The organism is Rhizobium sp. 05L419 (assembly GCF_056397845.1).
On the sequence record NZ_JBFTOF010000001.1, the window covers coordinates 1 to 110914 of the forward strand.

General features: G+C 60.9%; 112 protein-coding genes, 1 tRNA gene and 1 pseudogene (1 of these 114 cut by a window edge). 50 read left to right on the plus strand and 64 right to left on the minus strand.

Going from position 1 to position 110914, the window contains the following annotated elements; genetic code table 11:
* Positions 1-49: 49 nt before the first annotated feature.
* From AC1DMK_RS00005 to AC1DMK_RS00015, 3 genes are all read right to left on the minus strand, one after another.
* Positions 50-1051, minus strand: a complete 1002-nt coding sequence (locus AC1DMK_RS00005; RefSeq protein ID WP_477856447.1) for an IS30 family transposase — start codon at positions 1049-1051, stop codon at positions 50-52.
* Positions 1052-1563: 512 nt separating this feature from the next.
* Positions 1564-2205 carry an NrsF family protein gene (locus tag AC1DMK_RS00010; RefSeq protein ID WP_477856449.1) on the minus strand — a complete coding sequence of 214 codons (642 nt, stop codon included), beginning with the start codon at positions 2203-2205 and terminating at the stop codon, positions 1564-1566.
* Complete coding sequence (locus AC1DMK_RS00015) at positions 2192-2749, minus strand: sigma-70 family RNA polymerase sigma factor (RefSeq protein ID WP_477856451.1); 558 nt, start codon at positions 2747-2749, stop codon at positions 2192-2194. The genes AC1DMK_RS00010 and AC1DMK_RS00015 overlap by 14 nt, the downstream gene beginning before the upstream one ends.
* A 267-nt stretch (positions 2750-3016) precedes the next feature.
* On the opposite strand from AC1DMK_RS00015, the gene AC1DMK_RS00020 reads away from it, so the two are divergent.
* The 3 genes from AC1DMK_RS00020 (at position 3017) to AC1DMK_RS00030 (ending at position 5393) form a co-directional block, all read left to right on the plus strand.
* Positions 3017-3628, plus strand: a complete 612-nt coding sequence (locus tag AC1DMK_RS00020; protein ID WP_477856452.1) for a hypothetical protein — start codon at positions 3017-3019, stop codon at positions 3626-3628.
* Between the two features lie 128 nt (positions 3629-3756).
* The gene (locus AC1DMK_RS00025) at positions 3757-4620 is read left to right on the plus strand and encodes a cytochrome b/b6 domain-containing protein (RefSeq protein ID WP_477856454.1); all 864 of its coding nucleotides are present in this window, start codon (positions 3757-3759) and stop codon (positions 4618-4620) included.
* Positions 4617-5393 (plus strand): molybdopterin-dependent oxidoreductase, encoded by a 777-nt coding sequence (locus AC1DMK_RS00030; RefSeq protein WP_037061748.1) that lies wholly within the window; start codon positions 4617-4619, stop codon positions 5391-5393. Before AC1DMK_RS00025 ends, AC1DMK_RS00030 begins: the two co-directional genes overlap by 4 nt.
* A 142-nt stretch (positions 5394-5535) precedes the next feature.
* On the opposite strand, the gene AC1DMK_RS00035 is transcribed toward AC1DMK_RS00030, so the two are convergent.
* From AC1DMK_RS00035 to AC1DMK_RS00075, 9 genes are all read right to left on the minus strand, one after another.
* Positions 5536-5958: a heme-binding protein gene (locus AC1DMK_RS00035; RefSeq protein ID WP_037061747.1), complete on the minus strand. Its 423-nt coding sequence runs from the start codon at positions 5956-5958 to the stop codon at positions 5536-5538.
* Between the two features lie 41 nt (positions 5959-5999).
* A complete protein-coding gene (locus AC1DMK_RS00040; protein ID WP_477856457.1) occupies positions 6000-6956 on the minus strand; it encodes an ROK family protein in 957 nt (318 codons plus the stop codon).
* A 15-nt stretch (positions 6957-6971) separates the two neighbouring features.
* Positions 6972-7673, minus strand: a complete 702-nt coding sequence (locus AC1DMK_RS00045; protein WP_477856458.1) for a ribulose-phosphate 3-epimerase — start codon at positions 7671-7673, stop codon at positions 6972-6974.
* 4 nt (positions 7674-7677) lie between these two features.
* On the minus strand, positions 7678-8487 hold the full coding sequence (locus AC1DMK_RS00050) for an alpha/beta fold hydrolase (RefSeq protein WP_477856459.1): 810 nt from the start codon (positions 8485-8487) through the stop codon (positions 7678-7680).
* A complete protein-coding gene (locus AC1DMK_RS00055) occupies positions 8484-9329 on the minus strand; it encodes a sugar phosphate isomerase/epimerase family protein (RefSeq protein WP_477856461.1) in 846 nt (281 codons plus the stop codon). Before AC1DMK_RS00055 ends, AC1DMK_RS00050 begins: the two co-directional genes overlap by 4 nt.
* The gene (locus tag AC1DMK_RS00060; RefSeq protein ID WP_477856462.1) at positions 9329-10405 is read right to left on the minus strand and encodes a Gfo/Idh/MocA family protein; all 1077 of its coding nucleotides are present in this window, start codon (positions 10403-10405) and stop codon (positions 9329-9331) included. Before AC1DMK_RS00060 ends, AC1DMK_RS00055 begins: the two co-directional genes overlap by 1 nt.
* A gap of 90 nt (positions 10406-10495) precedes the next feature.
* Positions 10496-11641 carry a sn-glycerol-3-phosphate ABC transporter ATP-binding protein UgpC gene (locus AC1DMK_RS00065; protein WP_037061742.1) on the minus strand — a complete coding sequence of 382 codons (1146 nt, stop codon included), beginning with the start codon at positions 11639-11641 and terminating at the stop codon, positions 10496-10498.
* A gap of 344 nt (positions 11642-11985) precedes the next feature.
* The gene (locus tag AC1DMK_RS00070; RefSeq protein ID WP_477856464.1) at positions 11986-12918 is read right to left on the minus strand and encodes a PfkB family carbohydrate kinase; all 933 of its coding nucleotides are present in this window, start codon (positions 12916-12918) and stop codon (positions 11986-11988) included.
* A 3-nt stretch (positions 12919-12921) separates the two neighbouring features.
* The gene (locus AC1DMK_RS00075) at positions 12922-13722 is read right to left on the minus strand and encodes a class I fructose-bisphosphate aldolase (protein WP_037061740.1); all 801 of its coding nucleotides are present in this window, start codon (positions 13720-13722) and stop codon (positions 12922-12924) included.
* A 218-nt stretch (positions 13723-13940) separates the two neighbouring features.
* On the opposite strand from AC1DMK_RS00075, the gene AC1DMK_RS00080 reads away from it, so the two are divergent.
* On the plus strand, positions 13941-14702 hold the full coding sequence (locus AC1DMK_RS00080) for a DeoR/GlpR family DNA-binding transcription regulator (protein ID WP_037061791.1): 762 nt from the start codon (positions 13941-13943) through the stop codon (positions 14700-14702).
* A 62-nt stretch (positions 14703-14764) separates the two neighbouring features.
* On the opposite strand, the gene AC1DMK_RS00085 is transcribed toward AC1DMK_RS00080, so the two are convergent.
* On the minus strand, positions 14765-15583 hold the full coding sequence (locus AC1DMK_RS00085) for a sugar phosphate isomerase/epimerase family protein (RefSeq protein WP_037061789.1): 819 nt from the start codon (positions 15581-15583) through the stop codon (positions 14765-14767).
* Between the two features lie 294 nt (positions 15584-15877).
* On the opposite strand from AC1DMK_RS00085, the gene AC1DMK_RS00090 reads away from it, so the two are divergent.
* A complete protein-coding gene (locus AC1DMK_RS00090; RefSeq protein WP_477856467.1) occupies positions 15878-17026 on the plus strand; it encodes a Gfo/Idh/MocA family protein in 1149 nt (382 codons plus the stop codon).
* Positions 17023-17955 (plus strand): alpha/beta hydrolase, encoded by a 933-nt coding sequence (locus tag AC1DMK_RS00095; RefSeq protein WP_477856469.1) that lies wholly within the window; start codon positions 17023-17025, stop codon positions 17953-17955. Before AC1DMK_RS00090 ends, AC1DMK_RS00095 begins: the two co-directional genes overlap by 4 nt.
* Positions 17956-17981: 26 nt before the next feature.
* On the opposite strand, the gene AC1DMK_RS00100 is transcribed toward AC1DMK_RS00095, so the two are convergent.
* On the minus strand, positions 17982-19016 hold the full coding sequence (locus tag AC1DMK_RS00100) for a LacI family DNA-binding transcriptional regulator (RefSeq protein ID WP_037061737.1): 1035 nt from the start codon (positions 19014-19016) through the stop codon (positions 17982-17984).
* 522 nt (positions 19017-19538) lie between these two features.
* On the opposite strand from AC1DMK_RS00100, the gene AC1DMK_RS00105 reads away from it, so the two are divergent.
* The 4 genes from AC1DMK_RS00105 (at position 19539) to AC1DMK_RS00120 (ending at position 23993) form a co-directional block, all read left to right on the plus strand.
* Positions 19539-20786, plus strand: coding sequence for an ABC transporter substrate-binding protein (locus tag AC1DMK_RS00105; RefSeq protein WP_477856471.1), 1248 nt, complete (start codon positions 19539-19541; stop codon positions 20784-20786).
* 87 nt (positions 20787-20873) lie between these two features.
* Positions 20874-21803: a carbohydrate ABC transporter permease gene (locus tag AC1DMK_RS00110; RefSeq protein ID WP_037061735.1), complete on the plus strand. Its 930-nt coding sequence runs from the start codon at positions 20874-20876 to the stop codon at positions 21801-21803.
* 6 nt (positions 21804-21809) lie between these two features.
* A complete protein-coding gene (locus AC1DMK_RS00115) occupies positions 21810-22655 on the plus strand; it encodes a carbohydrate ABC transporter permease (RefSeq protein ID WP_037061734.1) in 846 nt (281 codons plus the stop codon).
* Between the two features lie 540 nt (positions 22656-23195).
* On the plus strand, positions 23196-23993 hold the full coding sequence (locus tag AC1DMK_RS00120; RefSeq protein ID WP_477856473.1) for a creatininase family protein: 798 nt from the start codon (positions 23196-23198) through the stop codon (positions 23991-23993).
* Between the two features lie 23 nt (positions 23994-24016).
* Here the strand turns inward: AC1DMK_RS00120 and AC1DMK_RS00125 are convergent, their stop codons facing one another.
* Positions 24017-24967, minus strand: coding sequence for a LysR family transcriptional regulator (locus AC1DMK_RS00125; protein ID WP_477856474.1), 951 nt, complete (start codon positions 24965-24967; stop codon positions 24017-24019).
* Between the two features lie 183 nt (positions 24968-25150).
* Between AC1DMK_RS00125 and AC1DMK_RS00130 the strand changes: the two genes are divergently transcribed.
* The 6 genes from AC1DMK_RS00130 (at position 25151) to AC1DMK_RS00155 (ending at position 31221) form a co-directional block, all read left to right on the plus strand.
* The gene (locus tag AC1DMK_RS00130; RefSeq protein WP_477856475.1) at positions 25151-26167 is read left to right on the plus strand and encodes an ABC transporter substrate-binding protein; all 1017 of its coding nucleotides are present in this window, start codon (positions 25151-25153) and stop codon (positions 26165-26167) included.
* A gap of 82 nt (positions 26168-26249) precedes the next feature.
* On the plus strand, positions 26250-27077 hold the full coding sequence (locus tag AC1DMK_RS00135) for an ABC transporter ATP-binding protein (RefSeq protein ID WP_037061728.1): 828 nt from the start codon (positions 26250-26252) through the stop codon (positions 27075-27077).
* Positions 27074-27919 carry an ABC transporter permease gene (locus AC1DMK_RS00140; protein ID WP_037061726.1) on the plus strand — a complete coding sequence of 282 codons (846 nt, stop codon included), beginning with the start codon at positions 27074-27076 and terminating at the stop codon, positions 27917-27919. Before AC1DMK_RS00135 ends, AC1DMK_RS00140 begins: the two co-directional genes overlap by 4 nt.
* A complete protein-coding gene (locus AC1DMK_RS00145; protein ID WP_477856477.1) occupies positions 27919-29232 on the plus strand; it encodes a cytosine deaminase in 1314 nt (437 codons plus the stop codon). Before AC1DMK_RS00140 ends, AC1DMK_RS00145 begins: the two co-directional genes overlap by 1 nt.
* Position 29233: 1 nt before the next feature.
* On the plus strand, positions 29234-30643 hold the full coding sequence (locus AC1DMK_RS00150) for an FAD-binding oxidoreductase (protein WP_477856479.1): 1410 nt from the start codon (positions 29234-29236) through the stop codon (positions 30641-30643).
* Positions 30640-31221, plus strand: coding sequence for an NAD(P)H-dependent oxidoreductase (locus AC1DMK_RS00155; RefSeq protein WP_037061722.1), 582 nt, complete (start codon positions 30640-30642; stop codon positions 31219-31221). The genes AC1DMK_RS00150 and AC1DMK_RS00155 overlap by 4 nt, the downstream gene beginning before the upstream one ends.
* Before the next feature lie 27 nt (positions 31222-31248).
* On the opposite strand, the gene AC1DMK_RS00160 is transcribed toward AC1DMK_RS00155, so the two are convergent.
* The 3 genes from AC1DMK_RS00160 to AC1DMK_RS00170 are packed head-to-tail and all read right to left on the minus strand — an operon-like array spanning position 31249 to position 32762.
* Positions 31249-31617, minus strand: coding sequence for a VOC family protein (locus AC1DMK_RS00160; protein WP_477856481.1), 369 nt, complete (start codon positions 31615-31617; stop codon positions 31249-31251).
* A gap of 21 nt (positions 31618-31638) precedes the next feature.
* Entirely contained in the window at positions 31639-32028 is a 390-nt protein-coding gene (locus AC1DMK_RS00165; RefSeq protein WP_477856483.1) for a RidA family protein, read from the minus strand.
* A gap of 56 nt (positions 32029-32084) precedes the next feature.
* A complete protein-coding gene (locus AC1DMK_RS00170; RefSeq protein ID WP_037061719.1) occupies positions 32085-32762 on the minus strand; it encodes a GntR family transcriptional regulator in 678 nt (225 codons plus the stop codon).
* A 317-nt stretch (positions 32763-33079) separates the two neighbouring features.
* Between AC1DMK_RS00170 and AC1DMK_RS00175 the strand changes: the two genes are divergently transcribed.
* The 8 genes from AC1DMK_RS00175 (at position 33080) to atzF (ending at position 41633) form a co-directional block, all read left to right on the plus strand.
* On the plus strand, positions 33080-34204 hold the full coding sequence (locus AC1DMK_RS00175) for a BMP family ABC transporter substrate-binding protein (protein ID WP_037061718.1): 1125 nt from the start codon (positions 33080-33082) through the stop codon (positions 34202-34204).
* 18 nt (positions 34205-34222) lie between these two features.
* A complete protein-coding gene (locus AC1DMK_RS00180) occupies positions 34223-35350 on the plus strand; it encodes an ABC transporter permease (protein WP_037061717.1) in 1128 nt (375 codons plus the stop codon).
* On the plus strand, positions 35350-36276 hold the full coding sequence (locus tag AC1DMK_RS00185; RefSeq protein ID WP_037061787.1) for an ABC transporter permease: 927 nt from the start codon (positions 35350-35352) through the stop codon (positions 36274-36276). The genes AC1DMK_RS00180 and AC1DMK_RS00185 overlap by 1 nt, the downstream gene beginning before the upstream one ends.
* A gap of 171 nt (positions 36277-36447) precedes the next feature.
* On the plus strand, positions 36448-37149 hold the full coding sequence (biuH, locus tag AC1DMK_RS00190; protein ID WP_037061716.1) for a biuret amidohydrolase: 702 nt from the start codon (positions 36448-36450) through the stop codon (positions 37147-37149).
* A 96-nt stretch (positions 37150-37245) separates the two neighbouring features.
* Positions 37246-38796, plus strand: coding sequence for an ABC transporter ATP-binding protein (locus AC1DMK_RS00195; RefSeq protein ID WP_477856487.1), 1551 nt, complete (start codon positions 37246-37248; stop codon positions 38794-38796).
* Positions 38796-39464 carry a cysteine hydrolase family protein gene (locus AC1DMK_RS00200; protein ID WP_037061714.1) on the plus strand — a complete coding sequence of 223 codons (669 nt, stop codon included), beginning with the start codon at positions 38796-38798 and terminating at the stop codon, positions 39462-39464. The genes AC1DMK_RS00195 and AC1DMK_RS00200 overlap by 1 nt, the downstream gene beginning before the upstream one ends.
* A complete protein-coding gene (locus tag AC1DMK_RS00205; protein WP_037061713.1) occupies positions 39457-39810 on the plus strand; it encodes a cupin domain-containing protein in 354 nt (117 codons plus the stop codon). The genes AC1DMK_RS00200 and AC1DMK_RS00205 overlap by 8 nt, the downstream gene beginning before the upstream one ends.
* A complete protein-coding gene (atzF, locus tag AC1DMK_RS00210) occupies positions 39807-41633 on the plus strand; it encodes an allophanate hydrolase (protein ID WP_477856489.1) in 1827 nt (608 codons plus the stop codon). Before AC1DMK_RS00205 ends, atzF begins: the two co-directional genes overlap by 4 nt.
* Before the next feature lie 35 nt (positions 41634-41668).
* On the opposite strand, the gene AC1DMK_RS00215 is transcribed toward atzF, so the two are convergent.
* From AC1DMK_RS00215 to metG, 3 genes are read right to left on the minus strand one after another with little or no spacing between them, the layout of a single operon-like run.
* Positions 41669-42499, minus strand: a complete 831-nt coding sequence (locus AC1DMK_RS00215; protein ID WP_037061711.1) for an MBL fold metallo-hydrolase — start codon at positions 42497-42499, stop codon at positions 41669-41671.
* Positions 42500-42503: 4 nt separating this feature from the next.
* A complete protein-coding gene (locus AC1DMK_RS00220) occupies positions 42504-43286 on the minus strand; it encodes a TatD family hydrolase (RefSeq protein WP_037061710.1) in 783 nt (260 codons plus the stop codon).
* Between the two features lie 7 nt (positions 43287-43293).
* A complete protein-coding gene (metG, locus tag AC1DMK_RS00225) occupies positions 43294-44844 on the minus strand; it encodes a methionine--tRNA ligase (RefSeq protein ID WP_477856492.1) in 1551 nt (516 codons plus the stop codon).
* Between the two features lie 213 nt (positions 44845-45057).
* Here metG and AC1DMK_RS00230 point away from each other — a divergent pair, with 213 nt between their 5' ends.
* Positions 45058-45879 (plus strand): sulfite exporter TauE/SafE family protein, encoded by an 822-nt coding sequence (locus AC1DMK_RS00230; protein WP_051973981.1) that lies wholly within the window; start codon positions 45058-45060, stop codon positions 45877-45879.
* Here the strand turns inward: AC1DMK_RS00230 and AC1DMK_RS00235 are convergent, their stop codons facing one another.
* The 7 genes from AC1DMK_RS00235 to AC1DMK_RS00265 all read right to left on the minus strand — a co-directional run bounded on the left by AC1DMK_RS00235 (position 45880) and on the right by AC1DMK_RS00265 (position 51178).
* Positions 45880-46905 carry a DNA polymerase III subunit delta' gene (locus tag AC1DMK_RS00235; RefSeq protein WP_477856493.1) on the minus strand — a complete coding sequence of 342 codons (1026 nt, stop codon included), beginning with the start codon at positions 46903-46905 and terminating at the stop codon, positions 45880-45882.
* Positions 46898-47581 (minus strand): dTMP kinase, encoded by a 684-nt coding sequence (gene tmk, locus AC1DMK_RS00240; RefSeq protein WP_477856494.1) that lies wholly within the window; start codon positions 47579-47581, stop codon positions 46898-46900. Before tmk ends, AC1DMK_RS00235 begins: the two co-directional genes overlap by 8 nt.
* Positions 47582-47712: 131 nt before the next feature.
* On the minus strand, positions 47713-48909 hold the full coding sequence (locus AC1DMK_RS00245; RefSeq protein WP_477856496.1) for a D-alanyl-D-alanine carboxypeptidase family protein: 1197 nt from the start codon (positions 48907-48909) through the stop codon (positions 47713-47715).
* Between the two features lie 56 nt (positions 48910-48965).
* Complete coding sequence (locus AC1DMK_RS00250; RefSeq protein ID WP_037061706.1) at positions 48966-50066, minus strand: septal ring lytic transglycosylase RlpA family protein; 1101 nt, start codon at positions 50064-50066, stop codon at positions 48966-48968.
* A 220-nt stretch (positions 50067-50286) separates the two neighbouring features.
* A complete protein-coding gene (locus AC1DMK_RS00255; protein WP_037061705.1) occupies positions 50287-50526 on the minus strand; it encodes a hypothetical protein in 240 nt (79 codons plus the stop codon).
* Between the two features lie 145 nt (positions 50527-50671).
* A tRNA-Ser gene (locus AC1DMK_RS00260) sits at positions 50672-50761 on the minus strand.
* A gap of 210 nt (positions 50762-50971) precedes the next feature.
* The gene (locus tag AC1DMK_RS00265; RefSeq protein WP_037061704.1) at positions 50972-51178 is read right to left on the minus strand and encodes a hypothetical protein; all 207 of its coding nucleotides are present in this window, start codon (positions 51176-51178) and stop codon (positions 50972-50974) included.
* Between the two features lie 689 nt (positions 51179-51867).
* On the opposite strand from AC1DMK_RS00265, the gene AC1DMK_RS00270 reads away from it, so the two are divergent.
* A complete protein-coding gene (locus AC1DMK_RS00270; protein WP_037061701.1) occupies positions 51868-52119 on the plus strand; it encodes a GlsB/YeaQ/YmgE family stress response membrane protein in 252 nt (83 codons plus the stop codon).
* Between the two features lie 70 nt (positions 52120-52189).
* On the opposite strand, the gene AC1DMK_RS00275 is transcribed toward AC1DMK_RS00270, so the two are convergent.
* Positions 52190-52471 carry a hypothetical protein gene (locus AC1DMK_RS00275; RefSeq protein WP_037061783.1) on the minus strand — a complete coding sequence of 94 codons (282 nt, stop codon included), beginning with the start codon at positions 52469-52471 and terminating at the stop codon, positions 52190-52192.
* 220 nt (positions 52472-52691) lie between these two features.
* Here AC1DMK_RS00275 and AC1DMK_RS00280 point away from each other — a divergent pair, with 220 nt between their 5' ends.
* The 6 genes from AC1DMK_RS00280 (at position 52692) to AC1DMK_RS00305 (ending at position 59164) form a co-directional block, all read left to right on the plus strand.
* Positions 52692-54584, plus strand: a complete 1893-nt coding sequence (locus tag AC1DMK_RS00280) for a peptidylprolyl isomerase (RefSeq protein ID WP_037061699.1) — start codon at positions 52692-52694, stop codon at positions 54582-54584.
* 15 nt (positions 54585-54599) lie between these two features.
* The gene (gene trpD, locus AC1DMK_RS00285) at positions 54600-55616 is read left to right on the plus strand and encodes an anthranilate phosphoribosyltransferase (RefSeq protein WP_037061698.1); all 1017 of its coding nucleotides are present in this window, start codon (positions 54600-54602) and stop codon (positions 55614-55616) included.
* A gap of 104 nt (positions 55617-55720) precedes the next feature.
* Positions 55721-56533 carry an indole-3-glycerol phosphate synthase TrpC gene (gene trpC / locus AC1DMK_RS00290; RefSeq protein WP_477856500.1) on the plus strand — a complete coding sequence of 271 codons (813 nt, stop codon included), beginning with the start codon at positions 55721-55723 and terminating at the stop codon, positions 56531-56533.
* A 1-nt stretch (position 56534) separates the two neighbouring features.
* Positions 56535-57035, plus strand: a complete 501-nt coding sequence (gene moaC / locus AC1DMK_RS00295; RefSeq protein ID WP_477856502.1) for a cyclic pyranopterin monophosphate synthase MoaC — start codon at positions 56535-56537, stop codon at positions 57033-57035.
* Complete coding sequence (locus AC1DMK_RS00300; protein WP_477856504.1) at positions 57032-58255, plus strand: molybdopterin molybdotransferase MoeA; 1224 nt, start codon at positions 57032-57034, stop codon at positions 58253-58255. Before moaC ends, AC1DMK_RS00300 begins: the two co-directional genes overlap by 4 nt.
* 489 nt (positions 58256-58744) lie before the next feature.
* A complete protein-coding gene (locus AC1DMK_RS00305) occupies positions 58745-59164 on the plus strand; it encodes an ACT domain-containing protein (protein ID WP_037061690.1) in 420 nt (139 codons plus the stop codon).
* Positions 59165-59172: 8 nt separating this feature from the next.
* Here the strand turns inward: AC1DMK_RS00305 and AC1DMK_RS00310 are convergent, their stop codons facing one another.
* The 6 genes from AC1DMK_RS00310 to AC1DMK_RS00335 form a co-directional block, all read right to left on the minus strand.
* On the minus strand, positions 59173-59868 hold the full coding sequence (locus AC1DMK_RS00310; RefSeq protein WP_477856506.1) for a class I SAM-dependent methyltransferase: 696 nt from the start codon (positions 59866-59868) through the stop codon (positions 59173-59175).
* 36 nt (positions 59869-59904) lie between these two features.
* Positions 59905-60336 carry a GNAT family N-acetyltransferase gene (locus AC1DMK_RS00315; RefSeq protein ID WP_477856507.1) on the minus strand — a complete coding sequence of 144 codons (432 nt, stop codon included), beginning with the start codon at positions 60334-60336 and terminating at the stop codon, positions 59905-59907.
* 35 nt (positions 60337-60371) lie between these two features.
* Positions 60372-62297, minus strand: a complete 1926-nt coding sequence (locus AC1DMK_RS00320; protein ID WP_477856509.1) for a DEAD/DEAH box helicase — start codon at positions 62295-62297, stop codon at positions 60372-60374.
* Positions 62298-62395: 98 nt separating this feature from the next.
* Positions 62396-64255 (minus strand): CHASE2 domain-containing protein, encoded by a 1860-nt coding sequence (locus AC1DMK_RS00325; RefSeq protein ID WP_477856511.1) that lies wholly within the window; start codon positions 64253-64255, stop codon positions 62396-62398.
* A gap of 6 nt (positions 64256-64261) precedes the next feature.
* Positions 64262-64789 carry a FecR domain-containing protein gene (locus tag AC1DMK_RS00330; protein WP_477856885.1) on the minus strand — a complete coding sequence of 176 codons (528 nt, stop codon included), beginning with the start codon at positions 64787-64789 and terminating at the stop codon, positions 64262-64264.
* 115 nt (positions 64790-64904) lie between these two features.
* A complete protein-coding gene (locus AC1DMK_RS00335) occupies positions 64905-66044 on the minus strand; it encodes a citrate synthase (RefSeq protein WP_477856513.1) in 1140 nt (379 codons plus the stop codon).
* An 84-nt stretch (positions 66045-66128) separates the two neighbouring features.
* Here AC1DMK_RS00335 and AC1DMK_RS00340 point away from each other — a divergent pair, with 84 nt between their 5' ends.
* A complete protein-coding gene (locus AC1DMK_RS00340) occupies positions 66129-67217 on the plus strand; it encodes a citrate synthase/methylcitrate synthase (protein ID WP_477856514.1) in 1089 nt (362 codons plus the stop codon).
* Positions 67218-67225: 8 nt separating this feature from the next.
* Here the strand turns inward: AC1DMK_RS00340 and AC1DMK_RS00345 are convergent, their stop codons facing one another.
* From AC1DMK_RS00345 to AC1DMK_RS00365, 5 genes are all read right to left on the minus strand, one after another.
* The gene (locus AC1DMK_RS00345) at positions 67226-67660 is read right to left on the minus strand and encodes an SRPBCC domain-containing protein (protein WP_477856516.1); all 435 of its coding nucleotides are present in this window, start codon (positions 67658-67660) and stop codon (positions 67226-67228) included.
* A 173-nt stretch (positions 67661-67833) separates the two neighbouring features.
* Positions 67834-69462, minus strand: a complete 1629-nt coding sequence (locus AC1DMK_RS00350; RefSeq protein WP_477856518.1) for a CTP synthase — start codon at positions 69460-69462, stop codon at positions 67834-67836.
* Positions 69463-69646: 184 nt separating this feature from the next.
* Positions 69647-70168 (minus strand): preprotein translocase subunit SecG, encoded by a 522-nt coding sequence (gene secG / locus AC1DMK_RS00355; protein WP_477856520.1) that lies wholly within the window; start codon positions 70166-70168, stop codon positions 69647-69649.
* Positions 70169-70273: 105 nt separating this feature from the next.
* Positions 70274-71044, minus strand: coding sequence for a triose-phosphate isomerase (gene tpiA, locus AC1DMK_RS00360; protein WP_037061678.1), 771 nt, complete (start codon positions 71042-71044; stop codon positions 70274-70276).
* A 182-nt stretch (positions 71045-71226) separates the two neighbouring features.
* Positions 71227-72111 (minus strand): alpha/beta hydrolase, encoded by an 885-nt coding sequence (locus AC1DMK_RS00365; RefSeq protein ID WP_477856521.1) that lies wholly within the window; start codon positions 72109-72111, stop codon positions 71227-71229.
* A gap of 218 nt (positions 72112-72329) precedes the next feature.
* Here AC1DMK_RS00365 and parE point away from each other — a divergent pair, with 218 nt between their 5' ends.
* On the plus strand, positions 72330-74420 hold the full coding sequence (gene parE, locus AC1DMK_RS00370) for a DNA topoisomerase IV subunit B (protein ID WP_037061675.1): 2091 nt from the start codon (positions 72330-72332) through the stop codon (positions 74418-74420).
* Positions 74421-74423: 3 nt separating this feature from the next.
* Here the strand turns inward: parE and AC1DMK_RS00375 are convergent, their stop codons facing one another.
* Together AC1DMK_RS00375 and AC1DMK_RS00380 are read right to left on the minus strand one after the other, a co-directional pair.
* The gene (locus AC1DMK_RS00375) at positions 74424-74879 is read right to left on the minus strand and encodes an OsmC family protein (protein ID WP_477856523.1); all 456 of its coding nucleotides are present in this window, start codon (positions 74877-74879) and stop codon (positions 74424-74426) included.
* Between the two features lie 2 nt (positions 74880-74881).
* Complete coding sequence (locus AC1DMK_RS00380; RefSeq protein ID WP_477856525.1) at positions 74882-75511, minus strand: GntR family transcriptional regulator; 630 nt, start codon at positions 75509-75511, stop codon at positions 74882-74884.
* Between the two features lie 203 nt (positions 75512-75714).
* Here AC1DMK_RS00380 and AC1DMK_RS00385 point away from each other — a divergent pair, with 203 nt between their 5' ends.
* Complete coding sequence (locus tag AC1DMK_RS00385) at positions 75715-76905, plus strand: AI-2E family transporter (protein WP_037061672.1); 1191 nt, start codon at positions 75715-75717, stop codon at positions 76903-76905.
* Here AC1DMK_RS00385 and AC1DMK_RS00390 read toward each other — a convergent pair whose 3' ends face one another.
* Positions 76906-77364, minus strand: a complete 459-nt coding sequence (locus tag AC1DMK_RS00390) for a GNAT family N-acetyltransferase (protein ID WP_477856527.1) — start codon at positions 77362-77364, stop codon at positions 76906-76908.
* A 126-nt stretch (positions 77365-77490) separates the two neighbouring features.
* Here AC1DMK_RS00390 and AC1DMK_RS00395 point away from each other — a divergent pair, with 126 nt between their 5' ends.
* Complete coding sequence (locus tag AC1DMK_RS00395) at positions 77491-77904, plus strand: hypothetical protein (protein ID WP_477856529.1); 414 nt, start codon at positions 77491-77493, stop codon at positions 77902-77904.
* On the opposite strand, the gene AC1DMK_RS00400 is transcribed toward AC1DMK_RS00395, so the two are convergent.
* From AC1DMK_RS00400 to AC1DMK_RS00410, 3 genes are all read right to left on the minus strand, one after another.
* The gene (locus AC1DMK_RS00400; protein WP_477856530.1) at positions 77901-79040 is read right to left on the minus strand and encodes a DUF2336 domain-containing protein; all 1140 of its coding nucleotides are present in this window, start codon (positions 79038-79040) and stop codon (positions 77901-77903) included. The two genes, AC1DMK_RS00395 and AC1DMK_RS00400, sit on opposite strands and share 4 nt — an antisense overlap.
* Before the next feature lie 113 nt (positions 79041-79153).
* Entirely contained in the window at positions 79154-79756 is a 603-nt protein-coding gene (locus AC1DMK_RS00405) for a flavin reductase family protein (protein ID WP_037061671.1), read from the minus strand.
* Positions 79756-80340 carry a nitroreductase family protein gene (locus tag AC1DMK_RS00410; RefSeq protein WP_037061670.1) on the minus strand — a complete coding sequence of 195 codons (585 nt, stop codon included), beginning with the start codon at positions 80338-80340 and terminating at the stop codon, positions 79756-79758. The genes AC1DMK_RS00405 and AC1DMK_RS00410 overlap by 1 nt, the downstream gene beginning before the upstream one ends.
* A gap of 113 nt (positions 80341-80453) precedes the next feature.
* Here AC1DMK_RS00410 and AC1DMK_RS00415 point away from each other — a divergent pair, with 113 nt between their 5' ends.
* Positions 80454-81557 carry a hypothetical protein gene (locus tag AC1DMK_RS00415; protein ID WP_477856532.1) on the plus strand — a complete coding sequence of 368 codons (1104 nt, stop codon included), beginning with the start codon at positions 80454-80456 and terminating at the stop codon, positions 81555-81557.
* A 135-nt stretch (positions 81558-81692) separates the two neighbouring features.
* Here AC1DMK_RS00415 and thrS read toward each other — a convergent pair whose 3' ends face one another.
* From thrS to AC1DMK_RS00435, 4 genes are all read right to left on the minus strand, one after another.
* Positions 81693-83681 carry a threonine--tRNA ligase gene (gene thrS / locus AC1DMK_RS00420; RefSeq protein WP_477856534.1) on the minus strand — a complete coding sequence of 663 codons (1989 nt, stop codon included), beginning with the start codon at positions 83679-83681 and terminating at the stop codon, positions 81693-81695.
* A gap of 122 nt (positions 83682-83803) precedes the next feature.
* On the minus strand, positions 83804-84331 hold the full coding sequence (locus AC1DMK_RS00425; protein ID WP_037061668.1) for a DUF1697 domain-containing protein: 528 nt from the start codon (positions 84329-84331) through the stop codon (positions 83804-83806).
* Between the two features lie 4 nt (positions 84332-84335).
* Positions 84336-84737, minus strand: a complete 402-nt coding sequence (gene yidD / locus AC1DMK_RS00430; RefSeq protein WP_477856536.1) for a membrane protein insertion efficiency factor YidD — start codon at positions 84735-84737, stop codon at positions 84336-84338.
* 12 nt (positions 84738-84749) lie between these two features.
* A complete protein-coding gene (locus tag AC1DMK_RS00435) occupies positions 84750-85196 on the minus strand; it encodes an iron-sulfur cluster assembly scaffold protein (protein WP_037061666.1) in 447 nt (148 codons plus the stop codon).
* A 304-nt stretch (positions 85197-85500) separates the two neighbouring features.
* On the opposite strand from AC1DMK_RS00435, the gene folE reads away from it, so the two are divergent.
* From folE to AC1DMK_RS00450, 3 genes are all read left to right on the plus strand, one after another.
* Positions 85501-86115 carry a GTP cyclohydrolase I FolE gene (gene folE, locus AC1DMK_RS00440; RefSeq protein WP_037061665.1) on the plus strand — a complete coding sequence of 205 codons (615 nt, stop codon included), beginning with the start codon at positions 85501-85503 and terminating at the stop codon, positions 86113-86115.
* Positions 86116-86142: 27 nt separating this feature from the next.
* The gene (gene hisI / locus AC1DMK_RS00445; RefSeq protein WP_037061664.1) at positions 86143-86598 is read left to right on the plus strand and encodes a phosphoribosyl-AMP cyclohydrolase; all 456 of its coding nucleotides are present in this window, start codon (positions 86143-86145) and stop codon (positions 86596-86598) included.
* Between the two features lie 111 nt (positions 86599-86709).
* Positions 86710-87678, plus strand: coding sequence for a patatin-like phospholipase family protein (locus AC1DMK_RS00450; protein WP_037061663.1), 969 nt, complete (start codon positions 86710-86712; stop codon positions 87676-87678).
* A 15-nt stretch (positions 87679-87693) separates the two neighbouring features.
* On the opposite strand, the gene AC1DMK_RS00455 is transcribed toward AC1DMK_RS00450, so the two are convergent.
* Both AC1DMK_RS00455 and AC1DMK_RS00460 read right to left on the minus strand, forming a co-directional pair.
* Positions 87694-88128, minus strand: a complete 435-nt coding sequence (locus AC1DMK_RS00455; protein ID WP_477856538.1) for a CBS domain-containing protein — start codon at positions 88126-88128, stop codon at positions 87694-87696.
* Between the two features lie 102 nt (positions 88129-88230).
* On the minus strand, positions 88231-88998 hold the full coding sequence (locus AC1DMK_RS00460) for a rhomboid family intramembrane serine protease (protein ID WP_477856541.1): 768 nt from the start codon (positions 88996-88998) through the stop codon (positions 88231-88233).
* A gap of 278 nt (positions 88999-89276) precedes the next feature.
* Here AC1DMK_RS00460 and AC1DMK_RS00465 point away from each other — a divergent pair, with 278 nt between their 5' ends.
* From AC1DMK_RS00465 to AC1DMK_RS00495, 7 genes and pseudogenes are all read left to right on the plus strand, one after another.
* Positions 89277-89933 (plus strand): PAS domain-containing protein, encoded by a 657-nt coding sequence (locus AC1DMK_RS00465; RefSeq protein ID WP_477856543.1) that lies wholly within the window; start codon positions 89277-89279, stop codon positions 89931-89933.
* A gap of 88 nt (positions 89934-90021) precedes the next feature.
* Positions 90022-90633, plus strand: a complete 612-nt coding sequence (locus AC1DMK_RS00470; RefSeq protein ID WP_037061654.1) for a PilZ domain-containing protein — start codon at positions 90022-90024, stop codon at positions 90631-90633.
* A gap of 59 nt (positions 90634-90692) precedes the next feature.
* A pseudogene (pip, locus tag AC1DMK_RS00475) lies at positions 90693-91660 on the plus strand (prolyl aminopeptidase).
* 374 nt (positions 91661-92034) lie between these two features.
* Positions 92035-92640 (plus strand): transglutaminase-like cysteine peptidase, encoded by a 606-nt coding sequence (locus AC1DMK_RS00480; RefSeq protein ID WP_037061652.1) that lies wholly within the window; start codon positions 92035-92037, stop codon positions 92638-92640.
* Between the two features lie 241 nt (positions 92641-92881).
* On the plus strand, positions 92882-93634 hold the full coding sequence (locus AC1DMK_RS00485; RefSeq protein WP_477856547.1) for a hypothetical protein: 753 nt from the start codon (positions 92882-92884) through the stop codon (positions 93632-93634).
* Positions 93635-93749: 115 nt separating this feature from the next.
* Positions 93750-95237 (plus strand): serine hydrolase, encoded by a 1488-nt coding sequence (locus AC1DMK_RS00490; protein WP_477856887.1) that lies wholly within the window; start codon positions 93750-93752, stop codon positions 95235-95237.
* A 115-nt stretch (positions 95238-95352) separates the two neighbouring features.
* Positions 95353-95631: a hypothetical protein gene (locus AC1DMK_RS00495; protein WP_037061648.1), complete on the plus strand. Its 279-nt coding sequence runs from the start codon at positions 95353-95355 to the stop codon at positions 95629-95631.
* Positions 95632-95639: 8 nt separating this feature from the next.
* On the opposite strand, the gene AC1DMK_RS00500 is transcribed toward AC1DMK_RS00495, so the two are convergent.
* Positions 95640-96077 (minus strand): DUF1489 family protein, encoded by a 438-nt coding sequence (locus tag AC1DMK_RS00500; protein WP_477856549.1) that lies wholly within the window; start codon positions 96075-96077, stop codon positions 95640-95642.
* A 129-nt stretch (positions 96078-96206) separates the two neighbouring features.
* Positions 96207-97613 carry an L-serine ammonia-lyase gene (locus tag AC1DMK_RS00505; protein WP_037061644.1) on the minus strand — a complete coding sequence of 469 codons (1407 nt, stop codon included), beginning with the start codon at positions 97611-97613 and terminating at the stop codon, positions 96207-96209.
* Positions 97614-97802: 189 nt separating this feature from the next.
* Here AC1DMK_RS00505 and AC1DMK_RS00510 point away from each other — a divergent pair, with 189 nt between their 5' ends.
* Both AC1DMK_RS00510 and AC1DMK_RS00515 read left to right on the plus strand, forming a co-directional pair.
* The gene (locus AC1DMK_RS00510; protein ID WP_037061773.1) at positions 97803-98567 is read left to right on the plus strand and encodes a DUF599 domain-containing protein; all 765 of its coding nucleotides are present in this window, start codon (positions 97803-97805) and stop codon (positions 98565-98567) included.
* Positions 98568-99554, plus strand: a complete 987-nt coding sequence (locus AC1DMK_RS00515; RefSeq protein ID WP_477856552.1) for a heparan-alpha-glucosaminide N-acetyltransferase — start codon at positions 98568-98570, stop codon at positions 99552-99554.
* A gap of 1 nt (position 99555) precedes the next feature.
* Here AC1DMK_RS00515 and AC1DMK_RS00520 read toward each other — a convergent pair whose 3' ends face one another.
* Both AC1DMK_RS00520 and mgtE read right to left on the minus strand, forming a co-directional pair.
* A complete protein-coding gene (locus tag AC1DMK_RS00520; RefSeq protein WP_037061641.1) occupies positions 99556-99948 on the minus strand; it encodes a MerR family transcriptional regulator in 393 nt (130 codons plus the stop codon).
* Positions 99949-100025: 77 nt separating this feature from the next.
* Positions 100026-101438 carry a magnesium transporter gene (mgtE, locus tag AC1DMK_RS00525; RefSeq protein ID WP_037061639.1) on the minus strand — a complete coding sequence of 471 codons (1413 nt, stop codon included), beginning with the start codon at positions 101436-101438 and terminating at the stop codon, positions 100026-100028.
* Positions 101439-101605: 167 nt separating this feature from the next.
* Between mgtE and AC1DMK_RS00530 the strand changes: the two genes are divergently transcribed.
* Positions 101606-102103 carry a peptide deformylase gene (locus tag AC1DMK_RS00530; RefSeq protein WP_477856555.1) on the plus strand — a complete coding sequence of 166 codons (498 nt, stop codon included), beginning with the start codon at positions 101606-101608 and terminating at the stop codon, positions 102101-102103.
* A 10-nt stretch (positions 102104-102113) separates the two neighbouring features.
* On the opposite strand, the gene AC1DMK_RS00535 is transcribed toward AC1DMK_RS00530, so the two are convergent.
* The 8 genes from AC1DMK_RS00535 to ytfQ all read right to left on the minus strand — a co-directional run.
* Positions 102114-102818 (minus strand): DUF502 domain-containing protein, encoded by a 705-nt coding sequence (locus AC1DMK_RS00535; RefSeq protein ID WP_477856556.1) that lies wholly within the window; start codon positions 102816-102818, stop codon positions 102114-102116.
* 114 nt (positions 102819-102932) lie between these two features.
* Entirely contained in the window at positions 102933-104759 is a 1827-nt protein-coding gene (glmS, locus tag AC1DMK_RS00540; protein WP_477856558.1) for a glutamine--fructose-6-phosphate transaminase (isomerizing), read from the minus strand.
* Positions 104760-104865: 106 nt separating this feature from the next.
* Entirely contained in the window at positions 104866-106227 is a 1362-nt protein-coding gene (gene glmU / locus AC1DMK_RS00545) for a bifunctional UDP-N-acetylglucosamine diphosphorylase/glucosamine-1-phosphate N-acetyltransferase GlmU (protein ID WP_477856560.1), read from the minus strand.
* Positions 106228-106309: 82 nt separating this feature from the next.
* Positions 106310-107050 carry a FadR/GntR family transcriptional regulator gene (locus AC1DMK_RS00550; protein ID WP_477856562.1) on the minus strand — a complete coding sequence of 247 codons (741 nt, stop codon included), beginning with the start codon at positions 107048-107050 and terminating at the stop codon, positions 106310-106312.
* Between the two features lie 25 nt (positions 107051-107075).
* The gene (gene yjfF, locus AC1DMK_RS00555) at positions 107076-108044 is read right to left on the minus strand and encodes a galactofuranose ABC transporter, permease protein YjfF (RefSeq protein ID WP_037061630.1); all 969 of its coding nucleotides are present in this window, start codon (positions 108042-108044) and stop codon (positions 107076-107078) included.
* Positions 108041-109057: an ABC transporter permease gene (locus AC1DMK_RS00560; RefSeq protein WP_477856564.1), complete on the minus strand. Its 1017-nt coding sequence runs from the start codon at positions 109055-109057 to the stop codon at positions 108041-108043. The genes yjfF and AC1DMK_RS00560 overlap by 4 nt, the downstream gene beginning before the upstream one ends.
* Entirely contained in the window at positions 109054-110577 is a 1524-nt protein-coding gene (gene ytfR / locus AC1DMK_RS00565) for a galactofuranose ABC transporter, ATP-binding protein YtfR (RefSeq protein ID WP_477856566.1), read from the minus strand. Before ytfR ends, AC1DMK_RS00560 begins: the two co-directional genes overlap by 4 nt.
* 119 nt (positions 110578-110696) lie before the next feature.
* Positions 110697-110914 carry the final stretch of a galactofuranose ABC transporter, galactofuranose-binding protein YtfQ gene (ytfQ, locus tag AC1DMK_RS00570; protein ID WP_037061626.1) on the minus strand. 745 nt of this gene lie beyond the right edge of the window, so the window shows 218 of its 963 coding nt (coding positions 746-963); the start codon falls outside the window, past its right edge — the gene reads right to left on this strand; the stop codon is at positions 110697-110699.

Here is a 110914-nt window from a genome sequence, read left to right on the forward strand (position 1 = left end):
GTGGAGAAGCTAACCCAAGTGCATCATGCCTACTTTGCAGGATAGGGGATCACCTGTCTTCGTGCAAATGCGCCATAAACACCTCGGTCGGCGTCCTGTATCCGAGGCATTTGCGCGGTTGATTGTTGATATGGCGCGTGAGGTGGAGAAGGTCGCGTTGCGAAACGACTGCTAGATCTGTGGTGCCAGGCAGGTAGCGGCGGATGCGCTTGTTGGTGTTTTCCACGGCTCCCTTTTGCCACGGTGCACTCGGGTCGCAGAACCAGCTACGGGCGCCGATCCCTTCTTCCAAAGCCCTGAATCCGGCAAACTCGGTACCGCGATCAAATGTGAAGCTTTGACGCGCGAAGGCCGGTAAAGGCGAAAACGCTCTGATGATCTTGTCCATGATCGGGCGCGAGTGTCGGCTCGGATTCTTGATGAGAACGGTATAGCGGCTCTTGCGCTCCACGAGAGTGGTGACATTGGCATGGCCGAGTGGGCGTTCGAAGATGAGGAGGTCGCCCTCCCAATGCCCAAACCGCGATCTATCTCCAATAAAATCAGGACGTTCTGATATGCGGTGCGTGGCTGGAAACGCACCGTCGCGCGGCTTTCTGGAGCGCAGTGGACGACGTTTGCGGCGCGCTTCGGGCAGATAGTGATAGAGGCCTAACTCATACTCTTCCTTGCTGTAGATGAAACGATAGATTGTCTCTTTGCAGACACGAACAAGACTCAGCCCCTCCGAAAGCAGGCGTCCGGCAATCTGTTCTGGAGACCAGCGAGCCTCCAACTGGTTGATGATCTCTGTGCGCAAAGTCGGGTGACGCCGCAGCTTTCTCAGCCGGCATCGCCGCTCCTTGGAGATATCGTGAGCAACCGTGCTGTAGTAACCGTCGTAGTCCGGCAGTTCACGGTCGTGAAACGTATTGCGCTTGATCTCGCGGTAAATGGTCGAGCGATGACGGCCAAGCTGACGTGCCATCTCGTTGACCGGAACCTTTGCCGCCACCAGGTGATGCAGGCGTCGGCGATCGGCGAGGGTTATCTGCGTATAGCATCGAGACATGCCAAAATCTCCAAAGTGAAGCCATTGAAATTACTGGCATGTCGCACTTGGAAATAGAATGTACCGTCGCCAGCATCGGTGTGCTCCCTTTGCCTCGGCAGTGTTTCCGATTGTTGAGTTCCGCTATGAATTGACCCGTTTTCTGCTTGGTATTGACCGGTCTCCGCTTGAGCGTCGGCGTCGGCGTCGGCGTGTAAACCTCATGTCCTGCTTCGCGAAGCAAGCGCGTGACCCGAGCATAGACCCAGCCACCCTGGAACGCGCCCCATGCACCAAAATGAGCCATCGGTGTATTGTAAGCGATGCATGGACCCATCTGGTGTCAAGTTGTTTCCTGCAAGCCACCCCGTAGACTTCTGTAAAGGCCCTGATAGCCTATTGTCGCTGGCGCGCGACGCTGCCAACTCCCATTCAGGAATAGCTAGGGTCCACCTGCCCCGTTTCGACACGCCATCGACTTCCGAACCCCTTACTTCCTTGAATCTCGCGCACGAAGCAACTCTGTTTGTGAGTTACCAGCGCAGACTGAGTTTGCCGACAACGCTTCCCAATAGCCCGCTGAGCAGAATGCCAAGAGTGTACCAGATCGCGATAAAAGGGATGCCGTTTTCGACGCAGGCCAATGAGTATACCCACCCACCGATCGCGCCCGCGCACGTACCGGCGACGAAACCGGCAAGCCCCGGATTGATGGGGGCCGCGCGGCGCAAAAACCACATGTTGGCAAGGAATGCCGGAAGACCGAATGCAAATATCAGGAACGGGCAAAAAAGCGCCGAATATCCGAAAATCAAACCTGGATAAGATGACGCCGGCGATAGGGCGAGCTGGACAATCGCCAGCAATGCAATGACAGCGAACGCTGCCGCCGAAACGCGGATCATATCGCCGATTAGACGGTCTGGTCGAGCAATGCGATCAAGTGCAATGATCGTCGCGCCCATCAGCCCCGCCGAATATAAAAACTTGACCCAAAAGGCAGCCACTGTCACGTGGTGCAGGTGCGGGCGAAGGGCGAGCGATACGAATAGAGCAACAGCCGCACCGATCACACCGACAACTATGGCGGAGGCAAGCCGCACTCGCAGCGCATGACGGCCTACGGGGGTAAGGTCACTGACCAGGGTGTCTATGAGATCATCAATCTTCGTCATTGGCAAAACCCAGCTTGCGTCCGATCGCGCGCATCCCTCGGTGAATACTGACTCGAACCATTACTTCCGACTGCCCCGTATCGATCGCTGCTTCAGCGGTCGTCTTTCCGGCGATCTTTACCTGTCGCAGGAGCTCCCGCTGTTTGGCGGGCAACTGATCGAGGAGCCGATCGACATCGAGATGAGCAAACAGCGCTTCCTCTCGAAATTCGGCTGCAACCTCGTCCTGTAATGCAACTTCGACACCGTTCTTCCTATCGCTTGCTCTGAAGTGGTCGATCAGCTTGTATTTCGCGATTTTGAAGAACCACGCGGTAAACGGCCTTTCCCGATCATAAGTAATCCGCCGGCTATGAACCGCCAAAAGCACCTCCTGCACCAGATCCTCGGCGTCCCGCTGGGCGTTAGACCCAAGCCTCCTCCGGAAAAATGTTAAAAGGAGATCCCGAAGAATAGAGAGCAAACGCCTATATGCAGCCTCATCGCCGTCAAGCGATAGAAGCATCAAACCTCTCAGGACCTGTTCCGATACCGATTTAGTCATTCACGGGCCATCATTCGTTGCCTGAGGCGACTTGTTACACACTAGGCTCGCTTTATTATCGCCTCTATCGTGATCACATCAGCGTGATCGCTGCAACACAATCGAACGAGCCCCGAATGAGGGAACGGAATTGAAGATCAAGCTGCTGTCGTCGATCAGACGCCATTGCAGGCTGGTCGGCTTCTCCAAAGCGATCGCTCCTACGCACCGTGCTCTGATGGCCGGGCCGGGATCACATTCCAAACGATGAAAGATATGGAGAGCAGAATGTCGCTATCAACAATGAAGATCATCGGCGTGGCGCTTGCCCTTGGCACACTGACCGCAGTATCTGCGCACGCTGCCGACAAGGCCCGTGTTCGTGGCGTTGTGGAAAGCCTCAACGGAGATACGCTGGTGGTCAAGTCGCGCGAAGGCAAGGACGTCACGATCATGTTGAAGTCCGGTTGGGCCGTCAACGGCATCGTCAATGCCGCCGTCACAGACATCAAGCCTGGCGATTTCGTTGGCATCGCCTCGATGCCCACAGAGAGCGGCGTCAACGGCGCACTTGAAGTGCTTATCTTCCCGGCCGCCATGAAAGGCACCGGCGAGGGCGACTATGGCTGGGATCTGAAGCCGAAGAGCTCCATGACCAATGCGACGGTTGCCAGCGCTGTGACGTCGGTCAACGGTCCGACCCTGACACTCACCTACAAGGGTGGCGAGAAGAAGATTTCGATCCCGCCGGGCACGCCAGTCGTAACCTTTGCCAAAGCAACCAAGGACGATATCAAACCGGGCGCCGGCGTCATCATCAACGGCATGACGACGGGCGACAACATGGTCGAATCCGACCGCGTTGTGGTCGGCATCAACGGCGTCGTTCCGCCGATGTGATCTGCTCCAAAGGCGATCACATTGCCCGGCCGCAAACAGCGGTCGGGCAATCTGCGTGAAAGACAATCGCGCCGATCGATTTCAATCGAACGAGCCGCGTCCAGGCGGCGTTATCGGGGTTAACGAACATGGCCAGTATAGAGCAGATAGGCACCGCGCCGCCGCCGCCGCGCCCGGCAAAAATCTTCATCCGGCGGCATTCGATCCTGACCCGTGTCAGCCACTGGATCAACGTCCTCTGTCTGACCTTGCTGCTGATGAGCGGCATGCAGATTTTCAACGCCGATCCGCAACTGCATTGGGGTAACTACGGCGCCGTCGAAGATCCGTCCTGGTTCGAGATTGCAAGCGACCAGGACGGCGACAATATTGTCGGCCGACTGCGCATAGGCAACCTGTCGATCACGACGACCGGCATTCTCGGCGCCTCCATGGTTGACGGCGAAATGACGCCCCGCGCGTTTCCTGCCTGGGCGACCATTCCGAGCCTTCAGGATCTAGCCACCGGCCGTCGCTGGCACTTTTTCTTTGCCTGGCTCTTCGTCATAAACGGTCTTCTTTATGTACTCTACGGCCTGATCGGCGGCCATTTCCGCCGCGATTTGGTACCGACGGCAACAGATATTGCGCCGCGCAACATCTGGCACGAGATCAAGGACCATGCCCGCTTGCGTTTTCCGAAAGGCGAGAATGCACGGCGCTACAACGCACTGCAGAAGCTGACCTATCTCATTGTCATTTTCATCCTGTTGCCGCTGATGATTGGCTCGGGGCTGACAATGTCGCCAGCGATGGATGCCGGCTATCCTTTCCTACTCGACATCTTCGGCGGCCGCCAATCGGCCCGCGGCATTCATTTCATCACCGCCTGGAGCCTGGTGCTGTTCGTCATTGTCCATGTGGCAATGGTTGTCCTCTCCGGCCTCTGGAACAACATGCGTTCGATGGTGACCGGACGCTACGCCATCGCCAACGAGGAGACAAAGCGATGAGCACAATTTTTACCCGCCGCCGCCTTCTTATAGGCTCCGCAGCCGGCCTTGGTGCCATCGGCCTAACGGGCTGCGATGACGTCGTGCAGAACCAGCACGTCCAGCAGGTTCTGGCCATGGCCGAGCGTCTGACCATGGGCACCCAGCGATTGATCGTCTCGCCGCAGGCGCTTGCTCCAGAGTACAAGGAGACCGATATCTCACCGAGCTTCCACCCGAACGGCTCGACCCAACCGGGTAGCGCCGAATACGTCCAAATGGCGCAGACGAACTTTGTCGACTGGCGGCTCAAGATCGACGGCTTGGTCAACAAGCCGATGGAATTCTCGCTGGCGGACTTGAAGAAGCTGCCCTCCCGCACGCAGATCACGCGCCACGATTGCGTCGAAGGCTGGAGCGCCATCGGCAAGTGGCAGGGCGTACCGCTTGGGCTGGTCCTGCAGAGTGCTGGCTTGAAATCAGGTGCGCGTTACGCCGTCTTCTACTGTGCCGACGAACTCGAGCAGACGCTCGACGGAAGCGGCCGCTATTATGAGAGTATCGACCTGATCGATGCCTTCCACCCGCAATCGATCCTTGCCTATTCGCTGAACGGCAGGGATCTGGAAGTCGAACACGGCGCACCTTTGCGCCTGCGCGTTGAGCGCCATCTCGGCTATAAGCATGCCAAATATGTCATGCGCATCGAGATACGCGACCAGTTCAACGACCTCTGGGGCGGTAATGGCGGCTTCTGGGAGGACCGTGGCTATGAATGGTATGCCGGTATCTGACGCCAACATGCACTCAAAAGCGCATTGGTCTCCACTTGAAGCGCGAAGCATGGATTCATAGGTTTTGCTGGCAACTTCAAGGGGACCAAAAGCCGCGCCAGCCATTTCGATCGGGAGTGCCAACCGCGGCGTGCCAATCGGGTCAAAGCTGGCTCAGAAAACAGTCTATCGCCGCCTGTGCGCATTCGCTGTCCTGGGTAGGCGTGCCCGAACTGATGCCGATGGCGCCGACCACCTGTCCGTCCACGATGACGGGGATGCCGCCTGCTACGACGAGCAGGCGCCCGCCGATGGCCGAATTGATCCCGTAGGCCGGTTTGCCTGGTTGACTTGCCTCGCCATAGCTTTCGGTGGTGCGCTTGGCTCCGGCCGCCGTATAGGCCTTGTCCTGTGCGATGACGGTGCTCGTGATCTTGCCGCCGTCCATGCGTTCGAAGGCGATCAACTGTGCGGATTCATCGGTCACGGCGATGCACATCGCAACGCCGATTTCCTCCGCCTTCGCGCGCGCGCCGGCAATCAGCACGCGGGCGTCTTCCAGGCTCAGTCTCTTGATTGTCAGCATGACTTTGATGTCCCGATATCAGAAGTTGACAAAACGCCGGGCTAGCTCTGCGGCGGCATTTCCGCAAGAAACGCAAGAGCTGCCGCGCCCACGAGGCCCGAGTTTTGACCGAGCGCCGCCCGGGTGACTTGGACGTCGTTGAAAGCCGGCATGGCCCATCGCGCAATATAGTCCTGAATGCCCGGGTAAAGCCGGTCGAATTCGTGCGAAAGCCCTCCCCCCATGACGACGATATCCGGGCTGAAGATATGGATGAGGCTCGTGAACCCCCGGCCAAGTATCTCCGTTTCCTCGTCGATCAACTGGTTGGCCAGGCGGTCGCCGAGTCTTGCAGCCGCAAAAACGCCGCGGCTGTCGATCGGGGCCTCATCGCGACCGAGGGCGGTATCCCGGCATTCTAAGGCTCTTGTGCGGGCCCGCAGCGCGAAAGCCGTTCCTGACCCATAGGCCTCAAAGCATCCCCTGTTGCCGCAGGGGCAAGCCTCTCCGTTCGGAACGATCGACATATGGCCGATGTGACCCGCCATGCCCTTGCGACCGCGAAGCACCCGACCGTCCGTGATGATGCCGCCGCCGATGCCGGTGCTGACCGTCACATAGATCAGGTTATCGTGCCCCTTGCCGGCACCGAACTGCCACTCTCCGATCGCCGCGGCAATGCCGTCGTTTTCCAGGCTGACTGGATAGTCAAAGCGCTTCTGCAATTCCGCTTTCAGCGGAAAGCCGGCAAAACCCGCAAGGGTCGGCACATCGCTTGCGATCCCCGCGATCGTATCGACCGGTCCAGGCGTCGAGACCCCGACGCCCACCACCGACAAGGGTGCGCAGTCCGCCAAAACTCGCTTGGCCAGATCGAAAATTTGACTGAGAACGCGCTCGGGGCCGGCCGACGCATCGGTTCGATCCTCGGCCTGGGCAAAGACGGAGCCCTGTTCGCCGACAAGGGCCGCGCGAACCTGCGTCCCTCCCAAATCAATACCGATGGCCACCTGCTGCATCCCGCGACCTGCCGGTTAGAGGGAGTGCAACCACGCCATGCGCTCTTTGAGCGACGGCGCGTTGAAGGCGAGCGATCCGAGCACGACTGTTTCGGCTCCGGACTGGTGTAGCAGCGGCACGGTGTGCTCGCGAATACCGCCATCAGCGGCCAGCACGATCCGCTGGCTCGCGTCGCAATCGGCGATAATCCGCCGTGCCTGCTGCAAGCGCTCACCAGCCTTTTCATCCAGGCCCTGGCCCTTTACACCGATCGCCGTGCCGAGCAACGTCACAAAATCCAGACGTGCGGCATATTTCCGAATGTGCTCGACTGGCGTTTCGACCCGGAGGACCATGCCGGCGGCGATGCCGCGACGCTCGATCAGGTCGAGGGCCGCGTCGGCAACGCTTTCGTTTTCGACATGCAGGCTGATCAGGTCGCTGCCGGCATCGGCGAACTGCTCGATTTGGGATAGGAGGATGTTGTCGGCGACCATCAGGTGGACATGGATCGGGCGGGCGGAAATCTTTCGGACGCCGGCGACGAGATCGGGGAAGAACAGTATGGCCGGCGCGAAGTGCCCATCGGCAACATCGACATGCAGGACGTCCACGAAGGGTTCGACACGGGCGAGATCATCCGCTAGGTGCACGAGATCGGCCGACCAGACGGAGAATTCCGCAATCAGGCGATCTTTCGGAAGATCGGCGATCCATGTCTTGGAGTGGGCGGTCATTGTCTCAAAACTCCTTCAGAAATGTGCCCATGGCATGCCGGAAGTCGGCGACATATTGCGCTCGGCTTTCGACCTTCGGTGTGATCTGGACAAAGCGCGCCGCCGGGATTATCCCGACCAGGGTGCGCGCATGGGCGATCGGGTGAACGCTGTCCTTTCCGTGGCCGATGACGAGGGTGGGAACGGAGATCCGGGACACCTCCTCGTCAGTCACTCCAGGCCCGTCGTTCGAAATAGCAACCAGCAATTCAGCGGTTACATCATGAGGGATGCGGTCGAAAAAGCCGTCGAGCGAGGAAAGATTATCGGGTGCCTCGGCTGCGAGGTGCTGCCCCGTCGGACTTGACAGGAAAATACGCTTTGCCTCTTCAGGCGCCCACGTCTTGAGGAGGTGGCCCACCTCCGCATTGGGCGCCATGTTCGCGGGCGACGATCGCGTCAGCCAGGCAGGCCTTGCAAGGATCAGAGCCTTGACGAGATCCGGTCGCTTGACGGCAAGGCGCAGCGCGATCGCAGCCCCCATGGAAATCCCGCCTATGGCAACCGGTGCCGTCAGGGCGCTTTCGATATAGGAGGCAATGTCGTCCGCGAAGGTGGCGATCGACAGCTTCGCCGCCTTGCCGGCTTGCGAGCTGCCATGGCCGCGTGCTTCCACCGTGATGCGGCAAAAGCCGGGCTCCACGGGAAAGACTTCCCCGGTCTGGCCGGCATCTCCGCACAAGCCGTGCTGGAATACCACGGGCATCCCGTCGCCGGCCGAATCGACGTTCAGTACGGTTCCATCGCGGGTTTCGAAGGGCCGGGCCTGCCTCATCGCCCTGCCCCGCCCAGTGCTTCCGCAAGTTGGCGCATGAGAAATTCGGCCACACCAGGTGCCTCTGAGGCCTCCAAGCCATGAGTGATCAGACTGCCACTGAATCCAATCTCCTTCAGCCTGCCGATATAATGGGCATAGTCCAGAACGCCCTTGCCGGCTGTCGCGAACGTGCCGTCAGGATTGCGGTCCTTGGCATGCGCCATGACAATCCGGTCGGCCAGGAGGTCTATTGCAGCCGAAACGATCTCGCGCTGCTTTTCGCGTGTAGCCACCTCGAAGAGATTGGCCGGATCAAGCACGATCCGGATGCGAGGGCTTTGCAGATCGGCAATCAGCCGATGGGCCTTCTCGGCCGAGTTGACGACATTGGCGAGTTCGGGTTCGATACCGAGATCGACATTGTGACGATCGGCGATCTCGACGGCGATGGTCATGGCCTCCAGCAAATCCTGCCAGGCTTCCGGCGTGTCGTTCTCCGGATGGGCCTTCCACTGGTCGGCAGGATCGCGCGTCCCGGTACACAGCGTGATCAGGCTTGTTGACATGGCAGCGCAATGTTCGGCAAGGGCTGCCAGCCTGCGATGGCCCGCCTGCCTTGTGGCCAGATCTGGGTGGATCATGTTGTAGGTACCAGAAACGGCTGCGATTGCCACACCAGTCTTCACGGCGGCATCGGCGACCGAGCGCGCCTCGGCTAGAGCGATCGTGTCCGGCATGGATGGCAGGCCGGAGCATGCCATGTTGTACTGGGCGCAGGCGAAGCCGGATTCAGCAACGGAGTGGAGGACTGTCTCGGCGGTCGCCCCCTCGAAGGTCTTGGCGAAGATCCCGAGCTTCATCACACGCCACCCGTCACGTCTGCGAGCGCGACAGGCTTTTCGCTCTCGACGGAGCGGGCGATCGCGACCATCGCCTGGACGGAGGCGAGACCGTCGTCGATATCAGCGCCTTCCATGGGGGTGCCGTCGAGAATGGTGCGGGCAAAGCCTTCCAACTGACGGCGATAGAAATGCCCGTCGGCCCCGAGCAAGCGGTGGGTCGCGCCGTCGGTCTCCCTGAAAATATCGACTTCGCTGCTCTTGAAGTACCAGGGATTGAAGGTCTTGCCGACAATGCTGCCGTTCTCTCCATAAATCTGGAAGCCTTCGTGCCAGTCCATCCGCACCTGCACCGTCAGATCCAGATGGCCGAGCGTGCCGCTGGCAAACGCCACATCGACAAACCAGCACCAGATGCCTGCACGCTCCGACAAGCGGGCATCGACCGATACGATATCGCCCGCGAAATAGCGGGCTGTATCGATCAGATGGCAGCCGTGTGCCAGCATGTAGTAGCGGCGCAGATCGGCCTTGGGATTGATCGAGGGTTTCTTGGCACTCGCGCTCGCGACGATCAGCGGCTGGACCGCATCTGTCATCGGATAGCGATGTGTGCTGTCACAATACCAGGCTTTCAGCGCGATCAGCGCACCCATCTCATCGCGAATGAAGGATTTTGCCGCCTGGAGACCAGCATCGAACCGCTTCATGTGTCCGACCTGAAATGCTTTTCCCGATTTCTCGACAGCGGCCTTCAGGTCACGACATTCCTCGACCGTCAGGCCGACCGGCTTTTCACACAGGACGTGTTTGCCAGCGTCGAGTGCCCGGATGGAGGCCGGCACGTGAAAGGCATCGGATGTCGCTATGATTACCGCGTCGATTTCCGGATCGGCCAGCATCTTGTCGTAGTCGTTGTAGGTCCTTTCGGCGCCATGGGTGATCGCCATTCGCTCGCGCAGATCGTCGGCTACGTCGCAGATCGCATAGAGATCGGCATTGGCAGCCTTGGTGCAGCTTTCGAAGTGGGCAGACTGGGCGATCTGGCCCGCTCCCAACACCCCTACGCGAAGACGTTTTTCTTGCTTTGCTGGCATCGGTAAACTCTCGGCCTCGTTGTTACTTTGCACCGGTGCCGGCGCAGAAAGCGTTTGTTCGGTATAGTCACCTGCTGCGGGGCAAGGCCGTCACAGCACCAAGTGCGTCTGGGGGTTGAAGAAGTGCAGCTTCGCCGGGTCGATTGCCAGATCGATCTGCCGACCTGTCTGGACCGTGCTGGCGGCCTCGAATTTCGCGACGGCATTAGCGGCACCGCTCAGGTCTTCCACGGCATCGGGATCACCGGAATCGACGCGAACCGCATCGATGCTCAAATGCACGATCAGTTCGGACCCAAGTTCCTCTATGGTCTTCACGATGGCCGGGATTGACGGAAATGCCGCGCCGGAGTGCAAGCGGCTGTCATACAGGTCTTCGGGCCGGACGCCGAAAACGACCGTCCTTCCCTCGAAGTCGGAAAGGCCGGGCGCGCGCTCGAAGGCGCGGGCCGGCAGTGGAATCGAGAAGGTCGGCAGATGGATGCTGCCATTCTGCAGGCGTCCCTCGAACAGGTTCATCGATGGGGAACCGATGAAGCCGGCGACGAACGCGTTCACCGGCCGGTTGTAGAGCGCCCTGGGCGTATCCACTTGCTGAAGCACCCCGCCCTTGAGCACAGCCACCCGATCGCCCATCGTCAGCGCTTCGGTCTGGTCATGGGTGACGTAGATCGTCGTCACCCCGAGCTGCCGCTGAAGGCTCGCAATTTCCGCCCGCATTTGCACGCGCAGCTTCGCGTCGAGATTCGACAGCGGCTCGTCCATCAGGAAGGCGGCCGGTTCACGTACCATTGCCCGTCCCATCGCTACGCGCTGGCGCTGGCCACCGGATAGTTGGGCAGGTTTGTTGCCGAGCAGGGTTTCAAGCTGCAGGATCTTTGCGATCTCATGGACACGCTTTGTGCGCTCGGCCTTGTTCTTGCCGGCAAGCTTCATCGAAAATGCGATGTTGTCGAACACTGTCATGTGTGGATAGAGCGCGTAATTCTGAAAGACCATGGCGATATCCCGGTCCTTTGGCGGAAGATCGACGACATCCTGCCCGCCGATGCTCAACGTGCCGCTGGTAATCTCCTCCAGCCCGGCAATCATGCGCAGTGCTGTCGATTTCCCGCAACCGGACGGCCCGACCAGGATCAGGAATTCGCCATCGTGTATCGTCAGGCTCAACTCCTTTATCGCATGGTAATTGTTCCCATAGGTCTTGCAGATTTTATCCAGAACAACCACGGCCACGACAATTTCCTCCCGTCATCCCGAAACACCAACGAGCGACCCTCTTCACCGCTCCCGGCTCATCGACAAAAGGCTCAGGAATGCTGCACAAAGTCAATACAAAAACATCCTTTGTCGGCGCCATGTCTGGAGACATCAGCATTAACATATTGATTTATAATTCTTTTTTTCAGATTGATAATTTATATGTATGATAGTTTATTTTTTAACGCGCGTAATTTTAGTCGGCCGATTCGGGAGCGAGTGGACGCTTCGGGCGAAGACCAGCCGTGAGATAGAAAAACGCCAATTGCCGCGGACAGATACCCACCCCCCGCTGCCATGAGACCATCTCTCTTGCAAATTCACCCGGCGAGCGGGATAGGAACCGGAGCGCCGTCGCCTGCCATCCAGGTGAGGCATGTCCTGTCGTCGGGCAGACCCATGCGTCCGCCCCGCGCCGTGACGGCGATTGCCGCGGCGGCGGTTGCATAGGCTACGCAATCGAGCGGGGCCTTTCCCTTGGCCAGCGCCAGACAATAGGCACCGTGAAAGCAGTCTCCGGCACCGGTCGTATCGACCGCACGCACCTTGTAGGCGGGAACATGCCACCGTATGTTGTCGTTCCTCTGGCGAAGATGGGAGCCGCGATCGCCGTTGGTAAGCACGACGGCGGAGCGTTCTGCTGACCAGAGCTTATCGAGGATCGCAAAAGGCTCGGTTTCGCCGGTATAGGCCTGGCCGAAGGCAAGCGGCAGCACGAGGTGATCGGCAAGACCCATGATCCTATCGGTGGCTGGCCCGACCGTCCACTCGACATCCGCGACGATAGACAGGCCCATGTTCCGCGCCCGTTCGACGACCGCTTCGGAATGTGTGGAATAGCCATCGATAAGCAGGACCGGCGCCTGCGCCAGCACGTCATCGGGCAGAGCAAGGGACGTGCCGTGCAGGACGTCGTCGTCATAAGCGATAAAGCGGTCTCCGTCCGGGTCGACCGTGATGACGGATCGGATCGGCATGGAATTGGACGCGCGTGGGGCCAGAGACGTGTCCACCCCATCGCGCTCGAGCTGTATGCCGCCCACATCGTTCGCAGGCTGATCACTCAGCCAGCCGATAAACGCGGCATGCCCACCGAGGCGGGCAATCGCCACCAGTGCAGTCGCCACGTTTCCGCCGTGATTCGTAGCGCGCTTCGTAACCCTTCCTTTGCCGGACGACAGCACCCGATCGACATAGATGATGTCGTCGATTGCCAAGGCGCCGAAGCCCAGAACGTGGAAAGGCTTGGACATCGCTCAGGCGCCAGCCGCGGCCAGGGCTTCTGCCGGAGCCATGCCATCATGGATGACCAGTTTGAAGGCGCGTGCGGCCTTGGTGGTATCGCCATGACCCCAAAGGTTGCGGCCGACGACCGCACCCTTGGCGCCTGCGCGAAGGGCGTCCGAAGTCTGGGTGAGCGCTCCAAGCAAAGTGTCAGTCTTCGGTCCGCCCGCGATAACGACCGGGACAGGGCAGGTTGCTACCGTCTCGCGGAATGAATCGAAATCGCCGGTATAGCCGACCTTGATCACATCCACGCCCGTCTCGTACCCGATACGCACGGCATAGGCGATTTCATCCGGCGTAAAGACGATCTTGCCGCCATCGGAAAAGTCGCGCGGATAGACATGGGCAACGACGGGCATTTCGAAACGAGCCGCAGCATTCACCGTATCGGTCAGCCATCGGATGTATTCGCCTTCCGTGCTGCCGCGGACCGGAATTGCGACCGCAAGCGCATCCGCGCCGTAGCGTACCGCATCTTCCGGCGTTGCAATGAGCTGGCGGATGCGGTCGTCGGCCGTAAAGCAGCCGGCCTGGATGACCAGTGCAGCCTTGCCGGCATATTCCGGCCACAGATGGCGGGCCGCACCCGGCTGGATGCTGACATAGTCCGGTCCACCGGCCATCACGCGGCGCAACGCCCCCGGCAGGTCCGCAAGGCCGCCTTCACGCACATTGCCATATCCGACGAAATGATCGACCGCGCCTCCGAACAGATTTCCGGAGGGATTGGAGAACAGGCGCGAGAGACGAATTTTGGTTCCGAGACCCATGGCAAAAATTCCTTCATTGTTTGTTGACGCTTACGCTAGCTAGACCCTAACTCGAAAGCAAAACAACATTCAATATTTCGATTTCTTTCATTTTGCGCTTAGCATGTGATTTTTCATATGCTACATCAGCTATTATGTTGGAATACGTCGTTCCATGGATGGAATGGCTTTCGAAATTCGAAATTTTGTCACTGTACGAGAGGCGTTCGGGTTCACACATGCTTGCAGAGCAGCGACGGCACCAGATTTTGCTCGAACTCCAACGGGTCGGCCAGGCGCGCACGCGCCAACTCGCCGAGTTCTTCGAGGTCTCGGAGGTCACCATCCGCTCGGACCTCGAGATCATGGATGCCAAGAAGCAGTTGATCAAAACACATGGCGGAGCGATCGCCATTCCTGCGGATTCCCCGGCCGCGGCCTTCGAAGAACGCATGCAACGCAATTTCGATGCCAAGCGGCGGATCGCTCAAATGGCTGCCCGACAAATTATCGACAACCAGTCCATCGTCTTTGACAGCGGCTCGACGCTGCTGCAGGTCGCCATGCAAATGCCGCCAGTCAACAATGTCGTGGTGGCGACCACGGCAATGAACATCGCACAGCACCTCATGTATCGTCCGGGCCTCGACGTGCATATGATCGGCGGGCGCGTTTTTCCCAGTACGGTCAGTACGATCATCTCGGATTCCGACAAAGTCCTCGGCGGGCTGGTTGCCCATCAGGCCTTTGTTAGCGCCCATGCGATCGATCCGGCGTTTGACGTTGTGGACGTCTCGGAAGACATCGCCCGGACGAAGCGCAATCTCGTGCGCATGGCGCGCCGTGTCGTTCTCGTGGCGGATTCCAGCAAGTGGGACACCGGCGCATCCTCCAAGGCTTTCTCCCTGTCGCGCGTCGATCTGATCATCACCGACAGCAACATGCCGCACAGCATCAGAAGCCGTTTGGATAAGCTGGGCGTTGAAGTTCGATATGCCTGACCGGTGCCCCTTGCAAAGAGGCTTGGCAAGGGGCCGCCCACATTGGCGGATCGCACCGGCCGTCAGAGCCCCAACCGGCGCAAAGTCTCGTAGTTTGTGCGGACGGCCAGTGCAGGATCGCTACCGGCCTGCTCGGACTCCTCCTCGACCACTATCCAGCCGTTAAACTTCGGAGCCTGACGAACCGCCGCAATGACGGCCGGCACGTCACATGCCCCCTCGCCCAGCATTGTCCAGGTCCCGCTTGCATCGACATCCTTCAGGTGGACATAGCGGATACGATCCCGGAAGGCCGCGAGCGTATCGTCCATCGTCTGGCCGCCCCGCAGGATATGGCCGGTATCCGGCACCCAGCCAACCATCGGCTCGAGCAGGGCGAAAAGGTCGTCATAGTCGGCCCGCGTCAAAAGCAATGTGTTGTGATGCGACGAGGGATGAACCGCGACGGTGACGCCAGCAGTCCGCCCAATCTCCATAGAGCGATTGTAGCATTCGGCCGCTACGGCGAACTTGTCGGCACGCGGTCCGGCCGAAACGACGGTTGCTGACCCCATCGAGACGAGCGCACCGGGGAAATTCGCCGCAAAATCCACCCAGCGCCGCGTCGCCTCCAGGTCTGCCGCAACCTTGTCTTGCACCGTGAAACCGCTATCCGAGCCGAAGGCAAAGGATACCAGTGTCAGGCCCGCGTCCTTTAAGGTGCGGGCGAAGGCGTCGGGTCTGGTGGCGTATCGGCCAATCATCGTGTCGGTGATTTCGATGCCTGAATATCCGCCCTCGGCGATGGCACGTACCAAGTCATCGGGTCCGCCTGCCCAGCGCTCCCCCAACATCTCCCAGGTGAATGTCTGGCAGCCGATCTGCAATTCTGTGCTCTTCATAACGGTGGTCCTGACCTGTGCGTTGATCGTCGCGCCGAGGCGAAAGACGGCAGTTTCGCTTGCATCGTTACACTGGCGCGGCGCGGCCTCGCCCATAAGAAAGGCATCAACCGAAAGGCACGACAAAGTCCGATGTATCGAAATTTCAAAGGGGATCGACACGCCTCCAAGTGCCTTGTCATTACGTAAGATTAAATGTTACCGTGCGTCAACATAATTTCTTCTTTGCGTTCAAACGTGCGCATATTCAGCAGTCCATCGCTCATCTTCAATTCGGCAGGATCAGGCATTCAAATGACTCAGAAAAATGACACGGTACTGAGAATTGGGGTAGTGGGGTGCGGCAATATCTCGATGGCCTACATGCGCAACGCACCGCTCTTCCGCGGCGTTGCGATCACCGCCTGCGCCGACCTCGATATCGCAGCCGCGCAACGCCGGGCCGCGGAATTCGGACTTCGTGCCACCGATGTCGATACTCTCCTTTCCGATAAGGAAATCGATCTCGTTTTGAACCTGACGATCCCTGCCGCGCATTTCGACGTATCGATGCAAGCCCTTTCCGCGGGCAAACACGTCTTCACCGAGAAGCCACTGGGCGTCACCGCTGCCGAAGGGCACAAGCTGGTCGATGCCGCCGCGGCCGGGGGCCTCTCGCTCGGATCGGCTCCGGATACATTTCTCGGCGCGGCCGGCCGGCATGCACGACGACAGATGGAGGCGGGCACCATCGGCAAGCCGGTCACCGGGACCGCGTTCATGATGGGACGTGGCATGGAACACTGGCATCCGGACCCCAGCTTCTACTACCAGCCGGGCGCCGGCCCAGTGATGGACATGGGACCTTATTACCTGACCACGATGGTTAACCTGCTGGGCCCTGTGCGTCGCGTGCAGGCCGTGGCGACCAGTGGACAGGAAGAGCGGCTCATCATGGCGGATGGACCGAAGAAGGGGACGACGTTCAAGGTCGGCACGCCAACCAGCGTCCTGTCCATCCTTGAATTCCACAACGGCGCGAGCATCACTTTCGGCGCCTCCTGGGATGTGTTTCGCCACTCCAATCACCCCATTGAACTGCACGGCACCGAAGGATCGCTTCGCCTTCCGGACCCGGACAATTTCGGCGGTGTCGTCGGCGTCTCGCATCGCGGTGCGCCGTGGCAGGAAACGGATACCGCAGGCGATCTCTTCGGTGCGATCAACTGGCCGGTCGCAGCCCCGGATCGTGCCAACTACCGGATGCTCGGCCTGGCCGATCTCGCCCGCTCGATCATCGAAGCGCGGCGGCCGAGGGCCTCCGGCGAGCTTGCGCTGCATGTACTCGAAATCATGGAGGCGGTTCTGCGTGCCGGTGAAACGGGCGTCGCGCAGACCATTGCGGGTACGGTCGCGCAACCGAAGGAACTGCGCGAAGACGAAGCGGCGAGCCTGCTTGCATGAGTGGGCTGGACGAATCCGCCAAACGTGCCCTTGCATGGCCGGGCGATCCGGAAAAGCCTGTCGAAGATTGCGCACCGCAAGAGGCAAGGCGGCAGTATCTGAACGGTTTCGTCAGGATGCAAAAGCCGCTTGTTGAGGTTGACGAGGTGCTGGAGAGCCGGATCGGCGACATGCGGCTTAAGATTTGGCGCGGCCGGGGAGCCCCACGCCACCAGGCGCCGGCACTGCTCTACCTTCACGGGGGCGGCTGGGTGATCGGTGCGCCGGAAACACACGAAGATATCTGCCGCATCCTTGCGAATTCGGTCGGGGCCGTCGTCGTCTCGCCCGATTACCGGCTGGCACCGGAGCATCCCTTTCCCGCTGCGGCTAAGGATTGCGCTGCCACACTCGTCTGGATGAACGAACAGGCGGGCGCTCTGGGCATTGATCCGAAGCGTATTCTCGTTGCGGGCGACAGCGCGGGTGGAAATCTTGCAGCCGTTCTGGCCCTTATGGCGCGGGACGCCGAGGTGCCGGCCGTTGTCGGGCAGATCTTGATCTATCCGGTGACCGACCAAAGCCAGGCATCTGACAGCTACCTGCGATATGCAACGGATTTCGGGCTGACGGCGGCAGGGATGCGATGGTTCCGGGACCACTACGTGTCGACCGGCGCGAATCTGGCCGACTGGCGCGCCTCACCGCTGTGTGCGCCATCGCTGAGCGGCGTTGCACCTGCCTTCATCGTCCTCGCCGGGCACGATGTGCTTTTCGATGAAGGTCTTGCCTATGCCGAGCGCCTCAAGGCAGAGGCACGCGCCACTTTTCGCATCTGGCCCGGACAGATCCATGGCTTCCTTTCCATGGGGCACGCCATACCGGAAGCGCAGGAGGCTCTGGACGCGATCGCGCAAGCGTGGCGTTCGATGGATCTCGCGCTGGGTTGATGACACAGGCCGCGGTCTCACGCATGTCAAGCAGAATCACGCATCACAAGGGTTGCCTCGAGAATGATCCTGTTTGCTGCGACTTTTCGGTCGGCTGCGTCGTCTTCCATGCCTGCCAGCAGGATTTCAACAGCCTTGGCTGCGATCTCCGGCGCATTCTGGGCCATTGTCGTCAATGAAGGGCAGGTATAGCGGCTAAGCGGATGGTCGTCATGACCGGCGATCCGCACATCACAGGTTTCGGACCGGCCGATCTTCAGCCCGGAAGCAAAGGCCGCAGCCATGGCGCCGAAGGCGAAGCGGTCGTTTGCGCACAGAAGTGTCTTGCCCGGCAGACCACCCCTTGAGAGAATTCGCTGCATTTGCTCGTAGCCCAGCCGCTCGAACTCCCACGACGGTGCCGCGTCGCAATCGATCACAAGCGGCGAATGCCCTTCGCGGATCATCGTCGCACGATAGCTTTCCGTGCGTTCGTCGGTATTTGCCAGCATGTGAGGAACGTCGAGGAAGATCGGCGGTTCGCCCGACCGGCAGAGGTACTGGACAATTGCGGCTATGCTCTGCGCGTTGTCATTGCCGACAAAGGGAAGGTCGAACGTGGCAGGGCTGTCGAAGCATACGACAGGGATCGCATCGGTCAGCCTTTCAAGAGCCGAACGGCGCGAACCGGGCCCAAGAGGCGCGACGATCGCGCCTGCAACCTTGAGGGACATCAGCGTTCGAACCGCCTCCTCCTCAAGTTCGGGTCGCGTATGCGATGAAAGCTGCACGGGCCAGAAGCCCTTGGCGCGCAATTCCAGTTCGATCAGGGATACGACTTGCACGTAGAACGGATCCGACATGCTCGGCACCAGAATGCCGATATTCTTGGTGCGTTTGCGGTTGAGATGGCGGGCGAAAAGGTTGGGCTCGAAGTTCGACTTCTTCAGTGCTGCCTCTATGCGCTTGCGAGTCACTTCCTTGACCTGTGTGGGGTCGTCGAAATATTTTGAAAGCGTCGGGCGCGAGACGCCGCAGGCTCCCGCGAAGTCGTCCATGGATTTATAAGTCTTCTTGGCCATTCAAGTTCCTAATGCCCCCACAGAACGCCGCGCCAATGGCTGAATTCTATTTTATGCGTTTGCGAGACATCGGCTGACACGCAAAATTTCGCAAGAGATAATTCGAGCCGTTTTTGCCCCGCAAAGGATCGCGCATATTTGCAATTGCCCTGATCCCCTGCCCTCTGAACTAAGCCGGTTCTTTGCCACTCACACGGCAGAAGTGCAAATCTCCCTGTCTCCGTCGACCGCCATTCATGTAGCCATCTGCTGCGACAGAAACTGGAATTCAATTTGCCCTTTCATTTGTTTACGAAAGTAAAGAAAAAATGCTCCACAAGCAACACAAATGATGCAGAAAAATTCTCGCGCGCAAATTTTTTTTGTGAAAGAAAATCAGTTACTTATTTTATAAAACAAGGCAAAAATAGCCTGTACCGCAGCTGGCCTCCGAATTTCGCCGTTGACATACGAAGCCTCCAGGAACCTACTCCACCACGATCTGGGAGGATCGATCAACGCATAGTCTACTGGGAGGCAGACATGAATTTCAAAAAACTTGGCAATACGATGCGGGCAGCCGTTGCGGCCTGGGCACTTTGCGCAACCGCGGCATACGCCGATACCACCATCGAATTCATCCAATGGTGGGAGCCGGAAATGCCGGCAGGCGCCCTGCGTGGCATCATGGACGATTTTGAAGCGAAAAATCCCGGCATAAAAGTCACACTCGTCAGCGGGCCCTATGCCACGACGCGTGACCAGATTGTCGTCGGCGCTGCTTCCGGTACGCTGAGCGACGTGGTCGGCCTCGACGGCGCGTGGGTCAATGGTCTGTCCAAGCAAGGCGCCATCGCATCGCTCGACGAACTGATGGACAACGCCAAGTATGACAGGAGCCAGATAACCGACATCGTGAAAGTGGACGGCAAGAGCGTGATGTTCCCGCTTGCCTCCTTCGTTTACCCGGTCTTCGTGAACTTGGATCTCGCCAAAGCTGCCGGTGTCAAGGCGATGCCGTCTACGCGCGGCGAATTCGCCGAAGCCGCCAAGAAGATGACCGACGCCGCCAAGAACCAGTATGGCTGGGTTTTGCCGCTGTCGCTGCAGTCGCCGAGCGGCATCCAGAATGACGTGATGTCCTGGGTCTGGGCGTCGGGCGCTTCGATGATGAAAGACGGCAAGCCTGATCTCGAAAACGAAGCCGTTGTCGGCACGCTCGAGTATATCCAGTCACTGAACAAGGCGGGCGTGATTTCGCCCGGCATCTTCGCGAAGAAGGAGCAGGACAAGGTCGAGGAATTCGTCAACGGCCGCGTCGGCATGATGGTCGATTCGCTCGCCCACGTGAACCTCATCCGCGAGCGCAATCCGAACCTGAAGTTCGGCATTTCCGCCCTGCCGGCGACCGATGGCTATACGGGCAAGCGCGGCATGCCCTATGCGTCCTGGGGTATCGGCGTCAGCGAAGGCAGCCAGCACAAGGAAGAAGCCTGGAAGCTGGTTGAATTCCTGATGAGCGCTGACGTGAACGGTCGCCTCGTCTCGATCGCAAACGCCTTCCCAGGCAACGTCAACGCGAAGCCCGACTTCGTCGCGTCGGATCCGATTTTCGCGGAAGCCTTCAAGATCTTCCAGAGCGGTTACCCGGCCAACGAGTTTGTCGGGCTGCCGGTTGCCGAAGAATTGATGCGCGACATGAATGTCGAAGTGCAGAAGATGTTCGACGGCGGCCAGGCAGCCAAAGAAGCGGCAGCCAACACGCAGAAGGCCTGGTTAGGCAAGTTCTAAGTATCGATGCGTTCACGGGCACCGGCTGCACCTAAATGTGCTGCCGGTGCCATTCGCAGTCTTCGGCAGATTGGAAAGTCACAGCCCATGAACCGTTCCGCTCCGGCTATGGTCCTCGCCCCGTCCAAAGCGGGCAAGTTCCGCTACAGTAAATTGCGCAAGCTGGTGCCTTATCTCTATGTGTCGCCAGCGGCCTTGCTTCTCACGCTGCTGATGCTTTTTCCGATGTTGATGGTGCTCCGCTATTCTCTGATGGATGGCGCCATCATGAAGAAGGACGCCGCTTTCGCGGGGCTCCGGAATTACATCACCCTCTTCCAGGAGCCGGTTTTCTGGCAGTCGATCGGCCAGACGCTCTACTTCACCGTGATGAGCGTGGTCTTCCACTTCATCATCGGTCTCGCTTTCGCGCTGCTTTTGAACACCAATCGCGTCGATCCCCTTGTCCGCAGCGTCTTGCGCGTCCTCTTCATCCTGCCATGGCTTTTCACGGCGGTTATCATCGCCATCATCTGGCGGTTGCTGCTCGATCCGAACGGGGTCGTCAACAGCGTGCTGATGGCGCTCCATATCATAGACTTCAAGGTGGAGTGGTTTTCCTCGACGAGCACGGCAATCCATGCCCTCACATTCGCAAATATCTGGGCCGGGTACCCGCTCTACATGGTCAGCCTTCTCGCGGGCCTGCAGGGTATTCCAAAAGAACTCTACGAGGCCGCCGGCATTGACGGCGCCAACGAAGTCGAGAAATTCTGGTACATCACCATTCCGCAACTGATGCCGATCATCATCAGCATAGCGCTTCTCGATTTCATCTGGACGATGCAGGTCTTCCCGCTCGTGTGGATGACGACCGGCGGCGGTCCGATCTACTCGACGGAAATGCTCTCTACCTTCACCTACAAGCTCGCCTTTTCCCGCTATGAATTCTCGCTGGCCTCCGCGAGCGCAATCGTCATTCTCATCATGTCGATGAGCGTCACCTATTTCTATATCAAGCACCAGCAGCGCAGGTAACCGATCATGGCAAAGCGTTCCCTAAAACACTCCCTCCTGCCAAGCCTTTTGACTTATGTCGGGCTTGCCGTCGGACTGGTGTTTGCGACTTTCCCGATTGTCTGGATGTTCTTCAGTTCCTTGAAATCGAACAAAGAGATCTTCGCCCTGCCGCCAAGGCTCCTGCCTGACAATTTCACGATCTCGGCCTATCTGACGATCTTCAACGATCCAGTAAAAGTACGTTTCTTCCTCAACAGCTATTTCGTTGCCGGCATCGTGACGTTCCTGACGCTTATCATAGCGATCCTGACTGCCTATGGGTTCAGCCGTTATCAGTTTCGCTTCAAGAACACACTGAACATCTTCATCATCAGCACCCAGACCGTCCCGCCCATCACACTTCTCATTCCCTATTTCGGCATGGTCGTAGCCCTCCGGATCTTCGATACTTATCTGGCGCTCATTCTGACCTACATGGTCTTTACCCTGCCCTACGCCGTTCTTTTGATGACGGGCTATCTCAATACGCTTCCAAGGGAACTCGATGAAGCCGTTCTTGTTGATGGCGGCTCGAGTTGGACGGCACTGTGGCGGGTGATCGTCCCCGTCTCAATACCCGGCATCGTCGCGACGGCGGTCTACACTTTCTTGCTCGCCTGGAACGAGTTTCTTTTCGCGCTGACGCTGACCAAGTCGATGGATCTGCGCACAGTACCCATCGGCATTCAGCTTCTTATGGGGCAGCATGCCTTCGAATGGAACGAGATGATGGCAATGAGCGTGCTCGGATCGCTTCCGCTGCTGGTGCTCTATTTAGTCGCCCAACGCTATTTTCTGGCCGGCATGACTGCGGGTTCGGTGAAAAGCTGAGGCCGACTGCCGGCGAGGACAACACGGCTCGTCCGGCTCACTTGTCAAAGTCAACCGCGTCAGCATCGTCATGCTGGAGTCTATCGAAAAGGGAGCCACCTGCGCACACCTTTCGACATCCACGCCACTCAGCACGGTGACGTCCACGCGATGCGCGATCATGTTCGAGCGCTCGCTGACAGCCGTCCGGAGATCAGGGCGTCGGTGCGCGGCTGACCGGGACGGATATGTTCTCGATGACGTGACAGCAGCCCTTGTCGGCATCCCGCTCGATGTGTGAGGCGGCAGTCGAGAGACCAACACCTTGAGCGTAATCGAACCATTGAAAATACGTTACTAATTTCAATGCCTTATAAATAATGTGGTGGATGTCTTCTACTATTATGGAGCATGACTGGGCGGTATGGACCGACAACCCAAGCCCGGCACCACAGACTACCAGGCACAAAAACGCATCAGCCCGGCCGCAAATTGGTGCTTTTCGCACATCGCGTTATTTCCTAGTCAACTGGATAGACCGCATCGACGAGGAACACGGCAATGGTGACGCCCTTTTTCTGGAACGAGCTAAACACCTACGATTTTGCCGGGCTGTCGGCCGATACGACGATCGCGATCTTGCCGATTGCGTCAACCGAGCAGCATGGGCCGCATCTGCCTGTCGCAACAGACGTGGCGATCGCCAACGGCATGCTGGCGGAGCTGCGCCGTCAGCGGCAGGACGATCTGGATATCCTCGTGCTGCCGACGCAGGAAATCGGCAAGGCCAACGAGCATGTCTATGGTCCCGGAACGCTGTCGCTTGGCGCGGAGCTGCTGATCCCCGTCTGGACGGCGATCGGCGCGAAGGTCGCGGAGGCCGGCATCCGCAAGATGGTGATCGTCAATTCGCACGGCGGCAATGTCGACATCATGAGCATCGTTGCGCGCGAACTGYGCGTGCGCCATCAGATGGCTGTCGTCTCGACCCAATGGGGCCGCTTCGGCAATCCCGAAGGCATGATCAGCGAGCATGAATCGACGTACGGCATCCATGGCGGTGAAGTCGAGACTTCTCTCATGCTGCATTTCCGGCCGGACCTCGTGCGCATGGACAAGGCCCAAAATTTTGTCTCGAAGGCCGAATGGCTGCGTGGGCAGTCGAAATATATGCAACCGTTGCCGCCGCATGCGCTGGCGTGGATCGCCCACGATCTCAATCCGAACGGTGTCGTCGGCGATGCGTCCCTCGGCACAGCGCAGAAAGGCGAAGCCATCTGCCGTCATCAGGTTGAGGGCTTCATCGAATTGCTCCATGACCTGAAAGGCTATTCGCTGTCCAACCTCTACTCGAGGTAAAGTCCTTCAATTCGAAATAGGCATCACGCTGTGGTGGGACTGTCCGGCCCGATGTAGCCATTTGTCCGCAGTTCCTGCACCAATCCCGACAGTTCTGCGAGCAGGTATTCGACGAACAGGCTGGTGGCAGCATCGAGAGGCGCACGGGCGCGAGCAATCAGCTTCATCGGCTGATGCCTTGCATGCGGCTCGGCGATCGGCCTGAAAACAAGCTCGCCCAGCCTGCATTCTGTGATGACATCGAGCGGATTGAGCAGGGTGATCCCTGCCCCACATTTTACCAGTTTCCTCAGCATTTCCGAGGCGTTGCTCTCCAGCACGGGTTCAACGGATACGTCCATGCGCGCCAGTGCCAGGTTGATGACGTCGCGCAGACTCGTCCCGGATTGCGCAAGAACCAGGCGCTCCTGAACAACATCCGCAAGATTGATCGGCCCGGGCCTGATCAGGCGATGGCCGGGCGGCAGGACGACACCGATCGGTATGTCGAAATTGCCGAGCGTCCGGATCCCGGGGGTGGCCGGAATATTGAATCCGAGCCCGATATCGACATCTCCCGTCAAGACCGGATTGACCGTCGTCGTGCCGGAATCGTTCCTGACATGAAAATAGACGCGCGGGTTCACTGACTGGAAGCGCGTGATGATCTCGGCAAGCGGCCCGGACGCGAGACCGACGGTGGTCACCAACCGCACCTTCCCGGCTTGCTGCATCTTCAGGCTGCGGATGCGGCCTTCCAGCCGGTCGTAATTCTTCAGCACCTCACGGATGTGCTCGATGCAGAGTTCGCCCGCGGCCGTCAGCCGCAATCCGCGAGGCAGCCGTTCAAAGAGCGGCGCTCCCATTTCCTCCTCAAGCGCCAGGATTTGCCGATTGATGGCGGAGGATGCAACGTTCAGGCGCGCCGCTGCCTTTCGGATCGACCCCGCCCGCGCGATCTCGTTCATATAAAGAAGCTTCCTGGAATGCAGCATCGGGTCCTCGTTGCATCAATTTTAAGCGCCACGCACAAATTAGACACAGGCACCTCATGAGGTGCCGAAAAGGCATCATTGTGCACGAATTTTGATGCTTTTCAAACAGCAAGACAAGCGCTCAACTGTAAGAAGTGGGACGCCGCCGACGACGTCTTTCGGCATCAAAGGGGAACGCCGCTCATGTCCACAGCAGAGATGAACATAGCATTGACGACAATGTTGGGGCTCGGCGGTGCAATCGCCCTCGCCGCTCCAAGCTACGCGCTCGAGACAGTCAGTTACGGGACCAACTGGCTCGCACAGGCAGAACACGGTGGCTTCTATCAGGCTGTTGCCGACGGAACCTACGCCAAGCACGGCCTTGACGTGACCATTTTGCAAGGCGGCCCGAATGCCGCCAACAGTGCACGGTTGATCGCCGGCAAGATCGATTTCTACATGGGTGGCGCACAAGGCGAAATCGCGGCGGTGGAACAGGGCATTCCGCTCGTCGACGTCGCCGCCATCTTCCAGAAGGATCCACAGGTCCTGCTCGCGCATCCGGATGCCGGTATCGAGTCGTTCGAGGACCTGGCGAAGCTGAAGGCACTTTTCCTCGGCAAGGACGGTTACCTCACCTATTTCGAGTGGATGAAAGCGAACTATCCGGGTTTCAAGGATGAGCAATACAAGCCTTATAACTTCAATCCTGGACCCTTTATCGCGGACAAGCAATCCGGCCAGCAGGGGTACCTGACTTCCGAACCCTACGAAATCAAGAAGCAGACGGGCTGGGAGCCCAAGGTCTTCCTACTCGCCGATAACGGTTACACCCCCTATTCCACGATGATCACTACCACGCAGGCGATGATCGACACAAAGTCCGACGTCGTCCAGCGCTTCGTCGACGCCTCGATCGAGGGTTGGTACAACTATCTCTATGGCGACAACAGCAAGGCGAACGAACTGATCAAGAAGGACAATCCGGAGATGACGGACGGTCAGATCGCCTATTCGATCGCCAAAATGAAAGAATACGGCATCGTTGAATCGGGAGAGGCGCTGGACAAGGGCATCGGATGCATGACGGATGCGCACTACAAGAGGTTCTTCGACGAAATGGTCGGCATCAAGGTCTTCAAGGCTGACACGGACTATACCAAGGCGTTCACCACGAAGTACGTCTGCAAGGGCACCGGCATGACATTGAAGAAGTGAGTTTTTCAGCACCGACGGCTCGCGGCTCGGATGGCCGCAAGATCCTCGCACGAAGAAGCGTTCTTGATGAAAAGAGACAGCAATGCCGCTAGCCGAAGCCCAGATCGCGCCTCAGAGGGAAACACGCAAAAGGCCGCTGGTCCAGTTGCAGTCCGTATCCAGAACATTTTCGAATGGAACCATCGCGCTGGCTGGCATGTCTCTGACGGTCGCGAGCGGTGAGTTCATCAGCCTGCTTGGACCGTCCGGCTGCGGAAAGTCGACGGCACTACGGATCATCGCCGGCCTTGGCGATGTTTCCTCCGGCAAAATCGACTGGCCGAGCTCGCGGATCAATGCGAAGGGGCTGCCGGAAGGCGATATCGGCTTCGTCTTCCAGGAGCCGACGCTGATGCCCTGGAAGAACGTTTTCGACAATGTTCACCTGCCGCTGAAGCTGCGCGGCATTTCGAAGGTGGCGGCGCGCGACGAGATCATCGGCGTGCTCTCGACAGTCGGCCTGCAGGATTTTGCCGAAGCCTATCCGCGTGAACTCTCGGGCGGCATGAAGATGCGCGTTTCCATTGCCCGAGCGCTGGTCACCAAGCCCAAGCTTTTGTTGATGGACGAGCCATTTGCGGCGCTCGACGAAATCACCCGTCAGAAGCTGAACGACGATGTGCTAAGGCTCTGGAAGGAGACCGGCATTACGGTGATCTTCGTCACGCATTCGGTCTTCGAGTCTGCATATCTCTCAAACCGTATCGTCGTCATGAAGGCACGTCCGGGCCGCGTTCACGACGACATTCCGCTTGTGACCCGCCTTGAACGCGACGCGCATTACCGGACATCGGAGGAATACCGCCAGGCGTGCGAGACCGTGTCCCACTCGCTCATCGGCGCCATCAACGCGGCAGGGGAAGACCGTTGAGCTCCGATGTCGTCGACGCCCTCGTACCGTCGGCATCCAAAGCGCCGCACGCCAGCCACCGCGATCTGGCGCTCCGGGTCGCCATTCCGATCATCACCATCGTGGTTCTCGTCGTCATCTGGGGGCTCTACGTCAAGCTTTCCGGCGTGCCGCCTTACATCCTGCCTGGCCCGGCAGCCGTGGCAGCGGCCTTCGTCAACGATTGGGGCACGCTCGCCCCTGCCCTTTGGGTCACCACCAAGATCACGCTCATGTCACTTGCGCTGGCGCTGGTGGGGGGCGTCGGCTTCGCCGTCTTCCTGGTGCAGTCCAAGTGGATCGAGATCGCTTTCTATCCGCTTGCGGTCATCTTGCAGGTGACGCCGATCGTTGCAATCTCGCCGCTCATACTGATCTATGCGCCGTCGACGCAGGTGGCGCTGTTGATCTGCGCATTCCTGGTCGCCTTCTTTCCGATCCTATCCAACATGGTACAGGGTCTGAAGAGCGTCGATCACAACCTGATCAATCTCTTCGAGCTCTACGGCGCTTCACGCTGGCAGACGCTTCTCTATCTCAAGTTGCCAGCTGCCCAGCCCTATTTCATGACCGGTCTTCGCATCGGCGGCGGGCTGGCGCTGATCGCCGCCGTCGTTGCCGAGTTTGCAGCAGGCTCGGCGGGCGCCGGATCCGGCCTCGCCTTCCGGCTGCTGGAAGCCCAATACCGCATGAACATCCCTCGTCTGTTTGCGGCCCTGCTGATGCTGTCATTGCTCGGCGTGGCGATTTTCGCGATCACCTCTTTCATATCATGGCTCAGCCTGCATCGTTGGCATGAGAGCAGCCTGAAACGGGAAAACTGATGACCTGTTCCTTCATGTCCCCTCCGAGTGCCGACCGCCTCGTGCTGGGCAATGCGACGCTGCCCGCCGCGGCGGTCGAGGGCTATGACGCACCTGCCACTGAAGGGTTGGTACGCGCCGATCTGGTGATCGCGGACGGCATGGTATCGGCCATATTGCCAGCCGGCAGCGCGCCTCCGGAATTCGCCAAATCCGATCTCCGCGAAGGGATGATCTGGCCATGCTTTGCCGACGTCCATACCCATCTCGACAAGGGGCATATCTGGGCGCGAAACCACAACCCGGATGGCACTTTCATGGGCGCGATCGAGGCCGTCGGCGTCGACCGTACCGCGCACTGGTCCGCGCAGGATGTGCGCAAGCGGATGGAATTTTCTCTGCGCTCGGCTTACGCGCATGGCACCAGCCTTATCCGCACCCATCTGGATTCAGTCGCACCGCAACACCGCATCTCCTTCGAGGTGTTCGCCGAGGTTCGCGAGGCCTGGAAGGACAAGATTGCCCTGCAGGCGGTTGCGCTCTTTGCGATGGACGCGATGGTGGACGAGGCCTATTTCGGCGACCTCCTATCGGTTGTTCGCGACACGGGCGGCTTGCTCGGCGGCGTGACAAAGATGAGCCCCGATCTTGTCTGGCAGCTCGACACGCTCTTTCGTGCCGCCGCCAACAACGGCCTCGATATCGATCTGCATGTAGACGAGACAGATGATCCCGGCGCGGAGACGCTGAAGGCAATTGCCGAGGCCGTTCTGCGGAACGGCTTCACGGGCAAGGTGACGGCGGGGCACTGCTGCGCGCTCGCACGGCAAGACGATGGCATTGCCCAGCGCACGGTCGAACTCGTTGCCAAGGCGGGAATCGCGATCATTTCGCTGCCGATGTGCAACGCCTATCTGCAGGATCGTTATCCCGGCCGCACGCCGCGCTGGCGTGGCGTCACGCTCTTCAAGGAGCTTGCCGCAGCCGGTGTGGCTACCGCTGTCGCCTCAGACAACACCCGCGACCCCTTCTATGCCTACGGCGATCTCGATGCCGTCGAAGTGTTCCGCGAAGCAGTCCGCATCCTTCACCTCGATCACCCGCTCGATACCGCAGCACGCGTGGTGACGACCTCCCCGGCCGAGATTGCCGGGCGCCCTGATATGGGGCGCATCGCCGTCGGCCGACCCGCCGATCTCGTGCTCTTCAGCGCCCGTCGCTGGAGTGAATTCCTGTCCCGGCCGCAGTCTGACCGCGTGGTTCTACGGCGCGGCAAGGTCATCGACCGCAGCCTGCCGGACTACCGTGAACTCGATACCGTCCTTGGAGGCTGACATGCCGGACTACCAGAAGATCAGACAAGAGCTCGAAGGCATTGCTGTTGAAGACAATCCGGCGCTGGTACGCCAGAAAAGCCGCGATTTCTATTGGTACTCGCCAATTCTCAAGGCACAGCTTGACGGCGTGACGGCCGATCTGGTGGTGACGCCGAAGAATGAGGCCGAGGTAATCCAGACGCTCAAGGTCGCCTTCGCACATGGCGTTCCGGTGACGCCGCGCGGCGCGGGCACCGGCAATTACGGCCAAGCCATGCCGCTGTCGGGCGGCATCGTGCTGAACCTTGCGGCGATGGACAAGGTCAAGGAGATCCATCCCGGCCGGGTCATCTGCGAACCGGGCATCGTGATTGCCCAACTGGACAAGCAGACCAGGGCTCATTCCGGACAGGAACTGCGCTTTCACCCCTCCACCGCCCAGACGGCAACGATCGGCGGCTTCGTCGCTGGCGGCTCGGGCGGCGTCGGGTCGATCACCTGGGGCGGATTGCGCGATATCGGCAACATCATACGGCTGCGCGTCGTTACCATGGAAGCCGAGCCACGCATACTCGACCTCACCGGCTGGGACCTGCAGAAAGTCAGCCATGCCTATGGCACCAACGGCATCATCACCGAGATCGAGATGCCGCTCGCGCCCGCCTACGACTGGGTCGACGTACTGGTCGGCTATGACGACTTCATGGCAGCCGTGCGCTACTCGGATGCGCTGGCGAAGTGCAACGGCATTCTGATCAAGGAAATCGCGCCGATTGCCGCGCCCATTCCGCATGCGTATTTCACGCGCCACAAACCCTTTATCCGGCAGGGCCAGTCTCTCGCGGTGCTGATGATCGCGCCGCATTCGATGGATGCGTTCATGGCCTTCACATCGGCACAGAAGGGCGAGGTCGTCTTTCGCTCCGACAAGGTCGAAAGCATGAAGGGCATTCCGCATGCCTACGAGCTTGCCTGGAACCACACCACGCTTCGCGCGCTGAAGATCGATCCGAGCTTTACCTACCTGCAGGTCCAATACCCTGGCCCCGACCACGTGGCCAAGGTCGCCAAGATGGTCGAGATCTTCGGCGATGAGGTGCCAGGTCATCTCGAATTCATCCGCTTCGACGGCGAGATCCAGTGCGCGGGGTTGCCGCTGGTGCGCTATACGACCGAGGAGCGGCTTGAAGAGATTATCAAGATTCATCAGGATCATGGGTGCCCTATCTTCAACCCGCATCGTTACACGCTGGAGGAAGGCGGCATGAAGCAGACCGACAGAGTTCAGCTTGCCTTCAAGCACGAGACTGACCCGCGGGGGCTGCTCAATCCGGGCAAGATGATCGCCTGGGAAAACCCCGACTTCGACTTTTCCGCCGGCGAAAACTACCTCTTCCCGGGTCTTGCCGCTGTGATGGAGGCATCATGAGGGTTCTCGTCCTTCATTCACATCCCGTCTTGTCGAGCTACGGCCATGCGCTCTACCGGCAGACGCTGGAAAGCCTGACTGCCGCAGGACACGATGTCGATCCCTGCGATCTCTACGAGGAGAATTTCGATCCGGTACTGTCGCGCCACGACAGGCTGATTTATCACGATTATCCCGACAACACGTTGCTGGTGAAGGGCCATGTCGAGCGGCTAAAGCAGGCGGAAGGACTAGTGATCGTGACGCCGGTGTGGAACTTCGGCTTCCCGGCGATCCTGAAGGGCTATTTCGACCGGGTCTGGCTTCCCGGCGTTTCCTTCGAGCTTGTCGACGGCAGGGTCGAATCCCGCCTGCGCCATATCCGCAAACTCGGCGCGGTGTTCACCTATGGGGCAACCCCCTTCCGTGCCTTCGTGGCCGGAAATCCGCCGAAGAAGATCGTCAAGCGCGTTCTGCGCGCGCAGATCAATCCACTGCGCCCAGTTACCTTCCTTGCCCACTACGACATGAACAAGTGCACACCGCAAACGCGCGCTGCGTTTCTGGGCAAGGTGAAGACCGCAATGGAACGGTTCTGAGCGGCAGATTGCCTCCAGGGATCCTCGCTAGGTGGATTCGCGAAATCTGCGGCTGGACACCGAAATCGGATTGCCCGATGGGTCGCGGGCGTTCGCGTAGACATATCCATCTGCCTGGTGTAGCGGGCCGAATTCCAGCCCCCGCCCGGCGCTCACTTCACAAAAATGCCGGACGTCTTCGACGGCGAAAGCCAGCTTGACGACCGACTGGCCTTGCTTCTGCGCCTTTCCAGCCTGATACACCATGATGCTGGCGCCGCCGTCCTCATTGACGAGTTCGATAATTCTGTCATCTGTCCTCCTCAACGCGCTGAAACCAAAGTGCTTTTCATAGAATAGCACTGTCGCCTCAATGTCCCTGGCGTAGAGGACGACGTTACTGAATTGTACAGCCACCCGATGACCTCCAGCTTGTTGTCACAACACTTTAGCCGCGGTTACTTCGACCTCGACCAGGAATTCCGGCCGGGTGAAGCCGCCGACGACAATAAGGGTCGAGACCGGCTTGGGTTCAAGCGTATAGCGATCGCGAACGGCCATGTAGGCCGGAAAGTCTTCGCGCTTTGTGACGAAGCCGCCGATGCGGATGACGTCCGCGAATGTCATCCCCGCCTCCTGCAGGATCGCGTCGAGCGCCCTGAAGCAGAGCTCGGCCTGCGATGTCACATCGTCGGGGATCGTGTCGTCCAATCCGATACCGAGTTGGCCCGAGGTGACGAGCAGCGATGCGCCTGATGGCACGAGCAGGCCATGACTGTAGTTTCCAAACGGCCTTCGGACAGTCGGCGGATTGAATATCTTCTTCATAAGATACCTATAAATTACAATTGTTTGCGCTTTAATTCTGACTTACAACGATAGGATCAATCGCCCTTGGTCGATGCAAAGACAATACTTGCATCACTGACGATTGTAACGTGCGAGTAAGCAGCCTGGCTGGCCGCTGCGGTATCGCCGCGCATGATGGCGGTGACGATCACGTCGTGTTCGTCATAGGACATTGCCAGGCGCCCGGGCAGCCTGAACTGCGCACGACGGAAGGGCGCGAGCCGGGCGCGGGTTTGCGTCACCAGCTCGTAGATGTGATCGTTATGAGCGCCGCGATAAATCCGCGTATGGAAGTCTGTGTTGTGCGTGGCGTAGTCTTCCTCCGCGCCGGCGTGCACAAGCTTGGCAGATGCGCGGTGATGAAGTTCCAGCGCTCGCCTTTCGTCAGCAGTCATGCGCTCCGCTGAAAGCCGCGCACATATGGCCTCAAGCTCCGACATCGCCTCGAACATCGAATGAAGGTAGGCCTCGGTCACGTTGGCAACGACGGCGCTGCGATTTGGTTCGCGGTCGACCAACCCCATCGCGCCAAGCTCGCGCAGAGCTTCGCGGACCGGCGTTCGCGACACATCGAAGCGGGTGGCGAGCGAAATCTCGTCAAGCTTTTCACCCGGCAAGAGAACGCCGGTCACAATCATGTCCGCTATGGCTCGCACCATCTGCTCAACGGTGGTCCCGGCCCTGATCACTTGCCTGGGTCTGATCTGCTTCACGTATACAATCTGCTCCTATCGACTGCATACAGATGCATGCACATAGGTCTGAAGTCAAATAATTTTGCTCCCATAATAGTTTACGGCTGCATGAACACGGTTTCCGGAGCTGAACGCCGGGGCCGATAAGATAGTCTATTAATCATCGATTATTTTTTCATCACATTCGGCATTAAACTGCATACAGTTTACACAACTGCGCCAGGATCTTTATTTTAACGAAAACAAAACAACGACTTAAAATTTGGCACGGCCATTGCATACACTTTTCTGCAACGTTTTTTTTCAAACCGGCCATCGCCGCAAGGAGCATTCCAATGACCAAACTCCTTTCCATGAACCGCCGCAACTTCCTCCAAGTTTCTGCTGCCGGTGCGCTCACCATGACACCCGGATTGCTGCCGAGCCGTGTTTTCGCGCAAACCGCTCTGACGGTTGGCTTCATCTATGTCGGCCCGAAAGACGACTATGGCTATAACCAGGCACATGCCGAGGGCGCTGCTGCCCTCAAGGCGCTGCCGGCCGTCACAGTCGTCGAAGAGGAGAACGTGCCGGAGACGGTCGATGTCCAGAAGACAATGGAGTCGATGATCAACCTCGACGGCGCGACGCTGATCTTCCCGACGTCGTTCGGCTATTTCGACCCCCATATGCTGGCAATGGCAGCGAAATATCCCGACATCCAGTTCCGCCATTGCGGCGGCCTCTGGCAGGAGGGCAAAAACCCGATGAATACGGGCTCCTATTTCGGCTACATCGGCCAGGGTCAGTATCTGAACGGGACTGCGGCCGGCTATGCTTCGAAGAGCAAGAAGATCGGTTTTGTCGCGGCCAAGCCGATCCCTCAAGTTCTGCAGAACATCAACTCCTTCCTCCTCGGCGCACGCTCTGTCGATCCCTCGATCACCTGCCAGGTGATTTTCACCGGTGAGTGGTCGCTGGCCGTCAAGGAAGCGGAAGCCACCAATGCGCTGATCGATCAGGGCGCCGACGTCATCACCTGCCACGTCGACAGCCCCAAGGTGGTTGTCGAGACGGCAGCCGGCCGCGGCGCCTTCGTCTGCGGCTATCACGCCAACCAGAGCCCGCTGGCGCCTGAGAAATATCTCACCGGCGCCGAATGGGCTTGGGGCAACGTCTACACCGACTTCGTCAAGAAGGCACAGGCGGGCGAGAAGCTCGGCAACTTCGTACGCGGCGGGCTGAAGGACGGCTTCGTCAAGATGAGCCCGCTAGGCCCGGCCGTTTCGGCGCAAGCGCGCACGAAATTCGACGTGACGCTCGCGGAGATGATGACCGGCAAGTTCTCGGTCTTCAAGGGACCGATGAAGGACAACAAGGGCAACGTCATCGTCGCAGCCGACAAGGCTTACGCCGAAGACGCGATCGAGCTCGAGAGCATGGACTACCTGGTCGAAGGCGTCGTCGGATCCACGGCTTGAGCCCAAGGGAGAAGCGTCATGACAGTCGAGGCGAACAATCCCGCAATCTCCATCGTTCCAGAGCGGTCGCAGCTCCGGCCGATGCTGGAATGGCTGGCGCGGCGAGCGGAACCGATCGCCATCAGTTTTTGCGCGATCCTGGTCGGGCTCGCGCTTTTCTCCCTTTTCATACAGGCGGTCGGCAAGTCGCCGGCCGTCCTCTTCCAACTGATGTACACTGGCGGCTTCGGCAGCTGGTTCTCCGTCCAGAACAGCCTCAGCCGCTCCGCCCCTCTCCTCCTGACGGCACTGTGCGTTGCGCTACCGGCCCGTCTCGGGCTCGTCATCATCGGTGGAGAAGGTGCAGTGGTGCTTGGCGGCGTTGCGGCCGCTGCCATCGCTCTGCCGTTCGTCGGAACGCTCCCCGCCCTTCTCGTGCTTATCCTGATGGCGGCAGCCTCCATGATCGTCGGCGGCGTCTGGATAGGGCTTTCCGGCTTCCTCCGCCACTATCGCGGCGTCAACGAAACCATCTCGTCGCTCCTGCTCGCCTATATCGCGATCGCGTTGATGAACCAGTTCGTTGAGGGACCGCTTCGCGATCCGGCAAGCCTGAACAAGCCGTCGACGACGCCGTTGCCGCCAGAGTACATGCTGGGCAAGATACCTGGGATGGACGTGCACTGGGGGCTCGCCATCGGGGTCGTCGCCTGCGTCCTCTCCTGGATCCTGATCGAGGTGACGAGCTACGGMTTTGCCGCGCGCATCGCCGGCGGCAATGTTCGCGCCGCACAGATCCAGGGCCTGCCGGTCGGCCGCCTGATCGTTGGCTTCACGGCGATTGCCGGCAGCTTCGCTGGGTTGGCAGGGATGATCGAGGTTGCCGCAGTCCAAGGCAGCGCCAACGCCTCGCTCGCCGCGGGCTACGGCTATACCGGCATCCTCGTTGCCTTCCTGGCGCGGCATAACCCGTTGGCGATCATTCCCGTTGCGATCCTTCTCGGCGGCATCGATGCCTCCGGTGGGCTTATCCAGCGCCGCATGGGCCTGCCTGACGCGACCGTTCTGGTGCTGCAGGGCACGCTCTTCATCGTCATCCTCTTCTGCGAGACCTTTTACGGCCGCTTCAAGATCTTCAATCCCGACCTTTGGAAAAGGAGCGCATGATGGAAGACACCGGCATTGGCCTCTGGGGCGTTCCCCTCGCCATCTTCGCGGGCGCGATCCGCGTCTCCACCCCCTTCATCTTCGTCAGCCTCGGGGAGACCATCACCGAGCGTTCCGGCCGCATCAATCTTGGTCTGGAAGGGACGCTCGTCTTCGGCGCCATGACGGCATACGCCATTGCGGTCATGAGCGGCTCGGCATGGCTCGGCATGCTGGCGGCGATGGGAGCGGGGGCGATCTTCGGCTTGCTCCACGGGTGGATCTGCAAGTGGCCCAAGGTCAACGACATCGCGATTGGCATCGCCATGATGCAGTTCGGACTCGGCCTTGCCTTCTTCCTCGGGAAACCCTTCATCAAGCCGGTGGCGCCGCATCTGCCATCGATTCCGCTCGGCTCATGGTCCGGCCTGACGCAGGTGCAGGCGGCGCTCAACATCAACGTCCTCTTCATCCTGGGCGCCCTTCTCGCTTTCGCGCTCTGGTGGGCCTTCAAGAACACGCGGATTGGCCTCGTGTTGCGCGTCGTGGGCGACAGCACCGATGCAGCGCGCGCCATGGGCATCAATCCGGATCGCGTACGCCTGCTTGCCACCGCCGTGGGCGGTTCGCTCGCAGCTGTCGGCGGCGCCTATCTCTCGCTCTATTATCCGGGCTCCTGGAACGAAGGCATTTCATCCGGCCAGGGTCTGATGGCCGTGGCACTGGTGATCTTTGCCCGATGGAATCCCATCGGCTGCTTCCTCGCCGCCCTGCTGTTCGGCGGCGCCGGCGCGCTCGGCCCGGCGCTCCAATCCGTCGGCGTCACGCAGGGATACTACATTTTCTACGCGGCGCCTTACGTGCTGACGCTCGCCATTCTCATCGCCACCTCCTCGCCTACCCGCTCGCTGGCTGGCGCGCCGGGCGCATTGTCGCTCACGAAATAGGAGATGAGCCATGAATGATTTCAGCTACCCYACAGATCTGAAGACGGCATCGGCAGCGCCATCGCCGGTGGAGCGAAGGACACGGCCCACCGATGCATATACGGACCTGGTCCAACAAGCGACCAGCACCATGGCGAAGCATCAAACTTACGGCTGAATAGGAGACAGACGATGGACGCGATGGTCGAAACCAAAGGGCACTATGTCAACGCCGACCCCTATCCCTGGCCTTACAACGGCGCCTTGCGACCGGACAACACGGCGCTCATCATCATCGACATGCAGACGGACTTCTGCGGCAAGGGCGGCTATGTCGATCACATGGGCTATGACCTTTCCCTGGTGCAGGCGCCAATCGGACCGATCAAGACCGTGCTCGCGGCGATGCGCGCCAGGGGCTACCACATCATCCACACCCGCGAGGGGCACCGCCCCGACCTCGCCGACCTGCCGGCCAACAAGCGCTGGCGCTCGCAACGCATCGGCGCAGGCATCGGCGATGCCGGTCCCTGTGGCCGCATCCTGGTTCGCGGCGAGCCGGGCTGGGACATCATTCCAGAACTCTATCCGCTCGACGGCGAAGTGATCATCGACAAGCCCGGCAAGGGATCCTTCTGCGCCACCGACCTGGAGCTGATCCTGAACCAGAAGCGTATCGAGAACATCGTCCTGACCGGCATCACCACCGATGTCTGCGTCTCGACCACGATGCGCGAGGCGAACGACCGCGGTTTCGAATGCCTGCTGCTCGAGGACTGCTGCGGCGCGACAGACCATGGCAACCACCTCGCCGCCATCAAGATGGTCAAGATGCAGGGAGGCGTCTTCGGCTCCGTTTCCAATTCCATGGCTCTCATCGAGGCGCTTGCCTGATGCCCGGCTTATGCGGTCAGACCTTCTGCCAAGCCGAGCGCCGAAGCCTGACCGGCGACTGCACAGTTGCCATCATTGTCGAAAAGGAGAAATGAAGTGAGCATCGTACGCGACACGCCCCTTCCCCAGGCCGGAAAGGCCGTGGGAATCCAGACGCTCGACATGACCATGCGGTTCGGCAGCTTCACGGCGCTCGACCATGTCTCGGTCGATATACCCGCCGGCACTTTCCATGCGCTGCTTGGCGAGAACGGCGCAGGCAAGTCGACGCTGGTGAAATGCATCATGGGCTTCTACCACCAGACCTTAGGTTCGCTCTCTGTGGACGGTCGCGAGGTGGCTGTCGCCTCGCCAAAGGACGCTGCCGCCTATGGGCTCGGCATGGTCTACCAGCATTTCACATTGGTGCCGTCGCTGACGGGTGCGGAAAACCTCGTCATCAGCCGCGCCAAAGTGCCTGCGGTCATCAACTGGGCTAGGGAACGCAAGGACCTCGCCGCCTTCATGGAGCGCATGCCGTTCAAGATCCCGCTTGACCGCCGGGTGAGCGAGCTTGCGGCCGGCGAGAAGCAGAAGCTTGAGATCGTCAAGCAGCTCTATCTCGGCCGCAGCTTCCTCGTGCTCGATGAGCCGACATCGGTGCTGACACCCGCCGAGGCGGATGAAATGCTGGGGCTGGTGCGCGGCATGACGGAGCGCGGCGAGCTGACCGTGCTGATGATCTCGCACAAGTTCCATGAGGTCACCAAATTCGCCGATGCCGTCTCGATCCTGCGGCGCGGCAAGCTGGTGGGCGGCGGGAACGTGGGCGAACTGTCGACCTCCGAAATGGCTTCCATGATGATCGGCGACGTGAAACTTGCCGAACTCGACACCCGCGTGCCGGTTTCCCAGGTCGCCAAGCCGGTGCTCAGGGTGGAGCGGGTGAAAGCGCCGGATCGATCAGGGTTGAAGACGATCGAGATCGAAAACCTCACCGTCCGGTCCGGCGAGATCGTCGGCATCGCGGGCATATCTGGCAACGGACAGAAGGAGCTCACCGAGATCCTCGCCGGCCAGCGCCAGACGCATGCCGGCACGGTGACGGTGAACGGCTGGGCATACGGCGCAACGCGTCATGAGACCCGCAGGAATCACGTCCGCTTCATCCCTGAAGAGCCGCTGCAGAACGCTTGTGCGCCGCGCATGACGGTCAGCGAGAACCTCGCCTTCCGCACCTTCGACCTGACGGAGGATGGGAGGGATGCGATCTGGCTGAGCCCGGGCAAGATGAAGAAACGTGCGACCGACCTGATTGCCGATTTCAAGGTGAAGGCCGCTTCCTCGTCGTCGCCCATTGCCGCCCTTTCCGGCGGCAACGTGCAGCGGGCCGTTTTGGCGCGCGAACTCACCGGTGAAGTCGATCTGCTGATCGTTTCCAATCCCTGCTTCGGCCTCGACTTCTCGGCGGTGGCGGAAATTCGGGCACGCATCATGAGGGCTCGCAATTCAGGTGCCGCCGTGCTGCTGCTTTCGGAAGACCTCGACGAACTGCTTGAGATGTCCGACCGCATCGTGGTCATGTCCGATGGCAAGCTCGTCTATGAAACACCGGCGCTCGCCGCCGACATTTCGATCATCGGCGCGCATATGGCAGGACACCACTGATGGGTGAGATCAAGGCACAGCCATTCGCCTTCCCTGCCAAACCCGACCAGCTGGCACTCATCGTCATCGACATGCAGCGGGATTTTGCCGAGCCGGGCGGCTTCGGCGCCAGCCTCGGCAACGATGTCGGCCGCATCACGAAAATCGTGCCCGATGTCAAACGGCTGATCCAGGGTTTTCGCGATGCCGGGCTACCTGTGATCCACACGATGGAATGCCACAAGCCCGACCTCTCCGACCTGCCGCCAGCCAAGCGCAATCGCGGCAAGCCGAGCCTCAGGATCGGCGACGAGGGACCGATGGGGCGCATCCTGATCGCCGGCGAGCCCGGCACGGCGATCCTGCCGGAGCTTGCGCCGCTCGACGGCGAAACCGTCATCGAGAAGCCCGGCAAGGGCGCATTCTACGCGACCGAGCTCGGCGACGTGCTCAGGCGCAAGGGCATCAGCCAGCTGGTGTTTGCTGGCGTCACCACGGAAGTCTGCGTGCAGACGACGATGCGCGAGGCGAACGACCGCGGCTACGAATGCCTGCTCGCCGAGGAGGCGACGGAGAGCTACTTTCCGGAGTTCAAGGATGCTGCCATCGCCATGATCCGTGCCCAAGGCGGAATCGTCGGCTGGACTGCGCATATTGACGATATTCTGGAGGTGATCGGCCATGCCTGAGAAGACACGCGAACTACTGACATCCGGCGGCTGGAAGGAGCTGCCGTTCGGACCGTTCAGGGAGGATGTCACCATTCACTGGATCCAGCCCTTCGAAGGCGACCAGCCGGGGGTCGCTCTGTTGAAATACGAGGCGGGCGCTGCAGTCCCGCGCCACCGCCACGAGGGCCTTGAAACCATCCTGGTGCTGGAAGGCACGCAGTCGGACGAGGCCGGTGACTACGGCAAGGGCAGCTATGTCGTCAACGCAGCCGGAACGGAGCACAGCGTCTGGAGCGACACCGGCTGCGTGGTGCTGATCCAGTGGGACCGGCCAGTGGTAATTCTGGAAGAGGAAAGAGCATGACCGGCGGACCGGCTTTTGATATCGCATCACTGCATGCATTCTACGACAACGGCGGCACGGTCGTGGAGATCATCGATCGCGTCTTCATGCGTATTGCCGATGTTGACGACCCCGGCATCTTTCTGCACCTTGCCGACCGGCAGACATTGGTCGCCGAGGCCGAAGCGCTCGGTGCGTTCGATCCTGCGGCCAAGCCACTCTGGGGCATTCCGTTCGCCGTGAAAGACAATATCGATGTCGCCGGCATGCCGACGACGGCCGCCTGCCCGCATTATGCCTATCTGCCTGCCAGCGATGCGACCGTGGTCCGGCTGCTGAGGCAAGCAGGCGCGCTGGTCATCGGCAAGACCAATCTCGATCAGTTTGCGACCGGCCTCGTGGGTGTCCGTTCGCCCTATCCGATCCCGCGCAATGCGATCGACCCGACACTTGTTCCGGGCGGCTCGAGCTCCGGCTCTGCCGTTGCGACCGCGCAAGGCATCGTCAGCTTTGCCCTCGGAACAGACACAGCCGGCTCCGGCCGCATTCCGGCCGGGCTCAACAACATCGTCGGCCTGAAGCCGAGCCTGGGCGCATTATCGACCACGGGCGTCGTGCCTGCGTGCCGGACGCTCGATTGCGTCTCCATCTTCGCAACTACGGTTGACGACGTCTGGCGGGTGTTCGCCGTCGCGGCCAGACACGACGACGCCGATCCCTACTCCAGAGCCGTCCAGGCTACCGGCCACGATCCGTTGCCACCGATGCTTGCTATCGGCATACCTGCTAAGGAGGATCGTCAATTCTACGGCGACACGATCATGGAGGCCGCCTACGACGATGCATTGGCTACCCTCACCCGCCTCGGCCATCGGCTGGTGGAGATCCCGTTCGGCGATTTCTATAAGGTTGCCAATCTGCTCTATGAGGGCGCCTGGGTGGCTGAGCGTTATGCAGCGGTCAAGGATTTCTTCGATGAGAAGGAGGAGAGCTTCCATCCCGTCACGCGGAAGATCTATAGGTCTGCCAGGACGCTGACAGCTGCTGACGCGTTTAAGGGGTTTTATGCGCTACAGGCGCTCAAGCGAAAGCTGGAACCGCTGATCGCTTCCGTCGATCTGTTCTGCGTGCCGACCGCGCCGAGGCACTACACGCTCGCCAATCTCGCGGCAGAGCCGATCCGAGAGAATTCACGGCTCGGAACCTACACGAATTTCGTCAACCTGCTCGACATGTGCGGTATAGCGGTTCCGACAGGAAAACGCGCCGATGGCCTGCCGGCCAGCGTCACGTTCCTCGCGATGTCAGGTCGAGACGGCCTGACGGCGGCGCTCGCCCGCGACATTCACCAGAGGGCCGGCGTTGCGCTCGGCGCAACCAGCTGGCCGCTGCCGCCGGCGGCCAAAGCGACCACGGTAGGCGAAAACGGCCTCATCAACCTCGTGGTGGTTGGCGCCCACTTGTCGGGCATGCAATTGAACGGACAGCTGCGCGATCTTGATGCCCGGTTTTCGCGCGAAGCCCGGACGTCCGATGCCTATCGTCTCTATGCGCTGGCGGAACAGGTACCGGCCAAGCCGGGCCTCATTCGCGTCGAAACCGGCAAGGGGGCTGAAATCGATGTCGAGGTCTGGCAGTTGATGCCCGCGGCCTTCGGGGCGTTTGTCGCCGCAATCCCCTCGCCGCTCGGCATCGGCACGATCTCTTTATCCGACGGGACGTCCGCAAAGGGTTTTCTGGTCGAAGCCGCGGCCATCGCAGGAGCCATCGACATCACCGGATATGGCGGCTGGCGCAATTATGTCGCCGCCGATAGGGAACTGCGCCCGCGAAGCGCCGGCTGAACAAAGGCCCTGGCACGAAAGCGCACTGATGAAGCCTAGGCGCTTTCGAGTTCCGCCAGTTCGACGTCGAAACTCATCTGATCATAGGCCGGGACGACGTGTTCCGGCGTCTCGGCCATGACGGTGTCGTAGTCCAGCGGCGTATGCATGTGCGTCAGGATCGCCCGTTTCGGCTTCAGACGGTCGATCCAGTCCAGCGACTGCTCCAGCGACAGATGGCTTGGATGATACCGATACTGCAGAGCGTCGATGATGAGGACATCGAGATCCTCAAGCTTTACAACAGTTTCCGGAGGAAAATCGCTGATATCACTGCAATAAGCGACATTACCGATACGGAATCCCAGCGAGATGATGTCACCATGCTGTTGGGCGTGCGGGCAAAACGAAATGGCACCGCCCGCACCGCTGATGCGCAACGGCGCGTCAATGCTTCCAATGATCTTGGCTTCGACGATCGGCGGATAGTTGCTGCCGGGCGGCGTCTCCATGCAATAGGCAAACCCCTGGCGGATACGGTCCATGGTGATCTCAGTCGCGTAAATCGGAATGCGCTGCTGAGAGCCGAAGTAGTATCCGCGCAGGTCGTCCAGCCCGTGAATGTGGTCGGCATGCGCGTGGGTGTAGAGGACCGCATCAACCTGCTCGACGCGGGCGGCGATCATCTGCTCGCGGAAATCCGGGCCGGTGTCGATGACGACAGTGGTCACGCCGCCGTTGTCGTCATACTGCTGCACCATGAAGGACGCACGTGTCCGCCGGTTCTTCGGGTTTTCCGGATCGCAGGCACCCCAATCACCAGTGATGCGCGGGACGCCGGGCGAGGATGAGCAACCGAGGATGGTGAAACGCCGCCGGTAGCCCACGCCCTCAGATCCTTGGCATCTTCGAGAAAATGCGGAAGGCGTTGTCCGTCGTGATGCGCGCCGTGTCGGCGTAACTGAGACCGATGGTCTCGGCCAGAACTTCGGCCGTGTTGACGACATAGGAAGGCTCGTTGCGCTTGCCGCGCCAACGTTTCGGCGCGAGATACGGCGCGTCCGTTTCAACCAGTAGCCGGTCGTGCGGGACTGTCTTGGCGATCTGGCGCAATTCCTCCGACTTCGGGAAGGTCAGGATGCCGGAAAAGGAGATGTAGCCGCCGAGCTCGACGCCAGTCCTGGCAAGCTCCGGTCCCGCCGAGAAACAGTGCAGAATGAAGGGAAAGGCGCCCTTCCCTGTCTCCTCAGTCAGGATCTCGGCCATGTCCTCGTCGGCGCTGCGGCTGTGAATGACCAAAGGCAACTGGGTTTGGCGGGCGGCTGCGATGTGACGCCGGAACCCGGTCTGCTGGTCCTCCGGCGTCTGCGTGTCATAGAAGTAGTCGAGACCAGCTTCGCCGATCGCGACCACCTTCTCATGAGTGTTGGCGAGACGAACAAGGTCGTCTGTCTGAATATCGAGTTCTTCGTTCGCGCTGTTTGGATGAGTGCCGACCGAACAAAAGACAGTGGGATACTTCTCAGTGATCGCGAGCAAGCCGTCGAGCTTGCGGACACGGGTCGAGATCGTCACCATCTGCCTCACCCCGGAATCGTGGGCACGCTTCACGATCTCGTCGCGCTCCTCTTCGAAATCAGCGAAATCCAGGTGGCAATGAGTGTCGATCAGCATGACGGCCTCACGATTCCGGCGCGACGTAGCGCGGGAAGACCGGCTTCGGCGCTTCGAGCGGCGTACCCGGCACGAGGCGGCCAACCTCTCCGAGTGCAGCGAAGTCGCGCTTGTCTGCCGGGGCTGCAACGAGATCAAGCAACTTGCCCGCCGATTCGGGTACGAACGGCTGAAGCAGGATCGCGAGCTGGCGCACGACTTCCGCCGTCACATAGAGCACAGTGCCCATTCTCGCCGGATCGGTCTTCTTCAGTGCCCATGGCTCCTGGCCGGCAAAGTAGCGGTCCGTCTCGGACACGACTGCGATGATCGAGGCGAGTGCGCGATGGATCAGCTGCTTGTTCATGTCGTCGCGGGTCGAGGCAAGCAGTGAGTCCGCTTGCGCCAGCATCGCCTTGTCCTCATCCGCGAGCGGGCCGCAGTCTGGGATCTTGCCGTCGCAATTCTTGACGATCATCGACAGCGAGCGGCTGGCGAGGTTGCCGATTCCGTTGGCGAGATCGGAATTGATACGGGTGCCGATCGCTTCTTCGCTGTAGCTTCCGTCCTGGCCGAATGAGACTTCGCGCAAGAAGAAATAGCGAACCTGGTCGAGGCCAAAGTGATTGACCAGATTGACCGGGTCGACGACGTTGCCGAGAGACTTCGACATCTTCTCGCCTTTGTTGAGCAGGAAACCGTGCGCAAAGACCCGCTTGGGCAGAGGCAGCTTCGCCGACATCAGGAAGGCAGGCCAATAGACCGCATGGAAGCGGATGATGTCCTTGCCGATGATGTGGACATCCGCCGGCCAGTACTTCGCCCTGGGGCCATTCTGGTCTTCGATATAGCCGGTCGCAGTGATGTAGTTGGTCAGCGCATCGACCCATACATACATGACATGCGAGGGATCATTTGGAACCTTGATGCCCCAATCGAAGGTCGTGCGCGAAATCGAGAGATCCTTGAGCCCCGACTTGACGAAGGAGATCACCTCGTTGCGGCGCTCCGCCGGTCCGACGAAATCGGGGTTGGCTTCGTAGAGTGCAAGCAACTTGTCCTGATACTCGGAGAGTTTGAAGAAGTAGCTTGCCTCTTCTACCCATTCGACCGGCGTTCCTTGCGGGCCATAGCGCACACCATCGGCGCGCAGCTCCGTCTCGTTTTCCTGATAATAGGCTTCGTCGCGCACCGAGTACCAGCCGGCGTAGGAATCCTTATAGATGTCGCCGTTCTCGGCCATCAGGTTCCAGATGTCCCGCGAGGTCTCGTGGTGGCGCTCCTGAGTCGTGCGGATGAAGTCGTCGTTCGAGGCGTTCAGCAGCTTGGCCATCGCCTGGAATTCGCCCGAGTTGCGGTCAGCAAGCTCCTGCGGGGCGATACCTTCGGCGCGGGCCGTCTGCTGCATCTTCTGGCCGTGTTCGTCTGTGCCGGTCAGGAAGAAGACATCCTTGCCGTCGAGGCGCTGGTAGCGCGCCATGGCGTCCGTCGCGATCAATTCGTAGGCGTGGCCGATATGCGGCTTGCCGTTCGGGTAGGAAATCGCGGTGGTGATATAGAAGGGTGTCTTGTCTGTCATGGCGGCCATTCTTGTCCGGCTTACTCTATAAAATTTATCAGCCGCTCCTTAGCGCATGTGACGGCGAAGCGAAACACTAAGTTTCGAAAGGATCAGGGATTAGGGATGGCCGACACCGTGAGCTTGACTCAGTTTTTGCCACACTCTAGGCAGGGGAAAGATAAGACAGGGCAACAGCAACGTGACATTTCAAGCACCCCGCAGCGGCGTTTCATGCCAAGGCTCGAGGCCCTCGGCTTGAGCCTGTCCGGTTTCAATCCCCTCTACTCGCTTTCGGGATTGCTTGTCGGCGCTCTCGTCGGCATCACCGGTGTCGGCGGTGGCTCACTGATGACGCCCTTGCTCGTTCTCCTCTTCGGAATTCATCCTGCGACGGCGGTCGGTACCGACCTGCTCTACGCCGCGGTGACCAAGTCTGCCGGAACTGCTGTTCACGGCATGCATGGCCGGATCAACTGGCGCATCGTCGGCTGCCTTGCGGCCGGCAGTGTTCCGGCGGCTCTGCTTATGCTCTGGCTGATGGCAGGGGTCGACCGCAAAAGCGTCGAGGTCGCGCACACGATCACCACTGCGCTCGGCTGGCTTTTGGTCATGACCGCTTTCATGTTGGTCTTTCGTCGGCAGGTACTCGCACTGGTCCAGCGCAACATGGGCAACCGGCGCCCGATGCGGCCAGCAACCATCGCCATCCTGACGACGCTGCTTGGCCTGGCGCTCGGCGTTCTGGTCACCCTCACCTCGGTCGGCGCCGGCGCTCTCGGCGTTACGGTTCTGTTGATCCTTTATCCGCGCCTTGACGTTCGTGAGATCGTCGGCTCCGATATCGTGCACGCCGTCCCGCTCACGCTCATCGGCGGCATGGGCTACTGGATGATCGGTGAAATCGACTGGGGGATCCTGCTTGCGCTGCTCGCCGGATCCATCCCTGGGATCATTGCCGGCAGCCTGCTGGCCCCGAAGCTGCACGAGCGGACGATCCGCCTCGTGCTCGCCGCCACGCTTGCGGTGGTTGCCTGGAAACTGCTGGCCGGCTGATCAGGGACCGGGCTGCTTGATATCGCCGAGGATGCTCAGAACGGTCTGCTTGCGATCGAGATTGTAGGAGTCCGACACCGTCAGTCGTTCCGAAATGTCCGAATGGAGACGCGAGAGCCTCTCAGCCGCCGCGACCTGCCCCGCCATGGCCGCCGCCCGAGCCTTTTGCATCAGATCGTCGCCAACGTGGCTGGTGAAGAACTCGAAGATCGTATCGCTATCCTTGCCGGAGATCGCATCGGCCAGCCGGTGCATCGCCTTGCGTGCCGAAGCTCCCTGCGACGTCAGGACCTCGTTGTAGGCGGCAATGATCTCTCCGCCACCGTAGTTCACGAGCTTCAACGCCTCGCCGACGCTGCCATTGGCGGTTGCCAGCAGGTTTCGATCACCGGCGTCGATACCGAGGTTCGCCAGGGCGCGGCCAAGGGCTTCATCGCCCAGAGGCGCGAGTTTCAGCGGCAGGCATCGGGAGCGGATTGTCGGCAACAGCTTGCCCGGCGCATGCGAGATCAGAAGAAATAGCGCCCGCTTGGGCGGCTCTTCCAGAATCTTCAGAATGGCGTTCGCCGCACTGCGGTTCATGTCGTCGGCCGGATCGATGATGACGATCCTCCAGTTTCCAGTGCCGGATGTCTGCGAAAAGAAGCGCCCAGCCCGCCGGACTTCATCGACCGTGATTGCCGACTTGATTTTCCCGGTCTTCTCGTCGACCGGGCGTGCAAGATAAAGCAGATTGTGAGAGGCACCTGAGGCAATCTGCCGGCTGACTGCGGAGTTCGGATCGGGATCAGCCATCACCTCGGGCGCAGTCGCAGGATCCGAGTGGGAAAGCACATGGTTCGCGAAGCGGAAGGCGAGCGTCGCTTTCCCGATCCCGGACGGCCCCTCGATCAACAAGGCATGATGGCCCTTGCCCGAGCGGTACGACTGCGCCAGAAACGCTTCCGCATCCTCATGTCCAAAGAGCTTCGGGTTTTCCGGCGGCCAGATGGCGCCGTCAAGAAGACCTGGCCGTTCGTCACTCATGGGCTGCTTCCGCCATGTTCAACGTGTTTCCTGGCGCCAGTCGCTGCTCGACAATCGCGAGGATCTGAGAGGCAATGACCTCTTCCGACTGCAGCGCATCGACCACATGGCAACGCTCGGGCTCTCGTGCGGCGATGTCGAGAAACGCTTCGCGGCGCTTCTCGTGCGTGTCCAGTTCCTCCTTCTCGAACCGATCCGGGGCTACGTCGCCTGCGGCGCCACGCCTTTGTGCACGCGCCAGCCCGGCACGCGCCGGCAGGTCGAGAATGAGGGTGCAATCCGGAACGACGCCATCGACGGCCACGCGCTGCAGCGTCTCGATGAATTCGGCCTGCAGGTTTCCAGTCACGCCCTGATAGACACGCGAGGAGTCCATGAAACGGTCGCACAGAACGACTTTGCCGTCATTGAGCGCAGGTCGAATGACTTCCTCGACGTGATCGTTGCGGGCCGCCGCAAAGAGGATCGCTTCCATTCTCGTGCCGAAGGACTCTGCAGCGCCCGATAGAAGCACGTGACGCACGGCTTCGGCACCGGGCGACCCCCCTGGCTCACGCGTCAGAAGCACATCATAGCCTTTCAAACGCAGGGCTTCCGCGAGGCGACGAATCTGGGTCGATTTTCCCGCGCCTTCGCCGCCCTCAAATGTAACAAGCAATCCAGTACCGGATGACAATGACAAGTTCCTGCATTTCGACGCCCGCGCTGCGCCACTGCCGTACATCTAGCGGAAGATTGCCGTGAGCGGAACCGCCCGGCCACCAACTCGATGGTGGTTTGCCTCACAGTGAACAGCGAATATGGCAATCACGTGGGCTCGGGCTTGTCCCACAGCCAGGAAAAAAGCAGAGACTCGCCGAGCTCCAGCAGCGCATCGACAGCGCGACTGCTCAACGAGCCCGCTTCGACGGTATCCCTGGTGTAAAGCGGAACTTCGCGCAGCAGCCGGCTGCCGGCAAATATACGCAGCGTGCCGACTTCGCGATCCGCCGCCACGGGTGCCGTCATCGGCCAATGATAGACGATCCGGGCGGCAAGCCGGTCAGGATTGTTGACCGGGATGTAAACACTGACTGCGCTCTTGGCGACGAGATCGACACTGCGCGTGGCGCCGCCATAGACGCTCGCCGTCCCGACCACCTCTTTATCGGCGAACAGCTGCCGGATCTCGAAGGCACCGAGGCCCCATTCGAGGACGCGCTTTGCCTCCTCGGTGCGCTCCTTGTCGGAGGCTATGCCGCCGAGGGTCATGAAGAGCCGGCGACCATTGCGCTCGGCGGAGGCCACGATCGAATAGCCCTCGCCTTCGGCAAAGCCGGTCGCCAGGCCATCGACGCCCAGGCCGAAGCCGAGCAAGGGATTGCGGTTGCGCTGGAAAATCTTGTTCCACTCGAAATCGGGCTGAGCGAAATAGGGATAGAATTTGGGATAGGCCTGCTGCAGCTGCGTGGCGAGCGTGACCATGTCGAAGGAAGTCGTCTTGCTCTTGCCGTCCGGAAGCCCGGTCGAATTGCCGAAGATTGACCGTTGCATGCCGAGGGTTTTTGCCCGGCGCGTCATCGTCTCGGCAAATGCGGGCTCGCCGCCGCTCATCCCCTCTGCCAGGATGATACAGCTGTCGTTGGCACCTTGAATGGCGATCCCCTTGACCAGATCCTCCACCCGCACGTTCGACTTGAGCGCCGCAAACATGGTTGCTGCGCGAGAGGGGGCGCCGCCTGTTCGCCAGGCATACTCAGACACCGGATACTGTGTATCGAGCGCAATCTCCCCTTTCGTCAACGCATCGAAGACAAGCTCCACGGTCATCAGCTTGGCAAGGGATGCCGGCGAGAACGTCTGGTGCTCATTTTTAGCCAGCAACACCGTGCCGGTCGACGCTTCGATCATGTAGGCCTGGGCAGCCTTGGTCACAAAACCGGGATTGGAATCGGCAGCAGCCGCGCTCGCTCCCGTTACGAAGGCAAGCAGACAGCCTGAGAGGTAAAGCACATGTTTCAACATCCGAACCCTCGCCGACCAGACCGTTGCCAGACCCCTGGAAGAATCACCGAAGCATATCACTTCAGCGCGGGTTTGGCGGCCTTCTGACGCTTGAACGATGAGAGGATGGACTCTTCGGTCAGGCCGTCGTTGCGTACCATGACAGCATCGAAGGCAAGATCGACGGTGACGGTCTTCACTGTATCGTCCTGGTAACCCATGGCGAGCGAACCTCCCTGCTGCCAGCCATAGGGGCGCTCGTAAGGGCGCGGGCCGATTTCAGGTAAAACGACCATCTGATCGAATGGCTGCGCGACGGCGGCTGATGACGGTGACGGCATCGGCCGCGCGACCGGGGCAGCATTGTACTGCGCGCTCGGCGTCGATCCGGCATAGGATGTCGCGGAAACGGGAACGGGCACGTTTTCGGGCTGCGGCGGTGTAAAGCCGCCGAAGCTCTGGATCTCGTCGGCCGTAATGCGTTTGTTGTTGGATGCGACCATGACGCCGCTGGCAATCTGTCCGCCACCCGGGTTGATGCCCGGAATACGGCTGCCCTTCGGCACATACGAGGCCATCAGGTAGGGCATATCGTGTCCGTCCATGCGGGCGCGGCCGACGTACTGGACGCGCACCTTGCCGGTACCACTGTGCTGCAAATCCAACATGTCGGCCGTCTTGTTCGAAAGATCGATCAAACGCCCCTCGTGATACGGTCCGCGGTCGTTGACCCGAACGATGACGGACGAACCGGTCTCGACGTTGGTCACGCGGGCGTAGCTCGGCAGAGGAAAGGTCGGGTGCGCGGCAGAAAGATGCATCTGATCATAGACTTCGCCGTTGGCCGTCAGGCGGCCGTGAAAGGCCGAGCCGTACCAGGAAGCCATCCCTACCTTGTTGTAAGAGAAGTCTTCCTTGGGGTAATACCATTTACCCTTGACGACATAGGGATTGCCAACGAGATAGCGGCCGCCGCCTTTCGGAATATTGTCGCCGGTCGCAACGCGTGGGCTCGCCTTGACGCCGTATTCCTTCTCGGAGAAGTATTCCTTGCCGTGGGTTCGCTTCGCGGGGGCCGATGGCGCAGTGCCGCAAGCCGTTACCGTCGCGCAGACCAGCGATAGCCCCACCCATCGCATGCCCGTTGCGAATGACGTCGCCCCGAAGTCTCGTCTCATATATCCCACGCCGCGCTCAAGACCGTTATGGTTAAGAAATCCGCCCTCATGGGCAAGACACCCCTAATGCCATCAACCTAACGAGACTTTAATCATGCGGCTTTCGTGGCTATTTTGCGAAAACTTTCGACGAGATAGCAACAATTCTAATTAACATGGTTAATAAGCTTCTAATGTAGTCCGCAAGGCCCTGCGCCACCGGGGTGATGGCGTGCAGCAGTCAGATCGAGAAGATCGCCGCGAGCCGATCGAGATCGGCCAGCCTGATACCATCGGAGACGGGTTCGGTGTTGTGGGTGCGGAACCACTCGGCTGCCTCCCGTACACGGTCGCCGTGGGGCGCAGGATAGGCACCCAGCCTGGTTGCCCATTCTCGAACCGTTTCACGTTCCATGCGGCCGGCGCGGTATCGATCGTGAACTGTCGTTGCCGACGCAACTAGATCCGAAATGCTATTCACGGGCGTCCCTTAGCTGTAAAGTGTGATGCGGACAGCGGCAAGCACGAACCTCTGGCGATGATCGTTGCGCCCGACGGGCATACATCTGGCCGCGTTTTCACCGTCAAATCCAAAAACCTGCCTAGGTATCCAATTGATGTGAATATGGCGGAAGAGGTGGGATTCGAACCCACGGTACGGTCTCCCGCACGCCGGTTTTCAAGACCGGTTCCTTAAACCACTCGGACACTCTTCCATCACGTCGATCCAGTTTCACTCCGCATACTGCCCGCGCAAACGCAGCGCATGCCGATTGGTTGCCGGATCTGGTTCGTGAGGCTTTATAGCCGCTGCGCTCGCATCGTCAACCAGCGCGACGGTGTCTATGCACCGTTCGCGTTCCTCGACGGATAAAAACGCCACGCTCGGGGCTGTCCGACCTACCACCGACAGGCAGGACGACCTCTCAGTGCGCCGTGGTCTTGCGGTTCGCCAAAAGCAGAATGTAGTCGTCGGCCGCATCGGCGATTGCCATCGCCACTTCAGCAGGCGCCCAGCCTTTTTGCTTCGCCTCATGGATGATTTGAAGAAGTGCAGGTTCCACATCCGCCCGGCAATCGAGCAAGCGTTGATCGTGGGCAACCTCGCCCTGAGCCGACTGAAGATTGATCATCTTGGTACCCCTCATTTTCAAGAGCCTAGCATGACATAGATTACAGGTTGAGCAAGCAATTGCTGAAAGAAAGATCGATTTTGGCAGTCGCTGCGTTTTTTTGACGACACTCCAATGAAGACAATCGGCGGTTTACTTTCCCTGAAGCCACCCGGAGGAAACCAAGCCAACGTATGCGATCATCTTCGCAGCCCACGACCGGCGGGGCCGTTCCGATGGCGCTGTCATATCGTCTTCACGATGTTTCTACAGCACAATCCGGTGCGGACGAGCATGCCACCGCTGAGCTTGCGCTGCCGGATTGCGACTCCTTTGAGGTAGCGCCGCCACACCGGCGGCGCGGCGAACTGATCCGTCCACTCGACATGGCGTCGAGTCTTTTCATGGAAATCCTCCTGCGGTTGTGTTTTGGCTCGTAATCGCAGCACTCACCGCGTCGCCTGCGTGCGACGCTTTATCGCGGCGACCCCTTGATTTCCACCTGTGGCAATATTCCTACTCGTCCCGCTTGCGGGATCGGTGGTGTCGCCTATCTATTTTTCGTGCGGGAATTGGGGCAACCTGCGTCGAGTGTGGAGCACCTTGGCCGCCGGGGCCTTGCGCAGCACGCTTGACCCTGATCATATCGGACTACAGTCATTTCTTCTTCGGCGTACGGTTCATTCTTTTCCTCGAAAGGAAATACGGACATGGAAAGCGCAGGCGTGGGTTGGATCGCGGCCATTATCATCGGCGGCATTGCCGGTTGGCTGGCCGAGAAGTTCATGAACAGCAGCATGGGCTTGCTGATGAATATACTGCTCGGCATCGTCGGGGCTGTCATCGCCAATGCCATTCTGTCGGTCTTCGGCGTCGTCCTCGGCGGCTGGCTGGGCTATCTCATTGCGGGCTTCGTGGGCGCCTGCATTCTCATCGCGGTGGGTCGAGTGATCCGCAGGTGAACCTGCCTTCAAATGAAAGGGCCGGTCGCCTCGGCGCGCCCGGCCCTTTTCAGTGCGATGAGGATACAGCTTACCTGCGACTCATCAATCCGAACAAGTAGGCGACCCCGGCGGTCACCGCGAGCGCGAAGATCGGTTCCTCGCGTACCTTGTCGCGCACACGTTCCGTCACGACCGACGCTTCGTCGGCAACAGCACTCTTGGCACCCTGCCCCAGCGCAATCACGCTTTCGGACAAGCGGGCAAGATCTTCGCGCAAGGCTACCACCTGTGCGGAAAGATCGTCTGCTGCGACGTCCGCCTTCACGCGCGCGGCCGTGGACTGGGCGGAGGCGGTTTTCATGTCGGCCATAGTCTGCTCCTGTTTTTTCGGCATGCTGCTCAACGAAATGACCCCGCCAAAGGTTCCGAGGTGCGGCATCTTTTGTTGTGCGGGCAGGCTGCAAAACGCATGCCGGCACAGCGCAGATGTTTTCGTGCGATAACCCTTCATTTCCTGACAGGTTTGCTCTAAGGAACGTCGAATGCCTTAGCCCGCGAACGGGCGAATAGAATGCGAGGTTTGCGTTTCGATGTTCGATATTCTGCGAAGAGCTGCCCAGACCTGGGTTGCCAAGCTCCTCATGCTGCTCCTGGTCGCCTCCTTCGGCATATGGGGTGTTTCTCATTCCCTGCTGACCGGCAGCAACAGCACCACGGTCGTGACCGTGGGTGATCAACATGTTGATGTGAACGAGTTCCGCCTCGCCTATCAGCGCCAGGTGGCCAACCTCAGCCAGCAGTTCGGCATGCGTCTGACGCCCGAACAGGCCCGCGCATTCGGCGTCGAGCAGCAGGTTCTTGCACAGCTCGTTGCCGGCGCTTCGCTGGACCAGCTGGCAGACGACATGAACCTCGGCCTTTCGCAGGATCGTCTTGCGCAGCTGATCGGCGACGATCCGGCGTTCAAGGCGGTCAACGGCCAGTTCGACCGCTCGCTGTTCACATCGCGGCTGCGCAACGCCGGCATCCGTGAGGATGACTATATCAAGGAACGCAGCAAGGTCGCCGTCCGCAGCCAGATCGTCGATGCAGTGTCGAACGGCTTTACGGCGCCGAAGACGCTCGTGGATGCGCTGAAGCTCTACCGCCAGGAAAGCCGCGGCGTCGACTACCTGCTTCTGACCAATGCCAACATCGAGCCGATCAAGGCGCCGGCGGATGACGTTCTTGCCAAGTGGTTCGAAGGCGCAAAGCCGCGCTACCGCGCCCCTGAATACCGCAAGGTCGCCTATCTCAAGCTTCAGCCAGACGACATCGCCGACGTTGCCTCCGTTTCGGATGATCAGATCCGCGAAGATTTCGAGAAGCGCAAGGACAGCTACCGGACGCCGGAAGCCCGCACGATCGAACAGTTGACCTTCCAGAACAAGGACCTGGCCAACGCGGCCGTGAACGCACTGAAGACAGGCACCACGTTCGACCAGCTGGTGACCGACCAGGGCAAGACGGCAACCGACGTCTTCCTCGGCGAATTCGCCAAGGACAAGGTGCCCGACCAGGCCGTCGCCGACGCCGCTTTTGCCGTGACGAAGAACGGCGGCACCACGCCTGTCGTCGACGGCACGTTCGGCCCGGTGATCCTGCGTATCAGTAACATCAAGCCGGAGAGCACGAAGACCCTCGACGAGGTCAAGGAAGAGATCCGCAAGCAGCTGGCGGTCTCCAATGCCTCGCAGGAGCTGATCAACGTGCATGACCAGATCGAAGACCTGCGCAGCTCCGGCTCGACGCTCGAGCAGATCGCGACGCAGCTGAAGCTGAAGGCCGTCGTCCTCGACGCCGTCGATGCGACCGGTCTCGACAAGAGCGGCAACGAGGTCAAGGACATCCCGGCCAAGCAGCAGATGCTCGCGGCCGCATTCCGGGCCGAAGCCGGCGCCGACGTGCCGTCGCTGTCCATCGGCACGGATGGCTATCTGTGGTTCGATATGCGCGACGTTACGCCGGAGCGCGACCGTCCGCTGAGCGAGGTCCACGACAAGGCGGTTGCCGACTGGACGGCGGAACAGCAGAAGGCCGAACTCGCCAAGAAGGCCGAAGAGCTGAAGCAGCAGGCGCAGAAGGGCACGTCGCTTGCCGATATCGCCGGCCCGCTCGGCATCACTGTCGAAAACAAGACCGGCATTACGCGCGGCATGGATGACGCGGTTCTCGGCAGCGCCGGTGTCAGCGCCGCCTTCTCCGGCCCTGTCGATACCGTCGCCAATGCCGTCGGTGCCGACCCGACGACGCAGATCCTGCTCAAGGTCACGGAAGTCAACACCGAGCCAACAGGCGACGTTCTGAACAACCAGGATCAGCAGATCACTGCGATGGCAAACGCCGCAGGCGATGATATCCTCGACCAGATGGTGAACCTGCTGCAAACGCAGTATGGCGCGTCCATCAACCAGCCGCTCGCCGAACAGGCAGCAGTCCGTTAAGGGGAGCGAAACCGCATGACCGATCTGAAGCCGCTTCTGGCCAAGGCTGCAAGCCGCGAGCCTCTGACCCGTGAGGAGGCCCGCCAGGCCTTCGACATTCTGATGTCTGGTCAGGCAACGCCCTCGCAGATCGGCGGCTTCCTGATGGCGCTCCGCGTTCGCGGCGAGACCGTCGACGAGATCGTCGGGGCTGTGACCACGATGCGCTCCAAGATGCTGACCGTCGATGCCCCGGCGGATGCCATCGACATCGTCGGCACGGGCGGCGACGCGAGCGGCACCTACAACATCTCGACGCTGGCGGCCCTCATCGTCGCCGGTGCCGGGGTTCCGGTCGCCAAGCATGGGAACCGGGCGCTGAGCTCGAAGTCCGGCGCGGCCGATAGTCTTGCGGCGCTGGGCGTGAAGCTGGACGTCACCCCGGACATCATCTCCCGCTGCATTCGCGAAGCCGGTGTCGGCTTCATGTTCGCGCAGCAGCACCACTCCGCAATGCGCCACGTCGGTCCCTCCCGCGTCGAACTCGGCACGCGTACCATCTTCAATCTGCTCGGCCCCCTGTCCAATCCGGCTGGCGTGCGCCGTCAGCTACTTGGCGTTTTCGCACCGCAGTGGGTGGTGCCGATCGCCGAAGTGATGCGCGATCTCGGTTCCGAAAGCGTCTGGGTCGTGCATGGCAACGGCCTGGACGAGATCACGACAACCGGCAGCACCAGCGTTGCGGCGCTCGAAGGCGGCAAGATCCGAACGTTCGAGCTGTCGCCTGCCGATTTCGGTGTCGAAACCTGCCGGCTTGAGGCCATCAAGGGCGGCGACGGCGTCGTCAACGCGGCGGCACTACGCGATGTGCTGAGCGGCGCAAAGAACGCCTATCGCGATATCGCCCTTGCCAACGCGGCCGCCTCGCTGGTGATTGCCGGCAAGGCCGAGACGCTCCGCGACGGTATGAGGCTCGCCACCGAATCGCTCGACAGCGGTGCGACGGCCTCGGCGCTCGACAAACTCGTCGCCGTGTCGAACGATATCGACTAGAGCGTTTCCGCTTTCTTCGAATTGCGAAAACGTTCTATCTTTTTACGCAATTCCGGACGCAAAACCGCTAAGCACTTTTGCTGGAATTGCACTAGGATATAGCCATGACCGACATTTTGCAGAAGATCGAACTCTATAAGCGCGAAGAGATTGCCGCGGCGAAGGCAAAAGTGTCGCTTGCCGATCTCAAGGCCATGCGGGCCGATCAATCTTCGCCACGTGGCTTCTACAAGTCGCTGGTCGCAAAGCGTCATGCCGGCCAGTACGGCCTTATCGCCGAGATCAAGAAGGCAAGCCCGTCGAAGGGACTGATCCGCCCGGATTTCGATCCGCCGTCGCTGGCAAAGGCCTATGAGCTTGGTGGCGCAGCTTGTCTGTCCGTGCTGACGGATACGCCGAGCTTTGAGGGCGCGCCCGAGTTTCTGACGGCAGCGCGCGCGGCCTGCACATTGCCGGCCTTGCGCAAGGACTTCATGTTCGAGACCTACCAGGTGCAGGAAGCCCGTGCTTGGGGTGCCGATTGCATTCTCCTCATCATGGCGTCGCTCTCCGATAGCGATGCCGAGCGGCTGCAGGACGAAGCCTTCGGCCTCGGCATGGACGTGCTCGTCGAAGTGCACGACGCGCAGGAGATGGAGCGGGCACTGAAGCTCTCGTCTCCCCTCGTCGGAATCAACAACCGCAATCTGCGTACATTCGAGGTCAGCCTCACTGTCAGCGAGCAGCTCTCGGCCATGGTCCCAGACGACCGGCTGATGGTCGGCGAAAGCGGTGTTTTCACGCATGACGATTGCAAACGCCTTCAAGCCTTCGGCATCAACACCTTCCTCGTCGGCGAGAGCCTGATGCGCAAAGATGATGTGACGGCGGCGACGCGCGCACTGCTCTTCGGGCAATCCGCACTGGCGGCCGAGTGACATGAGCGGCGGCAAGGCCGGTCTCACCCATATCGACGCGTCCGGAGAGGCGCATATGGTCGATGTCGGCGACAAGGCCGATACCGTCCGCATCGCAACGGCCGAAGGCCATGTGAAAATGGCGCCCGAGACGCTGGCGCTGATCCGCGAAGGCAACGCGAAGAAGGGCGACGTCATCGGCACGGCCCGCCTTGCCGGCATCATGGCCGCCAAGCAGACGAGCAGTCTCATTCCGCTCTGCCATCCGCTGATGCTGACCAAGGTATCGGTCGACGTCGCAGAGGATCCGGCCCTGCCCGGTCTGCGCATCACGGCGACCGCGAAGCTGACCGGCAAAACCGGTGTCGAGATGGAGGCGTTGACCGCGGTTTCGGTTGCGTGTCTCACCGTGTACGACATGGCCAAGGCCTCCGACAAGACGATGGAGATCGGCGGCATAAGGCTGCTCGCCAAATCCGGCGGCAAGTCCGGCGACTTCCGCAATCCGGAGCATTCCAGATGAGCCTGCTGCCGGTCGCCGACGCAAAGGAACGCCTGCTCTCACGGGCGAGACCGATCGCCACCTCCGAAACGGTTTCCCTCGCAGAAGCGGACGGCCGGGTCCTCGCCGCCGATCTTGCGGCGCGGCTGACGCAGCCTCCCTTCGACGCCTCTGCGATGGACGGGTATGCGCTTCTGCAGGAAGATGCTCCGTTGCCGGGAGCAGAGCTTAAACTCATCGGGACCTCCGCTGCGGGCCATGCCTTCGATGGCGTGGTGGGCAGAGGCGAGACCGTTCGCATCTTTACGGGAGCCCCCGTGCCATCGGGTGCCGACAGTGTACTGCTTCAGGAAGACGCGGGGAAAATCGAAGGCGGTATCCGCACGACGTTCCCGGTGCGCCAAGGCCAGCACATCCGTCCGCGCGGACAGGATTTCGTCGAGGGCGAAGCCGTGCTCGCGGCCGGCACGATCCTCGATTTCTCGCGCCTGACCGTTGCCGCCGGCATGAACCATGCGGCGCTCGAGGTCCTGTGCAAGCCGCGGGTGGCGCTGCTGGCCACAGGCGACGAGCTGCTGACCCCGGGCAGCGCGCCGGCGCCTGCACAGATCATCGCATCCAGCACCTTCGGCATTGCAGCGCTTGCGCGCAGGGCAGGCGCCGAGGTGCTGGACCTCGGCATCGTACCCGACGACACGGCGGCAATCACCGCGGCTGTCCGGCGCGCCCGGGAGGCGAAGGCCGATGTCATCGTGACGCTCGGGGGAGCGTCGGTCGGCGACCATGACCTCGTGCAGGCAACGCTGCTTGCTGCCGGCATGCAGCTCGATTTTTGGCGCATTGCCATGCGGCCGGGCAAGCCGCTGATGGTCGGCAGCCTCGGCGAAACGCATGTGCTGGGGCTTCCCGGAAATCCGGTGTCCAGTCTCGTCTGCGGTATCCTGTTCCTCGAACCGCTGATCCGCAAGCTCGCCTTGCTGCCGCCCGTGAAGCGGGACGCGACGGTGGAGACATCCGTCACCCTCAAGGCCAACGATCAGCGCCAGGACTATGTGCGGGCAAGGCTGCTGACCTCCTCTTCCGGCAGTCTGCGGGCCGAGCCGTTCGGCAAGCAGGATTCCTCGATGATGAAGATCTTCGCGCAGGCCGACTGCCTGATCGTGCGTCCGCCGCATGCTCCGCAACTGCCGGCCGGCAGCCCCTGCCCGGTCATGCTGCTGCGGCCCGACCTTATCGGCTGAGCGCCAACTGTTTCTCGCTGGCTGCCCTTTTTCCCTCGGGGGAGAAGGTGGCCCGCAGGGTCGGATGCGGGGCGCGGCACCGCACATCCTCACGACGAGCGCAGCTCGACCTTCACGCGGCCCCGATAACCCGTGGTTTGACCATGCCTGCTTACTCGGACGGGGCGCTGGAAATTGCCGCGTAGGCGCTTCCCAGCACCCCGTTCGGCGATATTGTCCGCAATTCCGGTCCCTCTGCAACACGTCACAGGAATCGAGCACACCCAGGTCCTTGGGTGCGGGAACTCTTCGTCCGACAACGGGAGTCGTTCACGGCGCCGACGCGCCGTGGCTGGATTCCTGTGACGAGTAGGAATGAGGGAAGCTGGACGTATCGGGCGCTTATCCGGCCTCACCTCGCCGGATATCTTGGCCTATGGAGGGCGATTGGCGCGCGAGACGCGCTAAACTCATGCTAGGTTCAGGCACCAGTGTCACGGAGACCGAGAGATGGAGACGCAGCAGACAGTTCGCGATACGAAGGGCATGCTCGCAGGCATGACGCCTGTCCTTGCACCGGGGGAATTCGTCTTCTGCACCACCGTCGATGATCGGCTGGCTACGCGTGCGAGCATGGCTGCGCTGGCATGGTTTCGCGAGGCGGAAGGTGTGTCGCTCATTCTTGGCCGCGATGATGCGGCAACGCTCGGCTTCGACTGCGCCGTGCCAATGCGCCGTATCGTTCTTGAAGTCTTCTCGTCGCTGGAGGGTGTCGGCCTTACTGCCGCGGTGGCCTCGGCTCTGAGCCGGGCGGGCATTGCCTGCAACATGGTCGCTGCCTATCACCACGACCACGTCTTCGTTCCGTCGGACAAGGCCGCGCCGGCAATGCAGATACTGGAGGCGTTGCAGGCGTCCGCGTCCGCCTGAGCGCGTTCTCAGCCCGCAAGGTCGATTGCGAAGATGCCGCCGAGCGTCGTCCCACCCCTGGAGCCATCGCCGAAATCGGGCACCGGATATTCGGCCACGAGCCGCAGTTTTTCCTGCGGCAACGGCGTCCTGCGGGGATCGCCGATCAGCACCTCGATGCCAGCGGTCCGGCAATCCCTGAGAAAGCCGAGCATCCTGACCGCGAGGGTCTCCTCGTAAAAGACGTCACCGGCGAGAATGATATCCACGTCAGGCGGCGCGGTGGAAAGAAAATCGGCATGCCGCACGTCGACGGTGACGGCGTTTGCCTCGGCGTTGAGCCCGATTGCGGCGATGGCATTGAGGTCGATATCGGCAGCGGCGACGCTCGCCGCGCCACACTTCGCAGCCGCGATCGCAACGATACCGGCGCCCGCGCCGAGATCGACGACTCGGCGGCCGCGAACGCATTCGGGGTCGCTGAACAGGTGATGGGCAAGCACCGTTCCGCCGGCCCATCCATAGGCCCAATAGGGTGGCGGGTTGTCCGCATTGCGGGCACCGAGACGGGACAGGCCGCTTGCCGGATGCGCGGTATAGATGAGAATGTCCGGCAGCGCCGGCGCGGGGCGAAGATGCAGATTGGCAGTGATGAAGGCCCTGATATCCGCGATGGATGATTGGCCTCCCGTGGGGAGACCGTCGTCCGGGTGCAGACGTGTCATCCTCTCGCTCTCGCCCTCGCCCAAGCCCGGCTCCGATCAGTAGTTTTTCATTGCCAGATGCGGCATTCCGCCGTCGAGAAACGCGTCGCCATAGGCGGTGAACCCGAAGCGCTCGTAGAGTGCCACCTTGTCGCTCTGGGCGGTCAGATAGAAGCGGTTGTCGCGTGCCGCACGGTGCTCGTTCATCGCGTAGGCCATCATGGCGCTGGCAATGCCGTGACCGCGTGCGGCCTCATCGACGGCGACGCGGCCGATCTTGACGTGCTCGTCGGCATGGATGACGCGCAGGGTGCCGCGAACCTCGCCGTCCATGACCGCGACCACGTGATGCGCGGTGAGATCATGTCCGTCGAACTCTTCTTCAGCCGGCACCTTCTGCTCGACGATGAAGACGGCACGCCGAAGCTTGAAGGCTTCGTTGCAAAGGGTGCTGAAGACCGGAACCGCCAGAACCACTGTATCTGCCATCGCCATCCTCCCTACCGTCTTCGGCTGGCTAAATCTCAGCCCTTCTTCTTCGTAAACTTCGGCTTCGGACCGTTGCCGGGCTTGCCCTCGAATTTGGGCTTTCCTTCAAATTTGGGCTGGCCTTCAAATTTGGGCTGGCCTTCGAACTTGCCCGGCTTCTTGGCCCAGGGCTTGCTGTCGCGGCGCTCGTCGCGGTCGCCGGCGGACGGAGCCGCATCGGCGCGCGGGCCCTTCTTGAAACCGTCCTTCGGACGCTCGTCGCGGCGATCGTCGAATGGCTTCTTGGCAGCGTAGGGTTTCGACGGCGCGGACTTGTTGAAGTCGGGCGTGCCGTTCAGCTGGGTCACGCGGATGCCGCGCTCCAGCGCCTTGTTCGGGCCGATCGACTGCAGGAACGCGTCGGCGCTGTCGGCGGCGATCTCCACGAAGGTCTCGTCCTGCTGCATCTTGATCGCGCCGATTTCGCGCTTGGTGACGTTGCCGTTGCGGCAGAGCATCGGTATCAGCCAGCGCGGCTCGGCATTCTGCTTGCGCCCGACGGAGATGGAGAACCAGACGCTGGAACCGAAATCGTCGCGCGGACCCTTTTGGCTCGGCTCACGCGGGCCGTCGGCGTTGTCGCGACGCTTGCGCGGCGCATCCTGGACGGACACCTCGATCAGGTCCTCGGGCGCGGACTGGTTGGAGCGGTAGAGGTTGACGAAAGCAGTCGCGAGTTTCTCGGCGCCGTGGGCGGCGAGCAGGCGCTTGACCAGATCCTGCTCTTCCTCGCGGGGTGCTTCCGCAAAAATCGGATCGGCCAGCAGGCGTTCCTCGTCACGCGCGGTAACCTCTTCGGCGGACGGCGGGCGCGCCCAGGCAGCGGAGATGCCGGCGTTGTCGAGCAGACGCTCGGCCTTGCGGCGGGCGTTGAGCGGCACGATCAGTGCGCTGATGCCCTTGCGACCGGCACGACCGGTACGCCCGCTGCGGTGAAGCAGTGTGTCCGGATTGGTCGGCAGGTCCGCATGAATGACGAGATCGAGGCCCGGCAGGTCGATGCCGCGGGCGGCGACGTCGGTTGCGATGCAGACGCGGGCGCGGCCGTCGCGCATCGCCTGCAGCGCGTGGGTGCGTTCGTTCTGCGTCAGCTCACCCGACAGGGCGACGACGTTGAAATTGCGGTTGTGAAAGCGGGCCGTCAGGTGGTTGACGGCGGCGCGCGTCGAGCAGAAGACGATCGCGTTGGTCGCTTCGTAGTAGCGCAGGACGTTGATGATCGCATTCTCGCGGTCGCTCGGGGCGACGGCCAGAGCACGGTATTCGATATCGACGTGCTGCTTTTCCTCGGCCGTCGTCGCGACGCGCACGGCGTTCTTCTGGTAGCTCTTGGCGAGTTTGGCGATGGCGGCCGGAACCGTTGCCGAGAACATCAGCGTACGGCGGTCATCGGGCGATGCGTCGAGAATGAACTCGAGATCTTCGCGGAAACCGAGGTCAAGCATTTCATCGGCCTCGTCGAGCACGACCGCCTTCAGGCCCGACATGTTGAACGCCCTGCGGCGAATGTGGTCGCAGAGACGCCCAGGCGTGCCGACGACGATATGGGCGCCGCGTTCGAGCGCACGGCGCTCGCTGCGGATATCCATGCCGCCGACGCAGCTGACGATCACGGCGCCGGTCATCTCGTATAGCCATTCCAGCTCGCGCTTGACCTGCAGCGCCAGTTCACGCGTGGGCGCAATCACCAGGGCGAGCGGTTCGGCGGCCGGGCCGAAGCGCTCCTCGCCTTCGAGCAGCGTCGGAGCCAGCGCCAGACCGAAGGCGACGGTCTTGCCGGAGCCGGTCTGGGCGGAAACGAGCGCATCCGAAGCGGCGAGAGCCGGGTCGAGCATGGATTTTTGAACCGGGGTCAGATCGGTGTAACCGCGCTTGACCAACGCCTTGGCGATCGCCGGAGCGACGCCGCTGAAATCTGTCATCTTGTCTGTCTTTCGGAATTTTCAGGCGTATCGCACGCCGTGGCCGGAGCTTGCCGGTTGAAAAGTTGCGCTGTTCCTACTTCGTCAGGCGGCAAATGTCAAAGCGGATGTCCTTGCCACAACCAGACATCGACACTTTCGGCTCTTCCGCGGATTGCCGCCACCTCTGGACCGTCAAGCCGGCCGGAGTGCAGCGGTGCCGCGTCTGGACCCGCAGCCTGCATCAACGCCGTGCTCAACGCCAACTCGACGTGATGCGCCGCGGCAACTTCCATCAGCCGGCTGGCGACGTTCACGGTATCGCCGGACACTGTAATCTGCTGGCGAGTGCCGGTGCCAAGGCGCGAGGCGACAACCGGTCCGCAATGGGCGCCGGCCTTGAAACCTATAGCGCGGCCGGCAAGCACCGGATGGACGGCAAGCCAGGCGCTCATGCGCTGGCAAAGCCCGACGGCGCAGGCTGCCGCCCGCGTCGCGTCGTCACCGGCGGCCTGCGGCAAGCCGAAGAGAATCATGGCGCCATCGCCCATGAAGCTGGTGATCGCGCCGCCGTGGGCGCGCGCCTCGTCATCCAACAGTTCGAAGAAGCCGCTCAGCACCTCACGGACATTCGTCACGCCGATCGCCTCGCTCAATCCCGTGAATCCCGAAAGGTCGACGAAGACGACGGCAGCGTCCTGTCGGACGGGCTCCTGCAGAAAGTTCGGATCGCGCGCCAGCCATTCGCCGAGCCCAGGCGCCTCGATACGCTGCAGCAGGTCGCTCTCGGCGGCGAAGCGAGTGGCCCGCAGACGGTCGAACCACAGCTCCATCGCACCGTAAAGAAGAAGGGGCGGCAAGGTCGCGGCAACGGGCAATGCGGCACTGAACCAGTATCCGTGCGCAAATGCGAGCAGGTTGAGCGCCACCCAGACCAGCGCAACGGCTCCGATGGTGGCGTATCCGACGGCGCTGCGGCGCCATGCGAGAAGACTGATCAGCAGCAGCGGCAGGGCAACGGCAGCGGTGGCATCGAGCAAGCGGACCGCGTGGTCCCTGACGAGACCGTCGCCGGCGATCAGCTGCGTTATCGCCGTGGACATCACCTCGACGCCCGGCAAAACAGGATCGAACGGCGTCGGGAATACGTCGCCGCCGCCGGTAACGGTGGAACCGATCACCACGACCCGCCCCTCCACCGCCTTGGCCGGCAATTTGCCGTCGAGCGCATCAGCGGCGCTGTAGGTCGGGATCGTGCCGTGCGGGCCGTAGAAGGTGAGCGGCAACCGCTGCCCGCCATCAGTCGGCAGGTGACGGTCGCCCAGCGACAGTCCAGCCGGCGAGAAGGCCGGATTGATCCCCAGCGCAAGCGATGCGGCACGCAGCGGAAAGGACTGATCGACGCGATCTGCGCCGCGCGAGATGAGGGGAATATAGCGCGGCGTTCCGGTCTGATCGGTGGATACGTTGACGACACCGGTTGCGGCGGCATCGGCGAAGCGGGCCAGCGGCAGCAGCATCTGGCTCGCAAGCGGAATCGCCGCCAGCGGATCGTTGTCGTCGTGTGTCACCGACTGGGTACTTTCGGGAAAGACGCCAGCGGCGGCGACGACGCACGGAACCTGTCTCAGCGCGGCGGCAAGGGCTGCATCGCCCTCCTCTGGCCCCGGATCAACCAAAAGGAGATCAAGCGCCACGACCTTCGGCTTCAACGATGCGACTGCATCGATGAGGCGGGCAAGCGTTGCGCGGTTCAGCGGATAGCCGCTGGCCGCAGCGGTGCGATTGTCGATGGCAACGATGCTGACGATCGGCGGGGGCGTCCTCGTCCCGAGAGCCAGGCTCCTGAGATCGGTCAGCGACGCCTCGATACGGTCGAGGAAGCCGGCGTTGCCGGCAAGATGCATGTAGCCGAGCGAGCCGCCCCAGACGGCGGCGACTACCAGCGCTGTGGCAATCAGAAGCCTCCTGGCCTGCATGGGCGGCTACTGGCCAAGCCGGGCAAGCAGGGCTGCCGCCCGTGCCGGCGGCCAGCGGCGGACCGTCAGCGGGCCGCTGCCTGCCGTTACGTCAACGCCTTCCCCCACCGACAGGATGACTGTCTGCCGCGACGCGACCCGGCCAACGGCAACGCGGCCACGGACGACGAAGACCGCCGTCGTGCCATTCTTCACGTCGACGGCCCAGCGGGTGCCGCGAACGGCAGCGATCGCCTGTGGCGTCAGCACCTGGAAGCCCTGAGAGCGCCTTGCGCCATCAACATCGACCAGCACGGCCTTGTTGCGCAGCGATACGGCATCCGGGCGGCCATCGCGATTGCGGTCGACGAGATTGAAGCGCGCGCCGCCCTCGGCCGTGATGGTGACGCCATCGGCACAGCGCATGATCTGGCGCGACGTCCCCCCCACGCGCTCCATCGTGCATCCGCCGGACTGCGCGGACACGGCGCCGGACGAAAGCAGCAGCGCTGCAGCGAGCGCCGTCGAAAGAGCAAAAGGAAACCACGTATCGATGCGCATGAACGCCCCCGTCATGACGCCGGCGCCGACCGGCGCGGCCATAATACTCTGATTGCTCCGCAACGCATGCGAAAAACATGCTTCTGCTGCGGCTGGGATCAAGGTTGTCCTAAGCGCGGATCGGCACGCCCGTGTAGCGCGCTCTTGGACGGATCAGGTGGCCCCCCAAGACCTGCTCCATCGCATGCGCCAACCAGCCTGTGGATCTGGACAGCGCAAAAACGACCAGAGGTGCGTCCGCGGGCAGAGCGAAGGCAGCAGCCATCGCCGCCAGCGCGAAATCGATATTGGCGGCCTCGCCCAGCAGCTCCTCGCCGGTCTCAGCCAACTCGATATAAAGCGCCGGCACCTCGAACGCCGCCATGATCACCTTGGCGCGTATGTCACCCTGCGGATAAAGCTGATGACCGAACGGCCTCACGGCTCCTTCCGTCGCCAGGGTCAGCCGAATTGCTTCCCGCGCGCCAAGGGATCCGGCCTGTTGGGCAAGGCGCACCGCACTTTGCCACGCGCCGCCATGACGCGGGCCGGACAACGTCGAGAGGCCGGAAAGCGTGGCTGCGGCAAGCGAGGCACCAGAAGATGCCGTGACCCGCGCCGCAAAGGCAGAGACATTCAGCTCGTGTTCGGCGGCCAGCACAAGCGCGCGGCGGATTGGATCTGCCGCCTCCGGCCGTTTCCAGCCTATTGCGAGGCGCTCATGAATCGGCGCGCCATCGTAGCGGCCGGGCGCCAGCGCCGCGGCCACGGTAGACAACACCTTTGCGGCTTCCATCGCCAGAGCAGATGGCGAACGACCGAGAGCCGGCAGATCGACAGCCGCCCGGGCCGCAAGCTGTACAAAAGCGTCCCAGATCGGGGACGAAGCCCCCTCACGTCCTTCGCCGGTATCCAATGCGATCGCACCGGTATCCCACAACAGTGCAGCCGTCTCCTCCAGCGTGGCATGCTCGGCCCAGGCGGCGGCATCGCGTCCGCGATAGTAGAGACGCCCTTCCACGATCGTGGAGATCGTCGAGGGTAGTACCGGGTCGCCCCACTGGATTGTCTCGGCGGCAACCATCTCGGCCTTTCGCCGCCCGGCATGCCGTTCGGCCAGACGCGCAACGTCGGCGGCATTGTAGAGGCTGCGGCGCGGATCGGCCGGATCGGCCTTGGCGCGAATGCGACCACGGCTGACATTAGCGTAGAGCGTTTGCGGCTTGGTTCCGAGCTTCTCAAGCGCCTTTTCAGTCGACAGCCAGGACATCCACCCTCACACATTGATCTATTGCATCAAGATTGACGTCAATCAATCTAAGTCCGATCCTTCCTGCCGTAAAGGAGAAACACCATGAAAAACGGCTTGGAAGATGTCATCGCGGCGGAAACGCAACTCTCTGATGTGGACGGGGAAGCGGGGCGGCTGATCATCCGCGGCGTGTCGCTCGACCATCTGGTCTCAACGGAGAACTACGAGAGCGTTGCAGCACTTCTGCTCGACGGACTGACGGAGAGGCACTTCGGCGGCGACCAGTTGAGACCATGGCTGGGCCACGCGCGACAGCGCGTTTTCGCCCATGTGGCCGCCGCCGATGCGGCTTTGCTGGCGCTGCCGCCGGTCGATGCCGTGCGCGCCCTGATTGCGCGGCTGCCGGATGGGGAGGATTTCGAGACGGCGCTGCGGCTGCTGGCGGCGCCTGCGGTCTTCCTGCCGGCCATCCTGCGGCTTCAGGCGGGCGCCCAAGCACTGGTGCCTGATCCGTCCCTGACCCAGGCTGCCGATATCCTTCGCATGCTGACCGGGCGCGTGCCGAGCGCCGAGCAGACGGCCGCGCTTGATGCCTACCTGGTGACGATCTCAGACCACGGCCTCAACGCCTCGACATTCGCCTCACGCGTGATTGCCTCGACGCGGGCAGGCCTCACCTCGTCCATTGTTGGAGCGATCAGCGCTCTCAAGGGGCCGCTGCACGGCGGCGCGCCGGGGCCAGTGCTCGACATGTTCGACCAGATCGGCCGCGAGGAGAACGCGCGCGCCTGGCTTGCGGATGCGCTCGACCGCGGCGAGCGGCTGATGGGCTTCGGACACCGCATCTACCGGGTGCGCGATCCGCGCGCCGATGCGCTGAAGGGCGCGCTGAAGCCGCTGATCGCCACCGGGCAGGTCGACGACGGCCGCATCGCGCTCGCAGAGGCCGTCGAGCATGCGGCCATCACCATACTGCGGGAACGCAAGCCGGGCCGGCCGCTCGAGGTGAACGTCGAGTTCTACACAGCGCTTGTGCTGGATGCACTGGGCTTCCCGCGCGAGGCCTTCACCGGCGTCTTCGCGATCGGCCGAACCGTCGGCTGGATTGCACATGCCCGCGAACAGGCGCTCAACGGCAGGCTGATCCGGCCAAGATCGGTCTATATCGGGCCCCTGCCGCAGGCGGCGTAGCTCATCTCTCAGCCGTTCACGTAGGCAGCGAATTGTTCCAGCGTCGAACGGCATCCGGCTTCGTTGTCTTCGAGCCGGATACCGGATGGAATGTTGTCGCAGGTCATTGTTACATCGGTGCCGACGGCGACTGGCGCGCGTGTCGTGCTGATCGTCATTTCACCGGCAAAAGCGGGATCGGACGAGGCGAACCGTGTCGTCCAGACCACACGTTCAGCCGTGACGAGCCCTGCAAATCGCCCCTCGAACGTGTCGGTGCCTTCGGTGGTCTTGCCCTGTGTGTGGTCGTCGTCCGGATAGACGAGCGACATGCTGAAGCGGCCGCCTTCGTGGGGCTCGAACGCGTTGACAACACCGCGCATCGATCCCGGCGGCAGCCAGGTTACGACGGCATGCGGATCGAGAAACGCCGCGTAGATCGTCTCGCGCGGAGCATGGATCATCTTCGAAACAGTCGTGCGGCGAGCATTGTTCCCGCCAAAGCTAGCCGACGGGCGTAGATTTTCAATCCTATGGCGATAAAGTTGCACGCGGGGGCCGACATATCCGAAAAAAGAAAACCCCGCAGCGCGTTGCTGCGGGGTGAACTCCTGCCAGACCGAAAACGGCTACTTGCTCAGACCAGCCGGCTCTGCTCGGTCGCGGCTTCGATGAAGCTTGCAAACAGCGGATGCGGGTCGAGCGGACGGCTCTTCAGTTCCGGGTGGTACTGGACGCCGATGAACCACGGATGGTCGGCATATTCGACAGTTTCCGGCAGCACGCCGTCCGGGGACATGCCGGAGAAGACGAGGCCGCAGTTTTCCAGCCGGTCCTTGTAGTCGACGTTGACTTCGTAGCGGTGGCGGTGGCGCTCGGAAATATCAGTCGATCCGTAGATATCCGAGATCTTGGTGCCCTTCTTCAACGCCGCCTTGTAGGCGCCGAGGCGCATCGTGCCGCCGAGGTCACCGGCAGCGTTGCGCTTCTGCAGCTCGTTGCCCTTCACCCACTCCGTCATCAGTCCAACGACCGGTTCCTTAGTCGCGCCGAACTCGGTCGACGACGCGTTCTCGACGCCGGCCAGGTTGCGGGCAGCCTCGATCACCGCCATCTGCATGCCGAAGCAGATGCCGAAATACGGCACCTTGCGTTCACGCGCAAAGCGCGCAGCATGGATCTTTCCTTCGGAACCGCGTTCGCCAAATCCCCCCGGAACCAGGATGCCGTGCACCTTTTCGAGGTAAGGCGCCGGGTCCTCCTTTTCGAAGACTTCCGATTCGATCCACTCAAGATTGACCTTGACCCGGTTGGCGATGCCGCCGTGGTGCAGCGCTTCGATCAGCGACTTGTAGGCATCCTTGAGGCCGGTGTACTTGCCGACGATCGCGATCGTGACCTCGCCTTCTGGTGTGCGAATGCGATTGCAGACCTCTTCCCACTGGTCGAGACGGGGTTTGGGCGCCGGCTCTATACCGAAGGCGGCCAGAACTTCGTTGTCGAGGCCTTCCTTGTGGTAGGCGATCGGCACGTCGTAGATGTTGGCAACGTCAAGCGCCTGGATGACGGCCGACGGGCGCACGTTGCAAAAGAGCGAGAGCTTGCGGCGCTCGGCTTCCGGAATTTCGCGATCGGCGCGAACGAGCAGGATATCCGGGTGGATACCAAGGGCCTGCAGTTCCTTGACGGAGTGTTGCGTCGGCTTGGTCTTCAGCTCGCCGGCTGCCGGAATGTAGGGCATCAGCGTCAGGTGGACGTAGATCGCAGTACCGCGCGGCAAATCGTTGCCGAGCTGGCGGATCGCCTCCATGAACGGCATGGCCTCGATGTCGCCGACCGTACCGCCGATCTCACAGATGACGAAATCATAGTCGTCATTGCCTTCGACCACGAAATCCTTGATCTCGTTGGTGACGTGCGGAATGACCTGGACGGTGGCACCGAGGTAGTCGCCGCGGCGTTCCTTGTCGATGATGTTCTTGTAGATGCGGCCGGTGGTGATGTTGTCGGTCTTGGTCGCCGAACGCCCGGTAAAGCGCTCGTAGTGGCCGAGATCGAGATCGGTTTCCGCACCGTCGTCGGTGACGAAGACTTCGCCGTGCTGGGTCGGGCTCATCGTGCCCGGATCCACGTTCAAATAGGGGTCTAGCTTGCGAAGCCGCACCCGATAACCACGGGACTGCAGCAACGCTCCGAGAGCCGCGGCCGCAATTCCTTTACCGAGAGAGGAAACCACGCCGCCAGTGATGAATACGTATCGCGCCATGGGAGCCACCGGATACCTTTTCAAAAACGATTCCACCAGCCCTAAAATTCATTTCCTGAATTTTAGGGCTTTAGTTTTCACAGCATTCTTCCTGCGTCGTCGACGCGTGTGCTGTGTGGCGAAATCTGAACAAATGAAAACCGGCAGACCCGAGGGCCTGCCGGCGGTTTAAGTCGTCTGCCGCTTACTGCCCGCTGGGGACGGTCGCGGGTGCTTGGGCCGGAGCCGCCGGCGTGGTCGCCTGCGGTGCTGCCGGAGCAGTCTGTGCGGCGGGTGCAGCCGGAGCCGTCGCGGCGGGAGCGCTTGCTGCCGGCGCTGCGGGAGCGCTTGCTGCGGGAGCGTCGCCGCCCGTGGGAACGCCGTTGCCCTGCTGGGCGGGCGCCTGTGCCGGAGCAGCGGCGCCGTTCTGGCCGCCGAGCGAATCAAGGATGCCTTTGCCCGCGCCGCCAGTTGCCGGAATGCGGTTCAGAATGTCCGTCGGACGCGCTTCGTAGCGGTTCAGGATGCCGAGACCAAGCGAGGTGATGAAAAACAGCGTCGCAAGGATCGCGGTGGTGCGGGTCAGCGCATTGGCCGTGCCGCGGGCAGACATAAAGCCCGAACCGCCGCCGATACCGAGACCGCCGCCTTCCGAGCGCTGAATGAGCACGACGCCGACAAGCGCCAGCACGATCATGAGATGAATGACAATCAATACGGTCTGCATGGGTCCAGTCCTGCCCGCGCAAAGCAGGCATAAAGTAAAATTCTGGCGCTCTTTACATGAGGTAATCCGCTATTCCAAGCCCTACGGCCCGGAATAAACACGGCTCTAAGCAAGCAGCGCTTCGTATGCGCCGTAGATGGCGAGGAAATCCGTGGCTTTCAAGCTCGCGCCGCCGATCAATGCGCCGTCGACATTTGCGACGCCCATGAGCTCCCTTGCATTGCTCGGCTTGACGGAGCCGCCGTAAAGGATGCGGATCTTCTTGCCGTTCTCGCCGAAGCGAGCAACCAGTTCTGAGCGCATGAAGGCGTGCGCCTTCTCGACGTCCTGCACGGTCGGCGTGACGCCGGTTCCGATCGCCCAGACAGGTTCGTAGGCGATGACGGTGTTTTCAGGCGTGGCGCTTTCCGGAACAGACGCGGACAGCTGGCGCTTGATGACATCGAGGGTCTGGCCGGCCTTGCGTTCATCCGCCGTCTCGCCGAGGCAGATGATGGCAGTCAGCTCTGCCGCAAACGCAGCCTCCGCCTTGGCGCGGACGAGATGGTCGGTCTCGGCGTGGTCGGTGCGGCGCTCGGAATGGCCGACGATGACGTGGGTGCCGAAGCAATCGGCAATCATCTCGGCGGAAATATCGCCGGTGTGCGCACCCGAGGGGTTCTGGTGGCAATCCTGTGCGCCGATGGCGAGCGGGCTATCCGTGCAAAGCGCGGTGGCGACATAAAGCAGCGTTGCCGGCGGGCAAATCAGCGCTTCAACCTTCGCGGAAAACGGGCCGTCGACGCCCTCGGCAATCGCTTTGATCTGGTCGAGGGAGGCACGTGTGCCATTCATTTTCCAGTTTCCCGCCACAAGCGGGCGCACGTCAGGGGTCATGCCAGCCTTCCCAGTTTCTCGGTATCAAGCGGCCTTAGCAAAAGCCCACGGCAATGAAAAGGTTTTGGACCCTTACGTAAGGGAAATAAGGGCGATTTGCAGCGCAAATGCTTAAGATTGGTGTGCGGCGTTGCCTAAAGTCCGGTGGCACCGGAGAAAACAGACGCCTGCCCCCGTCCTGTTCAGGAGGCGAGAAGCCAGTTCAGAGCCCGACGCCAGTCGATCATGCGGATCGGCGTTCCGTGGTTGCCCGTCTGGTAAAGTGTGAAATGCGCGGAATACCCGGCCTTGTGGAGCTTCTCGTACAGCGTCTGCTGGTCGCCGGCGGCGTAGACCGGATCGCGGCTGCCATGGACGAACCAGAGGGGCAGTTTCGCCTTGTAAAAAGCGCTCTTGATGAACTCGGGATCGGTGACGCCGCTCATGATCACCATGCCCTTCAGTCGCTTGACGCTGTCCGGATCACGGCTGACGCCCCAGCAGACCTGACTGCCCATCGAGGCGCATGCCAGGATGACCGGCTTGCCGGGAGATTGCTGGCTGGCGTAGCGGATCAGGCCGGCGATCGCGGCAACGCCGTCGCTGTCGAACGTCTTGACCGTCGGCGAGTAGTAGACCCCGCCATTGCCGGCGACGAGGTTCTTCAGGCGGTTGAAGTTGCCGCCGAACGTATAGTCGTTGGCGCCGAGGCGCCGGTCGCCATTTCGCCCGTGGACGAAAATAACCGTGAATGCCGCACCCGCAGCCTGTCCCACCCTGGTGACATCGAGCCTCAAGCCGTCGAGCGTGAGGGTCTCGTCCGCCTGGACTTTGCGCACGCCGAGCGACACGTATTTCTGCTGGGCTCGTTTTTCCGGGATCTGGTCGCGGCCGTTGATGTCGCGCATTTCGTCGTAGTCGATGACGTCGAAGGCGCCGTTGTCACCGGTCTGGAGGACTTTTTGTGTGGAAAACAGATCGTCCTTGTAGGGCGGCAAACGGTCGGCCGTCCGGCCTTCACCGGCAGCCATCATGAAAAAGGCCGCAATTGCCGCGATAGTGGTGCAATGACTTGTGGACATTCGCATGCGCATGGTTCCCTGGGGCCTGTGGCCGCTTGCCATTCCGCCCCCTTCAACGCAAACCATTTCGTGAGAAAGTCCGCCGGATGAGGCGGCGTCGCGTATCGAGGTGCTTTCTGGCAGACTCTGCCTGATTCGCAAACGTGATATCAAATGCGGTGATTTTGGGTCAGGCCCAGGCGTAAGCAGCTTGCCCACGACAGGATAAAGATCTGAACGGCCCCATGGACGATAGCAACGACCTCTTTTCCGGATTGCCCCTGACAGCAAAGCAGGAGGATGCGCCCAAGGCGCCCGAGCCGGCTGCCAAGCCGGCGCCGACGGCACCTTCGCCGGACTCCGCTTCTGGCGCGATGTCGCGATCGGCGCCGACGAGTTCGACCTCCGAAGACTACGGCGCCTCCTCTATTCGCGTTCTGGAAGGCCTCGAGCCGGTCCGCATGCGCCCGGGCATGTATATCGGCGGCACCGACGAGAAAGCCCTGCACCACCTGTTTGCGGAAGTCATCGACAACTCGATGGACGAAGCGGTCGCCGGTCACGCCAACTTTATCGAGGTCTATCTTGATCTCGAAGGCTACCTGACGGTCAGCGACAACGGCCGCGGTATTCCGGTCGAGAACCATCCGCAGGCGCCTGGAAAGTCGACGCTCGAAGTCATCATGACCAAGCTGCATGCCGGCGGCAAGTTCGACGGCAAGGCTTACGAAACCTCCGGCGGTCTGCACGGCGTCGGCATCTCCGTCGTCAACGCGCTATCCGACTTGCTTGAAGTGGAGGTGGCGCGCAACCGCAAGCTCTATCGTCAGCGCTTTTCCCGCGGCCTGCCGCTGGGCGGGCTGGAAGAACTCGGCGACGTCCACAACCGGCGCGGCACGCGTGTCCGCTTCCATCCCGATCCGCAGATTTTCGGTGACCACGCCAAGTTCGATGCAGGGCGCGTGTTCCGCATGGCGCGCTCGAAGGCATACCTCTTCGGCGGCGTCGAGATCCGCTGGAGCTGCGAGGAAGGCGTCCTTCCCCCGGGCTCCGACATTCCTGACAAGGCGGTCTTCCATTTCCCCGGCGGCCTGAAGGATTATCTGCAGGCGACGATGGGCAAGGAATTCACCGTCACCCGCGAAATCTTTTCAGGCAAGACGGAGAAGACCAGCGGCCACGGTTCGCTCGAATGGGCGGTCACCTGGTATGGCGGCGACCCGCAGCTCCATTCCTATTGCAACACCATCCCGACACCCGAAGGCGGGACACATGAAGCGGGCCTGCGCATTGCGCTCACCAAGGGCCTCAAGAACTACGCCGAGCTGACGCAGAACAAGCGCGCGGCACAGATCAATACCGACGACGTGATGATCTCGGCTGTCGGGATGCTCTCCGTTTTCATCCGCGAGCCCGAGTTCGTCGGCCAGACGAAGGACAAGCTGGCAACGGTGGAAGCCCAGCGCATCGTCGAAAACGCGTTGCGCGACCCGTTCGACCATTACCTTGCCGACAACCCCAACGAGGCGGCCAAGCTGCTCGACTGGGTTATCGAGCGCGCCGAGGAGCGCTTGCGCCGTCGCAAGGAGAAGGAAGTCAACCGCAAGACCGCGGTGCGCAAGCTGCGCCTGCCAGGTAAGCTTGCCGACTGCTCGCAAAACACCGCACAAGGCGCCGAACTCTTCATCGTCGAAGGCGATTCGGCAGGTGGATCGGCCAAGCAGGCGCGCAACCGCGCCAACCAGGCCATCCTTCCGCTGCGCGGCAAGATCCTCAACGTCGCCAGCGCCGGCCGCGAAAAGCTCGGGGCCAACCAGCAGCTTGCCGATCTGATCCAGGCGCTCGGTTGCGGCACGCGTTCGAAGTATCGTGAGGAAGACCTTCGCTACGAACGCATCATCGTCATGACGGACGCCGACGTCGACGGCGCACACATCGCCTCGCTGCTGATCACCTTCTTCTATCAGGAGATCCCCGAGCTCGTGCGTGGGGGCCACCTGTTTCTTGCCGTGCCGCCGCTCTACAAGATCACGCAGGGCGCCAAGTCCGCCTATGCGCGCGACGACGTTCATCGGCAGGAGCTGATGGAGACGGAATTCAAGAGCAAGGCGAAGGTCGAGATCAGCCGCTTCAAAGGTCTCGGCGAAATGCTGCCTGCGCAGCTCAAGGAAACCACCATGGATCCGCGCAAGCGCACGCTGCTGCGCGTGCTGATCGACGAGGTGGATTTCGAGGGCACGCGCACGGCAGTCGACGATCTCATGGGCACAAAGCCGGAAGCCCGCTTCCGGTTCATTCAGGATCGCGCCGCTTTTGCCGAGAATCTCGATATCTGACGATCAGTCGAGCCGAACTTCGATTGCAGTTTTCACGGAATTGGCGAGGAAGCAGAGTTCGTGCGCCTGATGGTGCATCTCCTCCTCGGCCTCCCGGGTGGGCGCATCGCCTGAGTAGACGACACGGGGTTTCAGCTCGATGCGGCTGACGAGGGTCTTGCCATCGACCGTCTCCATATAGCCGATCGCGTCATCGACGTAACTTTCGATCCCCATGCGCTTCTTTGATGCGATCCACAGGAAGAAGAGCATGTGGCAGCTCGACAGCGCCGCAACGTAGGCCTCCTCCGGATCAACGTTTTCGGCCACGGCGTAGGGCAGCGGTACATTGTGCGGCGAGGCAGAGGCCGGAATGGTCAGGCCGCCGTCGAACGTCCAGCTATGGCCGCGGCTGTAGCGTCCGTCTGTGAAGCTGCCCTCGCCGCGCTCCCATGCGACCTGTGCCGAAAACGTCGTCATTGTCATTCTCTCTGGGTCGTTGCCTGGCGCGTCAGGCGCGCCGTGGTTAGCTGAAGATGGTTGGACAGGGCGCCTAGCGCCGCCTCCTTATCGCGCCGTTCGCAGGCATCGATGATGGCGCCGTGCTCGGCATGAAGGATGACCCGCTCGTCGGAGCCTTTCGGCTGGCGCGCATAGGCGCGGCGCGACTCGCGGCGCAGGTGGTCGATCATGTCGAGAAGCCGGGCATTGCCGCATCGCCCGTAGAGCACGCGGTGAAAGTCGATATCGAGTTCTTCCAGCGTCCGCGGATCGTCCTCCTCGACGAGATCCTCGTTCAGGCGGCGCGCCTTGCGCAAATCGCTGTCCGTCAATGCCGGCAGCGAAGCGCGCAGCGCCGTCTGCTCGAGCGAAGCGCGGATCTCGGCAAGTTCGCGTGCCTGTTCCTCGCTCAGCGCCGCAACAGCAAGGCTTCGGTCCGGACGCCGATCAAGCAGGCCAGAGGCCAGCAACCTGTCCAGCGCTTGGCGCACAGGCTGGCGGCTGACGCCGAACCGTTCCGCAAGGAGTTCCTGCTTGAGGACGGCGCCCGGCGGCAGCATACCGCCCTCGATTTCACGCTGAAGCACAACAACGATTTCATTTGTATCCATGGATCCAAACTACGCGCAAAAATCTGATCCAGCAACGATGTCGAAGGGTTTTTGTCATATTGCTTGCGGAAAGCGGGGTTATGCAGCTTGGTGCCGATTGCCGCTGTCGCGGCCAGGCCGGGCCAAGGATAATCAGCGATGACGCTTGCGCCCGAGAGACGCATGGCCCATATCCTTAGGCATAAAAAGGGGAAAAAGACGACGTGAGCCTTCCGAGCAACAATGTCCAGAGAGAGTCGCGATGGCTCGGTCCATCCACCCCTACGCGCACGCCATTGATCCCGTCGATCTCGGCTGCACGTTGGCTCCTGATCCTTGTCGTCGCGGCCGGCGTCTATTTTTTCTACGGTTTTGCCGTGCCGGTGCTTGCGGCACTGGTGATCGGCTTCGCCAGTTGGCCGCTCTACCGGCGGCTGCTCGTCCGGGTGGGTGGCAACACGACGATCGCGGCGACGATCGCGATCTTGCTGATCGTCACCTTTCTCGTTATTCCGATCGTGCTCGCGGTGAGCTACACCACCGGCGAAGTGCGCGAATGGGTCGCCTGGCTGATCCACGCCAACCGGTTCGGCGCGCCGACGCCGCAGTGGATCCTCGCGCTGCCCTTTGCCGGACCCTATCTCGACGAACTCTGGAGCAAGTATATCGGCAGCCCCGGCACCATGGGCGAGCTCATTCAAGCAATCAGCGGTGCCAATATCGGCAGCATCTATCGAGCCCTCCTGGCGGCCGGCGGGGGAGCCTTCCATCTGCTTCTGACGTTGCTGTTCATGCTGATCGCGCTTTTCTTCGTCTATCGCGACGGCGCGTCCTTCTCCCGCCAGATCGACATGCTCGGCGAGCGAATTCTGCCCAACCGATGGGAGCGGATTTCCCGCGTCGTGCCGGCAACGATCAGCTCGACGGTCATGGGCATGACATTGATCGCGATCGGCGAAGGCATCGTGCTCGGCGTAGCCTACTGGATAGCGGGCGTGCCCTCACCCGTTACACTCGGCGTGCTGACGGGCATCATGGCGCTGGTACCGGGCGGCGCGCCGCTGTCCTTCACGCTGGTCTCGGTCTACCTGCTTGCCAGCGGTTCACATGTGGCAGGCATCAGCCTGTTCGTATGGGGGACGGTCGAACTGTTCATCGTCGACAAGACGCTGCGTCCGAAGCTTGTCGGCGGTCCGATCAAGCTACCCTTCCTGCCCACCTTCTTCGGCCTGATCGGCGGCGTCAAGACCATGGGATTCCTCGGGCTTTTCATCGGCCCTGTACTGATGGCTCTGCTCGTCGCCATCTGGCGCGAATGGATGCACGAGGTGCGCAACGCGGATCAGGGCGAAGTCGGCCCGCAAGTCTTGATCGATGAGCAGGCTCCGCCAAGTCAGCGCGTCGCCGAAGGCTGATCACCCCAGCCGCTTTTCCATGAACAGGCTAAGCGGATCGGGCAGATAGCTGCCGAACGGCTCGATTTCGACGTAGCCATACTTGCGATAGAGGGCGATTGCCTCGGGCTGGTAGATACCGGTCTCAAGCTGGATGGCAACCAGCTTCCTCTCTCCCGCGCAAGCTTCCAACGCGTTCATCAGCTTGCTCGCGACCTTCAGGCCCCGTGATTCAGGATCGACGAACATCCGCTTGATCTCGGCCGTGCCGTCTCCGGCCTCGACCAGCGCACAGCAGCCGACGATGGCTTCGTCATTTCGCGCGACGAAAAAGCTCACGGTCGGTTTCTCAAGGGCCGAAAGATCGACGAGGTGGTTGCTTTCTGGCGGATAGAGCGACTGCGCATAGGCATCGGACAATTCCAGCAGGCGAATCACGCCTTCCTGACGCGGCGTTTCCAGAGCTGTTGTAACGGACAAGGCATTTTCCTGCGGCATTCGAAAGAATCCAGGTTCGCACGACACAAGTTCCTGCAGACAGCCTTCTTTCGGTTGAAATTGCACTCTCTAAGAGAGCGATAGTTTCAATATTGCAAAGGCATGAATATGCAAGCGGTCCTTATCGCCATGACCATTCTTGGATGCAACGACGCGGTCACGCAGTGCAATTACGTCGCCACCGTCGACAAACGCTGGGACACGGTCGCGATGTGCGACGCCGAATCCGAAAGGCAGCTGAAGCACTATACGAGCATCAGCTACCCCACCGTGATCGCCGTCTGCGAACCGCCGAAGCCTACCTCTGCTCCGGAGCAGCCGAAGATCGCCGCGTCAGTGCCTGCGCCTCCCGCTCAACCGGAAACGCAAGCACAGGGTGGCGTGTCGGGCTTTGCCGATCGGATGGCAGCCCGGGTGCGGGAACATCTGCCCTCCGGCCACGCCATGAAATCGGCGCTCGCAACGCCGGTCCATTTCGTATCGGGGAGCTATTCCTGGGTCGTCAAGCGTCTCGGCCACTAAGCCGCAGCAAGCGAAGTCATCTGCGCATACCCCCGCGCGGACTGGCGCTGTTCCGCGACATGCAGCTTCTCGACCATCTCGATAAGCTCCTGAACCGCGACATGCGCGCTGTCGCGGTGGCGGAAGGCGTCGAGAAGCCGGCCGGAGACATTGGCCAGCATGGTTCCGGAGGTCTTCCTGGACGCCTCGCGCCAGAGGAGCGTCGCCTCGACAAAGACAACGCTGATCTCGCGGGCAAGACCCGCAGATTCATAGAGCGCGCGGACGGCGTGCGTGCGTCCCGTCGCCAATATCGAGCGGACACGCCTTTCGTCGCAGCCGGTGAGATTGACGACGGCACCGGCGAAGAAGTCCACCTTGCCGGAGCAAAGCGTATGCATGAGGAAGGACGGTGTCAGCCGGCCACTGACGCGGAGATGCTCCACCAGATCGGAAACCTCCCTTGGCGCAATCTCGCCCGCAATTGAGACGATCGCGGCCTCGGTCGCTTCCCGCGCGATTCGCTGCAGACGGTTTGTCCCGATCGCTGCCTGCGCCAGAGGCAGGTTGATCAGAGCGTTGCTGACGTGCTGGGTCAGCAATTGGCGTGCGTCGGCAGGAAGATCCAGACGGTCGAGCAGCAGGTTTCGAACATCGCAGCAGCAGCCGAGCCGTTCCGCGATGCGCTTTAGCGAGTATGGTGCGATGGCCGCCCCGTCATTTTCAAGAAGGCAAAGAACCTCCTCTTCCTCGCCGATTTCCGCCAGTGCAGCCGAGACCGGGCGCGAGATCGCAACGCGCGCAGCAATCAGCATACGGGTCAGCGAGCTGCCGCGAGCGGCAAGATCGACAAGGTCGGAGTCGGACAGAAGCGGCGAACAGCTAACGGCGTGGCAGGCGATTTCAGGCTGGTCTCCAGCCAGCGAAAGCACGACGGCACGCGGTGCGTCCGGAGACCACCCTATTGCCTCGGCAAGAGCGAGACGAACTTTCGGCGACGGATCGTCGAGCAGGAAGGTCATAGCCATCTCGGCGGCGGCGCGCTCATCCAGAGACATGTCCGACTGCAGAAAGGCTCGACCAAGGGCATTTGCCGCCCGCGCCCTATCTCCTGCCTTGGCGGTTTCAACCCAACGAAGAAATGCTTCTACGATCACCGCGAACCCCAATGCTCGAGCGCGATTCCTTCGCACTCCAAACGTTGAGGATTACGGTAGCGGCAAAAAGTTTATGATTGGTTCATCATATTTATTAACCCCCGAGAAGGCAGTCAGACCTGCGGCCGGAACATTTCGAAGACCTCGCTGCTTTCGCTGTAATCCATGTAGCCAAGGCGGGCCACAGGCCTTGCAAGCGCCATATCCAGACGACCGTTGCGAACAATCGCCTCGTCAATGTGGATACCGACGACCTCGCCGAAAACCATGACATTCTCGGAGGGCTCGCCAGAAAGCGATTTCGGCTCCAAGATATCGGTCACCTTGCATTCCAGCACCGCCAAGGCTTCCGCCACATAGGGCGCAGCCACGAGCTCGCCCTTCTTCGCCGTCAGACCGGACAGCGCGAACTCGTCAACGCCGTAGGGCACAGCCGCCGATGAGATATTCATCCGTTCGACAATGTTCCGGCTGACGAAGTTGCAGGTGAACTCGCCAGTTTCGGTCGCGTTGCGCTGGCTGTGCTTGCGCCCGCTGGAGGAAAACATCACCAGTTTTGGCCGATCGGACACGGCGTTGAAGAATGAGTACGGCGCAAGGTTGAGTGAGCCGTCGCTTCCCCGGCTGCCGATCCAGCCGATCGGGCGTGGCGAAACGATCGCCTTAAAGGGATCGTGCGCAAGGCCATGCCTGTTGGTGTCGGTGGTGTAGAACATCAGTCGCCTCCGCCGACCCAGGTGACGGTTTGCGCCAGCTCCGGACGGGGACGCTCGACCGCAGGAACGGCAGTCGAGCCGATGTGAATGAAGCCGGCAACCTTTTCCCCAGGCTGGACACCGAGAACCGGATAGGCGCGCTCGTCGTAGGCGAACCATTCCGTGAGCCAATTGGCGACCCAGCCATGGGCGTTTGTCGCGAAGATGATGTTGAGGCACACAGCCCCGGCGGACATCAATTGCTCCCACTCGGGGATCTTTGTGTGCGGGCCGGCCTTGCTGACGACGGCGACAACGACGGGCGCACGCGTGAGACGGTTGCGTTCCACCTCGATCATCTCATCCGAGAGCTCCGGCTTTGCCGCGAGCGCGAGTTTCAAAAGCTCCTCGCTGATACGCGCACGTTCCTCTCCGCGATAGACGATGAAGCGCCAGGGCGCCAGTTTCCCGTGGTCGGGCACGCGCGAGGCAAGGCGCAAAATTTCCTCGATTTCTACCTTTTCGGGACCCGGCTCGGACATCTGGAAGGCGGGGATGGAGCGGCGCACGCCGAGATAGTCGATCAGCTTGATATCGGATCTCATATGCAAGAAACTTTCATTTTCGTCGCAGTGTGGGGGATGGGTCTTGAATTTGCCATCGCGTTGGTCTTGAAGTGGCCTCTGTGATTTCAGAAGTCAATTGGTTCACAAAACACATGCTCGGCATTTTGCCTTTCGCGCGCTTGAGTCTTGCCGTGGTGTTGGTCGCCGTGATGCCCCTGGGCGCCGGAGCACAGGACGCCTTCAACGATTTCAAGCAGCTCGACACCACGACGAAGATGCCGAAACTCAACGCCTTCATCGCGCCGGGAACGGCGCCTGAAGGCTCGAAGCTGCATGCCGTTGCGCTGGAGGCGAAGCTTACTACGAGTGGCGACCCCGTTCAGGACGGACTGTCCTGGTACGTGTTCAGCCCGATTGCAGGAAACGACGGAAAACTGCCGCTGATCGCGAGTTCACAGGGCGGTTCCGCTGACTTCCAGCTCGCCGCCGGAGACTATTTCGTCAACGTTTCCTTCGGCCGTGCAGGCGTCACCCGCAAGCTGACGGTTCCCGAAGACGGTCAGGTCGAGAAGCAGACGATGGTGCTGGAGGCAGGAGGCTTGCTGCTGAACGCGGTCTCGGGCTCCGACGTGCGCATTCGCCCCGATCAGCTCAGCTTCTCGATCTATTCCGCCGATGTGCGCGACGATGGCGAGCGCGGACTTGTCATGGCCGACGTGCCGCCGAACACGGTGGTCCGGCTGAACGCGGGCACCTACCACGTCGTTTCGGAATATGGCGAAACCAATGCCTCCGTCCGCGCCGACATTCAGGTCGAGGCCGGCAAGTTGACCGAAGCGACGATCCAGCACAAGGCCGCGCAGATCACCTTCAAGCTCGTATCCGACCAGGGAGGCGAAGCGATTGCCGATACCGCATGGTCGATACTGACGGCGGCGKGCGACAGCGTCGGCGAAAGCGTCAGCGCGTTCCCGACGATGGTGCTTGCAGAAGGCGAATACTCCGCGGTCGCCCGCAACAAGGACAGGATCTACCAGCGCGACTTCAAGGTCGAGGCAGGCAAGAACACCGATGTCGAAGTCCTGATGAAGGACGTGCAGCCGGAACAGCCGGCCGCCGCGGCAACGACGGTGCAGCAGATTCCGCCAGAACAACGGGGGCAGGCCGCCCAGGCTGGCCAATCTCAGCGGCAGGCACCCCTTCCCTCCTATGATCAACTCCAGGGCGGCGCGCCGAGCAGCGAAGACTCCGACTGAATGAAAGTACGCGCGGCCATCGCCCGTCCTTTCACTCGCGGCCTCGCAGCATCAGCCTTGCCGTCATGGTCATCAATAGGAAACGCCCGGCCGTGAGGACCGGGCGCTTGCATTTGTGGCGTATAAGGTGCGGCCTCAGGCAGCCTTTGCCTTGCGCGCCTCAGCCTTGCGGCGCACGTCCGGCGGCGTTGCTTCGAGCGTCAGCGAGACGATCGCCTCGTCGAGCGACATGGAGGTCTGTTCCTGGCTGCCGAGACGACGGATATTGACCGTACGCTCTTCGGCTTCCTTCTTGCCGCAGACGATGATCACCGGCACCTTCGTGACCGAATGTTCGCGGACCTTGTAGTTGATCTTCTCGTTGCGGAAGTCGGTCTCGACATTGAGGCCGGCGTCACGCAGCGCTTCGGCAACTTCGGCGCCGTAGCCGTCCGCTTCAGACGTGATCGTTGCGACGACGATCTGCTGCGGGGAAACCCAAAGCGGCAGGTGACCGGCGAAGTTCTCGATCAGGATGCCGAGGAAGCGCTCCATCGACCCGCAGATGGCGCGATGGATCATCACGGGCTGCGTCTTTTCGGAGTTGCTGTCGATGTAGAAGGCACCGAAGCGTTCCGGCAGGTTGAAGTCGACCTGCGTCGTGCCGCACTGCCATTCGCGGCCGATCGCGTCCTTCAGCGTATATTCGAATTTCGGCCCATAGAACGCCCCTTCGCCCGGCAGGATGCCGGTCTTGATGCGTCCGCCGGACTGCTCCTCGATCTGCTTCAGAACGTCCATCATCACGCTTTCGGCGCGATCCCAGAGAGCATCGGAGCCGACGCGCTTGTCGGGCCGGGTCGAGAGCTTGACGACGATCTCCTTGAAACCGAAGTCTTCGTAGACAGAAAGGATCAGGTCGTTGATCTTCAGGCATTCGGCGGCCATCTGCTCGTCGGTGCAGAAGATGTGCGCGTCGTCCTGCGTGAATCCGCGCACGCGCATCAGGCCGTGCAGAGCGCCCGACGGCTCATAGCGATGGACCGTGCCGAATTCGGCTAGGCGGATCGGCAGCTCGCGGTAGGATTTCAGGCCGTGCTTGAAGATCTGGACGTGACCGGGGCAGTTCATCGGCTTCAGCGCGAAGACGCGGTCGTCATCCGTGCCGTCGCCGGCGACCGTGACCTTGAACATGTTGTCGCGGTACCAGCCCCAGTGACCGGAGGTCTCCCAGAGCGACTTGTCGAGCACCTGCGGCGCGTTGACTTCCTGATAGTCGCCGGCGAGACGGCGACGCATGTAGGATGTCAGCGTCTGGAACATGCGCCAGCCCTTGCCGTGCCAGAAGACGACGCCCGGACCCTCTTCCTGGAAATGGAACAGGTCCATTTCGCGGCCGAGACGGCGGTGATCACGCTTTTCGGCTTCGGCGAGGATGTGCAGGTAGTTGTCGAGATCTGCCTGTTCGGCGAAAGCCGTCCCGTAGATGCGGGTCAGCATCGGGTTGTTGCTGTCGCCACGCCAGTAGGCACCGGCAACCTTCATCAGCTTGAAGGCAGTGCCGATCTGGCCCGTCGAGGCCATGTGCGGACCGCGGCAAAGATCGAACCAGTCGCCCTGGTAATAGATCTTCAGATCCTGGCCTTCCGGGATCGCATCGACGAGTTCGACCTTGTACTGCTCGCCCTTGGCGGCAAACACTTCCTTGGCCTTCTCGCGCGACCACACCTGTTTGGTGAAGGGCGCGTTGCGGGCGATGATTTCCTTCATCTTCTTTTCGATCTTCGGAAGATCGTCGGGGGTGAAGGGCTCGTTCTTGGCAAAATCGTAATAGAAGCCGTTCTCGATCACCGGACCGATCGTGACCTGCGTACCGGGCCAAAGCTCCTGCACGGCTTCTGCCATGACGTGGGCTGCGTCATGCCGGATCAGCTCCAGCGCGCGGCCGTCGGCGCGGGTGACGATCTCGATCCTGCCATCCGTTACGGGATCGGACAGGTCGCGCACGGTGCCGTCGATCGCAATGGCGACAGCCTTCTTGGCAAGCGACTTGGAAATGGATTCTGCGACATCCCTGCCGGTTGCCCCAGCGTCGTAGCTGCGCACGGAACCATCGGGAAATGTCAGGGAAACGGATTGGGACATTTAGAATTCTCCTTGTCCAGTCCCGCCAACGAATGCGGGTGGTTGCAATGAAGCGCTTCGTCCGCACGAATGCGCCGCCGCCTGATAGCCAGATTTGGTGCTCTAGTAAAGAAAAAGACCGCTCAGCCGAGCATTTCTGCAAGCCCGCGAACCGTATTCCAGTTGCGCAACGTGCCGACGCCCATGCGTTTGGTCGTCAGCGCGGACAGCAGCTTCCATTCGCTCGGCCTGCCGGCAAAATCGATCCAGAGATCGCCGCGGGTTATCGCCAGGCGTTGATTGGCCGCGGCGTATCTCCGGAGCCCATCGAGCGCCGAGCGGTCGAGCGGGTTGCGCATCACCCGCACGATGACCTGACTGCCCTCGCCGTCCTGAAACGGGTTGGCCTTGGCAAGATCAGACCAGTCTGCGCCGCTGCGCACGATGATATCCACCGGCTTGCCGAACTTTGTCTTGAAGGCGGCTTCGAGTTTTGCCTCGATATCCCCGACCGGCGCATCGGCTGCCTCAAAGACGATGTTGCCGGTCGAGACCAGTGTTCGGGGATTGCGATATCCGGTCCGCTCGGCCATGTCGCGAAGGTCGGACATGACGACACGGCGTCCGGGTGCCAGAACGATGCTGTGCAGGAGTGCTACATAGACTGCCACGCCGTCAGCCCGCCTTGCGCCCGAACGCGAGGTAGCGCCATGGCGTCCACCAGTGAAAGCGCTCTGCGAGGTGCTCGGGCACAGGATCGAGGCCGCTGGTGCCGCCCGGTCCGCAGCGCCCGACGCGGAACAGCGTCATCCATCCTCCGCCCCACAGGCCATGACGCGCGATGGCCTCGTAGCCATATTCGGAACAGGTCGGGATGTGCCGGCAGGAATTGCCGACAAACCCGGACAGTGTCAGCTGATAGGTTCGGATGACGGCCATACCCAGCAGCCGATCGGGCGTCTTGCGGAATGGCCCGGAATAGTTGCGCGACCGCCGCAGGGGATTTTTCCGGGGGGACTCTGCAGCCCCTCCCTCATCTTCCGGATCGTCGTGGTGTTTGGAGCAGAAATCGCACATCGCCCGCGTCGCTCAAGCCTCGACAGTTTCGGTACGCCTGGCTTCGATCTGGCCGATGGCATCGACGACGGCGTCGAAGGTCAGCATGGTCGAGGCGTGGCGTGCCTTGTAATCCTTGACGGGGCGCAAATAGCGCATGTCTTCGAACCGACCCTGCGGCCCGTCGCCGTCCGCCTTGAGCATTGCGAGCATATCTTCGCGCGCCTTGCGCAATTCGTCCGAGGTGGCACCGATGACGTGGCGCGCCATGATCGAGGAGGACGCCTGTCCAAGCGCGCAGGCTTTTACGTCGTGGGCGAAGGCGGTGACGGCGTCGCCGTCCATCTTCAGCCAGATCCTGACTTTGGAACCGCAAAGCTTGGAGTGCGCCTGGGCGCTTGCATCTGCATCCTGCAAGCTGCCGATAAGCGGAATATTGCCGGCAAATTCGAGGATTTTGCTGTTATAGATATCGTCCATCGTGGATTCCGCTCCAGAATACATGCGGATTGGCGTCTTGATCGTCATTGTAGCACAAACAAAAACACAGCGTGTCGTGCTGGGAGACTTACATAGAGAGGCCGTTATCCTATATGTATGTCGTTCGAAGGCCATAAAAATGCAATGGCCTCGTGTAAGTTTGATTGGGAAACCGTGCCGGAAGGGCCGCAAATAGCGCCCTGAAAGCCCCGGAGCCTGCCAAAGGTGCACAATTCCCGTAAATGGGATTGCCAGTGGCTAGTCCGAGTTACGATCTGCGGTGCGGATCAGGAGACAGTTGCATATGGACGCCATCGTAAAGAATTTTCCGCAGACCGCGCTCGATTCCGGCCGCCCGAGCCAGAAGGAAGCGGAGGACGCCGTTCGCACCCTGCTTCGCTGGGCAGGCGACGATCCGTCACGCGAAGGTCTTCTCGACACGCCGGCACGTGTTGCCAAGTCGTATCGCGAACTCTTCGCCGGCTACGACATGGACGCGGAGGATGTTCTCGGCCGTACCTTCGAAGAGGTTGCCGGCTATGACGACATGGTCCTCGTCAGGGATATTCCATTCTTCTCGCATTGTGAGCACCACATGGTGCCTATCATCGGCAAGGCGCACGTTGCCTATATGCCCGACGGCAAGGTGCTTGGGCTTTCCAAGATTGCCCGCGTCGTCGAAATCTTCGGTCGCCGCCTGCAGACACAGGAAACCATGACCGCTCAGATCGCCAGGGCGATCGACGACACGCTGGCGCCACGCGGCGTTGCGGTGCTGATCGAGGCCGAGCATATGTGCATGGCGATGCGCGGCGTGCAAAAGCAAGGCTCGACCACATTGACGACAACCTTTACTGGAACGTTCAAAACTGAGCCGGCTGACCAAGCCCGTTTCATGACGATGGTGCGGAGCCGCTGATCACGGCTTAATTAAGAAAGCCGCGATATGCCCTTTGCCTTCAATGCGCCCTCCGACGACAAATCCGAGCTTGAAGATGCCGGCGATTTCACACCCCGCTTTGACGATCGCGGCCTTATCACCGCGATCGTGACGGATGCGCATGACGGCGAGTTGCTGATGGTGGCGCACATGAACGCACAAGCACTCGCGCTCACCATCCAAACCAAGAAGGCCCATTATTTCAGCCGCTCGCGCGGCAAGCTCTGGATAAAGGGTGAAACGTCGGGGAATATCCAGACGGTCAAGGAAATCCGAACGGACTGTGACCAGGATGCGATCTGGCTGAAGGTTGAGGTCGCCGGACATGACGCCACCTGCCACACCGGCCGTCGCTCCTGCTTCTACCGAACCATCAATCTCGAAGACGGGAAGCCCATGCTTGAGATCGCGGATGACGAATTGCAGTTCGATCCGCATGAAATATACGGAAAAGATCCATAAACGCTGAAAGCTGTCTCTTTTTGAAGCAGAGACTGCGGCCATATACCAATTTGAAAGGGAAACGGGACACTAATATCGGTACCTGAGTGTTCCGCCAGGAGGGAGCAAGCCATGTTGACCTGGAGTTTGAACCGTCAAAGCTCCGAGACAGGCATTTCAGACTCCGGTATCCCTTCACCCCCCGATATGAAAACGCTGCCTCCTCCCCCCGCCCCCAAATTTCCAAAGCTTGCCCTTGCCCTTGGTGGCGGCGCGGCGCGCGGTTGGGCGCATATCGGCGTGCTGCGTGCGCTCGATGAGGCGGGCATCGAGATCGGCATGGTGGCCGGCACGTCGATCGGCGCGCTGGTCGGCGGCTGCTATCTCGCCGGCAAGCTTGACGAACTTGAAAGCTTTGCGCGTTCGCTGACGATGCGCCGTATCGCCAGCCTGCTCGATCTGACGATCGGCGGCAGCGGTCTCTTCGGCGGCATGCGGCTGACGAAGCGCATGCAGGAGCATCTGGAAGGCTTGAACGTCGAGGATCTCGACCGTCCTTTCGTCGCCGTTGCCGCGGAAGTAAACACCGGCCACGAAGTGTGGATCGCAAACGGCTCCCTGATCACGGCACTGCGCGCATCCTATGCGCTGCCGGGCATCTTCGAGCCGATCCGCAGCAACCACCGTACGCTGGTCGATGGGGCGCTCGTCAATCCGGTTCCAGTGTCCGTCTGCCGCGCCTACGAGCAACCCCTCGTCGTCGCAGTCAATCTAAACTATGATATCTACGGCCGTTCAGCCGTCGTCCGGCACAATGCCAGCCTGACGCCGTCGGAAGTCCAGAAGCAGGAACACGCGCCCTACGCCAGGCTCGGAATGACGGGTGTGATGGTGCAGGCGTTCAACATCATCCAGGACAGGATCGCGCGGGCGCGCCTTGCCGGCGATCCGCCCGATATTTCGCTACAGCCGCGCCTTGGCGATATCGGTCTTTCGGAATTTCACCGCGCTGGCGAAGCCATCGAGCGCGGCTACGAAGAAGCCAAGATGAGGCTTCCGGAACTGAAGCGGATGCAGGAATTGTTCGCCGGCTCCAGCTGACGAGCCGGCGTTTTTTCAACCTGCGATGTAAGCCTTGATTTCCTCGGCCTCGCGTTCAACCTCGGCAATGCGCGTCTTGACCACGTCACCGATCGAGATGATGCCGCCAAGCTTGCCGTTGGCTTCGACAGGCACGTGGCGGAAGCGACGGCTGGTCATCAGCTCCATCAGTTCGTTGACCGTCGTCCCTTCGTTGCAGCGATAGACCTTCGAGGTCATCAGCGAGGCAACCGATTGATCGAGACACGCTGCGCCCGCCTTGGCGATGGCATGGACGACGTCACGCTCCGTAAAAATTCCCGAGATCTTGTTTTCCATCCCGACGATGACGATGGCGCCGATCTTCTTTCTGCTGAGAATCACGGCCGCTTCCGAAACGGTCGTGTTCGGGCCAGCAGTGACGACATCCCTGCCCTTTCCATCGAGTATGGCTTTGACTGTATTGGACATTTGAACCTCCTATGTCGAAAGCGAAATACTTCAGCTGATCACAGGCATCCGCGACGGTTTCTCCTCCCAACGCGGATCAGTTCGAATGGTGCACTTCAATCATCAGGATTGCAACATATCCGATTCCTCTGGCAACTCCGGCATCTCGGGCGGGTGTTTGTCGAAGAGATCAAAGAGGAGGAAGCCGAAAACGAAGCCGCCTATATGGGCATCCCAGGCGATCGGCTGAGAGCCGTCGCCCATCAGCGGAACGCCAACTGCAATCAGGATATTGCCGACGAACCAGAACAGCATGAACATCACGACGGTGCGGCTGCGAAACGCCTGCGCGATCGAAAGCCGTGGATTGAGGTGGGCCGGCCTCGGAAGGCGCCGTTCCGGCGGGAATGCAAAGCGGCAGGCCGCCCCCATCAGGCCGGAAATGACGCCAGAGGCTCCGATCAGCACGGTCGGATCGCCCCAGTTCAATCCGGCATGAAGCGCTGCGGAGGCGATTGCCGACAACACCCAGAACAGAAGATAGCGGGGCGTTCCGATCCTGCGGGCAACCGGTGCGCCGAACGCCATCAGCCAGAGGCCGTTGAACAGGATATGTTCGAGGCTGCCATGCAGCAGCGAATAGGTGAGCGGCGTCCATAGCAGCTGCGGCCCCTGCTCGGATAGTGAGGTGGCGTAGCGAAGCGGAATGAAGCCGAAATTGAAAAACATCCAGTCGATGAGGTTTTCGGAAAGCAGGAGCACCTGCACGCCATAGATGGCGGCCAGCAACCCAAGTGATGCCAACACGACGCCGGGAAGATTGAAAACGGGCGTTCTCGGCGGTTTCGCCTGGGGGGCCATGGCCGCTTCCGGCGCGAGCGAATCGTCCATCTCGTCCTCACTTGATAAGGTGACAGGCTTACAGGACGAAGGATCAAAAAAAAAGCCGTTCGGCATTGAGCCGAACGGCTTGCCGAGCGCCCCCGAGAATGACCCCGTGCTCGAGCAATCTGTGCTGAACTTCCCGATCAGGAAGCGATGAGGTGATACTTGCACGGTGGCCGAACCCGCTCAACCGAAACCATTCCTTAACCTTAACCGCCCCCGTCTGGCATGAAATACGCATGGAGCACTGTAAGGCGACCATGACGGCCGCAGCTTGAACCAGAATGAAACAGATCGGTATCCTTATGCGCCTTGCAGCCACCATCGACATCTTCGACTATTGGAACAGGATTCGCGGTGCTGAAATCGCGCCGTTGCGAACTCAGATAGAGCCGAACGTGGTTCGCCATATTCTGGCCAGTCTCTTCATGCTCGAGGTCGACAATTCTGGCCGCGTCACATTTCGCCTTGCGGGCACGCGCATCTGTGATCTGTTCGGCCGTGACCTTGGCGGCTCGAGCCTGTCAGAGCTTTGGGCGCACGGCCACGAGGACATCGAGCGGACCGCCATGGGGGTCATGGAGCACGCGATCCCCACCCTGCTCAACGTGACCGGCTACAGCACCGCCGGCCATCGCACCGGCTTCGAGATCATCCTTCTGCCGCTTCGTTCCAACGAGGGACACTGCGACAAGGTGCTCGGCTCCATTGCGCCGGCAACGGCAGTAAGCTGGCTGGAAATCGTGCCGCTTCAATTCCTGGCGCTCGACCGTAGCCGCCTTGTCTATGAACAATTGGCAAAGCCGCTCGAGGGAGCGGCGGATGCAAACGCGAAGCGTGTGCCGGCGAGCACGCGCGCGCCTTCAATCACCGAGATCCTGACCATGTCCAACCGGCACAACGAGCCGGCCAAGACCGATGGACCATTCCGGCACTCGTGACTGCACGCGAAAATGGCGCCGGTACAACCTTCTGTTAAGGGATTGCGGGTAAAGATCGACGACAAGATATTTATAAAGAAGCCGTATAATGCACGCGTTCCAGCAAGCTCAGACGCAACGGACTGCGCCTCGCCTTGAACAAGGTGCATTTCAGCGCGTTCCCATCAATATGCAGGGCAGGCTGATGCTGGCGAACTACGAGGAATACGAGTGCGTCGTCATCGACATGTCGCCCGGCGATATGTACGTGACCTGCCAGGGTCGTCCTCGCACCGGCGAGCGTGTTGTCGCCTACATCGATCATCTCGGACGCGTCGAAGGTTATGTCCAAGCCGTCGACGCCCGCGGCTTCACGATGTCGATCCACGCGACCGAGCGAAAGCGCGAAAAACTTGCCGCTCAGCTGACGTGGCTTGCAAACAAACATGAACTCGGCCTTCCCGAAGATCGTCGCCACGACCGGCTGATGACGCGAGAATCGCAGACGCAGATCACGCTGGAGGACGGCACGCGCTACAGCTGCCGTATCATGGATTTGTCGCTCTCCGGTGCCGCCGTCGACGTCGAGGTGCGGCCGGCGATCGGCACGGCACTGCGGCTTGGAAACATGCGCGGGCGCGTCGTCCGCCATTTCTCCGAAGGCGTGGCGATCGAGTTCCTCTCGGTACAGTCCCGCGAGACGCTTCGCGAATTTCTATGATTGTCGTCATCCTGATGCCATTGAGCTGATGCATGGGGATCGCCGCTAGAAGGTGGCGCATGTCAGTTCTTTTTCCAGAGATAGAACCCTACGAGCACGGCTCCTCTGTGTTGGTGACGGGCAGCAACTATACTGGGAGGCCTACGGCAATCCGGGAGGGCGGCCGGCGCTTTACCTTCACGGCGGGCCGGGATCTGGCTCCACCCCCTCGGCTGCGCGCTACTTCGATCCTTCCGTTTACCGCATCATCCTGTTCGACCAGCGCAACTGCGGCCGGAGCCTGCCGAATGCGGCCGACATGGAAACCGATCTCGCCGAGAATACGACCTGGCGTCTCGTCGACGATATCGAGAACCTCCGGTGTCACCTTGAGGTGACAGGCTGGGTACTGTTCGGAACCTCCTGGGGATCGACGCTCGCGCTTGCCTACGCGCAGACCCATCCAGCCCGGGTGTCGGCTATCGTACTTGCCGGCATCACCATGACAGGACGCTCGGAGATCGACTGGCTGACACGCGGCATGGCAATACTCTTTCCCGAGGAATGGGGCCGCCTGATCGGTGAACTGCCGGACGATCTCCGGCAAAACGGCATCATCGAAGGCTACCGCAGGCTGCTCAATGCGCCTGACAGGGAAACCCGGCTGAAGGCGGCGCGCGACTGGCATGACTGGGAGGCGGCCCCCATTCTCCTTGCCAATCCCGCCGGATTTCCTCGTCGCTGGAGGGACCCCCGATACCTTCTTGCCCGAGCGCGGATCATCACCCACTACTTCTCCCAGGACGGCTGGCTTGAAGAGGGCGTACTGTTGCGCAATGCCGACAGGATGGAAGCGATCCCGGGCGTCCTGGTCCAAGGGCGGCTCGACCTTGAGGCACCGCCGACGACAGCATGGGAACTGGCGAATGCTTGGCCGGGGAGCGAGCTGGTGATCATCGAAAACGCCGCACACTCGCCGGAAAACGAGGGCATGACGCGTGCGATCATCGACGCAACCAATCGTTTTTTCGAAATTTCCTCAAAATAATCGCAGGCGCAGACGAGCAAAATCGAGCCGGATTCGGCCCGTTTGTCAGCTGAACGCACTGATCCCGCGCGCACGCGGCGCACGACCGACCCCGATCCTATGGTGAAGACAACGTTAGCAGAAACCGCTTACGGGCAGCGATGTTAATCCTTTGCCCCGAAATTGGGCATTTGACACCCTGATAGCTTTTTGGAGACGCTAAAACTTGAATCAAATTTAGCGCGAAAGCATCTCGAATTTTAGGAGAATTCGACTTTGTTTTTAGTCGAATTCAGCGCGCTTTTGAATCAACTAAGCCATTAATTTAACTACGCAATTTTGCGTCAGGTAAAAACACCTATGTCAAGGTTTCCTCACAAACGGGGAGACGACAAATGGCAATAGCGACTTTCATCAAAGGCGGCTTCGCAGCCGGCGTGATGCTGATCGTGATGGCAGGCGCGGGACAGGCGACCTACCTGAACATGACCGTGGCAGGCAATTCGAGCCCACCGATCGGAGCCTATCAGTTCTGCAAGGAAATTCCGGCAGACTGCAGCAATCCTGCCGGCGACCAGGGCGCCCTCCTCCTGACCGAGGAACGCTGGAAGACCATTCTCAAGATCAACTATCAGGTCAATTCGTCCATCACGCCGATGACCGACAAGGAGATCTACGGCGTCGAGGAGCGTTGGGCCTACCCGCGCACCGTCGGCGACTGCGAAGACTACGCACTGCTCAAGCGCAAGATGCTGATCGACGCCGGCTTCTCGCCTTCCGACCTGCTGATGACGGTCGTCCTGCAGCCAAACGGCGAAGGTCATGCCGTGCTGACCGTCCGTACGGACCGTGGAGATTTCATCCTCGACAACATGCGCAACAAGGTGATGCTCTGGGCCGATACCGAATACACCTTCCTCAAGCGCCAGTCGGCGGATGATCCTACGCGCTGGGTCAAACTCCAGGACGGCCGCGCGGTTGCCGTCGGCAGCGTCAAATAACAATCAGTCCGCCGGATAGAACCGGCGGCAATGGCCAGGCGCTCCGGTCCGTCCCCCGCATATCGTCCCGACCGGCGCCCGAGAGCCGCTCCTGCTGTCCCAGGAGCGGCTCACTTTTTACCTGGCATCCTCAATCAGCTTAATGATTAATTAACCAAACCGGCCGGATCATCGGTGCAACACTCATCGACACCGGCGGCTCTTGTTCTTTCCTGCGGCGGCCAGATATCCGAGGGCCGCCATGGACCATTTTGCGCGCGGTGCCGAGAGCATCGCGGAAACGCCGCTTCTGTCGACGGGCTTTCTTGTCCGTGCGACGGCAGTTGTCGCCGTGCTCGCAGCGCTCACGGTGGGAATAAGCATCGGCGGCCGGTGGTTCGGGGCGAGCGTCTCCCTCGCCGGCAATACCGACAGCACAGCGCCGGTCGCGCTGACGATCGGTCGCGATACGCTGCAATTGCCGGAGAACACGCTGCGTTTTCCAAGCCAACGGCACAGCGGAACTTCCGAGCGTGCCGACCTCTACCTCACATGGCCGCAGATGCAGGGATACAGCAAGGATAACCGACAGCGTTTCGACGATGTTGCCCAGTCATCCGATCTCGTTTTTCTGCAGATCACCCAGAGCACTATGTCCCGCGACATGTCGGGCCGCATGGAACCAATCTATTCTCATCTCGTCGAGGGCGCTCCAGAACCGTTTGCGAACGGTATGATGTCGCATCGCCTTCGCCCCGATGCGGGTTACGCCGACGAGGTGCTTTTGACCGCGCAAAGGTCCGATGGGCCGGATTATGTCGTTCGCTGCGTGCTCCCATCAGCGCCAGAGCTGGCGACCAGCGGCGATTGCCAGCGCGATATCAAAGTGGGCCGCGATTTAAGTGTGCTTTACCGCTTCTCGAGTCGGCATTTGCCCGACTGGGACCATATTGATGCCGCTATTCGCCATTTTGTGGAAGCGCGCCTCATGACCCGTTCCGCGACAAGCCCGTAGATTGCTCCGGAATGGCGAAAGAAACGATTAATCATAAACGGATTGGTAACCCCGGGGCGCTAATTTCAAAAGGTTCGATCGTGCGGGAGGGCGCGCGGTCCCGCGATTATGTGAACTGCAAGCGAAGAGTGAAATAGTGTCAAGGTCAGCTTCCCCCGCATCTCCATCCCGTTCCAGCAATTTCTTGATCAAGGCGATCGTGGCGCTGTCAATGGCAGTCGGAATCGTGGCGATCGACTCGGCGAGCGCCGATGCCGAGGCTGCAAATTCAAAATACGCAGGCATCGTTGTTGACGCCAACACGGGCAACGTCCTCTACAGCGAGAATGCCGACCGCTTGCAGTATCCCGCTTCGCTGACAAAGATGATGACGCTATATCTGACCTTTGAAGCGCTGGAACAGGGCCGCATCCATCTCGACACCGCAGTCACCTTTTCAGCTCATGCATCAGGCCAGGCCCCGACCAAGCTTGGCGTGCGCCCGGGCGGTGCAATCTCAGTCGAGCAGGCCATTCTCGGCCTCGTAACATTGTCTGCCAACGATGCCTCGACAGCGCTCGGCGAACTGCTCGGCGGCAGCGAGGACCGTTTCGCGCAGATCATGACCGCCAAGGCACACGCGCTCGGCATGACGCGCACCACCTACCGCAATGCCAACGGTCTGCCGAACACGGCGCAGATGACCACGGCGCGCGACCAGGCTCGCCTTGGAATTGCTCTGCGCCAGCATTTCCCGCAGTACTACGGTTACTTCTCCACCCAGAGCTTCAAGTTCGGCAACCGCATCATCCGTAGCCACAACCGCCTCGTCGGTTCCGTACGCGGCGTCGATGGCATCAAGACCGGCTATACGCGCGCAGCAGGCTTCAACCTCGTCAGCTCTGTCCAGGTCGATGGCAAGTCTATTGTGGGCGTCGTTCTCGGGGGCGCCTCCACCCCGGCGCGCGACAACCAGATGCGCAATCTGATTGCCTCCTATTTCCCGAAGGCATCGAACCGTGGTGGTTCGTCCAACCTGATTGCCCAGGCTCCGAAGATTTCGGCTGAGCCGGTGGTTCCGGTCACGGCTGCCAAAAGTGAAGTTGCCTCGGCAGCGGCCAATGTCGACTTGCCGCACGGCGGCCCGACACCCGATACACGCGCCGATCGCGCTTCCACGCAAGTCGCGGCCTACGCCGCAACGTCCGCGTCGAAATCCGAAAATCCGCTTCTGCAGCAGGACATGCCCACGCCGACCAAGGTCAGGACGCAGCCTATCAAGCAGGCTTCCCTGGTCGTCCCGACGCCGGCCCCTGCCTACGTTCCGCCGGAACAGGGCGACACCTCGGTCGATACGCTGACGACGGCGTCGACGAAGCTACCGCAGCCAAGCGGTTGGGTTGTTCAGATTGGCGTTTCGTCGAGCAGGGAGGGCGCCATGGACCTGCTCGATGGAGCCAAGACCAAGGGTGGCAAGGCGCTGCGTTCGGCCAAGCCTTTCGCCGTCGCCTATGCCGGAAGCTATCGCGCCCGCTTTGGCGGCTTCGATGAACAGCGAGATGCTGTGAACGCCTGCATCGCGCTGAAGCGCGCCGGCGTGAAGTGCTGGGCTTCGGCTCAGTAATGACAGGGACTGTCGCCGGCGCCTTCATGGCGACAGTCCGGAATATGGCCACGATCGGTGTTCGCGATCCGGCCGGAGTTCTTAGACTCGATTTGTATTGCGTACGGGGATGACAATGGCGATCAACGAGAACGTTCCGGAATTTCCATCACAAGGCCAACTCACGGGGAAAAATCCCCGCTCGGTGCTGCATCCGCTTCATGAAGCCGCGCTTCGCCTTGCGGAAATCGGCCTTCAGCGGCAGAAGCCGAAGACGGCAAAGACCAAGGATCTGATCAATCTCCTGCTTTGCCATGGCGCGCGCGCGTGGCGCTATTCGCAGCCCGAAGCGACCATTCATCTGCACGTCACCTGCCCCGGCGGTCGTGCACCGGTGACCCTGCGGCTTCGCTGATCCAGCGTTTAAAGAAGACCCAGCTCCGAAAGCTCGCGGCGCAGATCCGCGGGCATTTCGGCAATACCCTCGCCGAGGCTGTGAAGATCGCGCGGCGCATCTTCCTCCGGATAATAGCGCCACCCCTGGAAAGCGCGCTTCGGCTGCACGGAGGTCTCTATCACCTCCGGGCCGAGCACCAGGTGGCAGCGGCCAATTCCCTCGCCGTCCGTGAATGTCTTGATGTCCAGCAGCTTCTGTCGTGCCTGGACCTGTCCCTTGATGACCCAGTAAAGCGAGCCACCGCCCAACAGCTCCTCGACGCGTTTCGGGACCATTCTCGTGGTGTGGACGGAATGCGGCTCCAGGCCGGCGGCAAGCGCGCGCAGCGAGCGTTCCGCTACCCATTCGCGCAGATCGTCGATCGAGTCGGCGCCTACGCATAGTTTTATCAGATGCAATGCCATGCAGCCGTTGAAATCCTTTTGCCCGGCAGCGTCAAGCGGCTAGCGCGTAGTGGGCGCAGATCTGCAGCGATTTTCGGACTGCACCGTGCTCCTTCGTCCGACGATACGGGGGCATTCAGCCGTCGCGTGTCAACACTCGACCACATTGACGGCGAGGCCGCCCGTCGAGGTTTCCTTGTACTTCTCATTCATATCGTGGCCGGTCTGGCGCATGGTCTCAATGCAGGCGTCGAGCGGGACGAAGTGCTTGCCGTCACCCTTGAGAGCCAACGAGGCTGCCGTGACCGCCTTGACGGCACCGAGCGCGTTGCGCTCGATGCACGGAACCTGCACGAGACCCGCGACGGGATCGCAGCTCATGCCGAGGTGATGTTCGAGTGCGATCTCCGCGGCGTTCTCGATCTGCTCGGGCGAGCCGCCCATGACGGCGGCAAGGCCGGCAGCTGCCATGGCGGCAGCCGAACCGACCTCCCCCTGACAGCCGACCTCGGCACCTGAGATCGAGGCATTGTGCTTGATGATGCCGCCGACGGCCGCAGCTGTCAGCAGGTAGTCGCGGATGCCGTTCTGATCCCAATCGTCGTGGAAATGCTCGTAGTAGCGGATGGTGGCCGGTATGACGCCAGCGGCACCGTTCGTCGGAGCCGTCACGACACGTCCGCCAGCCGCATTCTCTTCGTTGACCGCCATCGCATAGACGCTCAGCCAGTCGTTGGCCAGCAGCGGATTGATGCGGTTGCTGCGCCACTCTTCCTGAAGCTTGTCGTGGATGGCGCGGGCTCGCCGGCGGACGTTGAGGCCACCCGGCATGATGCCGTCGACCTTCAGTCCGCGCTCGATGCAGGAGCGCATGGCCTCCCAAATGCGGTCGAGGCCCGCGTCGAGCTCCTCGCGGCTCCTCTGGCTCTCTTCGTTTGCGCGCTTCATCTGGGCGATGGAAAGCTCCGAGCGCGCCGCCATGTCGAGCATCTGCTTGGCGGTAGAAAACGGATAGGGCACTCTGGCACTATCTGTTGGCGCCTTCTTCTTGGCGCGCATCGTTTCCAGCTCGGTGTCGGTAACGACGAAGCCGCCGCCGACCGAGTAGTAGACTCGCCGCAGCAGCATGCGGCCATCCTTGTCGTATGCGGAAAACGACATGCCGTTCGCATGGCCGGGCAGCGGCTGCTTCTTGTCGAAGACCAGGTCGTTCTTGGGCTGGAACTGATAGCTCGGGTGGTTCGGCGGCGCGATGCGGCCGGAACGCTCGACGCGGTCGATGATGCCGTCCATCTTGTCCGGATCCACGCTATCGGGCTGCTCGCCCATCAAACCCAGAACAACAGCCCTGCCCGTTCCGTGACCGATGCCGGTGTGCGCCAGCGAGCCATGCAGGCTGACCTTGATTGCGGCGACCTGTGCGCCCGACGACGGACGTGGCCATTCGTCCGAAAGTATCAGATCGAGAAAGCGGTTGGCCGCCGTCATCGGGCCCATCGTATGCGAACTGGAGGGGCCGACACCGATCTTGAATACGTCGAAAACGGAAAGGAACATGAGTGCGTCCTGTTGAAATTGGCTAACGAAAGCTACGCCAGAGCCGCCCGCGACCCGTTCGATGCACCGACATAGCATTTCACGCGTGCGACATCATCAAAGTGAAACGCCGGAAGTTCCCAGTTATTGCGGCCGGCGCCGGCATCTGTAGAGTGGCGCCGTTCGAAGGGGAACTGAATCAATATAATGATGACGACAGCGGATTACATCGCACTGGTCTTTTTTGCGATCCTTTGGTTCGGCTACTCACGGCTCCTGCGCGGCGCCAGCCTGTTCGGCAGGACAAGCCTTACCCATGCGATGGGAGAACGGCGGCGCGAGTGGATATACAATTCGCTGCGCCGCGACCTCAAGATGATCGACACGCAGATCATGGCAGGCCTGCAGAATGGCACGGCGTTTTTCGCCTCAACCTCGATCTTCGCGATCGGCAGCTGTTTTGCCCTGCTGGGGGCAACGGAGAAGGTGGATGCCGTCTTCGCCGACCTGCCTTTCGTCTTCCATAGCGGGCATGCCGTGTTCGAGATGAAAGTCGGCGGGCTGGCTGCCTTGTTTGGCTACGCCTTCTTCAAGTTCGGCTGGTCGTATCGGCTGTTCAACTACTGCACCATTCTCTTCGGCTCCATTCCGATGATGCGCGACACCGAGCGCGACGTCATTGCCGCCGAACGCGCCGCCGAGCGCGTTATCCGGATGAACATCATCGCCGGCGGCCATTTCAACGAGGGCCTGCGCGCCATCTTCCTGTCGATCGGCTATCTCGGCTGGTTCATCAATCCCTATGTTTTCATGCTGACGACAACGATCGTGATCGTCGTGCTGACCCGCCGGCAGTTCTTTTCCGAAGCAAGGCTGGCGATCCTGGATACCGGTCCGCCATCAAATCTCCACCTTTATCCTATTGCCCGCGGTGGCCCGCCAGACGACGGCAACGATACATCCGGGGGATTGTAAATGACTGTTCCGGCGACAGAAACGGCGGCGAGTGCCAAGCCGCCTCGCATCGGCTTGCTGGATACGGCCCGCGGCGCGGCGCTGATCGCGATGGCGACCTATCACTTCACCTGGGACCTGGAGTTCATGGGGTATCTCGCCCCGGGAACGGCCGAAACTGGGTGGCTGAAGTTCTACGCCCGCGCCATTGCCTCGACATTCCTCTTCATCGTCGGCGTCAGCCTGGTGCTCGCCAATACGCCGGAGATTCGTTGGCGGCCGTTCTGGAAGCGATTCGCCATGATCGTCGCGGCGGCTTTTGTGATCTCCGTCGCCACTTGGTTCTTCGTGCCGGGCGAATGGATATTCTTCGGCATCCTGCACTGCATCGCGGTCGTCAGTCTGCTGGGCGCCTTTCTGTTGCGGCTTCCTGCGCCGGTGACAGTCACGGTCACCGTACTGGCGACAATCGCCTGGGTCGTCGATACCTGGATCGCGCCGGGCGTCCTGCGCTCGGCGTTCTTCGACCCGCGCTATCTGGCGTGGATCGGATTTGCGGAGATGCCGCAGCGCTCGAACGACTATGTTCCCCTGTTCCCGTGGGCGGTGCCGTTCCTGCTTGGCCTGACGTCGGCAGTGATTGCTGTGAAAACCGAGCTTCCGGCGAGGCTTGCGCGCCTCGGGACGGGTTCAACCCTGCTCGCCAAGGCCGGACGCCACAGTCTGGCCTTCTACCTCCTTCACCAGCCGTTGCTGATTTCGATTGCCTACGGACTGTCGATCATCGTGCCGCCAGCCAAGCCCGATCCGGTCGAGAGTTACCTCAGGCAGTGCAATGTCTCCTGCATGCAACAGGAAGGAGAAGCATTGTGCCGCAGCTTTTGTCAGTGCACGCTGGAAAAGCTGCAGGCACAAAATCTCTTCACGCCGTTCCAAGCCGGTTCCGTCAAGGCGGATGACGGCCGAATCATAGCGCTTGCCGGCGAGTGCAGCGCCAGCGGGCAGTAAATCAGGTACCTACGCCGATTTCGGCGAGGCGGCCGAGGCAGGCCTCCTCGATGTTGTTGAGCTCTGCCAGCGTGTCATCGATATCCTTGCGCTTCTGGCGCAACTCATCACGCTTTTCGTCGACGCGCGCCATCAGAAGCTTGAGCTGGCCGAGCTCGCCCGGCGGCTCCTTGTAGACCTGAATGATCTCGCGTATCTCGGCGATGGTGAAACCAATGCGGCGGCCGCGCAATATTTCCTGAATGAGTCGCCGGTCGGCCGGGCGGAACAGGCGCGTGCGCCCCCGCCGCTCCGGGTGGATCAATCCCTCGTCTTCATAGAATCTGAGCGTACGGGTCGATACGCCGAATTCGCGCGTCAATTCCGTGATGCTATAGTACTTGCTAACCGGCATAGGTCCCCCAATAGTGAGGGATCCATAATATTGACTTTTACGTAATAGTCAATTTGTGCACATCGTATCCAAGCCGGCTAAATTCCGAACCACCAGGTGGCAATCCCCAGGAATGCGAAAAAGCCCGTGCAGTCCGTGACCGTGGTGACGAACACCGACGAGGCAATTGCCGGATCGGCGCCGAGCTTGTCCAGAAGCAGCGGCAGAAGAATCCCTGCAAGAGCGGCTGCAAACAGATTGATGATCATCGCCGCACCGATGACGAAGCCGAGCTGATAGTCGTGAAACCATGTTGCCGCGATCGCGCCCATGATCACCGAGAACATCGCGCCGTTGGCAATGCCGACCGCTGCCTCCCTGCGGATGATGCGGCCGGCGTTGTAGATGTCGATGTCGCCAGTCGCCAGGGCGCGCACCGTCACCGTCATCGTCTGCGTGCCAGCATTGCCGCCCATCGATGCGACGATCGGCATCAGCACGGCAAGGGCAATCATCCTTTCGATCGATTCGTCAAACAGCCCGATGACGCTTGCCGAGAGCAGCGCCGTTCCAAGATTGATCAGCAACCAGAGAAAGCGCGATCGCACCGTCGAGATGACGTTGTCGGAGAGCTCTTCGTCACCGACACCGCCGAGGCGTTTGATATCCTCGTCGGCCTCTTCGTGAATGACGTCCACAACGTCGTCGATAGTGAGCACGCCCACGAGCCTGTCGTTCTCGTCGACGACCGCGGCGGACAGAAGGTCGTACTGCTCGAAGAGCTGGGCGGCTTCCTCCTGGTCCATCTCGGCGGGAATCGGATGATTCGTCTCGCGCATGATGGTTTCGATCTTCGACTGTCGCTTTGTGCGCAGGATCTTGTCGAGGTCGACGGCGCCGAGCAGCTTGAATGTCGGATCGATGACGAAAATCTGCGAGAAGGAGTAAGGCAGGTTCTCTTCGTCGCGCATGTAGTCGATCGTCTGACCAACGGTCCAGAACGGTGGAACGGCGACGAATTCCGTCTGCATACGGCGTCCGGCCGAGCTTTCGGGATAGTCGAGCGCGCGGCGCAGACGTACGCGTTCGGTAAACGGCAGCTGCGCCAGGATCTCTTCGCGGTCCTCCTTGTCGAGATCCTCGAGGATGTAGACGGCGTCATCCGAATCGAGTTCACCGATTGCCGCGGCGATCTGGTCGTTCGGCATCTGGTCGACGATCTCACGACGGATCGCCTCGTCGACCTCGGTGAGCGCCGTCATATCGAACTGATCGCCAAGCAGACGCACAAGCGCCAGGCGCTGGTCCGGCTGGATCGATTCGAGCAGGTCGCCTATTTCGGATTCGTGCAGGCGCGCAACGTGCTGACGCAGGAAAAGGGTATCGCGGTCGGCGATGGCGGCGCCAACCAGAGCGAGGAAGTCACCTCGGACGTGACCGTTCTCATCGTAGATGTCGGCTTCGCTGTCCTCCGGACGCGTGCGGACGAGCTCTTCTGCTTCGTTCGTCATCCTTTGCCGCCCTCGCATCTGATTCGAAGCTCGACACCTTCGAAACGCCGGAATTGTCTCGTGCTAGCCGAAAGCCGCTAGCGCGTCCAGCCGCAAACACTTCGCCGGGATGACAATCTGCCTGTCTATCGGTAGTTTCCGCGCATCTTGAATCAGGAGCATCTTTCGTGCCCGTCCGCCCCATTCTGCGCTTTCCTCATGCCGGCCTGAAAGCCATCTGCGAGCCGGTTGCCATCTTCGACGATAACCTCCGTGCGCTTGCCGCCGATTTGCTGGATACCATGCGCGCCGCCCCCGGCGTCGGGGTCACGGCAGCTCATATCGGGGTGTTGCAACGGGTAGCCGTGATCGAGCTTAGCCGCGACGACGGCGTGCGCTGCTACATAAACCCGGAGATCGTTTGGCTATCGCAAGAGACGATCCGCCATATCGAAGGCAGCGTTTCCATGCAGGGGATGACGGACGACGTGACACGAGCAAAAGCGATCCGGTTTCGCTACCACGACCTCGACGGCCTGCCGCACGAGGAAGGGGCCGATGGCTTTCTTGCCGTCTGCATTCAGCACGAGATCGACCAGCTTGACGGGATCTTCTGGCTGCAGCGTCTCTCCAAGCTGAAACGCGACAGGTTGATCAAGAAGTGGGAAAAAACAGGCGTCGCCTGAACTACCCCGCTTACATTTCGGCCGGCGCTGGCTCCGGCAGCCGCGGGCGCTCCGGCTTCGGTATCCGCGACATAAGCTCCTCGGGCGTCACGAGGCCGCCCGAGATTAGAAGCTTGGCAGCATCCTCCGGCGACATGTCGAGAAACACGATCTTCTCGCGCGGCACGAAGATCAGAAACCCGGCCGTGGGCACCGGTGTCGGCGGCAGGAAGACACTGACCATGTCGTGGCCCATCGCCTTGAACTTCGATGCGATCTCGCCCTTCGCGTCCGTTGCGACAAACACAAGCGACCACAATCCGGCGCTTGGATATTCGATGAGGCCGACCTTCTTGAAGGAATTGCTGCGCTCCTTCAGCACGGTCTCGAAAATCTGCTTCACGCTCTTGTAGATGACGCGGACCAGCGGCACGCGCCGCACCAGGGATTCACTGAACTGAACGATGGATTGACCGATCAGATTCTTGCCGAGGAACCCGATGAGCGTGATCATGATCAGCGCAATCAGAAGCCCGGAACCCGGAACGGCGAAATTCAGATAGTTGTCCGGGTCATAGCGGGCCGGCAGGTAAGGCTTCACCCAGCTATCCGCCCAGCGGACCACGGACCAGGTGAGCCACAGCGTGATCGCAATCGGGGCGCAAATGATCACGCCGGCCAGAAAATTGTTTCTGATCCGCGCGGCGACCGACAATCGGGGCATTTTTTCCGTCATCGTTTGCTGATGAACTCCGTTTGAGCATACCGGCAATCGGAAATCAGTGCCCCCGTGACTTCCACGGCAAAGCTGCCAGAATTCACCGCGCCATACAAGCCTTCGCGGCTGGCCTCACTCTACCGTGACCGATTTGGCGAGATTGCGCGGCTGGTCGACATCCGTCCCCATGAAGACGGCCGTGTGATAGGCAAGCAGCTGAATCGGCAACGAGAAAATCATCGGCGCGATAATCTCGTCGACGTTGGGCAAGACGATCGTCGCCATGGTCGGCAGCTTGGAAGCCGCCGCCCCAGCCTCGTCGGTGATGAAGATGATGCGGCCGCCGCGGGCCGCGACCTCCTGCATGTTGGAGACCGTCTTCTCGAAGAACCGGTCATAGGGGGCGATCACGATAACCGGCATATTCTCGTCGATCAGCGCGATCGGCCCGTGCTTCAGCTCGCCGGCGGCATAGCCCTCTGCATGAATATAGGAGATTTCCTTTAGCTTCAGGGCGCCTTCCATGGCGAGCGGAAAGCTCGTGCCGCGACCGAGATAGAGAACGTCGCGGCATTTCGAAAGCTCGCGCGAAAGGCTTTCCATCTGCGGCTGGATCGTGTTCAGCACGTGGCTCATGATGCGCGGCATTTCCGCCAGATGGCGAACGAGTTCCCTTTCCTGCTCGGCGCTGATCGTTCCCCTTGCCTTTCCGGCACCGAGCGCCAGCGATGCGAGAACGGCAAGCTGGCAGGTGAAGGCCTTTGTCGAGGCGACGCCGATCTCCGGCCCGGCCATAATCGGGAAAGCGGCATCAGCCTCACGGGCGATCGTCGATTCCTGGACGTTTACCACCGCGCCGATCTTCAGCCCGTGCTCCTTGCAATAGCGCAGCGATGCCAGCGTATCGGCGGTTTCCCCCGACTGGGAGATGAAGAGGGCTGCCTGCGTCGGCGACAGCGGCATTTCGCGGTAGCGGAACTCCGAGGCGACATCGATCTCGACGGGCAGACGCGCGTAGCGCTCGAACCAGTATTTGCCGACGAGGCCGGCCAGGTAGGCAGTGCCGCACGCGGAAATGGCGAGGCTGGTCGTGGCCTTGAAGTCGATCGCTGCCGCGTTGGCGCTGACGGTGTTGCTGGCGAAATCCACGTAGTGGCTGAGGGCATGGGAAATGACTTCCGGCTGCTCATAGATTTCCTTCTCCATGAAATGCCGGTGATTGCCCTTGTCGACGACATAGGCGGTCGTCTGGGAAATCTGCCGCGGCCGCTCGATCTGCTTGCCTGCATAGTCCAGGATCGACGCGCCGTCTTTCGTCAGGACAGCCCAGTCTCCATCGACGAGGTAAGTGATTTCGTTGGTAAAGGGCGAAAGCGCGATAGCATCGGAACCAAGGAACATTTCGCCCTTTCCATAGCCGATGGCAAGCGGCGGGCCGGAGCGGGCCGCCATGATTGTACCTGGATCGCTCTGCAGCATCACGGCGAGCGCATAGGCTCCGCTCACGCGATTGAGCATCCTCATCATCGCAGTGCGGGGTTCGAGCCCATCCCGCAGGTATTTCGCGATCAGGTGAGCGACGACCTCGGTGTCGGTCTGCGTGTGGAAGATCGCACCTTCCGCCGTCAGCTCGTCGCGCAGCTCGGAAAAGTTCTCGATGATGCCGTTGTGGACGACGGCAACGCCTTCCACGAAATGTGGATGCGCGTTGGTCTCGTTGGGTACGCCATGCGTCGCCCAGCGGGTGTGGGCTATGCCGGTCGTGCCCGCCAGAGGTTCGGCATCAAGGCGCTTCTCGAGATTGAAGAGCTTTCCTTCGGCGCGGCGGCGCTCCAGTGCGCCGTTGTGAATGGTCGCAACGCCGGCAGAATCATAGCCGCGATACTCGAGCCGCTTCAGCGCATCTACAAGACGCCCTGCGACCGGACTGTTTCCAACGATCCCAACAATTCCACACATACAAATCCCCAGAGCCTTCCGTTTCGGAGGCAAGTCGTAGCTATTTTCTGTTGTTTCTCAATCGGCTCGGCGGTCACTTTCGATTTCCAGCCGTTACGAAAGTCCGTCAGCCCCTGGCCTTCTTCGCTGCCTTGATGGCAATCGCGCGCTCACGCAGCACGGCCGCGCGGCCGGGTTTCACTTCCTGGCGCGCACGCCCCAGCGCCAACGCATCTGCAGGCACATCGGAGGTGATGACGCTGCCGGATCCGACATAGGCGTTGTCGCCGATTGTGACGGGCGCCACGAGCGACGAGTTCGAGCCGATAAAGGCATTTTCGCCGATCAGCGTCTCGCTCTTGTTGACGCCATCATAGTTACACGTAACCGTTCCCGCTCCGATGTTCGCACCGGCGCCGATCTTCGCATCCCCGATATAGGTCAGGTGATTGACCTTAGCACCCTCGCCAATCTTGCCGTTCTTGACTTCGCAGAAATTGCCGACTTTCGCACCGGCTGCCAAATCGGCGCCCGGTCGCAGCCGAGCGAACGGACCGACCGTCGCGCCGGCGCTGACACGCGCACCTTCGATATGGGAGAAGGCATGAATGACCGCACCGCCCTCGATCACGCTGCCGGAACCGAAAATGACATTCGGCTCGATCAGCGCGTCCTGCCCGATAACCGTGTCGTAGGACAGGAACACTGTTTCGGGCGCAATCATGGTGACGCCCGATACCATCAGCTCATGCCGGCGGCGTTCCTGCCACAGGCGTTCGACCACTGCGAGTTCGGCGCGGTTGTTGCAGCCGGTCATTTCGACCTCCGGCGCATCGACCGCCGTCACGCGCCCACCGAGCGAACGGGCGATCTCGACTAGATCGGTCAGATAATATTCGCCCTTTGCATTGCTGTTGCCGATGCGAGACAAAAGATCAAGCGCCTTGCGGCCGTTGATCGCCATAAGGCCGCTGTTGCACCAGGTGACAGCGCGCTCGGCATCCGTCGCGTCCTTCTCCTCGCGGATGGCGATCAGCTCGCCGTCCTTGACGAGCAGGCGACCGTAGCCGGTCGGCCTGTCCGTGTGAAACCCGATGACAACGATATCGCTTCCATCCGCAAGGCCCTGACGCGCGGCCTTCAACGGACCTTCCGTCTGCAGTGGGACGTCGCCGTAGGTGACAATGATTTCGTCATAACCGCAGGCAATAGCATCCCTTGCCGCAAGAACCGCATGGCCGGTGCCGAGGCGTTCCTTTTGAAGGTACGTCTCGATCGCGACGCCGCCGACACCTGCAGCTTCTGCCACCTCTTCCGCATTGCGTCCGACGACAAGTGCTACGGAGGCGATACCAGTCTTTGCCACGGCATCGACGACATGGGCGATCATCGGACGGTTCGCCACGGAGTGCAGAACCTTGGACTTCGACGATTTCATTCGCGTGCTGTCACCTGCGGCGAGAATGACGGCAAGGCAGGTACGTTCCATGGTCTGCTCCAAGATTGCGTTAAAGGCAGCGCTTTGCAGCCTCATAGCAGCAAGACAAACGACGGACAAAGGTCAAAATGGATCAGGCGAGAGTCTTGTTCATCGACGCATAGGATTCGCGCACGTGGTTGCGACCCTCGACGATGACCGCTTCCATGGCCTTGCGGGCGCCTTGAACGTCCCTGCCCACGACCGCCTTGACAATGCGCATGTGCGTGTTCGCGATGTTGGAAAAGCCGTTCTGCGAGGGCGGTGTACTGATCCGGAACATGCCGACAAGGGCGGCTTCGATCAAACTGCCCAGCGTGTGCATAAACGGATTGTGGGCAGCATCGGCAATCGCCAGATGAAAGCGCAGGTCGGCAAGAGCGAGACTTTCGGTCGTATGGCCGGGCTGCGCCATCTCCAGCGCGAGGCTGGTGAGTTGCTCGATGTCGATTCCACTTGCGCGCTCCGCCGCCAGGCCCGCCGCAAAGGGCTCGACCGCAAGACGAATATCATAGAGCTGCAACAGGAACTCTTCTGTGACGCCATTGTCGAAATGCCAGGCAATGACCTCGCTGTCGAACATGTTCCATTGGTTCTTTTCGGTCACCCGCGTGCCGACGCGCGCCTTGGCGACGATCATGCCCTTGGCAGCCAGCGTCTTCATCGTCTCGCGAAGGACGGTCCGCGACACCTTGAACCGCTGCGCAAGTTCCAGATCACCGGGCAGAATGCTTCCTACGGGATAGGTTCCTGCGACGATCGCCCGACCGAGTTCATCCACCACCTGCGCATGGCTGGTGCGCGATCTCCGCTGCATCTTTCCCGTATCAAGCATTCGATTTCGCAAGCAACCCCCTCCGTCAGGCATACCTCTTGTTCAAACGAGACAGGAACAGAATTCCTTTCTGCAGCAGGATGAATGCAAAAAGCAGCAAGCCGATCAGTATCTTCGTCCACCAGCTGGAAAGTGTTCCGTCGAAGGTGATGTAGGTCTGAATAAGCCCCTGGATGAGAAGCCCGATAAAGGTTCCCGCCACAAATCCCGCTCCTCCCGTCAGCAGTGTCCCCCCGATGACCACTGCCGCGATCGCATCGAGTTCGACGCCGACCGCTGCCAAGGAATAGCCGGCGGACGTATAAAGCGAAAAAACGATTCCGGATAGACCTGCGAGGAAGCCCGACAGGGCGTATATCTGAATCGTCGTGCGTCCGACCGGAACGCCCATCAACTGCGCCGTCTGCGCACCGCCGCCAAGCGCATAGACGTTGGTTCCGAAGCGGGTTCTGTGCGCGATGAATATGCCTGCGGCAAAAACAAGCAGCATGACAATCCCGACCAGCGTCAGGCGCCCTCCGCCCGGCAGCTTGTAGTAAAGCCCCGACAGCGTCGTGTAGTAGTCATGGTTGATCGGGATGCTGTCGATCGACAGCACGAAGGCCATGCCACGGGCCAGGAACATGCCCGCGAGCGTCACGATGAAGGCCGGCATCTGCAGATAATGGATCACCGCGCCCATCGCGCCGCCGAATGCCGTGGTGATCACGAGCACCAGCGCGAAGGCGAGCAGCGGATGGATGGTGGTGTTTTGCAGGATGACTGCCAGGAAGACGCCGGTGAAGGCAATCACCGACCCGAGCGACAGGTCGATGCCACCCGAAATGATCACGAAGGTCATGCCGACCGCCGCGATGCCGAGAAAAGCATTGTCGGTCAGCAGGTTACCGATCACGCGCGTCGACAACATGTTCGGATACTGCAGCGCGCAGACCGCATAGGACAGAACGAAGATCACGATCGTCGCCAGCAGGGGCAGGTATTTCGAGTTCATTTCTGGAGTTCCCCTCTCAGGCTCGGCCGGCGTCCCAGGAAGGTTGCAGCCGATTGCACCGCAGGCGACTGGATGACCAGAATGACAAGCACGATCACCGCCTTGATGATCAGGTTGAACTCGGGCGGGAAGCCCGACAGCAGAATGCCGGTGTTGACCGCCTGGATGATCATCGCACCGATCAGGGAGCCGATGATGCTGAACCGACCGCCAAGCAGAGAATTGCCGCCGACGACCACCGCCAGGATGGCATCGAGCTCAAGCCACAGACCGGCATTGTTCGCGTCCGCTCCCTTGATATCGGCTGCAACGATGATGCCCGCGATCGCCGCACAGAGCCCGCTCAGTACGTAGACCGCCATCAGCAGAACCGGCGTTCTCACGCCGGACAGCGTGCTCGCATGCCTGTTGATGCCGGTGGCCTCGATCAGCATCCCAAGCGCAGTCCGCCTTACCAACAGCGTGACAAGCGCTCCGACAACCAGCCAGATCACAACAGGCATGGGCATGAAGGCGAAGGATCCGCTGCCGAAGAAGATCAATCCGTCGTCGTTGAAGGTCATGATCACGCCCTCGGTGATCAACTGGGCAATGCCGCGGCCGGCAACCATCAGAACCAGCGTCGCGATGATCGGCTGAATGTTGAGGATCGCGACCAGAAAGCCATTCCACGCTCCGCAGGCTAGCCCCACGAGTATGGTCACGACCAATGTCCAGACGAGCGAGTTGCCCGAGACGATCGACGATGCAGCCACTGCTCCACAGATCGCGATGACCGCGCCGACCGACAGGTCGATGCCTTTCGTCGCGATCACCAGCGTCATGCCGATTGCCAACAGCGCAACCGGCGCGCCGCGGTTCAGCACATCGATTATGCTGCCATACAGCCGGCCATTCTGAATGGTTACATTAAAAAACTGAGGAAACATGATGAAATTCAAAAGAAGAATGACAGCCAAAGCAATCAGCTGCGGCGCAAGACGAACGAGCAGCGCCTTTTGTGAGGAAGTCATGCGTCCTCCGTCCTTTTCTGCACGGCGGCGATCGCCTGCACGATCCGTGTGGTGCTGACATTGTCGCCGGTCAATTCGGCCACATGCTCCCGGTCCCGCAATACCAGGATACGTGAACTATAGGCTATAAGCTCTTCCAATTCCGATGAAATCACAATCAACGACATGCCTTTTTCACACAATTCCTCGATTAGGCGGATGATCTCGGCGTGGGCGCCGACGTCGATGCCGCGCGTGGGCTCGTCCAGGATCAGGAAATCCGGGTTGGTTGCCAGCCACCGGGCGAGGATAGCCTTCTGCTGGTTGCCTCCCGACAGCAGGCGGATCGGCTTTTCCCGATCCGTGGTGCGGATATCGAGCGCCTTGATGTATTGGTCTGCCAGCGCGTTCTGCTCGCCGCGCGAGAGGGGTCTCGCCCACCCCCTGCGGGCCTGCAGTGCCAGCGCGATGTTTTCACGGATCGACAGGTCGCCGATGATGCCGTCCGTCTTGCGGTCTTCCGGGCAGAAGCCGAAGCCATTGCGGATCGCAGCCCGAGGGCTCGACAACGAGACCGGCTTGCCATCCACCTTCGCAGTACCGCTGTCGGCATGCTCGATACCGAACAGCAGTTCGGCCGTCTCGGTCCTTCCGGAACCAAGCAGGCCGGCGATACCGACAACTTCGCCAACACGAACCTGAAGGTCGAATGGCTTCACCTTGCCGCGCTTGCCAAAGCCCTCAAAGCTGTATTTCACGGGTCCGGCGGCTATCGTGCGCTCCTTGGCGGCGGCTTCGACATGCGCCAGTTCGTGACCCAACATCATCGAGATCAACGCTTGTCGCGGCAGTTCGGCCGCGTCGCGCGTGCCGACCAGCCTGCCATTTCGCAAAACGGTGATGCGATCGCTGATTTCATAGACCTGCTCCAGGAAATGCGTAATGAAGACAATTCCCAATCCGCGTTTCTTCAGGTCTCGCATGATGCGGAACAGCATGGCGACTTCCTGCGCATCGAGACTTGCCGTCGGCTCGTCGAGAATGAGAACCTTGCCGGACAGATCGACTGCGCGCGCTATGGCAATGACTTGTTGGACGGCGACCGAAAAGCGATCGAGTTGCGCGGTCACATCGATGTCGACGCCGTATTCCCGAAGCAGCGCGCTGGCCTGCCTGTTCATGGCGCGAACGTCGATCATGCCGAAGCGCTTCGGCTGGCGCCCGATGAAAAGATTTTCGGCGACGCTCAGATTCGGCAGGAGATTGACCTCCTGGTAAACTGTTCCGATGCCGAGCTTCTGGGCGGCGAGCGTATCAGCTGGATCGATCTCGGCGCCCTCCAGAATCAGGCTGCCTTCGTCGCGGCGATACGCACCGGTAATGCACTTGATCAGGGTCGATTTGCCGGCGCCGTTTTCACCGAGCAAGGCGTGCACCTCGCCCTTGCGCAGGGTGAAGTCGACCTTGTCGAGCGCAACCGCGCCGGGGAAGAATTTCGATACCCCGGATGCGGCAAGGACGTTCTCGAAATCGTGAATCATGAAGGCACTTTTTCCTGATATTGACCCATATTGCCGCGCCTTAGCCGGACATGATGCCCGGCAAAGCTCAGGCAGTTCCGCACCGGCCCATGACGGGCCGGTGCGGTTCCAACATCAGATCAGTAGCCGAGCCCCTTCTTGGACTCGTAGACCTTCTTCGGGTCGTCAGCCTGAGTGTAGAGCTTCGATTCCGTCTGGATCCACTTCGGCGGAGCCTTCTTGTCCTTGAGGTAGGCGTCGAGAGCGTCGAATGCCGGACCAGCCATGTTCGGCGTCAGTTCGACGGTCGCGTTGGCCTCGCCGGCTTCCATGGCCTTGAAGATGTCAGGAACGGAGT

Excerpts from the sequence above, each read along its gene's own strand:
- AC1DMK_RS00200 (WP_037061714.1), top strand. The coding sequence starts at position 38,796 with ATGGGTGAGATCAAGGCACAGCCATTCGCCTTCCCTGCCAAACCCGAC.
- AC1DMK_RS00460 (WP_477856541.1), bottom strand. The coding sequence starts at position 88,998 with ATGGACGATTCGCTCGCGCCGGAAGCGGCCATGGCCCCCCAGGCGAAA.
- AC1DMK_RS00110 (WP_037061735.1), top strand. The coding sequence starts at position 20,874 with ATGAACCGTTCCGCTCCGGCTATGGTCCTCGCCCCGTCCAAAGCGGGC.
- AC1DMK_RS00275 (WP_037061783.1), bottom strand. The coding sequence starts at position 52,471 with ATGGCCGACATGAAAACCGCCTCCGCCCAGTCCACGGCCGCGCGCGTG.
- folE (WP_037061665.1), top strand. The coding sequence starts at position 85,501 with ATGGACGCCATCGTAAAGAATTTTCCGCAGACCGCGCTCGATTCCGGC.
- metG (WP_477856492.1), bottom strand. The coding sequence starts at position 44,844 with ATGACAGACAAGACACCCTTCTATATCACCACCGCGATTTCCTACCCG.
- hisI (WP_037061664.1), top strand. The coding sequence starts at position 86,143 with ATGCCCTTTGCCTTCAATGCGCCCTCCGACGACAAATCCGAGCTTGAA.
- glmS (WP_477856558.1), bottom strand. The coding sequence starts at position 104,759 with ATGTGTGGAATTGTTGGGATCGTTGGAAACAGTCCGGTCGCAGGGCGT.
- AC1DMK_RS00095 (WP_477856469.1), top strand. The coding sequence starts at position 17,023 with ATGAGTGGGCTGGACGAATCCGCCAAACGTGCCCTTGCATGGCCGGGC.
- AC1DMK_RS00155 (WP_037061722.1), top strand. The coding sequence starts at position 30,640 with ATGAGGGTTCTCGTCCTTCATTCACATCCCGTCTTGTCGAGCTACGGC.
- AC1DMK_RS00250 (WP_037061706.1), bottom strand. The coding sequence starts at position 50,066 with ATGAGACGAGACTTCGGGGCGACGTCATTCGCAACGGGCATGCGATGG.
- AC1DMK_RS00395 (WP_477856529.1), top strand. The coding sequence starts at position 77,491 with ATGCAAGCGGTCCTTATCGCCATGACCATTCTTGGATGCAACGACGCG.
- AC1DMK_RS00380 (WP_477856525.1), bottom strand. The coding sequence starts at position 75,511 with ATGGATACAAATGAAATCGTTGTTGTGCTTCAGCGTGAAATCGAGGGC.
- AC1DMK_RS00405 (WP_037061671.1), bottom strand. The coding sequence starts at position 79,756 with ATGTTCTACACCACCGACACCAACAGGCATGGCCTTGCGCACGATCCC.
- AC1DMK_RS00325 (WP_477856511.1), bottom strand. The coding sequence starts at position 64,255 with ATGCAGGCCAGGAGGCTTCTGATTGCCACAGCGCTGGTAGTCGCCGCC.
- AC1DMK_RS00535 (WP_477856556.1), bottom strand. The coding sequence starts at position 102,818 with ATGACGGAAAAAATGCCCCGATTGTCGGTCGCCGCGCGGATCAGAAAC.
- thrS (WP_477856534.1), bottom strand. The coding sequence starts at position 83,681 with ATGTCCCAATCCGTTTCCCTGACATTTCCCGATGGTTCCGTGCGCAGC.
- AC1DMK_RS00115 (WP_037061734.1), top strand. The coding sequence starts at position 21,810 with ATGGCAAAGCGTTCCCTAAAACACTCCCTCCTGCCAAGCCTTTTGACT.
- AC1DMK_RS00055 (WP_477856461.1), bottom strand. The coding sequence starts at position 9,329 with ATGAAGCTCGGGATCTTCGCCAAGACCTTCGAGGGGGCGACCGCCGAG.
- AC1DMK_RS00100 (WP_037061737.1), bottom strand. The coding sequence starts at position 19,016 with ATGGCCAAGAAGACTTATAAATCCATGGACGACTTCGCGGGAGCCTGC.
- AC1DMK_RS00175 (WP_037061718.1), top strand. The coding sequence starts at position 33,080 with ATGACCAAACTCCTTTCCATGAACCGCCGCAACTTCCTCCAAGTTTCT.
- AC1DMK_RS00010 (WP_477856449.1), bottom strand. The coding sequence starts at position 2,205 with ATGACGAAGATTGATGATCTCATAGACACCCTGGTCAGTGACCTTACC.
- AC1DMK_RS00185 (WP_037061787.1), top strand. The coding sequence starts at position 35,350 with ATGGAAGACACCGGCATTGGCCTCTGGGGCGTTCCCCTCGCCATCTTC.
- AC1DMK_RS00345 (WP_477856516.1), bottom strand. The coding sequence starts at position 67,660 with ATGATCCATGCTCCGCGCGAGACGATCTACGCGGCGTTTCTCGATCCG.
- AC1DMK_RS00315 (WP_477856507.1), bottom strand. The coding sequence starts at position 60,336 with ATGGCAGATACAGTGGTTCTGGCGGTTCCGGTCTTCAGCACCCTTTGC.
- AC1DMK_RS00485 (WP_477856547.1), top strand. The coding sequence starts at position 92,882 with ATGGACCATTTTGCGCGCGGTGCCGAGAGCATCGCGGAAACGCCGCTT.
- AC1DMK_RS00075 (WP_037061740.1), bottom strand. The coding sequence starts at position 13,722 with ATGGGTCTCGGAACCAAAATTCGTCTCTCGCGCCTGTTCTCCAATCCC.
- AC1DMK_RS00135 (WP_037061728.1), top strand. The coding sequence starts at position 26,250 with ATGCCGCTAGCCGAAGCCCAGATCGCGCCTCAGAGGGAAACACGCAAA.
- AC1DMK_RS00350 (WP_477856518.1), bottom strand. The coding sequence starts at position 69,462 with ATGGCGCGATACGTATTCATCACTGGCGGCGTGGTTTCCTCTCTCGGT.
- AC1DMK_RS00125 (WP_477856474.1), bottom strand. The coding sequence starts at position 24,967 with ATGCTGCATTCCAGGAAGCTTCTTTATATGAACGAGATCGCGCGGGCG.
- AC1DMK_RS00410 (WP_037061670.1), bottom strand. The coding sequence starts at position 80,340 with ATGAGATCCGATATCAAGCTGATCGACTATCTCGGCGTGCGCCGCTCC.
- AC1DMK_RS00505 (WP_037061644.1), bottom strand. The coding sequence starts at position 97,613 with ATGTTCCTTTCCGTTTTCGACGTATTCAAGATCGGTGTCGGCCCCTCC.
- AC1DMK_RS00340 (WP_477856514.1), top strand. The coding sequence starts at position 66,129 with ATGAAAAACGGCTTGGAAGATGTCATCGCGGCGGAAACGCAACTCTCT.
- AC1DMK_RS00085 (WP_037061789.1), bottom strand. The coding sequence starts at position 15,583 with ATGAAGAGCACAGAATTGCAGATCGGCTGCCAGACATTCACCTGGGAG.
- AC1DMK_RS00270 (WP_037061701.1), top strand. The coding sequence starts at position 51,868 with ATGGAAAGCGCAGGCGTGGGTTGGATCGCGGCCATTATCATCGGCGGC.
- AC1DMK_RS00515 (WP_477856552.1), top strand. The coding sequence starts at position 98,568 with ATGACTGTTCCGGCGACAGAAACGGCGGCGAGTGCCAAGCCGCCTCGC.
- trpC (WP_477856500.1), top strand. The coding sequence starts at position 55,721 with ATGACCGACATTTTGCAGAAGATCGAACTCTATAAGCGCGAAGAGATT.
- AC1DMK_RS00335 (WP_477856513.1), bottom strand. The coding sequence starts at position 66,044 with ATGTCCTGGCTGTCGACTGAAAAGGCGCTTGAGAAGCTCGGAACCAAG.
- AC1DMK_RS00130 (WP_477856475.1), top strand. The coding sequence starts at position 25,151 with ATGTCCACAGCAGAGATGAACATAGCATTGACGACAATGTTGGGGCTC.
- AC1DMK_RS00465 (WP_477856543.1), top strand. The coding sequence starts at position 89,277 with ATGAAACAGATCGGTATCCTTATGCGCCTTGCAGCCACCATCGACATC.
- AC1DMK_RS00550 (WP_477856562.1), bottom strand. The coding sequence starts at position 107,050 with ATGCTTGATACGGGAAAGATGCAGCGGAGATCGCGCACCAGCCATGCG.
- trpD (WP_037061698.1), top strand. The coding sequence starts at position 54,600 with ATGACCGATCTGAAGCCGCTTCTGGCCAAGGCTGCAAGCCGCGAGCCT.
- AC1DMK_RS00375 (WP_477856523.1), bottom strand. The coding sequence starts at position 74,879 with ATGACGACGTTTTCGGCACAGGTCGCATGGGAGCGCGGCGAGGGCAGC.
- yidD (WP_477856536.1), bottom strand. The coding sequence starts at position 84,737 with ATGTGCGATTTCTGCTCCAAACACCACGACGATCCGGAAGATGAGGGA.
- AC1DMK_RS00035 (WP_037061747.1), bottom strand. The coding sequence starts at position 5,958 with ATGCTGACAATCAAGAGACTGAGCCTGGAAGACGCCCGCGTGCTGATT.
- AC1DMK_RS00450 (WP_037061663.1), top strand. The coding sequence starts at position 86,710 with ATGTTGACCTGGAGTTTGAACCGTCAAAGCTCCGAGACAGGCATTTCA.
- AC1DMK_RS00435 (WP_037061666.1), bottom strand. The coding sequence starts at position 85,196 with ATGGACGATATCTATAACAGCAAAATCCTCGAATTTGCCGGCAATATT.
- AC1DMK_RS00560 (WP_477856564.1), bottom strand. The coding sequence starts at position 109,057 with ATGACTTCCTCACAAAAGGCGCTGCTCGTTCGTCTTGCGCCGCAGCTG.
- atzF (WP_477856489.1), top strand. The coding sequence starts at position 39,807 with ATGACCGGCGGACCGGCTTTTGATATCGCATCACTGCATGCATTCTAC.
- AC1DMK_RS00280 (WP_037061699.1), top strand. The coding sequence starts at position 52,692 with ATGTTCGATATTCTGCGAAGAGCTGCCCAGACCTGGGTTGCCAAGCTC.
- yjfF (WP_037061630.1), bottom strand. The coding sequence starts at position 108,044 with ATGAACTCGAAATACCTGCCCCTGCTGGCGACGATCGTGATCTTCGTT.
- AC1DMK_RS00480 (WP_037061652.1), top strand. The coding sequence starts at position 92,035 with ATGGCAATAGCGACTTTCATCAAAGGCGGCTTCGCAGCCGGCGTGATG.
- AC1DMK_RS00040 (WP_477856457.1), bottom strand. The coding sequence starts at position 6,956 with ATGCAGCAGGTGGCCATCGGTATTGATTTGGGAGGGACGCAGGTTCGC.
- AC1DMK_RS00305 (WP_037061690.1), top strand. The coding sequence starts at position 58,745 with ATGGAGACGCAGCAGACAGTTCGCGATACGAAGGGCATGCTCGCAGGC.
- AC1DMK_RS00025 (WP_477856454.1), top strand. The coding sequence starts at position 3,757 with ATGGCCAGTATAGAGCAGATAGGCACCGCGCCGCCGCCGCCGCGCCCG.
- AC1DMK_RS00050 (WP_477856459.1), bottom strand. The coding sequence starts at position 8,487 with ATGAGGCAGGCCCGGCCCTTCGAAACCCGCGATGGAACCGTACTGAAC.
- AC1DMK_RS00005 (WP_477856447.1), bottom strand. The coding sequence starts at position 1,051 with ATGTCTCGATGCTATACGCAGATAACCCTCGCCGATCGCCGACGCCTG.
- AC1DMK_RS00070 (WP_477856464.1), bottom strand. The coding sequence starts at position 12,918 with ATGTCCAAGCCTTTCCACGTTCTGGGCTTCGGCGCCTTGGCAATCGAC.
- AC1DMK_RS00520 (WP_037061641.1), bottom strand. The coding sequence starts at position 99,948 with ATGCCGGTTAGCAAGTACTATAGCATCACGGAATTGACGCGCGAATTC.
- AC1DMK_RS00495 (WP_037061648.1), top strand. The coding sequence starts at position 95,353 with ATGGCGATCAACGAGAACGTTCCGGAATTTCCATCACAAGGCCAACTC.
- AC1DMK_RS00105 (WP_477856471.1), top strand. The coding sequence starts at position 19,539 with ATGAATTTCAAAAAACTTGGCAATACGATGCGGGCAGCCGTTGCGGCC.
- AC1DMK_RS00470 (WP_037061654.1), top strand. The coding sequence starts at position 90,022 with ATGCACGCGTTCCAGCAAGCTCAGACGCAACGGACTGCGCCTCGCCTT.
- AC1DMK_RS00020 (WP_477856452.1), top strand. The coding sequence starts at position 3,017 with ATGTCGCTATCAACAATGAAGATCATCGGCGTGGCGCTTGCCCTTGGC.
- AC1DMK_RS00365 (WP_477856521.1), bottom strand. The coding sequence starts at position 72,111 with ATGCGAATGTCCACAAGTCATTGCACCACTATCGCGGCAATTGCGGCC.
- mgtE (WP_037061639.1), bottom strand. The coding sequence starts at position 101,438 with ATGACGAACGAAGCAGAAGAGCTCGTCCGCACGCGTCCGGAGGACAGC.
- glmU (WP_477856560.1), bottom strand. The coding sequence starts at position 106,227 with ATGGAACGTACCTGCCTTGCCGTCATTCTCGCCGCAGGTGACAGCACG.
- AC1DMK_RS00045 (WP_477856458.1), bottom strand. The coding sequence starts at position 7,673 with ATGACCGCCCACTCCAAGACATGGATCGCCGATCTTCCGAAAGATCGC.
- AC1DMK_RS00205 (WP_037061713.1), top strand. The coding sequence starts at position 39,457 with ATGCCTGAGAAGACACGCGAACTACTGACATCCGGCGGCTGGAAGGAG.
- AC1DMK_RS00220 (WP_037061710.1), bottom strand. The coding sequence starts at position 43,286 with ATGCTGATCGACACTCATTGCCACCTGGATTTCGCTGATTTCGAAGAG.
- ytfR (WP_477856566.1), bottom strand. The coding sequence starts at position 110,577 with ATGATTCACGATTTCGAGAACGTCCTTGCCGCATCCGGGGTATCGAAA.
- AC1DMK_RS00245 (WP_477856496.1), bottom strand. The coding sequence starts at position 48,909 with ATGTTGAAACATGTGCTTTACCTCTCAGGCTGTCTGCTTGCCTTCGTA.
- AC1DMK_RS00455 (WP_477856538.1), bottom strand. The coding sequence starts at position 88,128 with ATGTCCAATACAGTCAAAGCCATACTCGATGGAAAGGGCAGGGATGTC.
- secG (WP_477856520.1), bottom strand. The coding sequence starts at position 70,168 with ATGCAGACCGTATTGATTGTCATTCATCTCATGATCGTGCTGGCGCTT.
- AC1DMK_RS00230 (WP_051973981.1), top strand. The coding sequence starts at position 45,058 with ATGCCAAGGCTCGAGGCCCTCGGCTTGAGCCTGTCCGGTTTCAATCCC.
- AC1DMK_RS00235 (WP_477856493.1), bottom strand. The coding sequence starts at position 46,905 with ATGAGTGACGAACGGCCAGGTCTTCTTGACGGCGCCATCTGGCCGCCG.
- parE (WP_037061675.1), top strand. The coding sequence starts at position 72,330 with ATGGACGATAGCAACGACCTCTTTTCCGGATTGCCCCTGACAGCAAAG.
- AC1DMK_RS00030 (WP_037061748.1), top strand. The coding sequence starts at position 4,617 with ATGAGCACAATTTTTACCCGCCGCCGCCTTCTTATAGGCTCCGCAGCC.
- biuH (WP_037061716.1), top strand. The coding sequence starts at position 36,448 with ATGGACGCGATGGTCGAAACCAAAGGGCACTATGTCAACGCCGACCCC.
- AC1DMK_RS00320 (WP_477856509.1), bottom strand. The coding sequence starts at position 62,297 with ATGACAGATTTCAGCGGCGTCGCTCCGGCGATCGCCAAGGCGTTGGTC.
- AC1DMK_RS00310 (WP_477856506.1), bottom strand. The coding sequence starts at position 59,868 with ATGACACGTCTGCACCCGGACGACGGTCTCCCCACGGGAGGCCAATCA.
- tpiA (WP_037061678.1), bottom strand. The coding sequence starts at position 71,044 with ATGACCCCTGACGTGCGCCCGCTTGTGGCGGGAAACTGGAAAATGAAT.
- AC1DMK_RS00510 (WP_037061773.1), top strand. The coding sequence starts at position 97,803 with ATGACGACAGCGGATTACATCGCACTGGTCTTTTTTGCGATCCTTTGG.
- AC1DMK_RS00145 (WP_477856477.1), top strand. The coding sequence starts at position 27,919 with ATGACCTGTTCCTTCATGTCCCCTCCGAGTGCCGACCGCCTCGTGCTG.
- AC1DMK_RS00060 (WP_477856462.1), bottom strand. The coding sequence starts at position 10,405 with ATGCCAGCAAAGCAAGAAAAACGTCTTCGCGTAGGGGTGTTGGGAGCG.
- AC1DMK_RS00150 (WP_477856479.1), top strand. The coding sequence starts at position 29,234 with ATGCCGGACTACCAGAAGATCAGACAAGAGCTCGAAGGCATTGCTGTT.
- moaC (WP_477856502.1), top strand. The coding sequence starts at position 56,535 with ATGAGCGGCGGCAAGGCCGGTCTCACCCATATCGACGCGTCCGGAGAG.
- AC1DMK_RS00080 (WP_037061791.1), top strand. The coding sequence starts at position 13,941 with ATGCTTGCAGAGCAGCGACGGCACCAGATTTTGCTCGAACTCCAACGG.
- AC1DMK_RS00015 (WP_477856451.1), bottom strand. The coding sequence starts at position 2,749 with ATGACTAAATCGGTATCGGAACAGGTCCTGAGAGGTTTGATGCTTCTA.
- AC1DMK_RS00500 (WP_477856549.1), bottom strand. The coding sequence starts at position 96,077 with ATGGCATTGCATCTGATAAAACTATGCGTAGGCGCCGACTCGATCGAC.
- AC1DMK_RS00300 (WP_477856504.1), top strand. The coding sequence starts at position 57,032 with ATGAGCCTGCTGCCGGTCGCCGACGCAAAGGAACGCCTGCTCTCACGG.
- AC1DMK_RS00090 (WP_477856467.1), top strand. The coding sequence starts at position 15,878 with ATGACTCAGAAAAATGACACGGTACTGAGAATTGGGGTAGTGGGGTGC.
- AC1DMK_RS00265 (WP_037061704.1), bottom strand. The coding sequence starts at position 51,178 with ATGATCAATCTTCAGTCGGCTCAGGGCGAGGTTGCCCACGATCAACGC.
- AC1DMK_RS00165 (WP_477856483.1), bottom strand. The coding sequence starts at position 32,028 with ATGAAGAAGATATTCAATCCGCCGACTGTCCGAAGGCCGTTTGGAAAC.